Here is a 115,343-nt window from a genome sequence, read left to right as displayed (position 1 = left end):
AAGGTTTCGATACGATCTTCAAAAGATCGTGTCGTGATAACCTCGGGATAATATTCAGGTGATGTATCAATGTTATGGTTATAATAATCCAGCCCCGCTTCTTTCAGATTATCAGCCTGATCTTTATTCAGCATACCCAGCGTCATACAGGTTTCCATGCCCAGATCTTTAACAGCCGATACAATCTCGGATATTTTATCAATATCGCGGTCTTTTACATTGCGCCAAGCAGCCCCCATACAAAAACGCCCAGACCCATTTGCCTTTGCCTTTTTTGCATATTCAACCACGGTATCTTTATCCATCAACTTGCTAGCGCCGACATCAGTTTTATAGCGCGAGGATTGCGAACAGTATTTACAGTCTTCTGCACAGCCCCCTTCTTTGATATTCAAAAGCGTCGAGAGTTGTACTTTATTCGGATCAAAATACGTCCGGTGCATAGTCTGCGCACGGAACAACAAATCCATCATTGGTAAATCATAAAGCGCTTCGATTTCTTCGCGTGTCCAATTGTTTCGAACATCCGTAGATTGCGTGCCAGCACTATTTTTTGTTGCCGCCTCACCTGAAGAAAATCCCATAGAAGAAATGTTCACAGACTGTGGTACTTCTTCGGGTGCTGTAATATCAACTTCGTTATCCATGATGGATTTCACTTCCATATTGTTCTCTGACGCTGTTCTAGCCTGAGCCTGTCATCTCGGCAAGTATCCAAGTCTGTTGTCTTCGTATTTTATCGTAAAATCTGTTTTAGAGCATTGCCAAAAAGCGTCAACAAAATCTGCAGAAATCCATACATGCTTCTAGGCTTTTTCCAAACAGTATCACGATAAAGAGTTTAGTTCTTCCATTGCCAACGCCATCGCTTTCCACGCGTCATCAATTTGCTGATCAGAAATGACATAAGGCGGTAAAAGATAAAGCACATTGCCAAGCGGACGGATTAACATATTACGATCCCAAAACCATTTTTTTAACTCCCCGCCAAGCGAGGACGTATAGCCACCGTCATCCACTATCGCGTCAAAGGCCCCGATTGTGCCCATTATTCGATGATGGCGTGTTTGAGGTAACGCGCGGATATAATCCATCCCCTTGTGATGAGCTGCTTCAATGCGTTTAAAGTTATTCTGGGTTTCAGTATTTTGTAAAAGCTCAATAGATGCCAAGGCAGCCGCACACCCCAGCGGGTTAGCGGTAAAAGAGTGCCCATGGCAAAAAGCCTTGTCAAAGGTTTCACCCAAAAAGGATTCATAAAGATTATCCGTGGCTACCGTCACGGATAATGGCAAGAACCCACCTGTTAGCCCCTTTGAGATGCAAATAAGATCCGGCATTACGCCAACTTTCTCACAAGCGAAGTTCGCGCCTGTGCGGCCAAATCCAGTCATAACCTCATCAAAGATAACCAATATTCCCTGGGACTGGAGCTTTTGTACCACAGCCTTGATAAACTCGGGACGCACCATACGCATCCCCCCTGCCCCCTGAACCAACGGCTCAAGGATCATTGCGCAAATTTCCTTGCCATGTCTTTCCAAATGAAGATCAATCGCTTCAAGTGCCGCGTTTTCTTTGGCCTCGATGCCGTCATCCTTTTCCCAAGTATGCGGATAGGGCATGATATCAACAGAGAACAGTAAGTCTTTCCAAGCATCAAACATCTGCGAAGAAATACCCGCGGACATAGCCCCCACTGTATCCCCGTGGTAAGCGCCATCAAATGTCATGAAGCGCGTGCGCTGTTCCTGCCCGGTATTGCGGCAATGCTGATAGGCAATTTTCATCGCCACTTCGACTGCTGTCGACCCATTATCTGAAAAGAAAACCCTGTTAAGATCCCCAGGCAAAAGAGTGCTGAGCGCCTGTGCTAACTTCACAGCAGGTTCATGAGTAAAGCCCGCAAAGATCACTTGTTCCAGCTTATTAGCTTGTTCGGAAATCGCATTGGCAATCTTGGGGTTTGCATGCCCAAAAACATTCACCCACCAGGAAGAAATATAATCAACAATTTCCCGTCCGTCTTTTGTTCGTAAAAGCACGCCGTTAGCAGAATCAATAACCACAGGATCAGGAGCAGTTTGAGCTTGCGTGAAAGGATGCCAGACATGACGTTTATCCAGTTCAAGAAAGTTGTCAGTCATTATTTTTACCCTTCACACTATTTTTATTATCATTTTTCATTAGAGATGATCTTAGCTACGGCCCAAACTCGCTGAAAAGCGCTCCAATCGAGGCATAAGTCCGATGATGGTTTCAGGTGTTACAGCCTCACATCTGGGCAACTCAGCAACCACAGGCACTTTGCCATATTCTTCAATCGCTTTCCGATTACCCTTGTTTTCTGGCCCGTTCATAATAACACCTGCCAGACTTAGTCCCCGGCTTTTCAAGGCTTCAATTGTCAGAAGAGTGTGGTTGATTGTTCCCAATCCAGAGCGTGCCACAATGACCACAGGTAAATTAACTTTCACAATTAAATCGGTCATCATTAGCTTGTCATTCAAAGGAACCAAAGCACCACCCGCCCCTTCGACAATCAGAAATTCATCATCGGAAACCAAAGGTAGCTTGATGTTATCCAGGTTAATTGTCTGCCCTACACGCCGTGCCGCTTCATGAGGAGATAAAGGGTCAGGAAAGCTGTAAGAGCAGGGGTAAATTTTACGATCCGAACCGCCGATTAATCGTTGAATTTCAGGGGTATCGTGGTCTTGATCCGGTCCGGTTTGCACAGGTTTCCAATAGGAAGCCCTTAAACTTTTAACCAAAGCTGCAGAAACAAAAGTCTTACCGACCTCCGTATCCGTCCCAGTGACAAACAAACCATTTATACTAGATTTTTTAATCGAACTATCCTGCATGCCTCACCGGGGTCAATCTTAACCTAACGCATAAGTGCTGTATCAATTTTCGCCATTTTTGCTGCACAGCACAAAAACCACGTCATAATCAGCTTCAATGTGGCCGTCTGTAAAGTAACTTTCATATTTTTTTAGTAAAGCACGTAGCTGTCTGACACAAAGGGGAGATCGTCCAACACGACTTGAATGAGCCCCGATCTCACGTAGTCTTCCCAAGAAATCCAATCCATCCTTATGGCACTGCACAAAATTTTGTTGCTGCGTGTCCACATTTAAGCCACCAAGACAGTCGTGATAAAAAACGGAATCAGGAAATTCCGGGGCAAGTCTTTCAATACCCAATTCATTTTGGCACTTGTGCCACAGTCCAAAAGTTCCTTGCGAAAGTGTGCTAAAAGCAAGCATTCCATCATTATTTAATAGATCACTTAGCTTTCCCAATGTTCCTTCGAGATCATGAAACCATTGAAAAGCCATATTCGAACAAATCAAATCAAACGGACCGTCCAAATCAACGGCCTCACCATCCATGGTATGAAAATGAACTTTGGAAAGATCAAACGCGGGCGTAAATCTGTGCGAGCTTAAATTTGGATTGTATTCAGGATTTGTCGCTTTATTAGATAAAGAGCTCTTACATTTCGCGAGCATGTCAGCAGAAATATCCGTGACCCACCACTGTGCATCTGGATAGAGCTTGAGCAATTCACGGGTTAAATATCCTGTTCCACAGCCAATTTCCAATATACGCAAGGGTTTCTTGTTTTGAATTTTAGCCGCGATGTACCCCGCCAAAGCCCTCGCGGACTTTTGTTGCACTTCAGATTGCGTTTCATAACTTTGAGCTGCAGCACCAAAACGCCGGGCTAAATCTCTTTTCCAGGCAACTTCTATCATAGATCTGCAATTGCCCGCTTAATAACAGAACAACATGCCCCCGGATCAGTCAAAGGCAATAGATGCCCTTTACCCTCAGTCCACTCTGGATTGCCTTTAAACAATTTAACAGTCATCGCCTCTGTAACAACCTGATCATCTTTATCCGCCAAGATATATGAATTCTTCTTAGTAAAATTCAAGCGTTGATCTTGATCACGCAAGAAATTAAGTCCCCAAGTGAGTTTGGATAAATCTGGCGTTTCCATTGTTCGGTGATCCGTTTTACCTTCTGGATCACATAGCTTATGGAAAGACTTTAAAACATCCGCAGGTGCCTTGGGCAATTTGCGCAGCATGCGCTCAATAACTTTGGGATGCATACCTTCTGGAAAATCATCGCAAGCAGAAAAGCGACTAAAGCCATTTATAAAAACGGACTTCTCCCAGGTTATTTCATTCTGAGACAACAGCCACTGACAGCCCATAGAGTGCCCGACAGCAACGTCATAATGTCCTTGAGGGATACGTTCTTTTCCAGAGAAACCCAAGTCAACCTGATCATACGTTATATTAGATCCCAGTAATTTCACGACGGATTGCCATATATCTGGGCCATAGCCCCATCCATGAACGAATACAATCCGCATCACACTTTGCCCTTTGCACCAGAAATGTTTGCAACGCTTTGAATAATTACTTTCGCCAAACTCTCTATCTGTTTTTCCGTATGAACAGAGCTTAATGTAACCCGTAATCGTCCAGAACCTTCAGGCACCGTCGGCGGACGAATAGCACCAACCAAGAAGCCCTTTTCCTCAAGATCATGAGCAACCGCAAGAGTCTCCTCGTCACTACCAATAATCACAGGAATAATTTGCGTAGATGACAGGCCCGTATCTATGCCCTCGTCTTTAAGCAGGCTTCTGAAATTATCGCTACAATGTGCTAAATGCCTACGCTCGGCATCCATTTCGGGGATGAGATCTAGGGCTGCATCGATGGCCCCCAGCACCTGAGGTGGAAGTGCCGTTGCATAGATGAGCCCACTACAGCAATTTACCAGATACTCTTTCATGCTCTGCGAACAGGCGACGTAAGCCCCGTAACTTCCCAGCGACTTGCCACAGGTGCCCATAATCAGCTCATTATTAGAGATCCCCCCAGCACAAAGTCCCATGCCCTTCGTACCTAAAACACCCGTAGCATGCGCTTCATCTATATACAGAAAAGCATCATGGCGATTTGCAAGTGACCTGATTTCAGGAACATCCAGCTGATCCCCATCCATGGAAAACACGCTTTCCGTGACAATGATTTTGGTTTGTTTACTATCTTTATGCTTTTCCAAAAGTTGCGCGAGATGTCTCAAGTCATTATGTCGGAACCGAATTTGTTTTGCGTTTGCAGCCTGAATACCAAAATGAAGACTGGCATGATTGAGTTTATCGCAGAAAAGCAATACTTCCGGTTTACCTAACCCGCCATGGAGCCGTGTATTTAACAAGGCAGCCAAAACAGAGGAATTTGCCTGAAATCCAGAATTCAAAAGCAGGGCAGCTTCTGATCCCTTCAATTGCGCGAGCTTTTTTTCGATAAGGCCATAGGTAAAGTGGTTACCTGTTATCAATCGCGATGCACCAGTTCCAGAACCATAGGCCTTTGCCCATTCTGCGGCACGCTCTCGAACTGCAGTATCCTGCGCTAACCCAAGATAATCATTAGATGCGAAGTTGAGAAGCTTCTGTCCGTTATGTTCGACATAACCGTCTTCCAACAGGTTAGAGCATTTTAGCTTCCGGAATCTCTGGCTAGGTATAGCCTGAAGATATGTATCAATTCTTTTGGAAAGGTTTGTCACCTTGAGCTACCTCAACAGGGAATACTCTACCTGGAGGACGACAATCAAGTGACTATCCAACCAGCAATGCTTCAGCGCTGGTTTTAATATTAAATGCCTTCAAGAGCAACTCTTGTCTTAATCAAGCGTAGTGTTCTCTCACTTGGTCTTTACTTCTTCTGGTCCCGAAATCACAGCCTGTTATCAATTTGAGCAAAGTGACCTCAGGACCAGATTAGAAATTACAGCAAGACAATCAAAAGCCTTGTTGTGGTCGCATGTCATCCGAGTTGATACCTGCGACTTCAACAGGTTTGGTCATGGCATCACGGCGGAAAGGTTCACCGAGTTCCTGATTGAGGATGACTTCTACAAAGGTTGTCACCCCATCCTTTTGTGCTTCGGTGGCTTCTTTCAATGTCGCCGTAAGTTCACTCTGTGTGCGAACAGTAACGCCTTTCAAGCCACAACCTTCTGCCACTTTTGCATAGCTTAGGTGCGGATCGAGCTCTGTCCCAACAAAGTTGTTGTCATACCAGAGGGTCGTATTACGCTTCTCTGCGCCCCACTGATAATTACGGAAAATAACCATCGTAATCGCAGGCCATTCGTCACGCCCAACAGAAGTCATTTCATTCATGCTGATACCAAAGGCACCATCACCAGCAAAACCGACAACAGGTGTATCAGGGCAACCGATCTTAGCGCCAATGATTGATGGGAACCCATAACCACAAGGACCAAAAAGACCCGGTGCCAAGTATTTGCGTCCCTGTTCAAAAGCTGGATAAGCATTACCAATTGCACAGTTATTTCCGATATCACTGGAAATGATGGCATCCTGTGGCAATCCTTCTTGAATAGCTCGCCACGCCATACGCGGAGACATACGGCCTGCATCACGGCGACGAGAATCTTCGTTCCAGGTTGTCCCCGGATCATCGTCCTCGTGATCCATGCTACTAAGAGCCTGTAGCCATGATGATTTTGTGTGGTGGATAAGCGCTTTACGTTCTTCCCGCCCGTTATCGCCAGCAGTCGAGCTCAGCTGAGACAGAATTTGCTGTGCGACCTGTTTGGCATCACCACAAATACCAACGGTGACTTTCTTGGTCAGACCAATACGGTCCGAATTGATATCCACTTGAATAATGCTTGCATCTTTTGGCCAGTAATCAATGCCATATCCCGGCAGAGTCGAAAACGGATTAAGACGCGTTCCCAATGCCAAGACAACATCGGCCTTTGCAATAAGTTCCATTGCAGCCTTAGAGCCATTATAGCCAAGAGGGCCGGCGGCCAAAGGATGACTCCCCGGGAAGCTATCGTTGTGCTGATATCCACTACATACTGGCGCATCAAGACGCTCAGCAAGGGCCTGACAGTCAGCAATCGCATTCCCGATAACAACCCCAGCACCTGATAGAATTACAGGGAACTTGGCACCAGATAAAAGCTCGGCCGCTTTTGAGATCGCATTTGCGCCACCGGATGGCAGCTCAATATCAACCATCTGTGGAAGTTCAATATCAATAACCTGTGTCCAGAGGTCACGTGGTACGTTGATCTGAGCAGGTGCAGAGCCCCGTTTTGCTTTTTGAATAACCCGGTTCAGAACCTCGGCCATACGGGACGCATCGCGTACTTCTTCCTGATAACAAACCATGTCTTTGAACAGCGCCATCTGCTCAACTTCCTGGAAACCACCCTGCCCGATTGTTTTGTTGGCAGCTTGTGGGGTCACCAAAAGCATTGGCGTATGGTTCCAGTAAGCCGTTTTAATAGGTGTAACAAATCCAGTGATACCTGGCCCGTTCTGCGCAATACACATACCGATTTTTCCGGTTGTCCGTGTATAGCCATCACAGATCATGCCGCCGTTCGTTTCATGAGCTACATCCCAAAACTTGATACCCGCTTTCGGAAACAAGTCAGAGATAGGCATAAAAGCAGAGCCGATGATTCCAAAACCATGTTCAATACCATGCATTTGCAAAACTTTTACAAAGGCTTCTTCTGTCGTCATCTTCATTGTTATCTATTCCTTATTTCAAAAATTATTCTCATCATTTAAGAGAAAATTCTCAAAGGCATTGACCAAAATCTTGATCAATTCCAGCCGCTTATATGTTTCGACTTTTGCTTTTAAAGTTTTGCCCTGTTTTCAGAGTTTATATATTTTCATCTTTAAATTTTTGCACTGAAGATCCGGGCAAAACCTAGGCTCGTCCTGACACAAGAAAAGCAACTATTTCCTGTTTCACATAGGTCCAGTTTTACCCATCTATGATACCAGATTTTAACGAATCTTTTTACAGTAAATTGAAGCCCTAAAAACACGAGGAAAATCCTCTTAAAATCCAGGTCTAACAGGCGTGATTAAAAGATAATTATTTAAAAAATTTACTAAATTTGGAATTGACACCTCAAATACTGGTGGCAAAAAAATGGGGCCGATCCAAAGGTCAGCCCCGATAAAGTTTCATTTAGGAGACGTGTTAAATCTATCCACAGATTTTAGATAAAGCATTATCAATTGCTGTGACAATTTCATCTAATTCTTCAGTTGTGCAAATCAATGCAGGGCTAAGACAAATCGTATTGTTAAACTCTCTGAAGCTGCGATTGGTTGCCCCAATAATCACCCCTTGGGCCATACATTCACCGACAACAGCCTGCGTAATGCTTTCATCAACGGGTTGCTTAGTCTCACGGTCAACCACCAGTTCAAGACCACAGAAAAGCCCCTTACCACGAACATCCCCGATAACTTCGTGCTTTTCCTCAAGATCCTGAAGCTTTCCAAGAAGGTAATTCCCCATCTTGGTCACATTATCGAGCAGGTTTTCCTCCTCAATAATCCGCATATTTTCAAGCGCGGCCGCAGGTCCAGCAGTACAACCACCAAAGGTAGAGATATCTCTAAAATAACTCATGGGGTCAGAAGGATTATTCTTGAACTGATCAAAAACCTCTTCTGTCGTCACGGTACAGGAAATTGCAGCATAGCCAGAGGCAACACCCTTTGCCATGGTGACAATATCAGGTTTGATCCCATAATGCTGATACCCAAACCACTTACCTGTACGCCCCAAACCACAGACAACTTCGTCAATATGGAGCAAGATATCGTATTTTTTACAAATCTCCTGCACCTTTTCCCAATAACCCTCTGGTGGTGTAATCACACCGCCCCCAGCCGTAATTGGTTCCAGAACCAAGGCACCCACAGTATCTGGCCCCTCGCGCAAGATTACTTCTTCAATTGCAAGAGCTGCCTTAATGCCATAATCACCATCATCTCCGTATTGGGAACGATATTCACAACAATGGGGAACCTCAACAAAACCGGGGGTAAAGGGACCATACTGGTCTTTACGTTGTAACTGTCCAGTAGAACTTAGGGCGGTGATAGTCGTGCCATGATAATCACGGTCCCGGTAAAGAATTTTATGTTTCTTCCCACCGTATTTATTATGCGCGATTTGTCGAACGATCTTATAGGCTTTTTCGTTTGCTTCTGATCCTGAGTTTGAAAAATAAACCCGGCTCATCCCCGGCATTTTATCAATAAGGGCCTTAGCAAAATTTGCGCCGGGAATAGAACCTGCCGAGTTTGCAAAATAATTAAGTTTCACAAGCTGTTCACGCACGGCATCGGCAATCGTTTCCCGGCCATAACCAACATTTACAGTCCAGACACCCCCAGAGACAGCATCAAGATACTTTTTACCCTTGGCATCCCAAACGTTCATCCCCCTACCTTCTATAATAACAAGGGGGTCAACAGTTTCATAGCGTTTGTGCTGGCTGATATGATGCCATACATGAGCCCGGTCATTTTCAATGACCTCGCTAAAATCGTTCATTTGTTCTGTTAATGTCATGGTTCACTTCCAACACTAAGGGTCTTAGCTCTATCCAACAAAATGAACCGATATGTTAAACAGGTTCAGATGAACTAGTTGGATCATTACACAGACAGTTGCTTTAATCGAAGTGTCACACGCGGTTTCATAATGGCGATAGTTCCAGTTGAGCCAAATTGATAAAACCACTTGAACCAGAAACTATAATTTGGTGAGTCCAGATTTTGTGATCCATAGAGCATGCTTCAGTAACATGATAGGATACGGTATAAATCGCTGTGATTATTCCATGGCTTACCGTAAAATTTTAAGCCATAGAATTTAAAGATAGCTCACAAGCATAAAATTCTTGATATGAATGACTGCAGGGGAAAGGCCAATGATGCCAACAACCGTACATAGCATTTCGAAATATACAGTGCAGATCCTGAACACCAAATCTACCGCTGACAAACCTAAAGCCCAGATAATTATCAGATTATTTAATGAAAAAGGTAAAGATTGTGGCTTGGCTGTATTCAAAGACTATGGCGATCAAAATGCCCAAAACCCCTATGGTGACCATAAAAAGGGAACAGCTACAGCCTATTTCGATATCAAACATTATCATCCATTTATAGAAATTCTCAGAATGGAAAAAGAGCTCTTCTGGAAAATTGCCTGGCAGCAGACAGGACCAACCAAGTCTGTCTCTGATGTTTCACTGGATACAAAAGAAGAGATTATCGGTGAACACTTTGGTAATGGTGGCGCATAGATCTCGATAAAGCCGAACTCTGATCAAGATCTAATATGACAATAAAAATGGCGGTAAAGTTTAAGCTTTACCGCCATTTTTCAACTGAAACTTCCTAGGTTAGGTGACTACACAGGCGCCATACCTTTATCAGCAATATGAGCCGCTCTTTTTGCAGCTTCCGCAGCAAGTGCTTCGCGTCTCATTTCTCTACGACGATAGATTTCATGCGTTACAGCCCCTACCAACGTAATACCAACAATGACAACAGCCAAAGCACTTAACGACGGGTTTGTTCCCAGTCTTACTTTACCAGCAAGAACAGTTGTCAAAGTACTTTCCGCCTGAATGGTAAACAGGGTTGTATTGTAGTTTTCGAAACTGGTCAGAAAAGCCAAGAAAGCAGCAGATCCTATCGCAGGTCTCAGAAAAGGAATAAGGATCTTCCAGAACACTTGAACATTTGTCGCCCCAAGATCAAGAGCAGCTTCTTCTTGTGTACGATCAAAGCGTTGCAGTCTGGACAGGAAAATCAACATGCAATAGGCAGAAATAAAGGTTGATTGACCAATGACCGACAGGAAAATACCACTGTAGAAAACAGAGTTATAATCCGCATCAACCCAAACGCCCAGACGATCCCAGAAAACCAGTGTTGAGATCCCCAAAATAACACCTGGTGTCAATAGCGGGGACACAACAATCATGTAATAGATTGACTGAGCTTTCTTATGAACCTGTGACATCAACAAAGCAGCAGCCAAACCAATAGGAACGGCTAAACAAACAACGCCCAAACCAATCCAGAGCGAGTTTTTGATCCCTTTTATCATATCCTTGTCATTGGCCAGAACCGAGAACCATTTCATTGTTAACTCATCAATCGGTATCGCTGTCGGGAAGGTCGGCGTATTAAAAGCTGTCACCCCCATCAAAATCAACGGACCGAAAAGATATAAGAAGAACACCGCGATATAAAAACGCACCATGTACTTCTGAATAAGATCAGAGGTCATTTCGCAAGCTCCCCTAAATTAACTTTGAAGAACTTCATCACTGCTAAAACAAAGATGATGCAGGAGAAGAGCAAGACAAATGCATAGGCAGACCCACGCGACCAGTCACCACCGGTAAAGAACCAGTCGTAAATGATCTGTGTAAACCATAGACTGCTTGGTCCTCCCAAGATTTGGGGAACAGCCAAAGCACCTGCCGAGAGCATGAAAACCATCGTACAGCCAGAAGCAATACCCGGTTTAGCATAGGGAATAACCACGCGATAGTGAATACGCCACCACGGAGACCCCAAATCTCTTGCAGCTTCAATCTGGTTATGATCCAGACTTTCAATCGCATTATAGATCGGGAAAACCATCAGCAGGATATAGGCATAACTCAAACCCGCATACATCGCGACATCGGCCTTGATGAAATCAATAGGCTCGTCAAGAATGCCCATTCCCATCAAAGTGACATTGATCACACCACTTGACCCAAAAAGAATTCGGAAGGCAAAGGCCCTTAGAATTTCATTGACCCAAAATGGTAAAATCAAAGCGATCAAAAACAACCGTGTGGTACCGCCCTTTGTGCTTTGAGCAAGATAATAAGCAATTGGGTAACAAAGCAAGAATGCCAATAACGTTACACCAACAGAGGCAAGAATGGTTTTAAGGAAAATTTGCAGGTGGAGGATATTAAAGAGATTTTCATCACTATCACGCCCAAAGATCAGATAGGAATAATTTTTAAGCGTATAGGCATCAGGATTCCCCCCAATAGCACCATCCCTAAATGAGAAATCCACCATATAAAGCTGGGGTGCGATAATCATTAAACCGACCCAGATAAAAACAGCACCAAGTAGGTAGGTCGAAACCAGCACCCCATTTTTCTTGACGAATGTAATCTGTCGCAAACTTGCCCAAACTGTATCTGTATTCTTTTGAAGCATTGGTGCAACAAGAAGAGCTAAAACAACAGCGAGAAATACGGACAGGAAATCACTCATCAGCTAAATCTCCTTCCGGCAACACAATAGCCCGATTTACGTCAAAGCAAATCTTAGCCGTATTGCCGACTTTCAAGTGCGTGCCCTTACCCTCGTTACTCACAGAGAAGGATATACGTTTTTCTGTATCGCCTTCCATATGAATATGTATCGAAGGTCCTTCAAACTCTTCGGCAAGGATCGTGCTTTCGATAACATTTTCAGCAGGTGTCATGTCTTTACCCTCGACAAGAGAGAGTGCTTCCGGACGCACGAACAAAATTGCGGCATCACCGACACTCATGTCCTGTGTGTTGCGTCCTCTGAGCAAACCAAATTTGTTTTGGATCTGGGCATACGCACCATCAACCTTAACAACCTTGCCGTAGAAGGGGTTATTTTCGCCAACGAATGAGGCAACAAATGCTGTCTCTGGTTCGTTATAAATTGTGCTGCCATCATCTACCTGCTCAATAACGCCCGCAGACATAACAGCAATACGATCAGACATGGTCAGGGCTTCGCCTTGATCATGCGTAATGTAAATAAAGGTAATGCCTACACGCTGTTGAATATTTCTCAACTCGCTGCGCATATGCTGACGCAGTTTCAAATCCAGTGCTGATAGTGGTTCATCAAGAAGCAAAACTTCCGGTTCAACAGCCAATGCACGGGCAATTGCGACACGCTGTTTCTGCCCACCGGACAGTTCCGAGACCATCTTATCCCCCTGCCCAGACAGAGCAATAAGGTCTAGAAGCTCTTCAGCCCGACGGCGGCGTTCGATATACTTCACCCCTTCAACTTCCAGGCCAAAGGCAATGTTATCAGCCACAGACATCAATGGGAAAAGAGCCAAGTTCTGAAAAATTAATGCCGTCGGACGCTTGTTGGGCCCAATACCTCGCATATCGCTTCCATTGATACGGATCGTTCCTTCTGTCGGCTCATTAAAGCCTGACACTGCCCGAAGGATCGTCGTTTTCCCGCAACCGGATGGCCCCAGAAAGCTGAAAAACTCACCCTTTCGAATTGCCAAATTAGCATCGTCTACGGCGGTAAAATCACCGAAACGAATTGTTACATGTTCTAAATCTACACCTGAGCTCATGAGGACCCCACGACCACTCTCTCGGAAAAATAAAATCCCGAAATTTAATTATTTTTAGGATAAAGAGGAGCACAGAGAATTCTGTGCCCCCTTACCGAACTCTATTACAGATTATGCAGCGACAAATTTATCGCGGAACTCTGTACGAAGCTGTGCGTACCAAGTTGGCTCAGCAGGCCAAGCAAAGAGGTTATCCAAAGCATCGCCTGGATAAGCTTCAGCAAAGTTCTTTTTAGACTCTTCCGTAAGATGCGCATCGGCACCTATCACAGCAGAGTTATATCCGGTCAAATTCGCCGTCAGACCTCCGTTTTCAGGACGATATGAGAACTCTAGGAAAGCGTAGATCTGATCAATATTCTTGGCACCCTTCGGCATAGCAAGACCATCAACCCAAGCCAAAGCACCTTCTTTGGGTGCCTGATACTGAACTGGATTTCCTTCGCCTTTCAGCGCAAGGATTGGGCCATCCCAAGTTTGCCCCATGATAACGTCTTCCTGCATCAAGCCATTTTTCTGACCATCAGCATCATTCCAGAACTTTTTGACGTTTGCTTTGCGATCAATACAGAACTTTGTAATCTTGGACCACACATCCTTCATATCATCTTCGCTATTGTAAGCGCGTTTGACATCACCGGGTGCAAGTTCACCGATGGTTTCCATGTAAAGACCAGCACCAAGCATCATAGAATGCGGACGGCCCATCATTGTATTTTCACCACCATCTTTCCAAAGATCGCCATAACTAGGTACGCCGCCTTCAGGTGTCCATTTATCTGTGCGCCATGCAACGGCCTCTGTTCCCCATAACTGAGGAAGCCAATGAGATCCTTTCCCATCAAAATTCCAGTCAGTTTCACCCACTTTAGCCATTGCTGCGTTAACACGGTCAACCTTAACTTTGTTCATGTCAAAAGGCTGCAACAGGTTAAGGGGTTGCCACTGTTGTGCCCGCATGTTTGTCGGTGAAATAACATCAAAGCCACGACCGCGTGTCGCGCGAAGTTTATTGATAATTTCTTCGTTAGACCCAATACCAGTATGATTGATTGTAATCCCGGTTTCTTTCTTGAACGCTTCCTTAAATTCTTCCGGAAGGTAATCGGACCACATCATCACATTCAGCTCTCCGGAAGAGGAAAGCGCACTTTTGATAAATGCGGGCGCAGCCAATGTTGAAGCGCCAGCGATTGCAGCACCTTTTAGAACTTTACGACGGCTTACTGTAGTTTTTTTAAGTATTGTCATTTTTTTCTCCCATACTCCTTCATCTTATCAACGAGGAGGGTCCCTGTTCACAGACCTGAATGTGCAATTGTTTGCAACTCATGGCTGGTTAATGTTTATGACTTTAGATTTCACTTAAGGTAAATTTTTTAAAGATAGACTTTCCTCGGCACCTCCCTAAGATTGAATTGTAAACGCGCGAAATAACTGGCTTTGATTCAAAGCAAATAGTCTGATTATGATTGAGAACAATAAAAACCGCATAAGCTCTGTAAAAAAGCGGGTACACCAAAAAGGCTGAATAAGTATTTTTCGTGATAAAGCGCCTGCCATCACCAAGAACATCCCCGAATGACATTCTGCTCTTGGGCAAAACCCATCTTTCGCTCCCTATACATAATCATTCACAATAAAATTGAACGACCAGTTGTACTTATCAATCGATAGAACTGATTTTTGACTTATGATCAAAATTAATTCAAACGTTGACTATTTTCTTATCCTTGAAGAACCAGAGAAAAGGACGTGGAAACTGGTATCAACAACGACAAAACAGTTAAAGTACTCGCCCCGCTTCACTGGCTTATAAGTCAGGAGACAGAACACAAAAGAAGTAATCCTTTAAGAGCCACGAGAATTAAAATACATCATCTTGATGATTATTCCTAAATCTATTTATCAACGGGATGTTTTTACACCCAAAAATATCTCAGGAACCTATTGGTAATTAAATCTGTATTTTTATTCAGAATAATTACCTAATCAATTTATTCGAATATCTTAATTCATTCGTTTAGTTCAAAGTACTCCTCATGATTTTCAGATATTACGGTAAATGAATTAGCTGTGGTTTATAGTACCAACAGGAAAAACTATATGAGTCCAACTTCGCGAGATTGACGACAGGCAAGTAGAGAAAATTGGCCTTGTATTTATTTACGGATCTCTAGCATAAAATCATCGACTTCTTTCGATAAAGACAATAGTTCTGCCGTCAACTGTTCAGAGGATTTAAGAACAACGCCAGCCGCTTGACCTGTCTCTTCAGAAGCTCTCATAACATCACTGATGTTTTTAGAGACTCTACTGGTTCCATCAGCAGCCAACCTAACATTACGAGACATTTCACCCGTAGCGGATGTCTGTTCTGTAACGGCCGCAGCAATACCAGCTGTAATTTCATCCACATTACCTACCGCCTTAGTCACTTTAGTAATCGCATCAGCAGCAACACTTACGGTATCCCTAATCGTTGTTACCTGGGAAGAAATATCGTCTGTCGCTGTTCCTGTTTGTGTGGCGAGGTTTTTCACCTCTGATGCAACCACAGCAAAGCCTTTACCAGCGTCCCCTGCTCTTGCAGCTTCAATGGTTGCATTCAAAGCAAGTAAATTTGTCTGATCAGCAATTTCACTAATCAAATCGACAACCGCTCCAATTTTCTCCGCGGCTTCTGAAAGGCTGTCTACGGCACGGTTTGTTGCTTGAGCATCAGTACTGACCTCTCTCGAAGCTGTTGCCGCCATTGACGTTTGTCGGCTAATTTCTTCGATCGAAGCCGTTAATTCTTCTGAGGCCGCGGCAACAGATTCCACGTTCATAGAAACATCAGAAGATGCCTCTGAGGCTTGGGATGACTTGTTTTGTGCCTGATTTGCCGTCGCATTCATTTCTTGAGCTGTTTGACCAAGTTGAGAAACAGATGTTTGAACGCTTGAAACAATTCCCTTCACCCGAATATTAAACTGATCAGCAAGCGCATCCATTTCCTCTTTGCGTTTTTGTTCAGCAATTGCTTTTGTTTCTTCGCGTTCTTTGCGTAAGCGTTCAACATGCTGCGCGTTTTTTTTGAAAACATTCAACGCAGTGGCCATTTCACCAATTTCATCTCGTTGCCCCGTTGGCACTTCAATGGACAGATCCCCTTCGGATATTTCTTTCATTGCCTCTGACAGAGATACCAATCGGGAAATAATCATTTTGCTCACGACAAAATACATCACGGCTGCAGCAAGCGCGACAGAGATCCCAAGAATGACCAAAAGCCATATTTTTCCATCCGTAACCGCTTTACTTGAAAGCGTAACAGACGAAATTGCGCCATCTTCAGCTGATCCCGCAATCTTATCTACCAAGTTTTTGAGAGCATTAGAAAGCGCTGCATTATTAATCAGAAGTTCGTTAGAATTATTATTTTCCGAGATTTGAGCAATTCGCAACGAAAAGACATTCTCCTCTCCTAATAATAAAGCATCTATTTTTTTCGCGAATTCTCTAATTTTAATTGCTTCTTGCGATATATCATCACTGATAAGAGATATATTATCTTTATTTCTTCTCGCTGCCTCTTTGACTTCCGTTTCAGCGACTTCAATAAGCTCTTGTTCCTGGTATGTCGCGACTTCTGCAAGTAAAGAAAAAATCTGATTGGTATCAACTTGTAGCGAAGACGAAACCTGACTTCTTGTGACAGAGATCAGAATCTCAATTAACTGATTCGTAACATCCGTACTACCGAAAGAGGCATCGATCGTATTTTCAACGGTTTTCCTAGCCGCTTCTTGATAAGGCCCAACAATCCCGTCGAACTCACGCTTGGTCGCTAAAAGTTCGCTCATCAATGCAAGACTACGTGTATTGAGATCTAATTGTTGAGCAACTGACAAGTTCAACCCCGACAAATTACCCTTTAATTCTTCAGACGCTTGCTCAAGGAGTTTACTTGTCTCCTGATCAAAGCCGCTTTCATTCAATGCAATAATCAAATCATCAAGCAAAGCTTCCTTTTCCTGAAGAGAAGCAAAGACGTCGTTTTTTTCCTGTTGAGATTTAACCGTGATAAGGGCAGGTGCCGATGACGCAATATTCGTAGCAGTTTCCGAAAGCTCTAAAGCAATCGACATTTGAGGAATACTTTTCTTTGATATTTGCTCGAAAGCACTACTTACACCATCAAAAGACAACCAACTGACCAAGCTGGCGAGCAGCGTTGTAGAAACAATACTACCAACTGCCAACATAAGTTTGGTTTTTACTTTTAAAGCCTGTTTTCTACCTGATGTTTTTTCGACGACATCATCCACATCAATCTCTGCATTAATTTCTGTATCAGACACATCACTCTCCTGTCAGGCTTTATAAGCCACTAAAAGACAACATTATTTGGGGTCAACCATCCTCTAAATAGGACCAATTCAATATATTAATGAGTCCAGTCCAGAAGCATGCTATGCTTTAGGAAAAGATGGCCTAGATTAGCACCCACTAATTTAAAGATGTTTAAATCGAATTTTGATCTCGAGTCTTGTGTCAGGGGGAATAAGAATTGGCGAGTGATATCCTTTTCCATTTAGAAAAGAAAAGCCGAGAGTCTCTTCAAAGTCAGCTTCGTCGCGCTATTTTAAATGCAATTTTGAATAGTACTTTGCCTGCGGGATTCAAATTACCTTCCAGCAGAAAGTTGGCCAATGATTTAGGGGTGTCCAGAAATACTGCTATTTTGGTTTATCAAGGACTGACTGATGATGGTTATCTCGTCACACGTGAACGAAGTGGTATTTTCGTTAATGAAGAGTTTGTGGAAAGCTTAGAACAATCCAAGCTTTCGCGAAAAGAACCAAAAGCGTCTGAGCAACCCGAATATGAAAAACCGGAGTGGACCAACCGTTTTTTTATGCGCCCTTCAGAGCAACACTACCTGAATCTTCCCAAAGATTGGCAAGACATTCCTTTTCCCTTTGTTTATGGCCAGCCAGACAAACGTCTTTTTCCCCTTACCGCCTGGCGTGAATGTAGCAGGCTTGCCCTGAGTACACGGGATATGGCGGACTGGATCCATGATGATAAAATTTACGATGACCCCCAACTAATTGAACAGATAAGAACCAGATTGCTTCCTGCCCGCGGCATCCATGTATCCAGCGATCAGATTCTCGTCACATTAGGAGGGCAAAATGCATTGTACCTTCTCGCCGGTTTACTTGTCCGGCAACATACGCGTGTTGGCATTGAAAACCCCGGGTACCCAGACGCAAAAAACATTATGCGGCTTTTTACACCAAACATTACCCCTATCCCTGTCGACGAAAAAGGGATGATCGTTGATGATCATTTGAATGATTGCAACTATGTTTTTGTAACGCCAAGCCACCAATGCCCGACAACGATAACCATGCCGCTTTCAAGGCGTAGTAAGCTTTTGGATAAGGCCACTGAACAGGATTTCCTCATCATCGAAGATGATTACGAGAACGAAATCAACTATTTTAAATCAGCAAGCCCTGCCCTAAAGGCTTTGGATACAAGCGATCGGGTTATCTACACCAGCAGCCTATCTAAAACTCTCTTTCCAGGCTTGCGTATTGGGTACATCGTCGCCGCCCCGGAACTTATTGAAGAACTAAAGTATTATCGCAGGCTGGTTGTTCGTTATACCCCAAGTAATAATCAGCGAACCGTCGCACTTTTTCTCTCACTTGGGTATTATGACAGCCTTATCTATAGCTTGCGCCGTAAATGGCACAATAGATGGAATTCCGTTCACAATGCACTGAAAACCTATATACCTGAATGTACCTATTCCCATTCATCCGGAGGGACATCCTACTGGATAAAAATACCCGAAGGCATAAGTGCTAATCAGCTAATCAAAGAGGCCTATAAAGATGGTGTCTTGATCGAATCTGGCATGCCATTTTTTTTGGAATCACCAGCACCGGACACTCATATTCGCATCGGTTTCACCTCTATCGAAAATGCAAAAATTGAACCTGGAATCAAGCGGTTGGGTAAAACGATTGACCGGATGCTTAGAGAGAAAAATACATCCCCCGGCAAGACAAGTAGATAACAGATAAAAGAAGCCAGATTATTGGACTCCTGTTGGACTCATCGAATGGATCTAAATGGAGCTATCACCAACCCCTAAGACTGGAAAGAATTACCTCGGAACTTATTCCGTTACATTATCCAAACAAAGCTCAGAAAATCAATCAGAGTGTTCTTCGGTTAATTGACTGGAATTATTTAACAAACGAGGAACAATTCATGTTGAGCCAGCAACCAATAGAATGCCCCAATGCATTACTGCATAATGCTGCTCAATATGCGCCCGCACGTACAGCTATCGTCAATGCAACCACCCCCATCGCCATAGAAAGCGCTTACCTTGCCCAAAAAGCAGGATTGATAGAACCTGTTCTCGTCGGTGACAAATCAATCATATCCAGATTATCTAACGATATGAGGTGGGATCTATCAAAGATCGAAATTCACCACACAGCAGATGAAGAAACAGCAGCAAAAAAAGCCGTCCTTCTTGCGCGGTCTGGAAACGTAAACGCAATAATGAAAGGGCAAATCCATACCGATGTTTTCATGAAAGCCATCGTAAACCGTGAAACTGGCCTTAGAACCGGGCGGCGTCTATCGCATGCATTCTACATGTCAGTTCCGGGTTCTGATCGTACCATGATTATTACAGATGCAGCCGTCAACATTGCGCCGGATCTGGAAACAAAAAAATCAATCATCCAGAATTCAATTGAAATGATGCGCGCGCTTGGCAACCGAAACCCCAAAGTCGCGATACTTTCAGCCACAGAAGAAGTAAACCCACAAATACCATCAAGTACAGATGCCGCAACGTTGACAGAATGGGCAAAGGACGAAGTTTTAGATGCCTTTGTTTTTGGCCCCATGGCGTTGGATAATGCCATTTCCCCAGAGGCCGCTCATATAAAGGGCATTGATAACCCCGTTGCCGGTAAAGCGGATATTCTGGTGGTTCCAAACATAGAAACCGGGAACGCCATGTTCAAACAGCTTGTTTATTGTGACAGTGCGTGTGCCGCCGGAATTGTGCTGGGGGCAAGTGTTCCGATTGTTTTAACCAGCCGAGCAGATCCCCCCGCCGCACGTCTTGCATCCATGGCACTGGCTGCAATTGTTGCACATATTACGTAAAAAAATTGTAGATTTAATAAAATATAACAATCTATAGTAACCTTAAAAAATTCAAAAAAATAAAAACCACAACAAGATAGCGTCAAATTGGAGATGATTTATGGGCTTCTTCCCCACGTCCAAACAAGAGGAAGTTGAGACTTCCCCACATGTATCGGACGAAGTTAAGACCACAACATGTTACATGTGTGCCTGCCGCTGTGGCATCAAGGTACATCTGCGTGGTGATCAGATCCGCTATATCGAAGGTAATCCCGATCATCCAGTAAACAAAGGTGTGCTCTGCGCCAAAGGATCAGCCGGGATTATGCAACACAATTCCCCTGCCCGTTTGCAAAAACCACTTCTAAGAACAGGCGAACGTGGCTCTGGCGAATTTAAAGAAATTGAATGGGATGAAGCTCTCGAACTTGCAGGGGGATGGCTTGGCGAGATCCGAGCAAAAGATCCCTCAAAGCTCGCTTTCTTTACAGGTCGCGACCAATCTCAAAGCTTGACTGGCTGGTGGGCTGGAAAATTTGGCACTAGAAACTTTGCCGCCCATGGTGGATTTTGTTCCGTCAATATGGCAGCTGCTGGTTTATACAGTGCCGGGGGATCTTTCTGGGAATTCGGTGAACCCGATTGGGATCATACAAAATACCTTTTAATGTTCGGCGTTGCAGAAGACCATGATTCCAACCCGATCAAAATTGGGTTGGGTAAACTAAAAACCCGCAAAGGAACCAAGTTTGTTTCTGTAAATCCGGTTCGCACAGGGTATTCCGGAATCGCCGATGAATGGATTGGCATTCGCCCCGGGACAGATGGTCTCTTTGTCTTTGCCCTCATTCATGAGCTACTCAAGGCAGAGAAGGTCGACTGGACTTATATTACCCGATACACAAATGCCCCTTGGCTTGTCATACAAGATCCCAGCGCCGCAGATGACGGTCTTTTTGCCCGCGATGCCGAGGGAAATCCCCTATGTTATGATGCCGAGACAAAAAAGCTCGTCTCGTCAACAAACGTCGAGGCAAAACCAGCATTGGCTGGAGAGTTCACTTTGCCAGATGGTCGCAAGGCTGTTCCGGCCTTTCACTTAATGGCTGATCGTTATCTAGATCCTCAGTACGCACCAGAAACCGTTGCAGAACAAATTGGTTACAGCGCAGAAAACATTCGCCGTATTGCAGCAGAAATTGCCCATGTCGCGTTCGAAGAGACAATCGAACTTGATGTATCCTGGACAGACTGGGCCGGACGAAAACAGAATAAAATGATCGGGCGGCCCGTTTCCATGCATGCCATGCGCGGGATCTCTGCGCATTCGAATGGTTTCCATACCTGTCGCGCCATTCATGTCCTTCAAATGCTCTTGGGCTCGATTGATGTTCCCGGTGGTTTTAGACACAAGCCACCCTTCCCGCGCCCCTGTCCTCCGGGACCAAAACCTGCGGGACATGAGTCCATCGCCAACACACCGTTACCCGGCATGCCTCTGGGGTTCCCGACCGGGCCAGAAGACTTGCTGGTTGAACCCGATGGCACACCAAAACGTATAGACAAAGCCTACAGCTGGGAATATCCACTGGCCTCTCATGGCATGATGCACATGGTCATTCATAATGCTTGGAAGGGTGATCCCTATCCTGTGGATTTACTTTTCATGTATATGGCGAATATGAGCTGGAACAGCTCTATGAATGTCCCCGGTACAATTAAATATCTCACCAATAAAAACGATGACGGTAGTTACAAAATCCCCAAGATCATCTATTCAGATGCCTACCATTCCGAGATGGTGCCTTATGCAGATCTTGTTCTCCCCGATACGACCTATCTTGAACGGTGGGATGCGATTTCCCTACTTGATCGCCCCATCTGTAGCGCTCATGGCCCGGCTGATTCTATTAGGCAGCCCGTCATAAAACCAGATAGAGACGTACGCCCTTTTCAAGATGTTTTATTGGATCTGGGTGCACGGCTTGGCTTGCCCGGCATGGCCAAAGAAGACGGTAGTGCCATGTACCCCGGCGGCTATTCTGATTACATCACCAACCACGAACGGACACCGGGAGTTGGGCCTCTCGCGGGTTGGCGTGGAAAAGATGGCAATAGTCACGGGAAAGGAGATCCAAACCTCGATCAATTGCAGAAGTATATTGATAACGGCTGTTTCTGGTCAGATGAATTCACCCCAGAACAATCCTATTATAAATTTGCCAACCGATCTTATCTTGATCGGTCCCATGAAATGGGCTGGATCCCCAATGCAGAACGTATTGTGATGCACATCTATTCGGAACACATGCAAAAGTTCCGCCTCGCGGCACAGGGGCATGGTGACATCCAACCGCCCGATGATCTACGCAGTCGAATAGACGAGACATTTGATCCTCTACCAATCTGGTACATGCCCTTAGAAGAAAAGGCAGTGGATGGCAAAGAATATCCTCTGCATGCTGTGACCCAACGCCCAATGCATATGTATCACAGTTGGGGGTCTCAGAATGCATGGTTAAGACAAATCACTGCCCAAAACCGCCTGTTCATCAATGAAGAAACTGCGGGGCAACATGGCATTGTCAACGAAGATTGGATCTGGGTTGTCTCACCACATGGTCGCGTGAAAACACAGGTAAAATTGATGAGCGGCGTTAATCCCCACACGATTTGGACCTGGAATGCTATCGGTAAACGTAAAGGCGCCTGGGGTCTGAATGATAAAGCACCGGAATCTAATCGTGGCTTCTTGCTAAACCATATCATCTCAGAGCTGCTTCCACCAAGAAAAGACGGTTACCGTTATTCGAACTCTGACCCCGTCACCGGACAGGCGGCCTGGTATGATCTCAGGGTGCGCATTGAAAAGTGTAACGCACAGGAGGAAGGCGCAACAGAACCAATGTTTGAGGCTTTTGCCCCGCTGCCCAATGCGCCGGAACAAATGGCTGTTTTACGTTATGGTGCCGACTTTGGGGACAACATCCCAAAATCAGAAGGCTCAACGCCTAAAGAGACAAAAGTACCCACATCAGATGATACACTGGCAGGAGAAAAACCATGACCTGTCTTCCACAAAACGGTAGTAAAAAGAAACTCGGTCTGGTTATCGACCTTGATATCTGTGTCGGCTGTCACGCCTGTGCTGTAAATTGTAAAGAATGGAACACCGGCGGTCACTCTGCCCCCCTAACCGATATGGATCCCTACGGTGCCGATCCAAATGGTGTGTGGTTTAACCGTATCCATAGCTTCGAAGTCGTTGATGATGATAACGACAGCCGTACTGTTCACTTTCCCAAAAGCTGCCTTCATTGTGATGATGCACCCTGTGTCACGGTTTGTCCGACAGGTGCATCCTATAAACGTGAAGAAGATGGTATAGTTCTGGTTGATGCCGATAAATGCATAGGCTGTAAACTATGTTCATGGGCCTGCGCCTATGGAGCCAGAGAATACGACGAAGACGTGGGTATAATGAAAAAATGTACCCTCTGCGTTGATCGGATTTACAACGAAAATTTGCCCGAGGCATCCAGAGTACCAGCCTGTGTTTCAACATGTCCAGTTGGCGCAAGATCCTTTGGTGATCTGGGCGATCCAAACTCTGATGTCAGCAAGCTTGTCGCAGAACGTGAGGGTTTTGATTTGATGGCAGAGCTTGATTACAAGCCGACAAATAAATACTTACCACCCCGCCCCAAACAAAATGAGAATACGGTTTCGGATAAACCCGTTAGTCTCTCCCCTGTTGAAACTGAAAAAGCTGGCCTGTTAGCGCGATGGGCTGACAAAGTCTTATCGCTCTAAAAAGAAAGGAGTTTTCACATGCATCCAGCAAAGTCAGTTATTCTCTTCACAACCGCTTCAGGCGCAGGTTACGGACTTCTTTTTCTTCTTATCCTTGGGCATATGCTTGGCGTAATCCCACCCGATCAAACTTTAGCTCTCAGCGGATTTGGGTCAGCCTTTATCTTGATCGTTTTGGGGCTTCTGTCTTCAACATTCCACCTCGGCAGACCAGAGCGTGCTTGGCGCGCTCTGACACAATGGCGGTCATCATGGTTAAGTCGCGAAGGTATTTTGGCAATCGCCACCTTCCTACCCACAGGAATCTATGGTCTCTGGTGGATATTTTTCTCAAGTAGCGAATTTGCCCTTCTCCCGCTTATCGGCAGCGCTGCGTTATTACTGTGCTGTGCAACTGTCTATTGCACATCAATGATATATGCCTGCCTGAAACCTGTTGCAGCATGGCACAACAAGTTTGTACCTGCTGGCTACCTAGTATTATCCCTCTCGACGGGCGCCTTGTTATTGAATGCCATTTTGCATTTACAGGGTAAAAACGACCAACTGTTTGACATGTTAACCATCGCATTGATTATCATCGCAGTCGTACACAAGTTTTATTACTGGCAATACATCAATGAAAATACAGCCCAAAGCACTGTTGGAAGTGCAACGGGCCTTGGATCAATGGGTAAAGTTAGCCTTTTGGAAGCTGCCCATACCGAAGCAAACTACTTGATGAAAGAAATGGGGTTTAAAATTGCCAGAAAACACAGACAAAAGCTGAGAAATATCACCTTTATCTTTGGCTTTATTTTCCCAATCTTTCTGATTTCACTTTCAGGCATGATTTCAAATGCCACTCTAAGCAACCTTGCAATCATACTCTCAATACTGTCTGGAGGACTGGGGATTGTCACCGAAAGATGGCTCTTTTTTGCAGAAGCAAAACATACTGTAAACCTCTATTACGGTGCAGAGAAGGTTTAGAACACATCAGCCCTGAATCGCGTCAGAGATCCAGGGCTGATTGTTTAATTACTTGGGTTCAGATGCTCAGACTTAATTTATTTAAGCAACGATATCTTTTTTTAACTCAGGTCTTCCAGATTCAGACGTCTTTGCAATTTTCTCTTGGGCAATAAGATCAGAGATCGCGCTTGTTGCGCCCTGCTCCCGATCCGCGCGTTTAAAGATATCCAGCAAAACATCGTAAATAGCGGCAACCTTTTCATCGACCCACTGACGATCATACTTTCCGTCAATCTCCGCAGCCACGTTGATGATACCGCCAGCGTTAATCACGTAATCCGGTGCATAAAGAATATTATGATCCCGTAACAACATACCATCTGTATCTTTGGCAAGTTGATTGTTCGCGGCACCTGCAACGATTTTCGTTTTCAGCTTGGGAATAGATGTTTCGTTTAATACTGCGCCCAATGCGCAAGGGGCAACTACCTCAGACTCAACAAAGAGTATTTCATCACAGGATACTGCTGTAGCGCCGAATTCTTTAACGGCATGTCGAACAGCATCTTCGTTAATATCCGCAACGGTTAGCCTGGCTCCGGCCGCATGTAACTCTTTACACAAATGCCATCCGACATGACCAAGCCCCTGCACAGCGACGGTTAAACCAGCGACGCTGTCTTTACCCAGTTGGTGCTTAACAGCAGCTCTGATGCCATTAAAAGTGCCGCGAGCGGTGAAGGGAGAAGGATCACCACTCGCGGCAAGTCCAGAATTTAACCCCGCAACATGAGGGGTTTCCTGGGAGACAACTTCCATATCTGAAACAGATATTCCAACGTCTTCTGCAGTAATATATTGACCACCAAGTCCATTGACGAAACGCCCGAACGAGCGAAACAGATCTTCTGATTTATCAGTCTTGGCATCACCGATAATAACGGCTTTGCCACCACCCAGACTTAATCCGGCCATTGCGTTTTTATAGCTCATACCTTTGGAAAGCCTGAGCGCATCGTTTAAAGCCGAACCGTTATCCCGGTAATGCCACATACGACACCCGCCAGCAGCAGGCCCCAATGTTGTCGAATGGATGGCAATAATCGCTTTGAGACCTGTGATTTCATCTTGACAAAACACCACCTGTTCATGGCCAGAAAAGGCCTCGTAATTAAAGACATCCATGTTTGATGTATCAGACATTATTCAGTTCCCCGGTTCGTCTGCCCCTGTTTATCTGGGCGACGTCTTAAATCTATAAGCTCAAGCAAAACGGGGCGGTAAATGCATATGAGATAATCACGTCATTTTATTGGATCAAAGCCAACACAATGACGATTGAAGACCAAATCATTAATCAATGTCGATCACCACCTGAAATCCAATTAGCCAGCTTCCCGTAGCCAGTTTGGGGATATCAAAGTGATTAAAAACACAAACTAATGTGCAGCTCTTTCCCAGAAAACACATGCTTGAACATATGCTTAAGCATGTTTCTCAAGCTCTGTTTATTTCTGCCAATTATTTTTGTTTTTTGGCTTCTATTATTTTGCTTCAAACAGAAAGAAATGTTCTTTCTATTTTCACAGTCAATTCGCTATAATAGCAATCTGGTTTCAATTATTTAATAATATGAGAAATATTTATGCTGCCAAAGATTGATAATACGGATAAAAAAATCCTCAAAATTCTGCAAACGGATTCTGATATCAGCAATGCAGAACTTGCGGACAAAGTCGGTCTTTCCCCAGCACCCTGTTGGCGTCGGATAAAACGTTTGGAAGAAAAAGGGATTATAAAACGCCGTGTTGCTATTATTGACTCTGACAGTCTTGGTTTAGAAATCGTCGTCTTTACCACGGTGAAAATCTCTGCACAGGCGCAGCATGGACTTGAGGATTTTGAACGCCGGGTAAGCCGCTTTGACGAGATCACTGAGTGTTATACTGTCAGCGGGGGTATGGATTATATTCTACGCATTGTCACAACGGACATGCGTGCTTACGAGCGTTTCCTGCGAGACCATCTGTTACAGCTCCCTAACATTGCCGAGGTTCATTCCAGATTTGCCGTATCACAAGTTAAATATACCACAGGCCTTCCTCTTGATTTGGTTGAAACAAAAGCTTCCTAAATACAATCCTATTGTCATCCGATTATTTTTATTCTAGTGTCCGGCGCAAGGTACACAGGGGTGCCTCGCCGCCAAAAGTCATAACACCCTGTTATTATCGACATAAACGATGAGTAATCACCCAAAGAATTCTCTGGATCGCTAGGAGCGGATAGATCCGGTAAAAGGAGAAACTCTATGGCTGATATTATCCATGAGCTAAAACACAACGCCCGCATTCTTCACCGTAATATCACAACGGGGAAACAAGCGAGCCTTGCTTTCATTAAAAAGAACCCGGATTTAAAAAAGCTTTCTGATCTCGAGGTTATCGAGACCGTAAAGCGCAAACATTGTTTATCTCAAATCGCAAAAGCGCTTGGGTTTAAAGGGTGGTCACATCTATCCCAAATTATCCAAATGAAAACGACCCCAGTCCCCACGGACGAAAGGTCAGAACTCGATTATGGCAAGATTCTCTGTCCCCCAAGATGTATGCCCTATACAAACTTCTGGACTGTATTCTACCCCGAAGCCAAAGAACACAGAGACCAGACCAACGGATACCTGTTGACCTATGGCACCCAGTTTTTGGTGACAGAACAAGATTATATCGAAACCTTGGGACTGGCCCCCAAAGATCCGGATTGGGATCTTATAGAACGAGACTGGGCCGATCCTAAAAACACGGAGGTCAGAGACCGCCTCTATCAAAAGTTGATTACTCATAACCTGAAAGATCAGGTTTGGTTATAATCAATACGGGTGAGAGTAATCCTTTTGATTACTCTCACTTCAACAAAATCTTTACCCCAAATCTCTGAGTTCTCGTCGAATAATTTTACCTGTTGTGGTCATAGGCAGAGTATCGACAAAAGCAACTTCACGTGGATACTCATGCGCAGCAAGTTGCTTCTTAACAAAGGTCTGAATTTCTGATGCCAGTTTATCATCCCCAAGAAAATTATCATTGAGCACGATAAAGGCCTTAACAATTTCAGTTCGTTGCGGGTCCGGTTTACCAACAACACCCGCCATACGCACAGCAGGATGACCCATCAGGCAATCTTCAATCTCACCAGGGCCGATGCGATAACCGGATGACGTAATAACGTCATCGTCCCGGCCAACAAACTGTATCCAACTCTGATCATCAAGAATACCCGTATCCCCTGTTAAGAGCCATTCACCTGCAAATTTTGCCTTTGTTGCATCCGGGTTGTTCCAATATTTGAGGAACATTACGGGATCAGGAGACTTAACAGCAATATTGCCCAGCGTACCTTGCTGAAGGATCTCGCCCTCATCATTAACAATCGCCAGATTGTGCCCAGGAACGGCACGGCCCATTACGCCCGGTCTTGCATCCATAATTTTGGCGCAGGACGACACAATCATATTACATTCTGTTTGCCCATAGAATTCATTGATTGTTAGTCCGAATGTTTTTTGTCCCCATTCCAGAAGCTCTGTCCCCAGAGACTCTCCGCCTGACGCAATAGAGCGCATGTTTAGATCCCAGCGGATTTCAGGATCAGAAACTGACCGCATCATTTTCAAGGCCGTCGGCGGAATAAAAGCATTCTTGATCCCCTGTTCCGCGAGCAGATCAAATGCTGCTTCGGCCGTGAACTTTTCAAAACGTCGGGCAACAACTGTTACGCCGTGGTGTAGTGCAGGTAGCAACACATCGAGAAGCCCTCCGATCCAAGCCCAATCTGCAGGTGTCCAGATTTTATCGCCAGGTTGAGGAAAGAAATCATGTGACATCTCAACACCCGGTAGATGTCCGAGTAAGACGCGATGCGCATGGAGAGCACCCTTTGGTTGCCCTGTCGTTCCAGAGGTATAGATAATCAAGGCCGGATCGTCCGGTTTCGTCTCGACAGGGGTAAAATCTGTGGAATGGGTCAATAAATCCCGATGCAGATCCTTTGCCCCAGTAGAAGCACCGTCACCTACAGAAGCCCCATCAATGGAATAAACGTGTTTCAAATCTGGCAATCGGTCTTTGATTTCATTAATTTTCTCAACACCAGCCTGATTGGTAATAACAACCCGTGCACCTGAATTTGACAGTCGATATTCCAACGCCTCGACACCGAAGAGCATGAACAAGGGTACCGCAACGCAGCCCATTTTGTAGGCCGCAATGTGCGAAAATGCTGTTTCTAAAGACTGAGGTAGTAAAATGGCAACCCTGTCGCCCCGGTTTATTCCCGATGACGACAAGAGGTTCGCCATACGATTTGAATAGTCTCTCAGATCACCAAAGCTATAGTCAGCGACATTGCCAGCAATATCCACAAAGCTCAGCGCTAAGCGATCCGGGGCGCGCTTGGCCCATTTATCACAGACATCAATACCGATATTATAACTATCTGGGATATCCCACTCAAAGGCCTCTTTAACCGCGCGATAATCAGACCCGTAGCTTAACATGATCACCCCAAATTTACGTTATCGCCGAAAGGAAAACCAACGAAACAGAATGTTATTTATCGCTCTTTAAATGGTTGATGATACCTGAAAAATCAATCCCGCTACCACCTGCATCATTAAAGCTTTGATACAGTTCTTCGGCGTGCGATCCCAATGGTGTTGCGACACCGGCAGATTTGGCAGCATCCTGAGAAAGTTTCAGATCCTTAAGCATCAAGGCCGCCGCAAATCCCGGTGTATAGTCATTATTTGCAGGGCTGGTCGGCACAGGCCCAGGAACAGGACAATAAGTGTTGATTGACCAGCACTGGCCGGAAGACGTCGATGCAACATCAAACAGCGCTTGGTGGTCTAGTCCTAGCTTTTCAGCTAAATTAAAAGCTTCTGAAGAAGCAATCATGGAAATACCGAGGATCATGTTGTTGCAGATCTTAGCAGCCTGTCCATTGCCCGCACCGCCACAATGTACAACCTTTCCACCCATGATATCTAGAAGCTCATGTGCTTTATCAAAAGCCTCTTTCGTGCCCCCCGCCATAAAGGTCAAAGTACCCGTAGTAGCACCGCCCACACCACCAGATACAGGCGCATCAAGGGATAGCATACCCGCTTTTTCAGCCGCGTCATGGGCCGTACGAGAGCTATCAACATCAACGGTCGAACAGTCGATAAAAAGTGATCCCGGCTTGGCAACTTTCAGCGTTACTTCATAGACACTGAGGAGGTGCTTTCCCGCCGGAAGCATTGTAATAATCGCATCCGAAGCAGCAACGGCTTCGTCAACATTATCCACAATTTCAATACCATCTTTTCTGGCGTGATCTTTTGCTTCTTCGGACAGATCAAAGCCTTTAACCGCATAGTTGGCTTTCACCAGATTGGCCGCCATCGGGCCGCCCATGTTACCCAGTCCGATAAATGCTATAGTTTTCATGTTTTTTTCCTCTTCCGATTTACCGGATTATCCCTGATGACAGACCAAGTTCATTTGATCCCAAACTTGCAAAACAATCGCTCACCATTGCTTCAGGCACAGCTTCCAATGTCGCGGGGGACCAATTAGGATTTCCGGTTTTATCGATAACAACCGCACGTACACCTTCGAAAAAATCTTTCTGTTCAAACATGCGACACGCAAGGCGGTATTCCATATCCAGATCTTCTTCAATCCCGCCCAGCGTGCTGGCCTTACGAATAGCAGCCAGCGTTACCTTCATCGAATGTGGTGCGCGCCCAGCAAGATCTTTAACAATTTTTTGCCCTAAATCGCTATCTGTTCTTTCGGCTGCAGAAACAATTTCTTCGACAGAGTTAGAAGAGAATATCTGATCAATTTGCCCTCTGATTTCAGCAAGCTGAGATTGACCGGAACTCACGGTAAAACTTCTGAGCAAACTATCAACATCTGCCCGCGCATCAGTACCGTAATCGGCCTGAGACAGTACTTCAATCAAGTTCGGCAACTTGTCGCTTTGGATTTCAACATCTGCCAATCCGGCATAAATAGCATCTTGCGCCCCGATACGATGCCCGGTTAATCCCAGGAATGTGCCAACTTCACCCGGCGCATTCGCCAAAAGCCACGTACCACCGACGTCCGGGAAAAGGCCGATGGCGGTTTCAGGCATCGCAATCATGGACCGATCGGTCACAATCCGATTGCTACCATGGGCAGATACACCAACACCACCGCCCATGACAATACCATCCATAATGGCAACGTAGGGCTTGGGATAATTGGCAATAAGCGCGTTGAGTTTGTATTCATCTGCCCAGAATTTTTGAGCAACACCATCCTGTTCCTGCCCCGATTTATAAAGGGCGCGAATATCCCCCCCTGCACACAAGCCACGCTCACCAGCGCCATCAACAATAACAACCCGAACTGTTTCATCTGTTTGCCAGCTTTCCAAAGCAGCCAACATTCCGTGAACCATATCCAAAGAAAGAGCATTCAAAGCCTTGGGGCGATTAAGCGTAATGCGTCCTGCACTACCTTCTTGCCGAACGATCAACTCATCTGTCATGCTCTGTCTCCTTTCAACAGATCACGAGATATAATCAGTCGCATAATCTCGTTGGTCCCTTCCAGAATTTGATGAACTCTTAGGTCTCGAACAATTTTTTCGATACCGTAATCCGCCAGATATCCATAACCACCATGAATTTGAAGGGCCTCGTTTGCTACAGTAAATCCGGTATCTGTTGCAAAACGTTTCGCCATTGCGCACCAGCGCGTGGCGTCGTGTGTTTTCGCATCCAACTTGGTTGCCGCTGTATATAAAAGCGTGCGGGCCGCGGTCAGTTCAGTTTCCATGTCGGCAACTTTGAACTGTAGTCCTTGAAACTGAGCAAGTGACTTCCCGAAGGCTTTACGTTCGCCCATATAGCCAATGGCTTTATCCAAGGCAGATTGTGCACCACCAAGAGAGCAGGCACCAATATTTAAACGACCACCATCAAGTCCCATCATGGCAATTTTAAAGCCCTGCCCTTCTTCACCAATCATATTGGCAGCAGGAATGCGCACGTCTTCCATGACGACGGTTCTTGTCGGTTGCGCTTTCCATCCCATTTTCTTTTCGTTGGCCCCAAAAGAAACACCCTCTGCATCTTTTGGTATCAGAAAGCAAGAAACACCACTTGCCCCATCACCGCCCGTACGAGCCATAACCAGATAAAGATCAGATGTTCCCGCGCCAGAAATAAACTGTTTCGCACCATTAAGGACAAAGTCATCACCATCACGAACCGCTTTGGTTTTCAAAGCTGCAGCGTCAGATCCTGCTGATGGTTCCGTCAGACAATAGCTGGCGATAAGATCCATGGTCATCATTTGCGGCAACCACTTTTGGCGCTGTTCTTCTGTGCCAAAGCGGTCAATCATCCACGATGCCATATTGTGGATAGAAATAAAGGCAGATACAGCCGGACATCCAGCAGAAAGCGCTTCAAAAATCAACGCAGCATCCAAACGTCCCAAGCCAGAGCCACCGACATCATCCCGAACATAGATCCCCCCCATACCAAGAGCAGCCGCTTCACGCATTACATCAACAGGAAAATGTTCTTTTTCATCCCATTCCAACGCGAAAGGTGCAATTTTGTCACGGGCGAAATCCTGTGCCATTTCTTGAATAGCACACTGTTCTTCATTCAGTTCAAATTGGCTCATCAGCTTATCTTTTATTCAGAAACAAAGAGAACGGGATGCCTCAGTGACGACTATGACAGCAATCAGGAAACATCCCGTATTTTTAGACTCAATCCATTGTTGGAATTGAGAACTCGGCACCTTCTTTCACACCAGAAGGCCAACGTTGAGTTACCGTCTTGGTCTTGGTGTAGAAACGAATTGCATCTGGCCCGTGCTGGTTCAAATCACCAAAACCAGAACGCTTCCAGCCACCAAATGTGTAATAGGCAAGCGGCACAGGAATTGGCACGTTCACGCCAACCATGCCAACGTTCACCTTGGTCATGAAGTCGCGCGCTGTATCCCCGTCACGGGTATAAATCGCAACGCCATTACCATACTCATGCTCACTTGGCAGACGAAGTGCTTCTTCATAGTCCTTGGCACGTACAACAGAGAGAACCGGGCCAAAAATCTCTTCTTTGTAAATACGCATATCAGGGGTCACGTTATCAAACAGGCACCCGCCCATGTAAAAACCTTCTTCATAGCCCTGCATGACAAAGTCACGACCATCAACGACCAGCTTTGCGCCTTCTTCAAGGCCAATACCAACATAGCCCTTGGTACGTTCAACTGCTTCGGCTGTAACCATAGGGCCAAAATCAGCATCGGGATCAGTCGACAGGCCAATTCTCAACGCTTCAACACGTGGTGTTAGCTTTTCGATGAGGCGGTCAGCTGTTTCTTCACCCACAGGGACAGCCACAGAAATAGCCATACAGCGTTCCCCGGCAGATCCATAACCAGCGCCGATCAACGCATCCGCGACCTGATCCAAATCAGCATCAGGCATAATAATCATGTGGTTCTTCGCCCCGCCAAAACACTGAGCTCGTTTACCCTGCGCGGTTGCCCTTGTATAAACATACTCAGCAATCGGTGTCGAACCAACAAAACCAACGGCTTTAATATCTGGATCATCCAGAATAGCATCCACCGATACTTTATCACCATTCACGACATTCAAAATACCAGCCGGAAGACCAGCTTCCAGCATCAATTCCCCTAGACGGAGTGGCAATGAAGGATCACGTTCGGAAGGCTTAAGAATAAACGCATTTCCAGAAACGATTGCAGGTGCAAATTTCCACATCGGGATCATAGCCGGGAAGTTAAAAGGCGTAATGCCTGCGACAACGCCCAAAGGTTGACGCATAGAGAACATATCAATGCCCGGACCAGCACCTTCGGTAAACTCACCTTTTTGTAAATGCGGGATACCACACGCAAATTCAACAACTTCTAGGCCACGCTGAATATCGCCTTTTGCATCCGGAATGGTTTTACCATGCTCACGGGACAGCATTTCGGCAAGTTCGTCGTAGTTTTCCTGGCAAAGATGTAAGAACTTGAGCATCACACGCGCACGCTTTTGCGGGTTAGTTGCCGCCCAAGCTGGTTGTGCTGCTTTGGCATTTTCCACAGCAGCTCTTAATTCGTCTTCAGAAGCTAGAGGCACCTTCGCGGCAATCTCTCCGGTCATTGGCCAGAAAACATCGCTAAAACGTCCGGAAGTACCTGTTACTTTTTCGCCACCAATCAGGTGATAGAGTTCAGCGGTCATACCGCATCTCCTTCAAATAGTGATCGCGCCTGAACATATGCTAAAAACACAGGAACAGAACGCGGCAAATTGTTTAAAAGAGCATCTGCCTGTAAATTCAAAAACCCAAATCGGATTATCTGAATAAAAGATGCCAGCTTCTTGATCTTGTCACATAGACTTGCATTGTTTTTTTTGCACAGCTATAGGTAATAGTGACAAACCAGTGTGCGAAAATACATTATGAACCCTACTTTTGACTGGAATGACCTCCGCCCATTCCTCGCCGTCGCGCGAACAGGAAAACTGACAATTGCGGCAAAACGCCTGAAAGTGGATCATACCACAGTCAGCCGACGTATTCAGGCCCTCGAAACCGCGTTGAACGCAACCTTGTTCGAACGCGGACCCCAAGGCTATGCGCTCACAGAAATCGGGCAACGATTACTTGGTGCGGCGGAGTCCATGGAAACCATGGCAATGGGTGTTCAAAATGAAATTGCCGGGGCTGATCTAGATCTAACCGGGGCCGTCAGGATTGGGGCACCCGATGGTTTTGGCAGTTATTTTCTGGCTCCGAGAATTTGTGATCTTTGTCGATCACACCCGGGATTGGAAATTGATCTCGTCGCAATGCCACGCATGTTTAGCCTTTCAAAACGCGAAGCAGACATCGCCATTGGCCTAAGCCGCCCGACAGAAGGACGTTTGCGATCCCGTAAACTCACCGATTATCGCCTGGGCCTTTATGCATCACCGGAGTATTTGGAACGTCGGGGACCAATCACTCACAAAGATCAATTAAAAGAGCATCGTCTAGTAGGTTATATTGAAGACTTGATCTTCTCCCCTGAATTGAACTATGTCCCCCAAATCGGGAAAGAGCTACGCCCGCAGCTTCGCAGCACAAACCTGATCGCACAGATGCATGCCACGTCAACAGGAGCCGGGATCTGCATCTTGCCTTGCTTCATGGCAGATAATCAGGAAAACCTCGTCCCGGTACTGCGTGAAGAAGTCAACTTCATGCGGACCTTCTGGCTTATCTACCATGCTGACTTGCAAGGCTTTGCCCGAATAAGAGCAGCCGTCGACTTCATCGTTGAAAAAGTAACTAGAGAGAGAAAAGTATTTTTACCAGAAACCTAGGCTTAAAAATTACAAATAGCCACCAGATACCAATCCCCGGTATCCAGATGTAACTTACGGCGCCTTTTCGCTAAATAGTTGCAAATCAATGCTTGTAGCGATTTACCCGCCCCAAAAATCAATTACAATTAGCAAGATATTAACCTGTCGCCCTTTAAATATCTGTATCACAAACAAAAAGCGCACCCTACGAATGGGATCGTTTTAAAGGGACAGTATGGTTGTTATTTAAAAACAACCATATCCATGGGAACACTTGATGGAAGCAGAGAATAAATTTTCTCTCAAAAATCTAACCCCGGCGTTATTGCTGATTTTATTCAGCAGTGTCTATCTGGGGTATATGTATTTTCGCCCAGCAGAAAGCGTTCAACAAGTTGCGGTACTGTTTTCACCAGAGCAAACTTTTCAAGAAAACATAGAAGCACTCGACACCATGGACGCCAGATTAGTCAGAATCGGTTATTGGGACAACTTACTTATTGTCGATTTTGGCAAAGAGATCCTAACAACGGATATACAGCTTCCTTCAGCGTTTCTATTACTTGATGCCATCGCGACAGGCAGCTGCTTCTTCAAAGAAACATAAGTTCACGTATAAATAACCATAAGAGTCTAAAGCCATGAACGACTTACAAACGATTAGAACCCGTGCTGCAAAGATGTTTATTCTATTCATTTTTGCGCACATCGTTTTGACACCAATAATAGCCATCATTCTCGATGTCCCGTTTTTAGACGTTACGATTATGGCGATTGCGGTATCTCTTGCGGTTGGGCTTACGTGGAAATTTGCCGGTATTAACGCCGCAGCAACGCACTATATCATCGCTGTCGGGTTAAGTTTGATGCCAGCCATCATAACCTATCTTTTCAAGGGACATCCTTGGCAAATTGACATCCATATGTATTTTTTTGCAAGCCTGGCTATGGTAACTGCACTTTGCAACTGGAGAGCAATAATCATCGCCGCAGCGACTGTCGCGGTTCACCATTTAATATTAAATTTCTTACTACCAGTAGCTATCTTCCCTTCAGGGGCTGATTTTTTCCGGGTAGTATTGCATGCCGTAATTGTTATCGCGGAAACCGTTGTTCTTTTATGGTTGGCTATTAAATTAGAAGCTGCGTTCAGCCAAGCGGCTGCTGCTTTATCTGAAGCGACCTTTGCTCAAAAAGAAATTGAAAAAGCGCGCGAAGAACAATTATTGATAGAACAAACAGCAAAAGAGAAAAATAACGAAGCTCGAGTACAGATGGCAAATGACTTTGAAGCATCTATTGGGCGCATTATTTCTTCTCTATCCGGATCAGCAAACGGCATGAGAACGGTTGCCCAGGATATGTCCAGCGCCGCAACACAATCATCCAGTCAAACATCCGTTGTTGCAAGCGCTGCAGAAGAAGCATCAACAAATGTTCAATCGGTCGCAGCGGCGACAGAAGAGTTATCAGCATCCATTAATGAGATATCATCGCAAGTTCAGCGATCAGCCGACATAGCAAACAATGCGGTAGAAGAAGCATCACTTACAAATGACAAGATTGAAGGTCTGGCCCTCGCCGCGGATAAAATTGGTGAAGTCGTCAAACTTATTAACGACATCGCAGAACAGACAAACCTGCTAGCACTTAACGCTACAATCGAAGCAGCGAGAGCTGGCGAAGCTGGAAAAGGCTTTGCTGTTGTGGCATCCGAAGTGAAATCTCTGGCAAATCAAACAGCCAAAGCAACAGAAGATATTTCTTCACAGATCAACTCTATCCAAACTGAAACGAAAGACGCCGTGTCAGCCATACAGAGTATATCTGGAACGATTAAATCAATTCATGAGGTTGCGACGGCAATTGCATCAGCTGTTGAAGAGCAAGGCGCTGCAACATCTGAGATAACAATGTCTGTCCAGCAAGCTGCAAACGGAACAGAACAGGTAACATCTAATATTATACAGGTCAGAGAAACAGCAAGCGCAACAGGTTCTGCTGCTCAGCAAGTACAAAATTCAGCTTCAAGCCTCGCTGAAGAAGCTGGACAACTGGAACAACAAGTTATGAATTTTGTGGGACAGTTACGAACGTCAACATCATAGTTAAACGGAAAGCTCACAAAAAAGGCCCTAACCGCAAACAGTTAGGGCCTTTGTGTTAATCACCTTCAGTATTACTGACTGGCAAGCACCTTATCAATTGGCCCCAAGTTCAAGAACAAAGTTTCACCAGTTGAATCATCGACGCCGTCATTATCTGTGACTGCATATAGGGTTCCGTCGGCAGCAACCGTCAGACCTTCAAGCTTGTCAGGCGTCCAGCCATTTGCACGGTTCAGATCAACAAGAACATCTCTGATCAGCGCTTTACGTATAACCGGAACTTCCTTTGCCCCAAGCTCGGCAGCGGCAGTGTGCTTTACAGATACACGATAAACCCGTTTGATCGCCGCATCCGGACCACCTTTATTATCACGCTCAACAATCGCAAGATCACCATTGCCCAAGCTTGTGATTTCGCTCAAACCAACCCAACCGCCAGCAGGGCTTTCAGGTTCATCCAAACGATAGGCATTTACACCCCAGGTTCCTGCTTTGAAATCGTGAGAGATGATTTTCGCATAACCCTTTTTATCATCTTTCCAGGCTCTTTGAACCGCAACATAAAGTGTATCGTTATAAAGCGTAACCCCTTCAAGTCCATGCTTTTTCATCTGGCTTTCAAGCTCAGTTGGCAAGGCAACTTCACGGGTAACCTGACCCGTTGGCAATACATGTAAAAGCTTGCTCTCACGCTTTTCCGGCTTTCCTTCGGAAACAACCCAAAAACTACCATCCGGTGCAGCAACGATACCCTCAAGATCAAGGTTCTCGACAGGCTTCCCGGCTTTGGTAATACGACGAGACGAAACAATACGGGCCGGACGAGACGCCACATCAATTGTGAAAATATCAGCTGTGGAATAGAAGCTGTCATTCACAGCATAGAGGATTGATGGATCGGTCGCATTAGCGGTCAGGCCTGATAGGGCACCCCAACCGATCGGTGTACCATTCGGCCCATCGACAGACACAATCTGCGGCAAACTTACGCCCTCATTACCCTGTTTATAAATCGTCAGGTTTGAGCGATAGCCGTCTTTAACAGCATCTTTTTCATTTGCGATAACAACAAGTCCACGCGATGGGATAGTAACAATTCCCTCGGGGCCAACACCGCCAGATGGCAATGCCTGAACAAAATCAAAACGATTGTTCAATCCACCAGCCGTTTTCACATCCTGATAAACACCAATAAGATTGGCACGTTCCAGCCCGACAAAAACAAGGCGATCTTCACCGTAAGTTCCAACAGTTACACCTTCGGGCTCTGTTCCCTTTTTGTGAGACCGCTTTTCCGGATAGTGCCCCATAGATACAGCCAAACGTTCTGTCTGAGAACCACTGTCGAACAACACCGAACCTGATTTGGAAAACACGGTAAAACCACGTGATCCGCCTTCGTAATCACCTTCGTTTGCCGTTACAAAACGATCATCATCAATCCAAGAAACAGCATCTGGCTCGCGCTTAAGATCAGAAAGACTTTCCGTTAGGGAAATGGATTTATCTTTTGTGTTATCAACGCCGGTGATTGACGATGTACCAGCAGAGTAATGATTTATGACTTTGTTATTTTCCAGATCAACAATAACGATATGGTTGTTTTCCTGAAGTGTCACAACAGCCTGATTAAGCCCGTTGATAGAAACGAACTCAGGCTCAGGATCAGTTGGCGCAATGTCCGTCAGACCTTTTAAGTCAGTGACAGCAGCATTATCACAATTTGAAAGCAGCCCCGTATCATTCAAACGGAATGTCGCAAGATGGCCCGCCGGATTTTGCGGAATGACACCATCGTTCAAGTCTTCATCCCGCTCGTTCTCAATGGCAACCGCAAGGTATTTTCCGTTCGGGCTAAGTGCAACACTGTCAGGCTGTCCGGACACATCACATTTTGCGACGACCTTATTGGCTTTGAGATCAACAATCGCCATATAGCCGGAAGGCTTTACATAACTCTTAGAGGTATTAACCCCGACATAAGCGTAGTTACCTTTGACAGTCACAGATGTCGGCTCACCACCAACATTTACTACGCCAGCGGGTTTAGGGTTGGCAGGATCAAATATATCAACTTTACCAATCGCCTCCAATTCGGAGTCCGTGTAAACAAGCATCGTTCCCTTCATCGCCGGTGCAACAATCTCAGCAACCGTTTCTGTCGCTTCATCTTTGCCTTTGGGCAGATTTTCATAAATTGGAAAAGAAGACAGGCGGCTAAAAGGTTCAACGGCAAACGCCGATGTTGCAAGACACATAGCCACAACGGCCAGACTTGCGAACTTACCAAGATTTTTCATTACGTGGACTCCCGATGGATTGTATTTATTCTCCCCTGCTATGCCGCGTTCTGATTTCAAAGGCATGACAAATTCATGTCAGTTTTTGGAAGTTACCGTTTTAGGAGATTTTGGTAGTTATTAAAAGCTTATGACGCTTGGTCACACCGTCAGGTCATCCCATTGAGAATGACGCATGGCGAAAACCAGTTCATCCGTCCAGCAGCCCTTAATCCACTCATTCTCTATAAGATGGGCTTCTTGCTTTAACCCAAGTTTTTTCATTAAAGCGGCCGAAGCTTTGTTTCGCCCATCGCAACGCCCAACTATGCGATGTAATCCAAGATCCTCAAAACCATAACGCAAGATCTCTTTTGATGCCTCAAACCCGTAACCTTTTCCATGGAATTTTGGATTGAATACAAAACCAATCTCGCCTTGAGAAAAAGTAGCACTGGTTAAAATGAGAATAAGATCGCCGACAAAATCACCTGTTCTCTTTTCTTCTACAGCCAAGATTAACGTGTCATTGTCTTTGTTAAGACTATTCATCTCTAGCCGCTTATCAAGGGTTCTCCTTGTTTCGTCCAGGGTCTGTTCTTCTTCGTATAGATAACGAACAACATCCCCCTGATTTCGAAGTTTGTATAGAGAATCAAGATCATCGCTTTTAAAACGCCTCAGAATTAATCTCTCGGTTTCAATCTCAAGGTTATTGATATCAACAACCGAAATACTCGGAATGCTTTGCGACAAAGTCATTTATTACTCTCTAAGAACAAAATAAAGGGGGTGCCAATCAAGAAATTACAAAATAGGATTTTTATTAAAAAAATCAAGAACCTACACCTAACTCAAACAACAAAATCCTCATCAAGAAAAAACACAACTACTTGTTATAATTAATATATAACAATTTAATTGACGTTTACGTAAAATGCATAAATACTATCAAAATGACAAAAAGACGCTACTATACTATTACGGAACTCACCGCAGAATTTGGGATTACCACGCGTACTCTCAGGTTTTATGAGGATGAGAAACTTCTCAACCCCGAACGGCAAGCTCGGAAGCGTCTATATACACCAAGGGACAGAACACGATTAAAGCTCATTCTAAGAGGGAAGCGCCTGGGGTTTAGCTTGGCAGAAGTCAGAGAGATCATCGAAATGTATGATCATGCCCCAGGGGAGCGCGGACAACTCGAGAAACTACAGGGGCGCATCGCTGAACGACAGGCAGAGCTGGAACAAAAACAAAAAGACATTCTGGAAACTTTGGAAGAACTTAATCAGGTGAATAGCTCCGTTCAACAACGGCTCAATGAATTAAAATAAAAACCCGAGCTAAAATAAAAGAACACAGGGAAGAACCGATGACCAAAACACGCTTTGAACCTCGAAACCCGGACTACGCTGATCTCATTCGCGATAGCTACAACAATACAGGTTTCGGCAAAACACTTGGTGCAGAGTTAACCGTCATTGAACCTGGTTACGTCGAAATGGAGCTGCCATTTCGTCCCGAACTGTCCCAACATCATGGCTTCTTTCAAGGTGGGGTTATCGGTGCCCTTGCTGATTACGTGGGGGGTTATGCCACCTACACATTGATAGAAGAAAATGATTCAATTCTGACAGTAGAATACAAAATCAACATGATGGCACCCGGCGCAGGGAAAAAATTAATTGGTAAAGGCACCGTCCTCAGAGCAGGCAGACGTGTTACAATCGCCCGCATGGATGTTTACGCCCAGCAAAACGATGATTCAGAAGTCCATGTTGCCGCAGCTCAAGGCACCTTTATGCGTATGGAAAACAAGCCCGACGTCGCCGCGACAATTGCAAAAATTCAAAAATCTAAAACAGCAAACTAAGTTTCCTCACTGGAGATAAAAATCATGAGTACAGGCCATAACTTCCCTAGTCTAAACTTCAACCTCGGTGAAGAAATCGACATGTTGCGAGATAGCGTCAAAGCCTTTGCTGATGCAGAAATCGCCCCCCGTGCTGCCGAGATTGATGAAACCAACGAATTTCCCATGGACCTGTGGCGTAAAATGGGTGACATGGGACTATTGGGAATCACTGCCGATGAAAGCTATGGCGGCAGCGGTATGGGATACCTCGCCCATATTGTCACAATGGAAGAGCTCAGTCGTGCTTCAGCATCTGTTGCTCTATCCTATGGCGCCCATTCAAACCTCTGCGTTAATCAGATTAAACGTAACGGAACAGACGCGCAAAAGTCCAAGTACTTGCCCAAACTAATCACCGGCGAACACGTTGGTGCCTTGGCCATGTCGGAGCCCGGTGCTGGTTCTGACGTTGTTTCCATGCGCCTTAAGGCGGAAAAAAAGGGTGATCACTATGTTCTGAACGGGAACAAAATGTGGATTACCAACGGTCCTGATGCCGATACGTTGGTTGTTTATGCCAAAACTGATCCCGAAGCAGGGCCAAAAGGTATCACCGCTTTTATTATCGAAAAGGATTTCCCCGGTTTTTCTGTTGCCCAAAAGCTGGACAAACTTGGCATGCGTGGGTCAAACACCGGTGAACTTGTCTTTCAAGACTGTGACGTTCCGGAAGAAAATATTCTTGGCGACTTAAACGGTGGCGTACGCGTACTCATGTCCGGTCTGGACTATGAACGTGCGGTTTTATCTGGCGGCCCCTTGGGTATTATGTCCTCTTGCCTTGATATCATTGTCCCCTACATCCACGAGCGTAAACAATTTGGCAAAGCCATCGGTGAGTTCCAGCTGATGCAAGGTAAAATGGCTGATATCTACGCAACCTGGAACGCCTGTCGATCCTATGTATATGCCGTTGGGCAAGCCTGTGATCGTGGTGAGACAACACGAAAAGATGCGGCCGGTGCTATACTCTATTCCGCAGAAAAAGCCACATGGATGGCCGGCGAATCAATTCAGGTTCTGGGCGGCAATGGCTATATCAACGAATTTCCGACTGGCCGTTTATGGCGCGATGCCAAGCTCTATGAAATTGGCGCAGGTACCAGCGAAATCCGTAGATACCTTATCGGTCGGGAACTCTTTGGGGAGACAGCCTAATGTCTGTCATACGTTCTAAAATTTCGCCTAGATCAGAAGAATTCAAGGCCAATGCGGCTCATATGCAGGGGCTGGTAGATAATCTGAACAACATCTTGGCTGAAACAGCAAAAGGCGGCCCGGAAAAAGCACGCGAAAAGCACCTCTCTCGTGGAAAAATGCTTCCAAGAGAACGCGTTGAGGCTTTGCTGGATCCCGGCTCGCCTTTTTTAGAGATCTCACCGATAGCTGCCCATAACATGTACGATGCCAACATTGCCGCCGCAGGGGTTATTGCGGGCATTGGTTTAGTATCCGGTGTCGAATGTATGATTTTGGCAAACGATGCAACGGTCAAAGGTGGTACCTACTACCCCATGACCGTTAAAAAGCATCTGCGGGCTCAGGAAATTGCACAGGAAAACAGACTTCCCTGTATTTACCTTGTAGATTCAGGTGGCGCAAACCTTCCCAACCAAGACGAAGTTTTCCCTGATCGAGATCACTTTGGCCGGATATTCTATAATCAGGCCCAAATGTCTTCTATGGGCATCCCCCAAATCGCCGTTGTTATGGGATCCTGTACTGCTGGTGGCGCTTATGTCCCGGCTATGTCTGACGAAACAATTATCGTCAAGGAACAGGGGACAATTTTCTTGGGCGGTCCTCCCCTCGTAAAAGCAGCAACAGGCGAAATTGTCTCGGCCGAGGATCTTGGTGGCGCAGATGTTCATACTCGTCTGTCCGGTGTCGCGGACCATATGGCTGAAAATGATGCACATGCCCTGACCATCGCCCGGCATGTTGTTGACAATTTAAATTGGCAAAAACCCAATCAGCTCAATCTTTCCAAGCCTGAAGAGCCGCTCTATGATCCCAAGGAAATTTATGGTGTTGTCCCCAGTGACCTAAAAACACCCTATGATGTGCGCGAAGTCATTGCCCGCATTGTTGACGGATCTCGTTTTGACGAATTCAAAGCCCGTTACGGCACCAGTATCGTTTGCGGATTTTCACGCATATGGGGCTATCCTGTAGGTATCGTCGCAAACAATGGTATTCTTTTTTCTGAAAGCGCCCAAAAAGCAGCACACTTCATAGAGCTTTGTGCGCAACGAGGCATTCCCCTTGTTTTCCTACAGAACATTTCCGGCTTTATGATTGGCCGTAAGTACGAGACAGGCGGTATCGCAAAAGATGGAGCCAAGATGGTTACCGCTGTTGCGACAGCGAATGTGCCCAAATTCACCGTTCTGATCGGGGGAAGCTTTGGGGCTGGCAACTACGGTATGTGCGGCAGAGCTTATCAACCCCGCTTCTTATGGATGTGGCCGAATTCACGCATTTCGGTTATGGGCGGCGAACAGGCAGCATCAGTCATGTCCACACTTCGCCGTGATAATATCGAAGCAAAAGGTGGTAGTTGGTCAGCAGAGGAAGAAAAAGAATTTAAACAACCAATGCTCGACATGTTCGAAGAACAGAGTTCGCCTTATTACGCGTCTGCACGTCTTTGGGACGATGGCGTATTTGATCCCGCTCGAACGCGTCGGGTTCTAGCCCTTGGCTTGTCAGCTTCCCTTAATGCACCAATAGAAGACACCAAATTCGGTGTCTTCAGGATGTAATGATATGACCTATCAAACACTTGAAATAGAAATCAAATCATCTAATGCATGGGTTTGGATGAACCGCCCGGAAGTCCACAATGCGCTTGATGAAGTAATGATCGCAGAATTAACCCAGGCCTTTAATGAATTGGGTAAAAATCCTGACATAAGGGCAATTGTGCTGGGTGGCAGAGGTAAGAGCTTCAGTGCGGGTGCAGATCTCGGCTGGATGAAACGCGCAGCAAATTTTACAGAAGAAGAAAATCGGGTCGACGCGCTCAAGCTCGCCCACATGCTCAATACTATAGCAGAATGCCCTAAACCTGTTATCGCACGTGTACAGGGGGCCGCCTTTGGAGGCGGCGTAGGTCTTACAGCAGTGGCAGACATTGCAATTGCAGGGGAATACGCCAAATTTTGCTTGTCTGAAGTAAAGCTCGGGCTGGTTCCTGCGACTATTGCACCTTATGTGGTGGCTGCTATGGGAGAAAGACAAGCCCGACGGTACTTCCTGACCGCAGAAATTTTTAAATCGGATAAAGCAGCCGATATCGGCTTTGTTCATGAAAGCTGTCTTGATGAGAAACTGGACCAAACCATAGAAGACCTATTGTCATCTTTGGGTCTTGCGGCACCTGACGCCCTTCATGTGGCAAAGAAGCTTATTAAAACGGTTAGTCATCGACAACTCGACGATACCTTAATGAATGAAACAGCTGAACTCATCGCTCAACAACGGTTAAAGCCCGAGGGACGCGAAGGTCTCAGCGCTTTCTTCGAAAAACGCAAAGCTTATTGGGTCGCCTAAATCGGACTTGGATCAGGAAGAATTGAATGTTTAATAAAATCCTTATTGCAAACCGTGGTGAAATCGCCAGACGCATAATCAGGACTGCCCATTTAATGGGCGTAAAAACCGTTGCCGTCTATTCTGACGCCGACCGGAATGCGCCCTTTGTACAAGAAGCCGACGAAGCCGTCCATATAGGACCTCCGCCTCCTGCGGAAAGCTATCTCCTCGCAGATAGAATACTCGATGTAGCAAAGACAACAGAAGCTCAGGCCATTCACCCCGGCTATGGATTTCTTTCCGAGAATGCCAGCTTTGCCAACAATTGTGCTCAGAATGATATTGTCTTCATCGGCCCGCCAGCATCGTCAATTATCGACATGGGGGATAAATCAGCTTCCAAACGCCTGATGCGAGAAGCCGGTGTTCCTTTATCGCCGGGGTATGAGGAAGAAAACCAAGTCACGGATCAGCTTGTCGAGCATGCAAAGAAAATTGGCTACCCTGTAATGATCAAGGCCTCTGCTGGTGGTGGAGGTAAAGGCATGCGGATCGTGCACAAAGCTGAACAGTTTGAAGAAGCACTTGCATCTTGTCAGCGAGAATCAAAAGCAGCGTTTGGCGATGACCGTGTTTTAATTGAAAAATTCATCGAAAATCCGCGCCACGTAGAAATACAGGTTTTTGCTGATAATCATGGCAACACAATCCATCTGTTCGAACGTGATTGTTCTTCGCAACGCCGCCATCAAAAAGTTATCGAAGAGGCCCCCGCCCCCGGATTAAGTGATGAAACCCGCGATGCCATGCACAAAGCTGCGATCGCAGCTGCAGAAGCCGTTGGGTATCGCGGTGCGGGTACAGTTGAGTTTCTCCTCGCTCCCAATGGCGAATTCTATTTCATGGAAATGAATACGCGCCTGCAGGTAGAACACCCCGTTACCGAACTGATTACAGGGCTCGATCTTGTCGAATGGCAATTTCGTATCGCAGCCGGGGAACCTCTTCCAGCAAAGCAAAATGAAATCTCGCTATCCGGTCATGCTTTTGAAGCCCGGATTTATGCAGAAGATCCTGACAATGGTTTTCTCCCCGCTACAGGAAAGCTGGTTCGCCTGACATTTCCCACTGCCTCTGAAAACATTCGCATTGATGCAGGTGTCGAACAAGGCGGTATTGTCTCCCCACATTACGATCCGATGATCGCCAAACTAATTACATGGGATGAAACACGAGAAAAAGCACTGGACAGACTAAGTTCGGCCCTTAACGACACGCATATCGTCGGGCTTGAAACCAACGTCGCTTTCCTTAATCGACTTGCCAATGTGCCTCCTTTTAAAGCAGCCCAACTGGATACCGGTTTGATAGAAAGAGAACAGGAAAGCCTGTTCCCCGAGAAACCAACGGCTTCGGACCTCGCCTTAATCCTCGCATCTCTTGTGGAATTACAAGGACATACACCAAACATTCCTCAATCAGATCCTCATTCACCTTGGGGTTCCCAAGACGGATGGCGTTTAGGGGGCAGAGCACAAAAACGACTGCTCTTCATCGAAAATGATTTGGAGCATAACGTCGTTGCGACATATCACGCAGACGGTTACAGCCTCTTGATCAACAAAAAGGAATACATGGTTTCCGGTCAGGTGAACAATGATAGAGTGACCGTCACGGTAGATGGTAAAATAACCAAAGCTTCCGTTATCTGTCACGAATTGGAACGCCATATTTTCTTAGAAAATCAGCACTATCAGGTCCACCTGTTTGATCCATTGATTGCTGCCGAAAACTTGGAAGAAGATACTGGTGGCCTTCGTGCCCCAATGCCAGGAAAAATCATCAAAATATTTGCGTCCATTGACGACAAAGTAAATGCTGGTGATCCCTTGATGGTTCTCGAAGCCATGAAAATGGAACACACCATTGTTGCCCCAACCAAAGGCACAGTGAAAGCTTTTCTGGGGCAGGTAAATGATCAGGTCAACGAAGGTGATGTGCTGGTTGAACTAGATGGTGAGGCATAAAATGCAGCCTACTCTTCCTCTGAAAGTAAAGCTCGTCGAAGTCGGCCCGCGTGATGGACTGCAGAATGAAAAAACGCTTATCCCAGCCGAAGCAAAAATTGAGCTTATCAATCGTTTGTCAGATACTGGCCTATTAGCAATTGAGGCATCTGCTTTTGTTTCGCCCAAATGGGTGCCTCAAATGGCTGATGCAAATGAAGTCCTCTCTAGAATTACGCGCAAGCCTGATATTAGCTACCCTGTATTAACGCCAAACCTCAAAGGGTTTGAGCGGGCAGTTGAAGCTGGTGTAAAAGAGGTCGCTATTTTTGGTGCTGCTTCAGAAAGCTTCTCTCAGAAAAACATCAACTGCTCTATTCAGGAAAGCCTTGAGAGGTTTCAACCCGTTGTTCAAGCGGCTCAAGAAAAGAACATCAAAGTACGCGGTTATGTATCTTGCGTACTGGGGTGTCCCTACGAAGGTCAGATTGCGCCACAAAAAGTAGCTGACGTTGCCAAAGCTCTTTTTGAGATGGGCTGCTACGAAATCAGCCTTGGCGATACCATTGGCACCGGAACACCCCTTGCAACTCAACAAATGATCCAAACAGTTTCAAAGTCAGTTCCCGTGGCAAAACTTGCCGGACATTTTCATGACACCTATGGTCAGGCTTTGGCGAATATTTTTGCCGCTTGGCAGTGCGGTATTTCTGTTTTTGACGCCTCTATCGCAGGTCTTGGTGGGTGTCCTTATGCCCGTGGTGCGTCCGGCAATGTTGCGACCGAAGATGTGGCTTATATGTTTAATGGCATGTCCGTAGAAACCGGAATCAACATAGATAAGTTGGTAGAAACGGCTTGGTTCATCGCCGACAAATTAGACCGCAATCCAAATTCTAAAATCTCTTTGGTAATGCGAAACGAATAATTCCATCTCTTTGTATTACGTAATCAAATCTGACCTTTGACAAGAGGAAAAAAGTTATGAAATTATCTGGTCTTACAGCGCTGATCACTGGCGCAGGTTCCGGATTAGGCGAAGCCGTTGCAAGGCATTTAGCTTCAAAAGGTGTGCATTGTGGCCTCATGGATCTCAACGACGAAGGGGTTAACCGTGTCGCTGAGGATATTGATGCCACAGCTGTCACAGCCGATGTCACTGATCCGGATGCTGTTAAAGCAGCGGTCAAGATTATTGAAGATACGCTTGGTCCCTTACGCATTGTTGTAAACTGTGCTGGTATTGCTCCTGGGGCAAAACTTGTTGGTAGAGACGGCGCTCATGATCTGGATCTCTTCAAAAAGACAATCGACATCAATCTCGTTGGTGCATTTAACGTTATGCGTCTCGCCGCTGAACGCATGGTGCAATACGATGAGATTGATGGCGAGCGAGGTGTTATTATAAACACGGCTTCTATTGCTGCTTGGGAAGGCCAGATTGGTCAGGCAGCTTATGCTGCATCCAAAGGTGGGGTTGCTTCTTTGACCCTACCGCTTTCCAGAGAGCTGGCCCGAAACTCAATACGCGTCATGGCAATCGCACCCGGCATCATGGAAACCCCAATGATTGCCGGTATGCCCGACAAGGTAAAAGATGCTTTGATCGAAAAAAGCCTTCACCCAAAAAGACTGGGACAGCCAGAAGAATTTGCAGGTCTAGTTGCACACATTTGTGAAAATGCTTTCCTCAATGGCTCTACAATTCGCCTTGATGGTGCTGTCCGCCTTTCCTAAATCAAGAACACCAACAACTTTAACTGGGTAATACCCAGATCACAGTACTGGGAACAAAATCATGTCTAATCCAATCGTTATCGTTTCTGCAGCTCGCACCCCGATGGGGTCTTTTCAGGGCGCCTTATCCCCACTCTCAACCACGGATCTGGGTGCAGAGGCAATTAAAGCCGCTGTGTCCAGATCCGGTATTTCCGCTGAAGATATTCAGGAAGTGATGATGGGGTGTGTTCTTCCTGCAGGTCTGGGCCAAGCCCCGGCAAGACAGGCCGCAATCAAAGGCGGCCTTCCTCTGTCCGCTGGCTGTACAACGATCAACAAAGTCTGTGGCTCTGGTATGAAGACCGTGATGCTTGCACACGATGCAATTGCATCTGGAAGTGTTGACATTGTCGTAGCAGGTGGGATGGAAAGCATGACAAATGCACCCTACATCCTCCCCAAAGCGCGTGACGGCATGAGAATGGGGCATGGTACAGTTGTTGACCACATGTTCATGGATGGCTTGGAAGATGCTTATTTTGACAAAGGCGGGCTGATGGGCACCTTTGCCGAAGCAACCGCAGACAAATACAAAGCCACCCGCCAAGAGCAAGATGATTTTGCCATCGAAAGCCTCAACCGTGCCAAACAGGCAACAGAGGCAGGATACCTCAAAGACGAGATTGAACCACTAACAGTCAAAAATCGTAAAAACGAAACCATCGTTGAAAGCGATGAGCAACCATTTAAGGTTGATACAAATAAAATTCCAAATCTTCGCCCTGCTTTCCGCCCCGATGGAACAGTTACAGCCGCATCTTCATCTTCTATTTCCGATGGTGCAGCAGCCTTGATACTAATGCGTAAATCTGAGGCCGATAAAAGAGGTTTAAAACCTCTGGCATCGATCAAAGCTCATGCCACCCATTCTCAGGAACCTTGCTGGTTTACCACAGCACCAGTCGGCGCCATTGAAAAGGTTCAAGCCAAAGCAGGCTGGTCTACGAATGACGTAGACCTCTATGAAATTAACGAAGCTTTTGCCATTGTAACACTCGCTGCGATTAAAGATTTAAATCTCGATCCAGAAAAGGTCAACATCAACGGTGGGGCCTGTGCTTTGGGGCACCCGATTGGTGCGTCGGGCACCAGATTGATTGTCACATTGCTACATGCCCTAAAACGCACAGGCGGTTCAAAAGGGATCGCAAGTCTGTGCATTGGTGGCGGTGAAGCCACTGCTTTGGCGGTCGAACTTATTTAAACTCGTACAAGTCGATCCTCATAAAGAAGCTCAAGAAACCCGGTGTTTTGATTGTGTGGCACCGGGTTAATTATCTTTTATCATTATGCTTAAACACTTTACGAATAATTAAGTCTTATATACGACCATAGATAGCATCATGACCTAACAATTACATCATGAGTTAACATGGTTTGTTGTCACAATCCAACGAAAGACTGCGCTTTCATCTGCTTGATGGAAGTCTATGGCACAGCTGAAATCTCCGTCTTCGAAAGTCGGAGGTAATGATGCGTAGAGCAATAACCAAAAGTATCCTGATAATATTTACGTTATGTCTTTGCGCAGTAATAGTATTCACCTACATAGAAACACAGCGAACCCACCCAGTTCAAATGCAGCAAATGAGCCTGATGCTGCAAGACTTGAAAACAAACGAGACGCATATCAATGAAGAAATTCTAAAACAACGTCTGGGAACAAGAACAGATTACGGAAAATATGATCAAGCAGATCAAGCAATCGACCAGACCCTTAGAAACATAGAAAGCAGTCTGGATACAAAAAAGCTCAGTAATCCAGAGTTCCAAACCCTCTTCAGGGCATACAAGCGAAACCATATTCAACGAAAAAAAATCATAAAAATATTTAAAAATCAAAATGCACTATACAAAGATATTGAAGTCTTTTTCCCTAAAATACTATTCACGTTTTCAGAGAATTATTACGGCAGTGATAATACACAAGTCATCCAGAAAGACCTAATTAACCTGATTACACTCGTGAATAATAAAAAAACACATAATCATGCAGAAATCAGAGTTGGTCTATCCAAACTGATAGATAACCTAAACAAGCTTTCTGCAGACCTTGATAACGTAGAAAATAACGAGCTGAAAAGCATTATTAACTATGCAGAACAGCTAATTACGCTAGATAGAGACCTTTCCGTACTCATAAAGGATCTTACGGATTCAAAGAATTTTGCTATATTGGGCATACTGATTGAAAAACAAAATAATCAGTTCAGCACCTATTATCAGGATGCCGAAAACAATACACGCATAATGCTCGCGAGCACATGCCTTTTGGCTCTGGGTATTGCCATAGCCTTTATCATCCTTTTTAAAACCACCAAATCACTTAATAAAGCCAAAGAAAACTTGGAAGTCCGGGTCCAAGAACGTACTGCTGAACTGGAAAACGCCAAACATCAAGCTGAAGCTGCAAACTTGGCAAAATCAAGGTTCCTTGCTTCTATGAGCCATGAAATACGTACTCCTATGAACGGGGTTCTCGGTATGGTCAGCTCTTTACTGAGTAGCAAGCTGACAAGCGAGCAGCACAACAGCGTCTTTACGATAAAAGAATCAGGTGAATCGCTGCTTTCTCTCCTGAATGACATACTCGATCTATCAAAAATTGAAGCTGAAAAAATTGAATTGGAAAAAATAGATTTCTCGTTAAATCGTTTACTGGACACAACCGAAGCACTTTGGGAATCAAGGGCAAGAGCAAAAAACCTGAGGTTTCAAATACTAAACTCACCCATGAATACAGATATTATCAAAAGTGATCCCGGGCGTATAAAACAAATTATTTATAACCTTATTGGAAATGCTATTAAATTCACCCACACGGGTAAGATCTCTATTATTATTGAGCAAATGGAAACTATTGGTAACAAAATAAAGTTGCGATTTGAAATTGAAGATACTGGCGAAGGCATTTCTTTGGAAAATCAAGAAAACCTTTTTAAGGTCTTTTCTCAGGCAGACTCTTCCACAACTCGAAGATTTGGCGGTACGGGTCTGGGGTTAGCTATTTGCAAACAGCTCACACATTTAATGGGCGGCGAGATCGGGGTCGAAAGCGTCGATGGCATAGGATCAACCTTTTGGTTCACAATCCTTGTGGAAAAAGGAGATGAGCAAAAAGTTAGGGAAGAAGAGGAAGCCGAACGAGCTAGAGATCATGTTCCTGAATATATAGGAAAAACCATCAAGATATTAGTGGCTGAGGATAATTTGATAAATCAAAAAGTGATTCAGTCGCTACTCAAATCATTAAATTGTAAATTACATATCGTTAATAACGGTATAGAAGCTTACATGATTGTTCAAAAACAAGAATTCGATGTTATTTTAATGGATGTCCAGATGCCACAAATGGACGGACCAACAGCCACAAAACGAATTCGTAATCTTCCTGCCCCGACATCAGACATTCCAATCATTGCTTTGACTGCAAATGCCATGAAGGGTGATCGCGAATTCTACCTCGCCTCTGGAATGGATGATTACGTCTCAAAACCAATTGATCGAAAGGCTTTGATTGGTGCTATATCAAGATGGGTGAGCGCCGCACATATTGATAAACCAAGTCCATCATCAGCTAAATCGACCGAACAACCAGCCAAACTTAGCCAAGATGCCGAAGATGAAATCAAAAAGCTACAAAGCGACTTGGATAATATTCTACCCTAAATATTTCCTTAAATATTTTTATGCACTGGTGATCGGTCGGTCGTCATGAATAACCTTACCATCGTTGGGTAACGTTCCAATCTCTGTGTAGGTCACTTCCCCACGTAGCCGGCATTCAGATCGAATGCTTTCCTCTAACCTTTCACGTAAACTTTCACGATCACAATCACTTGTGATCTCGCAATGTAAAGCCATGTTGTCACGTCCTGCATTCTCACTAACTTCCAAACGTGCTTTTACAACTTCGTCATGTTTTTCAACAATCCGTGCGATCTGTTCGGGATGAATAAACATGCCTCGTACCTTTGTTGTCTGATCGGCACGCCCCATCCAGCCCTTAATTCGACGATTTGTCCGCCCACAGGGACTCTGACCTGGCATTAACGCTGACAAGTCCCCTGTTGCAAAACGTATGAGTGGATAGTTCGGATTAAAACAAGTTACAATCACTTCGCCAACCTCCCCCTCTGCCACAAGGTTACCTGTACCCGGACGTACAATCTCAACGATTACATCTTCGTCAAGAATCATTCCCTCAAGGTTTTCGCTTTCGTAAGCAATCAGGCCGACGTCTGCTGTTGCATAACACTGTCTTACATGAATATTTCGACTTTCGTAATATCGCCTTAAATCAGGGAATAACGGTCCACCAGTTACCAGCGCACGTTTTATCGAAGATATCGGCGTTTCCAATGCATCAGCTTTTTCAAGTATGATTTTTAAAAAATCAGGCGTCCCCATATAGGTATCGGCTTGGAACCGATTAATTGCCTGTACTTGGCTTTCTGTTTGTCCGACACCCCCGGGAAAAACTGCACAACCTAATGTACGGGCAGCAAAATCAAACATGATCCCGGCAGGCGTGAAATGATACGCAAAGCAATTATGGGCAACACCACCTTTACGTAAACCGACGGCGTGTAAAGCACGAGCAACACGCCAGATATCACCGTCAACCCCTTGTGGCTCGACAATAGGCCCTGGAGATAGGAACAGACGTGCCATCTCACCCGCAGAAACTTGTCCTAACCCACCAAAAGGAGACGCATCACTTTGCATCTCTATCAAATCTGATTTGCGGACAACAGGCAGCGCTGCCAGATCTGTTATAGAACTTATTTGATCCGGCTCAATATCGGCAAGTGTCTTACGATAATATGGAGCCTTTTCTTTTGCCTCAGAAAGGCACCTTTGCAGCTTTTGTAACTGATCATTTTCCCGTTCATTCTGGCTACGAGTTTCCTTATGATCAAAATAATCAGTCATTAAAAGCAATCCAATTCACGGCATTCATCAGGTTTAAAAGTAAAGCACAGAGACAATAAGGCTGTTACAGCCAGCGTTTACGTCGTTTGAAAGATTTGATATTTTTAAATGACTTACGTTCGCTACCGCCACCGCCGAGATAAAACTCTTTGACGTCTTCATTGTTCATTAATTCTTCTGCGGTTCCATCAAGAACAATTTTACCGTTCTCCATGATATACCCATAATCCGCAGCCCGAAGCGCCATATTGGCGTTCTGCTCAACGAGGAGAACACTAATCCCAAGCTCTTCATTCATGCGCTTGATAATACCAAAAACTTCCTTTACCAGAAGCGGCGAAAGCCCCATGGAAGGTTCATCCATCATAATAAGATCCGGACGGGCCATAAGGGCGCGTCCGATCGCCAGCATTTGTTGTTCTCCACCAGAAAGATATCCGGCAAGCCCTGTTCTTTCTTTTAAGCGTGGAAAATAGGCAAATACCTTTTCCATGTCTTCGGCGACATTTTTTTGTGGCTGGGTAAAGGCACCAAGACGAAGATTTTCGATCACCGTCATATCCTGGACAATGCCACGGCCTTCCATCACCAAAAACGTCCCGTTACGCACGCGCTGTTCTGGCGACGTTTGAGTAATATTCATGCCATTATAAACAATATCACCGCGACTGACTTCACCGTCTTCGGATCCCAGCAGCCCGGCGATGGCCTTAAGCGTCGTAGATTTTCCGGCCCCGTTTGCCCCCAATAGCGCGGTAATTTTCCCGCGTTCAGCCGTCAGGTTCAATCCTCTGAGCACCAGAATAACGTCATTGAAGACCACTTCAACATTATTAACGGCCAGAATGATTTCATCCTGAGTTTGGTTTTGAAGTTGAGATACAGAACTCATAGGGGAGATCCTTAGATAAAGGCCAGATTTGTAAAATAACATGTAAAGAAAAGGTCAGGTCTGATCAAAGACAGACCTGACCTAATTTACGATTAGTAACCAACCCAATCGTCACGACGCGGCAGTGTCATTTCAGCAATCCGCTCAATGTTCACAGCACCGTCTTCGAAAGATCCTTTATTAATGGATACAACAGTACTTCCACGGTGATCTTCAGGGGACCAGCTTGATGGCAGGCAAACGCCCTCAAGGCCTTTAGGTGTCCAGTTTTGGTTCACATACATCCCTTTTTTGATGTTTTCACCCGTTAGACCACCATTCGCCTTTGCCCACTCCATTGCTTCTTTCATGTAATAAGCCGAGCAAACGCCACGGATATAGTGATGTGTTGGCTTGGCGTCTTTGGAAAAGCCACTATCATCTGCAATTTTATAAACAAGCGCCATACCATCAGCAGCGGCATCCCAGAAAGGTGTTGCTGTCGGGAAGACATAGTCTTTTGCTTCTGCAGCTTGAATAGTCAGATAATCACCAGCCCAGACATTCCCCATATAAGTCACATCAGCGCCAACTGTGTTACAGGATTTAAGAAGAGAAATTACAGAGCCACCAAGATTACCAATATAGGCATAGTTAGCACCTGATTCTTTAATGGTCAGGCATTGTGCTTTAAAATCACCGGGGCCAAGTGGCACGACAACAGGCGGCAGGACTTCAAGTCCTAATTCTGTCGCGTATTCTGCACAACCTTCTTTTGGTGCATTCGGATAGGGATGATTATCCCCTGTATGCACAAATTTTGGATCGGAAATCCCCTTTTCCTTGGCATCACCTGCCGCCCACTGAACTAGAGCACGACATGCATCTGTATAGGAAGGGCCATAAAAGAAGTTGTATGGCGCAGGCTTCTTCGTCTTCGGGTTTTTACCCGTCGGATCAGTCAAGTGACCGGAATATGATGCGGACCAAACAGGAACCTGATCTTTTGCTACAAACGAGATCAAAGCTTCGGTATCACCCGTACCCCAGCCTTGTAATGCGATCATACCTTTTGATTTCCACTTTTTGTAGTTCGCAATTGCTTGCGGAACTTTGTAAGCATAATCAATGGTTTCCATTTCGATTTTAGTACCATCAATTCCCCCAGTTGAATTGATGTAGTCAACGGCATCACGTACGCCCGGACCATAGAACTTACTTACAAACGATGTTGGACCTGTGTAATCAACAAGATGACCAACAAATACTGAATCTTCTGCCAAGGCTGAGCTACTAGCTGCCGTCAGGGCAAGTGTTGCGGCGAGAATACGCTGCTTCATGTCTTTCTCCCTTTTGGCGGCATCATTATTATATTTCCACCCCGGCCGCCGCGGAATGAATGCCTCTCTCTTAGTGAGAGAATGGATAAAGCTTCCAACTGGCCCGAATAAGACGCCAGCGATGAATAAGTCCTTCTGGTTCAAAGATAAGGAACAGAATAATCACTGCGCCAACGGACATTTCTTTGATATAGGCTTTGCTTTGTTCGATGCCTTCAAAAACCACTGCTGCACTACTGGCGATCTCTTCCATAAATTGTGGCAGCAGCAGAATGAAAATAGCACCAAGCAGCGATCCTGAAACTGATCCCAAACCACCGATAATGATCATGGCTAGGAATTGGATAGACAACAGGATCGTAAACCCTTCGACTGAAACATATTGCAGATAATGGGCATAGAGTGCGCCACCAAGCCCAGCAAAGAAACTGGAAACACCAAATGACATAATCCGGTAACGGGTCAAGTTAATGCCCATAATTTCAGCAGACAGATAATGATCCCGAACCGCGACCAGTGCGCGACCATCTCTGGAACGGCGAAGGTTACTTACTGCGAGAAAAGAGACAACAACCCAGAACAGGACCAGGTAAAAATATTTCTGATCGGTATCAAGGTCGATACCCAGAAAATTCACAACCTCGGCAGCAGAACCGTACGCCCCGCCAGAGAACCAATCTGCACGAGAAAAGAAATCTTGCAGAATGAACTGGGATGCCAACGTAGCAATAGCCAGATAAAGCCCCTTGAGACGAGCAGCAGGGATACCAAATATCATCCCAATCGCGGTCGTCATTAACCCCGCGAGCGGAATACAAATAAACACAGGTATCCCTGTTGTATTATTCAACCAAGCTGAAGCAAAAGCACCAAACCCAAAGAAGGCTGAATGCCCAAGGGAAATTTGCCCGGTAAAACCAACAAGAACATTCAAACCAAGGGCTGCTATTGCATAAATGCCGATTAGAATCATCTGGCTGATATAAAAATCATTAAACACCAACGGTGCAAACAGCAGAGCAAAAATCCCGAGGTAAACGGCATAGCCTTCTACTTTAGTACGAAATAACGATGTATCGTCGCTGTATGTGGTTCTGAAATCACCACAAGGGCGCGGATGAGGAACATGTGACATAACTTAACCGCTCCCTTTCTTAGATGCGTTCGATATCTTTGGTGCCGAAAAGACCATAGGGCCTTATCATTAAGATAATGATCAGCACATAAAACGGAGCAACGGTATACATGTTGCCGATGTGTAAGAATTGGCCATCAAAAAACTCTGCCAAATTTTCCAGAAGCCCAATGATGACCCCCCCGATGACGGCACCAACAATTGAATCAAGCCCGCCAACGATGACTGCCGGGAAAACCTTAATGCCGATAATCGCCAATGAGTTTGAAACAGCATTCACAAGCCCCAGAACAACTCCGGCGATACAGGACACCAGCGCAGAGATAGCCCAAGCCATAGCAAAAACCTGTTTAACTGATATACCTAATGATTGGGCAACCTGCTGATTATAGGCAGTTGCGCGCATGGCCAATCCATAGCGAGAGAACTTGAAGAAGTAGTAGAATAATCCCATGACGACGAGAGAAAGCACCAGCGACATGAGATAAGCTGTCTCAACCTGAAGCCCGCCTATCGATATGGTTTCATCGCCGAAGACAGAAGGAAAGCGCTCTGCTGAATTACCAAAGACCCAGTTCATAAGCGCCTGCATGAAAATGGACAATCCAATAGTTACCATGATCACAGAGATAATCGGCTCCCCGATGAGTGGGCGCAAGATAACCATCTGAACAAGGATACCAAAGACGGTCATGAATCCCATGGCAAACAAGAAGGCCACAACAAAGGGTAACTGCCATTTCATGACAAAAAACCAACAAACCCATGCACCAAGAACAAGAAACTCACCTTGGGCAAAATTAACAACCTGTGTGGACTTGTAAATCAGAACAAAACACATGGCGACAACGCCATATAACAGGCCGACAATGATACCATTGATCATTAGTTGGAATAAAAGATCCCAATTCATCTTAACGCCCCCCAGCCAGCTGTTTTTCCGGGCGAGGATTTGCATCATCCGACCCTAAGTTTTCAATGTTAAGCGTGGTAACAATTCGCTGCTTCGTTCCATCCTGAAAATGGATAACCGTATCAATATCAACATGGTCATCATCAGAATAGAGACGGTCAATAATATCGCCGTATTTATCAGCAATCACACCGCGGCGTACTTTTCTTGTCCGTGTGAGTTCGCCATCGTCCGCATCCAGTTCTTTGTACAACAGCAAGAATTTTTTGATCTGTTGCGCAGGCGGCAGAGTGGCATTTACCATCTCAACTTCTTTACGCAGCTGTTCATAAACAGCTGATTGTGCAGATAGGTCTGTATAGGTCGTAAAGCGAAGGCGTCGCTTTTCAGCCCATTTTGAAACGATAGGATAACGAATACAAATTATCGCAGTCAGATAGGGTTTATCTGCACCAAGAATAACAGCTTCAGCAACATACGTTGAAAATTTGAGTTTATTTTCAATATATTGTGGCGAAAACTTCACACCAGATATTGTACTTGCCAAATCTTTAATTCGGTCAATAACAACCAAATGCCCGTCATCATTAAAGTAACCAGCATCCCCTGTTAGGAACCAACCATCGTCTCCGAATGTTTCTTTACTGGCCACTTCATTCTTGTAATAGCCACTCATCATATTGCCGTGATTAACGCATATTTCACCTAGACCCTCTTTATCCGGATTATCAATCCGGAGCTCCACCCCAGGCATTGGTGAGCCAACTGACTCGTGATTTACATCATCGGCCTTATGAATAGTGTGCGCCCCCAGTGCTTCAGTCTGCCCGTAAAGCTGGCGCAAAGGAATTCCCATCGAGAGGAAGAACTTGAAAGTATCCGGCCCCATCGCTGCGCCACCTGTCGCGGCCGATTTCAGATTTTTAAAGCCGAGACGATCCCGCAAGGCACGCATCAACAACCATTCCGCAGCAAAAGATTCTTGTCCTTTTTCAAATGCTTCCAAAGCTTTTTTCGTGCCCCAGTCGTACATTTTTTGTTTCCAAGGACTTGAATCCATCATCCTTGCCCGGACATCCGCCGCAATTGTTTCCCAAACCCGAGGAGCCAGAAGAACAAAACTTGGCCCCACTTCCCGCAAGTCCGCCATCACTGTCGATTGCTCTTCCGGGAAGTTAACTTTCATACGAGAGATTAGATTCCAAGCCACTGAATACATTTGCTCCATCACCCAACTCAAAGGAAGAACAGCAAGGTATTCATCTTCAGAAGTCTTAGGATCTGCGCGTAGATAAGACGCAGCATGCCCAATAAATGCCTTGTGTGGCCACATTGACAGTTTAGGATTGGATGTTGTTCCCGATGTTGTGCAGAGTATCGCAACATCATCTTGGTCTGTGGCGTTAATTAAATGATCATAGGCATTGCTATCTTTATCCAGCGATGCTTGCCCAAGTTTTTCAAGGGCGTCCAATGATATCAACCGAGGATCATCATATTTACGCATTCCCCTAGGATCTGTGTAGATGATATGTTTGATAGAAGGAATGCGGTCTTCAAGATTAAGAAACTTATCAACCTGCTCTTCATCTTCAGCGATAACAACCTTGGGCTCAGTATAGTCAGTTAGATAAGCAATTTCATCTTCCAGCGCATCCCGGTAAATACCCATGCTCATCGCACGACAAGCATGTGCTGAAATTTCTCCCCAGACCCACTCGACCCTGTTATCGCCTATCAGGACAACGGTGTCTCCTTGCCCTACCCCCAATTCAGCCATGCCAAGAGCCATACGCCCGACATGATCATTAAACTCTTTCCAAGTGAAACGGTTCCAAATTCCAAATTCTTTTTCTCGTTGCGCGACTTCGTCTGGATAATGAGCAGCATTATAGGCAAGAATTTTAGGAAGTGTGTCGTAAAGCTCGACATCAACCTGACCAGAAGCCGTTGTGTTCCAGGCAATATCATTTCCGACAATAACGTGCGCATTGCCGACAACACTTAGGTTTGGCTTTTTCTCGTTGTTACTCATAATGCGACTGCCTCTGCTTCTTCATCATGGAGCAAATCATCTTCTTCTCCTAAATAAGCATGCTTAACATGTTCATTTTCCATGACTTCATCTGGCAAGCCCTCAGCAATCTTCTTGCCGAAATCCAGCACCATCACACGGTTTGATATGTCCATGACGACCCCCATGTCATGTTCAATCATGACAACGGTGACACCTAGCTCTTCGTTAAGATCAAGAATATAGCGGGCCATATCCTCTTTTTCTTCAAGGTTCATACCCGCCATGGGTTCATCCAGAAGAATAAGGTCTGGATTAATCGCAATCGCCCGCGCAAGTTCTACACGCTTTCGCAAGCCATAGGACAAAGTACCCGCGGGCTCATTTCTCACATGCTGAATTTCTAGGAAATCAATTATATCTTCAACATCACGACGATGGCTCAGTTCTTCTTTTCGCGCCCCGCCAATCCAATAGAGCATACCTGTAAAGAAGTTATTCTTAAGAAGGTGATGACGCCCCACCATGATATTATCGAGAACAGACATATGGCTAAAAAGTGCCAAGTTCTGAAAGGTTCGGCCAATCCCCATAGCGGCACGATCATTAATTGATCGCCCGATAAGGTTTCTACCATTGTAGATAATTTCACCTTCTTGGGGTTTGTATCGTCCAGAAATGCAATTAAGCATAGAGGTTTTGCCCGCACCATTCGGCCCGATGATAGAGAAGACTTCTCCCTTGCGGACAGAAAAACTCACATCTGTTAAAGCCCGAATTCCGCCGAAGCGAAGGTTAATACCATTCGCCTCGAGCAACATGTCGCCCGATTGAACCAAACAACTTCTCCCTGTCCGCGACAAAAAATGCCACTATCCTACTGGCATCAACCGAGACACCCATTCATTCCGTGAATGAGGAACTCATTGATACACCGCTCTATGATCACAAAGGATCACGTCTCATCCTATTGAACAGGTTTATTTTTTTATTTCATCCAAGCGTTGTGATGCCACAGCGGTTACTCTTGCCATTTCAGAGAGAATTTCATCAATATCTTCTCTCTTTTCAACAAGCTTGGAACGATGTCTAGCAATACACTCGAGCAAACGTTGAATTTGACCACTTTCACCGGGTTCCAAATCATACATTTCGATGATTTCGCGAATTTCGGCCAAGGAAAATCCTAAGCGTTTACCACGCAAGATTAGTACTAATCTTGCCCTGTCACGCGAAGTGTATAACCTTTTCCGCCCTTCCCGGTGTGGGTTGAGTAAATTCTTGCCTTCGTAGAACCTCAAGGTTCGGGTTGTAATCCCAAACTCATGTGTAAGTTCCGTAATGCTATACAAGCCCTGTTCATTCATACTTTATCTTTGTAACATCTTACGTAAAGGTCAATTAATTTTTTTATCTATCAAATACATCTCCAAAGTTAGGAACCGATATCCTTACGTCACCATCTTCGTCATCACCAAGATAACCATTTGATAATATTAAAAAAATTTAATCCTAACGATAATATCGAGTTACTACACCAGAATAATGACATCTGCTTATTTGCAGATAAACGAATAATTTCGCATCTATGATCTGCAAAATAGCAGACTCAAGTTTTGTTTATGAATAAAAACTCATCATAAACCTATTAAACTCAACAAAAATCACCCCTATCAACTTCACAAATTTTATTGAATTTGTAATTTTATTACCTAAGATTCCCATCAAAAATGCCCCTCAAAGAAAAATGGACAGAAGTCAGATTACAAATGAGATCTGCCTTCCATCCATTTTTAACCATCCAATATTTTAGTTTTTCAACCCAACCCTTCTACCCAAAATGCTCTTGCCGAAATGGCCACTTTGGTGGATCGGGGTCTGCAGGCAATCCAATGTCTTCACGAATTGACGCGGGAAGATCCTCAATATCAACAGCTGTAACTCTTGCCTTAAGGCGAGAAAGAATACGATTGAATAGCTTGATAACTCTAGCCATGACTTACTCCATAATTGTAAGCACGACTGTCGGCATTTAATAGTTACTCGTGTAACACCCAAAATTTGAACATGAATCTATCGGCAAAAGGCACTGTAAGACCAGCCCCCTTATATCTTCGCCGAATATTGGAAAAGCTATTTCAGAGCGATCAATCAGACAGCACATAGTTCATGGTTGCGAAAACACAAATCACATGCCCATGAAGGCCAAACATCAAGAATTAAACAAATTATGGATGAATAGGTGAAATACTATTTTTCAGACAGTCAGTGCCGAAAAGGTGTGGCACTCGGTGGATTTATGATTGGGTGCATCCACGAAATGCTGATCGAAAAACACGAGTAACATAAGCTCGGAGAGAACGATTCCCGAACACGCTCGTGCGGATATATGCAGAGGTGATAATACGGGTCATAAATCGTTCCTTGTTAAAGCTTAAAGTAGTTCACAAAAAACAAATACTCGTCCGAGCTTTTTTTGCCAAGTTCAAAATAGCTTGCAAAAATAATTACCAGGTGACAGTTGCGTAATAGCAACACATACTGTTGCCGTTTTTACACACCCCCTAAATTTAACCAAACATCTCTAACCTGTTTGCCAAGCATAAACTCTAAGGTCAGCACTCTACATTCGGATTTTTTTGTCGCCATTCTTTGGGGCTTTGCCCTGTCACCCGCTTAAACTCGCGGTTAAAATTCGACTTTGTCTGGAACCCGGACTCAAACATAATATTTGTGATGGTCTCATTCGTTTCAACAAGACGGCGGCAAACCTCGGCAATTCTGTATCCATTAACAAACTGGGAGACATTTTGCCCCTTTAGGCGATTGATGGCTCCGGATATACGCCGGGAAGTAATACCGCTTTTACGGGCAAGTCGATCCAAACTCAAATCATAGTCCTGATAAACAGTCTTGCTTTCAAGCAGTTGTTCTAATTTGGCCAGAACTTCGCGATCTTCCGGTTCTATAGCACGATCAACATTAGCGTCTTCAATTTCCTGCTCTGTTACAGGTTTCCCAACCACAGAAGCAGCTATGCCTAAAATCAACAAGGCAGGCACATTCGCCAAAGAGACAACTAATCCTGAAAGTTGGCCATCCATGAACCGAAAGTCATAGGAAATAAAGATATCAACACCGGCAAAAACAATCAGAATAATTGACGTCACCCAAAGGGCAAGATGAGTGCGCGGCGCTTCGGACAATCGAACAGTGTTCAGACGATCAGGCCCAGACAGCGCTAACCTAAGCAGCGCCAGACCATAAAACAAATAGATCGCAATCAAAGCGATATCGATTGGATCAGGCCACACTTCAACCAGCACAACAACCAAAAGAGCCGGCAAGAGGTGACACCAATCCTTGGAAAGCGAAATTTCGCCCTCCTCACGAATAAAGCTTCGGAAACTCAACCAAGCCAAAGACGCCCAACCCGCAGCAAAAATGGATTGCAGAGGCAAGGTAATCAACACCCCATACCCCCACCTTATCCCAATCAGTACAGAAAGTATTGCATAGAGAATAATCAACGCTTGAAAAGGGCGACTTTCTCGCAAGGCACCGCCACTCACGATTCCTTGGGCCAGGAAAATAAGTAGCAACAAAGCGACAACAAAAGACACAGGAATGAAAAGCATAAGGCCTGATAAAAAGAGTTAACTGGACTGAGACTGTAAATAGATACAGCAGGAAAGTCATACAGATTATGACTAAATCGCGATTGAGAACGACCTACATCACGTTTCAGGTCTTAATCTTTAAGATACACAGTCAAAGACAAAGGGTAGCCCTATCCCCACTTCATCAAATTGATTAAAGGTATGAAACATTGAAAGCCCTGTTTTTTCTGACAAGTGTTATATTCGCGTTAAACACGCAATACGCTCTCGCCACAGGTTTCCAGCTAATATTCGTCACCGACCCCGACGATAAAACCATCGAAGTTGGTATCTGGTATCCAAGTAATAGCGCAGCCCCAGATAAAGCCAACACCCCCTTTCGTCAGGCTCTTGCCCTTAATGGAACGATAAAAAAAGGCCCCCATCCGTTAATCCTGCTCTCACACGGTTATGGCGGATGGATGGGGGGGCACGCCAGCACGGCGAAGTCTCTTGCTGAAGCAGGTTATATTGCAGCAGCGCCAACCCATACTGGAAATAATTATGAAGATGAGAGCTATCCCCCGCAACGTTGGATGCTGGATCGCCCGCGCCACATAAAACTTACAATTGATCACTTACTCGGTAAATGGACAGACAAGACAGCTATTGATCCGTCCAGAATTGGTATTTTCGGGTTTTCAGCAGGAGGTTACACAGCACTTGTTTCTAGCGGTGGGGTGCCAAACATTCAAAAACTTCTTACTCATTGCAAAAATTATCCGTCAGAGGTTGCCTGTAACCTAGGAACGAATAACAATGTCGCCATTACTGACCTCTCAAAACGACCAACAAAAGACTGGAACCACGATCCAAGAATATCTGCTGCTGTTGTCGTCGCCCCGGGGTTTGGTTTTTCCTTTGATAAATCTTCACTAGAAAAAGTCACTCTGCCTCTTCAACTTTGGTCGGGAACAAAAGATTTGAATGTTCCAACAAAAACCAATTCCGATGTAATCTTCAAATCTCTTCCCAAAGCGGCAGAGTATCATCTCGTTGAAGATGCCGGGCACTTTGCATTTCTCTCCCCCTGTAATCCTTTAATGGAAAAACATAACCCAAGAGTTTGGAATATGGTATGTGTCGATGCTCCCACCTTTAATAGAAAAGAGTTTCAAGAAAAGTTTAATGAAAAAGTGATCAAATTTTTCAACAAAAACCTGCCCGCAAGATAAAGGTGTCATTGCATTTTACAAAAAATGCCTCTTATCTATACGACCAACCATTCAAGACGAATTAAAAATAAGAGTAAGAGCAAATGCAGTCCAAAACCTTATCCGGGTTCACCCAGTCCTTTGTACAAGTAAATGGAGTGACGTTAAGTGTTCACACTGCGGGCACAGGTAAGCCTTTGCTCTTCCTCCACGGCTATCCGCAAACCCATGCGACCTGGGGGAAAGTCGCCCCGGTCTTTGCACAAAAATTTCAGTGTATTATTCCCGATCTGCGCGGCTATGGGGAAAGTAGCATTCCCGTAACGGATAGTGAGCACAGCCCCTATTCCAAACGTACCATGGCTCAAGACATGATCGAGCTTATGAACCATTTTGGTCATAAACGCTTTTCAGCCATTGGTCACGACAGAGGAGCAAGAGTTTCCTATCGTATGGCGTTGGATCATCCTGAAAAAATAGAAAAAATGGCTATCATTGAAGTCGTTCCTACTGTCGAGATGTGGGGGCGATTCAATGCTGAGATGGCACTTAAGGCTTATCATTGGACTTTCCTAGCGCAACCTGCACCGCTACCAGAAAACATGATAAAAGCAGATCCTATCACCTATCTCGAGTGGACACTTAAAAGTTGGACCCAGGAAAATTCACTCAATGTGTTCACCCCGGAAGCCCTTGAGAGCTATAGGGAACAATTTAAAGATCCCAATCACCTGCACGCCCTCTGTGAGGATTACCGCGCAGGGGCTACCCTTGACCGGCAGCACGACGAAGAGAGCAGAAAAAATGGTGACAAAATAAAAGCCCCTCTCTTCTTTCTTTGGGCACATAAGGGATTTCCTGCCAAAACAGGAAATCCGCTTGGTTTGTGGCAAAGCTGGGCTGAAAATGTCCAAGGTCATGCTATTGATTGCGGGCATTTTGCCCAAGAAGAAAACCCCCGAGCAGTTACAGAACACCTTATTCCTTTTTTTGAGTAACCATTCCCCACGCCCTTAAATTGCAATAATTAAGAACGGGATTCTTTTAAAATCCCACCAAATCTATCTATTGGTAGATAATTAAATTGACAAATCTTTTAACATTCCCATTTAATAAAAACACATTATCTACCTACAGATAGATTGGATAAATAAATGACTGATACTGTGGCAATAATTATTGGCGGTTCAAGTGGTATGGGCAAAGCGGTTGCGCAAGCTTTAAGAAACAAAGGGCAGAACTTGGTTCTTGTTGGTCGAGACCCTACAAAACTTGAAACAGTCAAATCTGAATTACAGCAAAATGGATCAGAGCAGATCGACATACATGCCGTTGATCTTCAAAACTCGGGGCAAGTTGAACGATTCATTTCTACAATCAAAGCTGAAAAGCGCTATATATCACAGCTCGTCAATGCCGCAGGAACCTTCAAACCCGTAGCTTTTCTAGATCATGGACATAGCGATTTTGATAGCTATCATGAGTTAAACAAAAGCCTGTTTTTCATAACACAAGCAGTTACAAATAATATGAAAAAACATAAAGGGGGCGCAATTGTAAACATCGGATCAATGTGGGCAAAGCAAGCTATAAAAGCCACTCCCTCGTCCGCTTACTCTATGGCAAAAGCTGGCTTACATTCATTAACACAGCATCTGGCCATGGAGCTTGCCGAATTCAACATCCGGGTAAATGCTGTTTCACCAGCTGTTGTTGTGACCCCGATTTTGAATCTTTTATCGAGCCAGATCAAATTGAAGACACACTCACCGGTGGTTTCAACAATTTCCACCCAATTGGCCGCGTGGGCAGGCCAAACGACATTGCGGAAATAATAAGCTTCTTGCTCTCGGATGCAGCATCATGGGTTACAGGTGCCATCTGGGATACTGACGGTGGTGTAATGGCTGGCCGTAATTAACCTAGGGAACAGTTGTGCAGGAACAGGTTTTGATTAATTCTTCAAATGGCACCTAAAGCCTGTTTCTCACATCTAATCTATACTTTGCAATCGGCATACATTCTTGATTATAAAAAATTCAAAACCGAAAGCTGCTCATGAATAAAACTCCCCTTATAATCATTGGCGGAGGTTTAAGCGGGTTATACCTTGCCTATCGCCTAGCAAAAGTTGGGAAAGATTTTTTGCTTCTTGAGGCACGTAACCGTTTGGGAGGGCGCATAAAAACTTCCGACGCGCACGATCTAGGACCGACCTGGTTCTGGCCTGGTCAACAGCAAATGATAAAGCTGTCTCAAGAACTGGATTGTCAGATATTCGAACAACAAAATACTGGCGACATACTCTACGAAGATCCCAATGTATTTTCGGAACGCCTTCCCGGAAACCAGTATCAAATGACTTCATATCGAATTCAGGGTGGAATATCTAGTTTAATAGATAAACTACAGGCACAGGTTCCCTCTTCTACTATTCTCCTGAATCACAAGGTAACTTCCGTCAAGAATCAAGATAACGACGTAAAAATAGACGCACAGAATAACGGCAACGACATCAGCTTTACATGTGACAACCTTGTTTTTGCACTCCCGCCCCGTCTTATTGAAGATAAGATACGGTTTTCACCAGACTTAAGTGATCGTATTCGCAATGACATGCGTGCCATTCCAACATGGATGGCAGGGAACGCCAAAGCCCTCATTCGTTTCCAGCGCCCATTTTGGAGAGAGCATAATCTCTCGGGTCAGGCCTTTAGCCGCATTGGTCCCATGATGGAAATCCACGATGCTTCCTCACCTGATCACAACTACGCGCTTTTTGGCTTTCTTGGTGGATCTGGAGCACAAAGGAAAAATTTGGGCACGGCACATTTAAAACACCAGATAGAGGAACAAATCCAGCGCCTATTTGGTCCCGAAGCGCCGACACCTCTTGAAATTACGATCAAGGATTGGGCCCAAGACCCATTTACAGCAACAATAGAAGACATCGAACCACTCCAGTCTCATCCTCAATACAGACATCCAGAAAGCATGCAGAATATTTGGCAGGGACAGATAGAATTTATCGGAAGTGAGCTTGCCTCTTCTGAAGGCGGGTATCTCGAAGGTGCATTGATTTCAGCCAAAGAGACCATGGATAAAATTTCTACTAAATGGCTTAATAAATAACAACTTAGGCGAGATGACCTGCATCCCGCCTAAACACCTAAAACCCATTACAGATACGATGATAAGATCACTTTTGAGCTTCTGTGATTTTCTTCTTTTGCTCTCTGACCAATTGCTTTTCTTCGCGGCGTTTTTCTATAAGGGAGGCAACCTCGCCCCCGATATGATCAATCCCGCGCTTTTCAGAGAGTTCGATTTGCTTCTCACGCTCTTCAAAACGTTTTAACTGCTCGTCAGTCAAGCTCTCGTAGCAATGGTGACAAGAAACACCTTTGCGATAATGTTCACTTTGCTTGTCTTCTTCCGTAATTGGCATGCGACAGGCAAAACACTGATCATATACACCCTTTTCCAAGTTGTGCTTCACAGCAACACGACTATCAAAGACAAAGCACTCACCTTCCCACAAAGACTCCTCTTCTGGTACTTCTTCCAGATACTTCAGAATCCCGCCTTCAAGATGATAAACATCTTTAAAGCCCTGCTCTTTCAAGTAGGCCGTTGATTTTTCGCAACGAATACCTCCCGTACAAAACATGGCAACTTTTTTGTCCTTTGCGTCTTCAAGGTTTTCCGCAACATAGGCCGGGAACTCTCTGAAGGTTGCAGTATTGGGATCAATGGCATTTTTAAAAGTCCCTATACCAACTTCATAATCATTGCGGGTATCAACCAAAACCACATCAGGATCTGAAATCAATGCGTTCCAATCCTGCGGTTTGACATAGGTGCCAACGATCTGGTTCGGATCAATGCCCTCAACCCCCATGGTAACAATCTCTTTTTTGAGCTTTACCTTGGTGCGATGGAACGGCATTTCATCGTGATAGGACTCCTTGGTCACGACATTCTTTAATCGCTCATCAGCGCGAATATAAGAGTGAAGCGCGTCAATTCCCTCTTGGGATGATGCGACAGTGCCATTAATACCTTCGCGTGCAAGTAACAATGTCCCTTTGACATCGTGTTGCACCATAAAATGATGAAGTGGTTCACGAAGACTCTCAAAGTCTTCCAAAACGGCAAAGTGATACAGTGCCGAAACAACAATCTTTGACATTCTCTTTCCTTGTGCGGGCTGGAACGTAAAACCAGAGCTACAATATGTGGCGGCTATATATCAAAGGCGTATAAAAACATCAAGAACATGCGACATCATGGCAGAGTTGCGATATCCCTTTGCCAGTCCCCTCTTTTGGTAAAGCACGCTGGGGTACATTCCGATCAGATTGTGTCGAGCTTATATTTCTTAAAAACAGCGCCCTCCAATTCAATCTCTTCAATGAATTCTGCACCAAGTCTCCTAAGAGCAGCCGTTTTTGTTCGAGATAATGGCAGTAAAAACGTCACGAAGGGAATACGACTGTCTGCTTTTGCAAACGCGAGTGCTTTTCTCGTTATTCTTTGTCCAAGCCCAAAACATTCAGGTTTTAAAACCAACCCAAAATCCCATTCGCTGCCTTCTTTTTGAAATCCGCCCCAACCAACATAGGCGCCTTTATGAAATATTGCCCAATGACCAAGTCCATCCCGCCCCCAGCACTCTTCTTTGGCCTCAATGAATTTAATAAGAGCCTGCTTATCCCACGTGAATGTGAGTAAGGGCATATGCTCTGCAACACGGGGATCGGACATATGAGACATAATCTCATCTTCTGGAATATCACGTAATTGCCCAAAGTTAATTTGATCCTCGAGTTGATTAACTCGCTGATCTTTAGATTTTCTACACATTACAGTCTGAACTACTCCATTAATTTGAAACCACATAAATTGCATCTATAGGCAGGGTGCCAAACCGAATTAACTGCGATGGAACCAGATTCATTGCAACTAACCTGCAATCATCATTTTCAGCCCACTTTATTTGCGAATATAAGTTGGGCCGTCAATAAACTCGTAAACACTAACCTATTTTTGATTCAGATACCTGGACACTATTACTGGACACAAAACCCTAAATATTCTGTTTTAATGTCCAAGTTTCTAGAGCATCAAAAAAACGACGCTCCCATTGACAACCTTAATAATACAAAAGATTGCGCATCAAGCTACCTTACATAGTGTTTGATTTATTTCCTAAACTACCGTAAACACCCCAAACCGATCATGGGCCGCTAAAGTTCTCGTTCAACTAGACTGGTCGCTAGTTCTCTTAAATCACTGCGTAACATAGCTTCTTTATCTTCCAAGAATTTCTCTTGGGAAACTATATTCCCTGTTATTGTCATCGCCAGTTCGGTCATCGCCACAACATAAGCTTCTTCCTGTCGTCTGCATGCGGAAATAACATACTTAGTCGCCCTCCCAACGGTCAGGTCACTAAAACTGTAACTCGCCGTATAATTCTCTACCTGATGGAGAATGCAGGTTCGGTATTTTTCATTTCCAGTATCGGCCTCTTGAAGAGCATGTCCCAAACCACACCCGGTCACGATAAAGAGTGGCAGTGCAACTGCAATTTTCCTGATCATAACGTATTCCTCATTGATACGATGACAAACTTGAAAAGCCATTACCAAATTCAAAACTCATTCGACGATAATTCGCTCGATTGTTTTTCCTGATTAAATAGGCACCGGGGGTGAAGAACGCATGTTCGTGATTAATCGTAAAATTATAATTTCTGCAACTAGCATATTTAGAAGCCAGCAAAGCATCATAAAGACATCTCTCTGCAAACCTGCGGGTTCAGTACCCAAGATGACAATCCATCCTATTCCAAATAAAGCTTGCGTCGAGGCACCCTGACCAATGGCATAAGCTCTAAGCATTAAAGCCCCGTGTTTACAAAAGTTGCGCGCTCTAATAGCCAAGACCGCCCACCCAATCAATCCAATCATAAAGAAACCCACGATGATCCGGACAGAGAATAAGAGGCTTCCTTGCAGGGCGCTAGGGAAAGAGAAAAAACAGGTCATCCACAATCCAGAGATCGCAGATACACATCCGGCAATGACCAAGATGCGACCCATCGCACGATGTGTCGACGGATGATGTCGTCTAATACTTGGCAAAAACTGGATCGCGCCTGCGACGCAGAATACAAAACTCCCCATGACATGAGAAATAACTGGTATCGGATTAGCCAAGGCGCGTGGGTTTTTAGGTATCAGGGCCGGGCCACCGGCAAGCTCAAGAATCCTGATCATCCCCCCAAAAGTAGGAATAAACGTGTAGACAACAATGAAAATTAATATTGCCCATTCGCGTATGGTTAGCACGTTTCTCATATTTCCCTACTTTGGATTTGAGTCCGGAGAATGCCAAAAGGGCTAATACAGATACTCCGGAATTGAACGGCTACCGTGCTAGCCAACAATGGCTTCTTCTCAGCTATTCGGCTCCAAATTTCTGTTTGACCTCTCATGTCCATATCCTTTTTTAGAATGATGTGTGCACCTTATATATATTCATAATCGATTTAGGAATTGGCAAATTTTGCACTTATGATATACAAATATGAATGAAGAATAGAACTTCCGCATTCGATTGGTCTCAAGCGCAAGCGTTTTTAGCGACGGTTGAAACGGGCTCATTCTCCGGCGCGGCGACCCGCTTAGGTTTGTCCCAACCCACAGTTGGACGACATGTTGCTGCGTTAGAGAGCGACCTCGGCCTCTTACTCTTTGATCGAGTTGGAAAATCCTTGGTACTGACTGACAACGGGCATGCGATGATTCAGCATGTAAAAGCCATGAAGGACGCGGCGGACCAACTCAGTCTTTCAGCGTTAGGGCAAGATAAAACAATCGCTGGACCTGTAAGTGTTACCGCAAGCGATGTATTCTGTACCTATATCCTTCCTCCAATCATAGAGAGTATTCGATTGACTTATCCCGAAGTTCAGATCGAAGTCGTCTCATCCAACGAAGTGCAAGACTTACGTCGACGCGATGCTGATATCGCGATCCGCAACGTCGAACCCAGACATCCCGATTTGTATGCAAAGCGGTTACGAACAACGCAAGGAAAACTCTATGGCGCGACCTCTTATCTTGACTGGCTTGGCCGCCCTGCGACGATCAAAGATTTCAGCGAGAGCACAACCTTTATAGGCGACACTTCTGGACGTGCTCTTCAAATGCTAACAACGATGGACGTTCCCCTAAACCCTGAGCAATTCAGCGTCATTGCAAACAGCGGTGTCGCTATGTGGGAGTTGGTCAAGCGTGGGGTCGGACTTGCCGTGATGTTCAAAGACCTTGGGGATATCACCTCCGAAGTCGAGGTCGTTCTACCAAATGAAATCTCGGTCGATGTCCCAGTCTGGCTTGTTTCGCATCGCGAGCTCAAAACCAATGCACGGATTCGTGCAATCTTCGATATTCTTTCAGGAGAATTGGCTGCCTGAGCTACAAACAGGCAGCTTCAATGGGCTGCATGCCTAGACCGTTCATGGCACGAAGCGTGCTGATATCATGACCCATTGTATATTCATACTTAAAGTGGTCTGAAAATAATGATTGCAGGTTAGTTGCAATTAATCTGGTTTCAAAAAGCCGATAAGTGCAATTTTAAGCTCGGATGATTACAGTTCGTTACGCCTAATTAAGGAACCCTCCGAAGCTTTGATTTTTTTCAAAAACAACAGCAGTGCCGGTAGGTTGCGTACAATTGACGGATATCTGCGAGATGCTATCAACCTGATCATTAAATTGACGTTTTGTTGAAGTGAAGAAACGAGAAAGAATAAAAGTCCGGCGTTGCCCTTTTTGAAAAGCGACGCGTTCAGGTTCGTACCAAAACCCACTTACCCCGTTAATAAGAACCACACAATCAGAAAGTGGTTCACTGTTCGTGCTTTTGATAACAACACTTGTTCGGCTAAGAGACACAAGCTCCATATCGAAATCACCCGTCATGTCTTCGCACCCCACAAGGAGTAAACAGGGTAAGAAGGCCATACAGAACAATCGGAACAGACACATCTTCATTCTTCGACACCCAAAGCATACAAAGTACTCTCAGTGTAAGAAGACAAAGCTAATCTTCGATTAACTAACGATCAAACGATTGTATTTTCTTAAACTCATTTCAGAAAACCTAAAGACCCTTGGTTTGTTTCAAAAACCAACGCAGACCCAAGTGGTTTCTTACAACTGACAGAAACCTGGGAAATTTTATCTACTCTATAGTCAAATTGGCGCTTACCAACACTATAGAACCGAGCGAGAGAAAAGGTGCGGCTCTCCCCTTTATTAAATTCTGATCTTTCTGGCTCATGCCAAAACCCATTTGCACCGTTTAATAGAACAACACACCCTTCAAGCTTTCGGGTGTCCAGATTTTTCACCCCTATGTTTGTTCTACTTAAACTCATCATTTTCATTTCGAAGGCATCGCCATTCTCTTTACACCCCAAAAGAAGTGCAAGGACAAAAAGGACCGCTACCGATTTTGATATTTCCCCCAATCTACCCCCCTTACGCACACAACCATTACTCAATAAACAAAAGATAGGAAAAACGACAGAAACTGTTTATTCTAATATCGTTAACAAGATGCAAAGCTTTGGAATCTTTTAAGAACTTTAACAAAGATTTTTTCAATGAATTTACGCCAGATGTTACCGTCAGACCACTCTGCACTAATAGAACTTTTTAAGGAAACGCCTGGTGTTACGTTACGGGATGCTGATTCGTACCCCGCAACAGAACGTTATCTGGAGCGAAATCCCGAACTTAATTTTGTAATTGAAGATAAAGAAATTATTATTGCTTGCGTCATGTGTGGCCACGATGGTCGTAGAGGATATCTACAACACCTCGTTGTAAAGCCAAATTACAGAAAATTAGGATTAGGTCAGAAGCTTTTCAAGGAATGTCTCTCTAGACTCTCAGAAATTGGCATCGATAAAACACATATTTTTGTCTTCAAAGACAATGGAATTGCCAATGACTTCTGGCAATCAAAAGGCTGGATATTAAGAGAAGACGTTAATCTCTATTCCTACACATCCTCCAACAGCACAAATGCCTGATCGCACAGCCAGACAGTACGTACTACTTTATTGATAAATTAACAAACCTTGAAAATAACAAAATTCTCCAAACGTTTAGATATCCATTTTTTAAAGTGACAAATTTTAACATTAAAAACTTGCTTGCATTTAATATTTCTATTATTCTTGAAATATGGAAACATCGAATGCACTCATGATCTTCTCCGCAATGAGCCAACCTGTAAGGCTTGATATGGTTCGCATACTCATCAAGGCTGGGGATAGCGGTCTGTTGGCTGGTGAGATCAGTCAAGCGCTTGATATCCGCCCGAATACTGCATCAACAAATTTATCGATCTTAGTAAGCTCGCAATTACTACGTAAAGAACGGCAAGGACGCACGATAAGATACTTTGTCGACTTTGAAGCAATAAAAAATCTTCTCACCTTCCTGATGGAGGATTGTTGCGGAGGCAATCCTGAACTTTGCCAATCTGTTATCGATAAAGTTGCCTGTGATAACTAAACGGGCTCGACACCTTCACTGAACCACACACAGTCCACAAAGTGAGAAAATAGGTATAAAATGTCAACAGAGAATAACGGTATCGGAATTTTCGAAAAATGGCTTTCCCTATGGGTTACTTTGTCAATAATACTCGGCATTGTTCTCGGCCAAACTTGGCCTGAGATCTTCAACCTTCTGACCTCATTCGAATATGCGCATGTTAACTTTGTCATTGCGGCATTGATATGGGCCATGGTCTATCCAATGATGGTATCAGTAGATTTTGGCAGTATCCGGTATGTCGCAAAGCAACCCAAAGGCCTTTTCATTACTTTGGTTGTAAACTGGTTGATAAAACCCTTCACAATGGCGGCTCTTGGCGTTTTCTTTTTTAAATTCCTGTTTATAGACCTAATCGCAGCACCAGATGCAGATTCATATGTCGCCGGGTTAATATTATTGGGTGCAGCCCCGTGCACTGCAATGGTCTTTGTTTGGTCGCATCTCACCCGAGGTGACGCGAACTATACATTAGTACAGGTCAGTATAAATGATCTGGTCATGATCTTTGCTTATGCCCCCATAGTCGCCTTACTTTTAGGGGTAACAGATATCCCCGTTCCATGGGGCACTTTAATCCTCAGCGTTATTTTGTATGTCATCGTCCCCTTGACGGCAGGAATTATAACCCGAAAAATTCTGCTCAACGCAAATAAAACGGACGAAGCGGTTTCAAATTTCACCGCAACACTAAAGCCCTTTTCAATATTAGGTCTTTTAGCCACTGTCGTTCTTCTTTTTGGCTTTCAGGGCAATGTAATATTAGCAAACCCAACTCTAATAATTATTATAGCCATACCTCTATTGCTCCAGTCATACGGCATTTTCGTAATCGCCTATTTTGCGGCCTGGTTTATGAAAGTTCCCTTTCGGATCGCAGCCCCCTGCGCCCTTATCGGAACATCAAACTTTTTTGAACTTGCCGTAGCTGTTGCCATTGGCTTATTCGGGCTCAATTCAGGAGCAGCCCTGACAACCGTTGTCGGTGTACTCGTAGAAGTCCCGGTTATGTTATCTTTAGTTGCCCTTGCCAATAAAACCCAAGCCTATTTCCCCAGAAAATAAACAAAAATAACTCGTACTGAAATCAGTTAACAAGATCTACAGGTTAATGAGATCAAGGTAATGAAAATCATTATTTATCATAACCCAGAATGCGGAACATCACGGAATGTTCTGAATATACTAAGACGATTTCACGGCGAGCCACAGGTCATAGAATACCTAAAGACAGGCTGGAATAGTGAACCGTTAAAAGGTTTATTCAACAAATCTAACCTTACGCCACGACAAGCACTGCGTACAACAAAATCCCCCGCAAAAGAGCTAGGACTACTTAATCCAATAGTTTCTGATGACACCATATTCGAAGCAATGCTGCGATATCCTATTTTAGTAAATCGTCCGATAGTATGCACAGATAAAGGCATCTTACTATGCAGGCCATCAGAAACTGTGTTTTCACTGATAAACGCACCTTCTGGTTCAACTTACGAGAAAGAAGATGGTGAGATAGTCATCGCCCCCTAACAATCGCAATGCCTGAGATTTGATTATTAAACTCTCAGCGGAACCAAGTGCACCAACGACAAAGTCGAAAAGCACGTCAGTATTAGTATTTTTCTCAAAATAAATTACTATATTTTTGAATAATCAATGGGTTGGTTCTTATCAAGTGTCCGCGTAATAGGCGGCATAGGATATTTCAACCCGGTTGCACAGTTATACAGGACAGCGCGATCTGTTTCTTTAATCTGACCATTTGCCAAAGATTGCTTATACGCCGCATAAGTCGCGGCCCCTTCCGGACAAAGCAAAACGCCTTCTTTGTGAGCAACCTCTGCTTGGGATTGTGTAATTGCCTCGTCTGTAACAGCAATTGCAAAACCACCACTTTCACGTACAGCCCTTAAAATAAGGAAATCCCCAACAGCGACAGGCACACGAATACCAGATGCATGGGTATAGGCATTTTCCCACAAAGGCGCGTGTTCTTTACCGTCTTCATAGGCTTTGACAATAGGCGCACACCCCGTGGATTGCACGGCCACCATTTTGGGACGCTTAGCTCCAATCCAGCCAATAGCTTCCAACTCTTCAAAAGCTTTCCACATACCAATCAGTCCAGTACCGCCACCGGTCGGATAAAAGATAACATCTGGAACATCCCAACCGAGTTGCTCAGCAAGCTCTAGCCCCATCGTTTTTTTGCCTTCGATACGATACGGCTCTTTCAAGGTTGAACAGTCAAACCATCCGGTCGGCTCTTTTCCCTCCCCAACGATCTTTCCGCAATCATTGATCAACCCATTAACGCGATAGACCTTGCCGCCCTGAAATTCGATCTCAGACACATTAACTTCCGGGGTATCATCGGGACAAAAAATAGTTGTTTCCATTCCCGCCCGTGTTGCATAGGCCGCCATCGCCGCCCCCGCGTTACCATTTGTGGGCATAGCAAGACGGTTAACACCAAGCTCCTTTGCCATTGAAACGGCCAGAGCCAATCCCCGAGCTTTGAAAGAGCCAGTCGGAAGACGCCCTTCATCCTTTACAATGAGCTCCCCACCCTTACCCGCCAAACTGGGCAAAGAAAGTAAGGGAGTCATAACTTCGCCAAGACTAACAACGTTTTGAGCCTGCCGCACAGGAAGGAATTCCCGATAACGCCAAAATCCACCTGGTCTTTGTGCTAAATCCTTTTTTGAAAGCGCTTTACCCAAAGCTTTGAGATCATAACGGACCAGAATAGGTTTTCCCACAGGAGAAAGACCATGCAACTGACCAGCCTCAAGCTTCTCCCCCGTGTAAGAACACTCAAGGTGCGTCACAAAATTTGGAAAATCATTCATAATTGCGGGATCAAATGAAGATTTTTGCTGCATCGTTTTTCCTGACATCCATTTAACGAATCAAAATTGTATTTATCTACATCAATCATGCCAAGGTGTGACGAGAAAGCCTAACTCTTTCCAAGCTTGTAAATAAAATTAATGGACAAATTCATTTTTACTTAAAAGAAAATCTCTCACTAAAAAAATTTCAAGTTAATTTAAAAAAAACAATACTTTAACAAACTTCAACTCTCATTCAAACATAAAGACAGGCTCATTTTATCTTTAATAATTTTGAACTTATCTCTATGAAGATTTAACATGCAATGGCAACGCAATAAGGGTTCAATAAAGATGGAAATTACCAAAGGACTAAATTTACGAGCCCTGGAAATATTTGTAACTGTGGTTGAAAAAGAAAGCATGTCAAAAGCTTCACGGCACCTTGGCATGACTCAGTCCTCAATTTCCCAGCACATCACCCAGCAAGAGAATTTATTCTCGACAATCCTGTTTGACAGATCAATTCGCCCGATAACACTTACGCCCGCTGGTCATGTATATTATCAGCATGCACAGAAGGTACTCGAAACTGTCACTGATATGTGGGGTACCTTGCATAACCTTGATACTGCCCCTCTTAAGAAAGTCAGAATTTCTGTTATCGACACACTTGCAGATACTTTAATCCCTGAATTAACTCAATGCGTCGGAGAACTCTATCCGAAAGGAAGCGTTACAATCACCAGCGGTCAAACCGATGATCACAGGGAAGCCCTCATTAATCGAAAAACAGATATCATCATCACAATGGACCCAATGGATGATATTGACAAGATGGAGCGTTATCCACTTTATAAAGAGCCCTTTGTTCTGGTTACCCCCCAAAACAAACCTGTTAAATTCATAAAAAACGAAATACAGGCATCAGGATTGCCTTTTATTCGCTTCACCCCAACGCTACCCGTCAGTAGATTAATAGAACAGCACCTAAGAAGACTAAAAATAAGACCACCCTACCGCTACGAACTGGACACAACCCGTTCCATCATGCCAATGATCGCAGCAGGTGCAGGATGGACAATAACAACCCCCACTGGATTACTTGAAAGTCGCCATTTTCTTCTGGGAGTGTCTATTTCCCCCCTTCCCTTTACACCGCTTCACCGCACAATTTCATTAGTCGCCAGAGAGCACGAACTTGGAGACCTCCCCTCACAATTGGCAAAAAAAGCTATTATGCACCTGCATCATACGACAAAATCTCTCTTAACGGCCGCTCTTCCAGATACTATCGAAGACATAATGTTTTACGGTTAGCACTGCTTCGCACAGAGAACTGAAAACTGTATTTTTTCATATTCACACTAAAATATAGTGAATACCTGCTATTCACATTTTGAAGCGTTAAATAACTTGAAACACACATTCGAATAGTACATATCAACACCAACCGAACCCTATAAGTCAAAAAAGCGAACCATCATGAGCTATATAAATATTAAGAAAATTCTCTCCGCTGCAACTTTTGCTGTGACCGCACTTGGCCTTTCCTTTACTTCTGCCAATGCAGAAGGTGACGAGAACTTGCTATCAACAATCAAAGATCGCGGCACAATCCTAATTGGCCTAGAAGCCACTTATCCGCCCTTCAACTACCAAGATGAAAGTGGTGAACTTGTCGGCTTTGAAGTTGATGTGGCAAAAGCTGTTGCAGAACGTATTGGTGTAAATGCAGAGTTCGTCCCAACAAAATGGGATGGTATGCTTGCAGGTCTCGAAACCAAACGTTTTGATATTATCACCAATCAGGTGACAATCACTGAAGAACGCCAAAAGAAATACGACTTTACACAACCTTATACTGTATCAGGTATTCAGGTGATCACCCGCGAAGACAAGAAAGCAGATTTTAACAACCTTGCTGATCTTTCAGGTAAAGCCGTTGGTGTAGGTTTGGGTAGCAACTACGAAGAATGGCTCACCCAAAATGTACCGGAAGCAAATGTTTCCACCTATGACGACAACGCTACAAAACTACAGGATCTACTTGTTGGTCGTTTGGATGCTTTCCTAAACGATCGTTTGGCCGCAACCTATCTTCTTGAAAATTCTGGCGGCAAAATTGTTGCAGCCGGAGAGCCCTTTGACAAACAACGCATGGGCATTGCGCTTCGCAAAGGGAACGCCGATCTGCTTAATGAACTAAATAAAGCATTAGATGAATTGCGTGCAGATGGTACACTCGCAAAAATTTCTCAGAAATGGTTTAAGCTAGACGCAACCAAATAACCTTAAAAGCTAACCCAGACTTAATTCGACATAACTGTCAACCGGCCTGAATAAACAACAATGGTAAATTCATGGATGTAATCATCGACCTTATCCTGAAATCAGTTCCCTTCTTAATGAAGGGAACTGCCTTTACCGTTGGTCTCAGTGCCGGGTCCATGATACTTGGATTAAGTTTGGGTTTTCTCATCGCTTTTATGCATCTCTCGCCATCAAAGTTAATACGTTGGCCAGCAATGTTCTTTGTTTCCTTTATCCGGGGAACACCGCTTATCGTACAACTTTTCCTCATTTATTACGGGCTGCCAGAGTTTGGGATCAGACTTGACCCTATTCCTGCTGCTCTCCTTGGCCTTAGCCTGAATGTTGGTGGTTACACTGGTGAGATTTTACGGGGTGCAATACAGTCCGTGGATAAAAGCCACTGGGAAGCTGCCTATTCCATTGGTATGACCCCGGCACAGGCCATGAGGCGCTCCATCTTGCCGCAAGCTATCCGTGTTGCTTTACCTGCCCTTGGCAACACATTCCTCAGCCTCATAAAAGATACTGCGATTGCTGCAACTATTCAGGTGCCAGAACTGTTCCGTCAGGCACAGCTCATTTCAGCGAGAACCTACGAAGTGTTTGCCATGTATCTCAGTGCGGCTGCAATCTACTGGATCCTCTGTATCATTCTGTCCCGACTGCAAAACAAAATGGAACAACGATCAAACCGCCATTTGAGGGCTAACTAGGATGGACAATACAAGCAAAGAAACGATGATTTCCGTCAAAGATCTCAAAAAATCTTTTGAGAACAATCACGTGCTCTCTGACATAGATCTGAATGTACATAAAGGCGAAGTTCTGGCAATTATTGGCCCCAGCGGGTCAGGCAAGACAACCTTGTTACGATGCCTCAATTTTCTGGAAACACCAAATGGCGGTAACATCCGGATTTCGAGCACAACAGTTGATTCATCCCAAGATCTAAAGAAACAAAAAAAGTCGATCCGTGCCCTTAGGAAATCGGCTGGCTTTGTCTTTCAGAACTTTAATCTCTTTCCACACAGAACCGTTCTGGAAAACATCACCGAAGGCCCGATCATTGTGAAGGGTGAAGAACCAGATTCTGCGGCTAAAAAAGCACGTAAACTTCTAAAAAAAGTTGGCCTCGCGAATAAGGAAGACGCCTATCCTTCTGCGCTATCTGGTGGTCAACAACAGCGGGTCGCCATTGCTCGTGCGCTTGCCATGGAACCAGATGTTATCCTTTTCGACGAACCGACGTCAGCTCTCGATCCCGAGTTGGTGGGAGAAGTTCTTAACGTCATAAAAGAACTGGCGACAGAAGAACGAACAATGATTATTGTTACCCACGAAATGGCCTTTGCCCGCGATGTAGCAGACCGCGTCATCTTCATGGCTGATGGACAAATTGTAGAAGAAGCTCCAGCAGAAGAGCTTTTTTCAGCACCCAAACGCGAAAGAACCAAAAAGTTCCTTAAAAAGATACTCGAAAAACAGTAATTCAGACGTATAAAGTATCTAGAGACTTTGGTCCAAAGCCTTGTATTCACTGGCAAGCATTGCGTAGAGAACTTCATCCCACCATGTGCCGTCAGACCGTGGAATACACTGTAAAAATTCCCCCTCCCTACGCATGCCAACTTTTTCCATCACACGAAAGGAAGCCGGATTTTGGGGTTGAGCTGTAGCCACAATTCTATGAATTTCAAGCTCTGAAAATCCTACATCAAGCAGCGAGGATGCAGCTTCACTCGCATACCCCCGCCCCTGAAATTCAGGCAATATAAGCCAACCAATTTCCCAGGTTTTCTCTACAAACCAAGGATGAAAAGTCATTTCGCCAATGACAACATCAGTCATCTTATCTTCGACAACAAAATCCTTGGCATCCGCAGTCCCGGAAACACGAACATACTCTGCGTGCTCTTTATCACTGTAAACACCAGTAGGAATCCACTTCCTCAGCTCAGGATCCTGGCTCATAGCTCTTGTCGGTTCCAAGTCCGTACTCTGGTACTGACGAATACGTAGCCTTGATGTTTCAAGTGGCAATAGATCGAGAAAAGAAGAGCACATAAAGTATATATCTTTTAAAAACAGTAGATTTACGACGGCAAATTTGAAGAATTGATCGATGTCGATATTGCATAAAGTGCATCAAAATAAATATTATTCATAGCCATTATCACAAATTTTCATTTAAAAACGCCCGCCATTTTCCTATATCGTTATATACTACGCATTCTGGATATATTTACGCGTTAGACGCTATCCAAGAAAAGGAAACAAAAATGGCCTATGTCGCAGAGCAAGCTAAGACAACTGATCTCATCTGGTCTTACATTCGAAAAGAAGCCAATGAAATGCTTGTCAAAGAGCCTGTTCTCGCTGGCTTCCTGCAATCTTCCATGCTCAACCATAACAGTCTGGAAGCAGCCATTGGCTATATGTTGTCGGAAAAGTTGGGGAACAATGCCGTTTCTGCGCGACTTCTCGGGCAAGTATTTGAAGATGCCTTTTCAGCAGACCCAGGCATTGGGCAATCCATTCGCTCTGACATCATAGCCGTTTTTGAGAGAGACCCCGCCTGTACATCCCATTTAGAACCTTTACTTTACTTCAAAGGTTTTCACGCTCTGCAGTGTTATCGACTAAGCCATTGGCTATGGAATAATAACCGACAGGCACTCGCGCTCTTTTTGCAAAACCGGATCTCTGAAGTTTTCGGACTGGATATCCACCCCGCAGCCAAAATTGGTAAAGGCATTATGATTGACCACGGCACAGGTGTTGTCATTGGTGAAACTACCGTCGTGGAAGATAATGTTTCTCTGCTGCAAAATGTAACGCTTGGTGGCACAGGTAAAGGCACAGGCGACCGCCATCCTAAAATTCGTCAAGGCGCGCTTATTTGCGCAGGGGCAAAAATTCTCGGTAATATTGAAATCGGAGAATGCGCCAAAGTCGGTGCAACGTCAGTGGTGCTGGAAGATGTCCCCGCGCATTGTACTGCTGTCGGCGTCCCTGCAAAAATTGTTGGTAGTTGCTGCCCACAGCCCGCGCGTGAAATGGATCAAAGCCTACCCAAAGTTGATTGATCTTGTATACAGTTCTTTAAATTCGGTCGTAGCTCGATTTTTGTGAGATAAAAATTTAGGGAATCAGATAAACTTCTTGAACATCTTGGTTTGATCAAAGAGCTCTTCAAGAGTTTTCATCCTGCTCTTTGTTTCATCCCAGGTTTGGGTCTGCACACCTGCGATAACTGCTTCTACTAGGAAAAGTGTGACGACGAGGGAATCCCAAGCAGAAGGCACTTCGATACGTGAATTCAAACTATAGGTCGCCAACTTTGCGGCCGGAGACCCCCATTGATCGGTAAAAAGCACCAGCGTCACACCACGCGCTTTGGCAACTTCAGCCAACCGCAGAATGTCGTGCTCGTAACGTCTGATATCAAAAGCGACCAGTACATCCCCCTTGTTCATGTTTAAAACATAATGTGCCCAAGTATTTGAATTTGGGGCAACAAGCGTTACGCCCGAACGCATTACCTGCATATGAGTGAAAAAGTTATCTGCCATAGAGCGGGTAATCCGCCCACCAACCACATGAATTTCACGGTTCAGATCAGAAAGTAAATCGACAACTGCATTAAACTCTTTCGGGTCAATCTGCTTTAACGTTTGTCGCATATTCTCAGTAACAGCATCTGCAAAGCGGTTAAGAATATGCGTATCCGGTGCGCTTTCAGACCACAGATCATGCTTGGCAATGGGGCTGGATATTGTGGCTTTTAGTTCGATATGTAATTGCGCCTGCATCTGGGGAAATCCGCCAAATCCAAGCTTTCTTGCCATTCTGGCAACCGTTGGCGTTGAAACGCCTGAATTTTCAGAAACGGCGGTAATACTACCCAGACCTGAAACGGGATAATCTTCTAATATGGCATTTGCCAACTGTCTTTCTGCCCGTGTCAAGCTATCGAATTGCTTACGAATTCGTTCAGCAACAGTCAGATTCTGATTTGTACCCATCTTAGGTTTCTATTCCATCCGTAACTTTATCAGTACCCTGTAATCATACCAATAGGTTGATAATCAATACCTAGTCTAAACACAAATGAAGAAATTTCTCCATATTTTATTTTCCTGAAATAATATTTTCAGAAAATATCTTGACTTATTTTTCAATTCTGAAAATATAATTTCAAAAATAAGCTAATAAAATACCTGGGGTAAGGTTCTTGTCGAACGAGTTAATAAATTCCGTTGATAATTTTGCACCTGAAAGTGTGGTCAAAACGACTAATCTTTCAGGCAACGGAGAGTATGTGATTATCTGCGAACATGCCTCTAACCATATTCCTTCTGAATACAACAACTTGGGCCTTAGCGATAGCGATATAAACAAGCACATCGCATGGGACCCCGGTGCATTGGCTGTCGCACAACATCTATCGAAACAACTTGATGCCCCCCTTGTCGAACAGTGTGTATCCAGACTGGTATATGACTGTAATCGGCCGCCCGAAGCATTAAACGCTATGCCATTTCAAAGCGAAATCTTTGAAATCCCCGGTAACGCAAACCTGAGTCAAGAAGAGCGGGACAAAAGAATAAACGGTGTTTATAAGCCTTTTAAAGATGCCGTAAGCAAATGCCTCGACCAAAAAACAGCTGACGGTCATAAACCTGTCATCATAACAGTTCATTCTTTCACCCCCATCTATAAGGGGCAGGAAAGGGACGTCGAAATTGGTTTTTTGCATGACAAAGACAGTCGTTTTGCCGACCAGCTGATCAAGTCTTTTGCGGCACAAACATCCGATTATGTCTTGAGATTAAACGAGCCTTACGCCCCCGTTGACGGCGTGACACACACACTGACTGAACACGCCCTACCCAGAGGGTTAATGAATGTTATGCTGGAAATAAGAAACGATTTGATCTCAGATCAAAAGACACAAAAACAGATGGCATCCCTATTAAACAAAGCAATAAAAGAAGCAAAAGAAGCTCTGGACAATCAACAAATTCAGACCGCTTCAACAACCAAACAAACGAGCCTGGGAAACTGAAATGCCCAATATAATAAGATCCTACGTCAAGGGAGTTGATACATTAAACCGGTTTACAGGGCTGGTTACGATGCATCTTATCTTCGTCATGATCGGGTTACTCCTCTATTCCTCTCTTTCCCGAACACTGTTTGATACTCCTATCAATTCAGTCGTAACAATATCCCAGTTCCTTATGTCTGCTTACTACCTATTAGGTGGTGGCTTTTCCATGCAGGAAGATGCCCACGTACGGATGGATCTTTTCTATAGTAGATGGTCTTCCAAAGGCAAAGCCAAGATGGATGTTTTTACGTCCATTTTCTTGATGTTTTATCTCGTTATTCTTCTTTACGGTGCCGTATCCAGCACGATGTACACCATTGAAGTTGGGCAAAAAACCCGCACATTGATTCAATACCCACTTGCACCAATTAAGATTCTCATGACTTTGGGTGTCTTGCTTATGCTTTTACAAGCAACTGCAACTTTCTTTAAAGATCTGGCCAAAGCCAGAGGAGTTACACTGTAATGAGTTATGAAATGATCGCATTACTGATGTTCTCAACCATGATGGTCATGATGTTAACTGGCCAACGTGTTTTTGGAGCTATCGGTTTTGTTGCCGCAGTTGCAGCGCTTTTTCTTTGGGGTGAAGGCGGCGTAGAAATGCCGTTCACAGCCGCCTCAAAATTAATGAGTTGGTATCCCCTCCTCACATTGCCTCTCTTTGTATTCATGGGCTACATGCTTTCTGAATCCGGAATTGCAAGTGATCTCTATAAAATGTTCCATGTCTGGATGGGGCCTCTTCATGGTGGTCTTGCGATCGGCACCATCTGTCTTATGGTTCTCATTTCAGCAATGAACGGCCTGTCTGTTGCCGGTATGGCGATTGGCGCAACCATTGCCTTGCCCGAAATGCTTCGGCGCGGTTATGACAAGGTTATGGTAACAGGGGTGATTCAGGCAGGAAGCTCGCTTGGTATTCTTGTTCCTCCAAGTGTTGTTCTTGTTCTTTACGGCATGATTGCCCGTCAACCCGTGAGTGACTTGTGGCTTGCCGGCGCAATTCCTGGCCTAATGCTGGCAACCATGTTTGTCGTCTATATTGTTGTCAGATGCCGCTTACAGCCTGAACTTGGTCCTGTGTTGCCAAAAGAAGAACGTCAGATGCCGTTGGGCGAAAAATTAGCCTTGTTGAAAGCCGGTATCCTGCCACTTTTAATCTTTGTATTTATGACTGGCTTCTTTGTCGCAGGTGTCACCAGCCTTGTTGAAAGTTCCGCTGTTGGCGCGACCGCTGCGATGCTTGCAGCTCTCTTTAGAAAGCGACTAACTTTTAAAGTCCTGGAAACCACAATCAGACAAACGCTGGGTATCAGCTGTATGTTTATGTGGATTATCCTGGCCGCTCTTGCCTTTGGTGCCGTTTTTGATGGTCTTGGCGCCGTCAAAGCAATCGAGAGCCTCTTCCTTGAAAAATGGGGCCTAAGCCCTTGGGAAATTCTTATCCTGATGCAGCTTTCCTATATCGTGATGGGAATGTTCCTGGATGACACCGCTATGCTGGTGATTGTAGCGCCACTTTACATTCCGCTTGTTATCAGCCTAGGCTTTAACCCAATTTGGTATGGTGTTCTCTATACCATCACTGTTCAGGTTGCCTATATGACACCACCTTTTGGTTACAACCTTTTCTTAATGAAGGCCATGGCGCCACCTGAAATTTCACTAGTCGATATCTATCGCTCGGTGATCCCTTTTGTCCTGATCATGATTTTCGCATTAGTGATTGTTATGTCATTCCCTGAAATTGCTCTTTGGCTACCTGAGTACGTCAAAGGCTAAACACGGGATGATGCAAAGTATGATTTTTGACAGGAGGTTAAATAAGTAAAAAGTGAAGACTAAACTACACGAATAAAGTGAAAGAGCTTAAACCGCTCGAGTTTTCTCGGGATATTAATAAGTTTAAACAGGGAGTATCTATACGATGACGAATAGACGCGATTTTCTAAAAAAAGCTGGTATGGCAACTGTTGGTGCCGCTGGTGCATCCGCTTTGGCAGCACCAGCTGTCCACGCGCAATCCACAATCAAGTGGCGCCTGCAAACCTATGCTGGCCCTGCTTTGGGTGAGCACGTAATCAAACCAGCTATTGATGCTTTTAACAAAGCAGCAAACGGTGAAATGGTTATCGAACTGTTCTATGCTGATCAGTTGGTCCCAACGGGCGAGCTGTTCCGTGCCATGCAAAAGGGTACAATTGATGCGGTTCAAAGTGATGACGATTCAATTGCTGCACCTGTAGATGTATCTGTATTTGGCGGATACTTCCCATTCGGCACGCGCTACAGCCTTGATGTGCCAGTTCTTTTCAATCAGTACGGCCTGAATGAAATCTGGGAAGAAGCTTATGACGAAGTTGACGGCGTAAAATGGCTGTCCGCTGGTGCATGGGATCCATGTCACTTCGCAACCAAAGACCCAATCCGTAGCCTTGCAGACCTAAAAGGCAAACGCGTATTTACCTTCCCGACAGCTGGTCGCTTCTTGTCCCGTTTTGGTGTTGTTCCAGTAACACTGCCTTGGGAAGATATCGAAGTTGCCATGCAGACTGGTGAGCTTGATGGTATCGCTTGGTCCGGTATTACCGAAGATTACACTGTTGGTTGGGCTGATGTGACTAACTACTTCCTCACCAACAATATTTCTGGTGCATGGTGTGGCTCTTTCTTTGCGAACGAAGACCGTTGGAATGAAGTGCCTGAGCACCTCAAAACACTCTTCAAACTCTGCATGGATAGCTCACACTACTACCGTCAGCACTGGTACTGGGGTGGCGAAGCACAGCTACGTACCGAAGGTTCAAAGCTTGAGCTTACAACTATTCCTGATGAAGAGTGGGCAACTGTCGAAGCAGAAGCTTACAAATTCTGGGACGAAATAGCAGAACAGAGCGATCGCTCCAACCGTGTTGTTGATATCCTCAAGAAGTATGCAAAAACAATGGAAAAAGCTGGTAAACCTTACCGTTACAGCTAATCCCATCGTTACAATGTCACAGCCCGACACCCGGGCTGTGACACCTTTATAAACATTTAGAATAAGAGTTTAGCTATGTCCGGCAATCTTTCCTTTGAAGATCTTAATAAAGCCGTCTCCAGCGGCGAGATTGACACCGTCCTTGTATGTCAGGTCGATATGCAGGGTCGCCTTATGGGCAAACGGTTCCATGCTGATTATTTTGTCAATGGTGGCCACAAAGAAACCCACAGCTGTAATTATCTTCTGGCAACCGATATGGAGATGGAAACAGTAGAGGGCTATAAATCCACCAGTTGGGAAGCAGGTTATGGCGACTACACCATGAAACCGGACCTCAGCACTCTGCGTCGTGTCCCATGGCTTGAAGGCACTGCCTTTGTCATGTGCGATATGCTCGACCATCACACCCACGCAGAAGTTCCTCATTCACCGCGCGCCATTCTCAAGAAACAGGTCGCCCGCTTGGAAACGATGGGGATGAAGGCCTATATGGCCTCTGAACTTGAATTTTTCCTCTTTGAGAACTCTTTTGAAGATGCCCAAAAAGGCGGATACCATTCATTGGAAACTCTTGGGAAGTACAACGAAGATTACCACATCTTCCAGACAACCAAAGAAGAAGGCGTTATGCGCGCGATCCGTAATGGATTGCATGGTGCCGGTATTGTGGTTGAATGCTCAAAAGGCGAAGCCTCTGCCGGACAGGAAGAGATCAACGTCAAGTACGACGACGCCCTGATTTCAGCTGATAACCACGTCTTCATCAAGAATGGTTGTAAGGAAATTGCTTGGCAAAAGGGTAAAGCCCTCACCTTCCTCGCCAAATGGCATAATGATGCCGCTGGTAGCTCTTCCCATGTGCACCAGTCGCTTTGGTCTGCGGATGGCAAAGAAGCACTGTTCCATGATCCGAATGGTGAATACGGCATGTCAGAGCTGATGCGACAGTATGTTGCTGGACTTCTGCATAACGCCAGCGATTTGACTTACTTCCTCGCACCCTACATCAACTCTTACAAACGTTTTGCCGAAGGTACCTTTGCCCCGACCAAAGCAATCTGGAGCAAGGACAACCGTACAGCTGGCTATCGCCTATGTGGCGAAGGCACCAAAGCTATTCGTATTGAATGTCGTGTCGGTGGTTCCGACTTAAACCCATACCTCGCCATGGCAGCCTTACTGGCAGCTGGTATTGATGGCATTGAAAACAAGCGTGAACTTGAAGCCGAATTCAAAGGCGATGCCTACGCATCCGAAAATGCGCGCTCTATCCCCAATACTCTTCGTGGTGCAGCCAAAGCCCTGAACAAATCTGCCATGCTGCGTGCAGCCATGGGCGATGATGTCGTCGACCATTACACCCGAGCAGCAGAATGGGAACAAGAAGAGTTTGACCGCCGCGTCACCGACTGGGAAGTCGCCCGCGGTTTCGAACGCGCATAAGAAAATAAACACAAACACCTTTTAAGCGTCTGAGCAAGCCGTCTTCCCAAACAAATAAGCAAGCCAGACGCATAGCCCTCACCTTCTTGGTGGGGGCTTTTTTTTACTAAGCATATTGCATTGAGAGTAATGCCCTCAAAAACGACGGTAAATGATTAGGAAACAGATTCTACTGAATACAAAGACTTGAATGTTAACTCAACGGCCTTTCTAGCGCGTTGTTCCCAATCATCACGTCTTGTCCATTGGTCCTGAATAGTGATACCCGGCTTTCTTTTATCCCCGTGAACAATCCGGTTCCTAAGTTTATTCATCCAGGAAAGCTCTTTTGGATCGATCCACGAAAGCTGAGTACCATGCTCCTTAACTTGAGCCTGAATAATAGAAGAACAGAGAATAATCGTCGCTGCCCAAGCACCAACACAGAAAGTGGCCTGTAAATCGATCATCAGCGCACATGCCTGTTCGCTTGGGGCTTGCGAACCTGATTGACTGTATTCAGCCTCCAGATCTTCAAACCAGAATCGGCGGTCAGACCAAATTACATCCTTGGGAAGATCAAGTTGATCCATAGTGTATTCCTATCAACATCCGACAAAACTATTCTTTGCAACAATAGCTTATCATCAATAAGTCAGAATCGACACAACAAGATAACGCCCAATAAAAAAGGGCCGTATAAAACGCCCCTTTTCTGTTCTATATCGAGAAAATATTTTACTCGAATTCAATAATCACCTGATCAACGACAAGACTTTCACCAGCTGAGGCAGAAACCTTGCTCACGACGAGATCTTTTTCAGCACGAAGAATGTTTTCCATCTTCATGGCTTCAATGACAGCAAGTTCTTCACCTGCTTTCACTGCTTGACCTTCTTCAACAGCAACAGAAACCAAAAGTCCCGGCATTGGTGACATTAAGAACTTGGACATGTCAGGCGGCAGTTTTTCTGGCATCAATTCGTTATAAGCAGCCAAACGACTTTCGACGACCAATGCTTCAACCGTTAATCCCGACAAGGTTAACTTAAGTGCTGGTCCTCTGCGGTCAATCTGAATAACAGTCTCTTTACCGTTCACTTCTCCGAAAAAGACAGGTTCATGAGCGAGCCAATCTCCCCGGATCAAGGTTTCAAAACCATCCCCTGAAACTAGGTATCCGTCATCTTGAAGATCAATAAGAACAGGGTGTGTTTTACGATCAACAAATACCGTAAGCTCAACTGGGATATCGACACCAGCAATACCGTTCAAATGTGCTGCAAGCGCGGTTTGTTCAGATAAGTTTGTTTGTAAAACAGCCGCAACAGAAATTAGCGTTTTCAGCTGTTCATCTGTGGCTTCAAGGCCAAGGAACCCATCTGGGAATTCTTCGGCAATATAATTTGTCGTCAAGCGCCCTTCAACAAAGCGATCCTGGGACATAACAGCAGAAAGAAAGCCCATGTTATGGTTAATACCGCGGATATAGTATGAATCCAGCGCCGTACGCATGGACTCAATAGCTGATAACCGATCTGGGCCGTAGGTACACAGCTTGGCAATCATAGGATCATAGAACATAGAGATCTCTGATCCTTCCTCAACACCTGTATCCACACGGATCACAGGGCGCCCGTTATACTCTTCGTCTGATTCCGGTGCTTCATAACGGACAAGACGTCCAATCGAAGGCAGGAAATTCCTCAGTGGATCTTCGGCATAAACACGGGATTCAACCGCCCAACCTTCCAGTTTGACTTCATCCTGTTTCAACCCAAGTTCCTCGCCGGCAGCAACCCGGATCATCCATTCAACGATATCAATCCCGGTAATTAGCTCGGTAACAGGGTGTTCCACCTGAATACGTGTATTCATTTCAAGGAAGTAAAAATTCTTGTCTTTATCGACAATGAACTCCACCGTACCCGCAGAATGATAATTTACGGCGTGGCCAAGGGCGACAGCTTCAGATCCCATCGCCGTGCGTGTGGCTTCATCCAGAAACGGGGATGGCGCTTCTTCAATTACCTTTTGGTGACGACGTTGAATGGAACATTCCCGCTCACCAAGATGGATGATGTTACCGTGCTTATCCCCAATCACTTGAATTTCAATATGACGCGGTTCTTCGATAAATTTTTCAATGAAAATTCTATCATCACCAAAGCTGGAACGGGCTTCGTTTTGTGCTGAACGATAGCCTTCGCGTGCTTCCTCGTCATTATAGGCAACACGCATTCCCTTACCACCACCACCGGCAGAGGCCTTGATCATAACGGGATAACCGATATCGCTGGAAATTTTGACAGCTTCGTCAGCATCTTCAATCAGATCCATATGCCCGGGAACCGTGCTCACATTTGACTTTTGCGCCAAATGCTTGGACTCAATTTTATCGCCCATTGCACCAATCGCATTTGTTGGCGGGCCGATAAAGACGATATCAGCATCGTCCAATGCTTTCACAAAGGACGCATTTTCAGACAAAAATCCAAAGCCAGGATGAACGGCCTGTGCGCCCGTTTCTTTACAGGCAGCAATAATCTTTTCAATAACGAGATAACTCTCGGCGGATGCTGCCGGTCCAATGTGAACAGCTTCATCGGCCATTTCAACGTGGAGGGACGCTGCATCAGCATCAGAATAAACGGCAACCGTTTTAATGCCCATTTTTTGAGCTGTACGGATGACGCGGCAAGCAATCTCACCACGGTTTGCAATAAGTATTTTTTCAAACAAGGCCACGATTTCAAGCCCCCTGATTTATGATGACACTATAAAGTCGAGATCTGTTTTTCATTGGAAACAGCTCCATCATTTACAGCGGCAAATTGCTGTGTTTTTTCCAAGGATTCTGCTGCTGCTTGTTCTTAAGCATTTGCAGAGCTTTTGAAACGCGACGTCTTGTGCCGTGCGGCATGATTACATCATCAATAAAACCACGCGACGCGGCGACAAAGGGGTTCGCAAATTTTTCGCGATACTCTTCTGTGCGCTCTTCGATTTTTTCAACATCGCCAATATCCTGACGGAAAATAATCTCAACAGCACCTTTCGGACCCATCACAGCAATTTCAGACGTTGGCCAGGCATAGTTTACATCCCCACGTAGATGCTTTGATGACATCACGTCATAGGCACCACCATACGCTTTACGAGTTATAACCGTAACCTTTGGTACTGTGGCTTCAGCATATGCATAAAGGAGCTTCGCGCCATGCTTAATAATGCCATTGTATTCCTGTGACGTACCGGGCAAGAAACCGGGAACATCAACCAGCGTCACAAGTGGAATATTAAAGCAATCACAGAAGCGAACAAAACGTGCCGCTTTGATTGACGACGCAATATCAAGACACCCGGCAAGAACCATAGGCTGGTTAGCAACAACGCCGACAGTCTCACCATCAACACGTGCCAGACCAACCAAAATGTTTCCCGCATAGTCAGGTTGAATTTCAAAAAATTCACCATCATCAACAATCTTGCTAATAAGTTCCTGCATATCATAGGGCTTATTAGGATTATCAGGGATCAGTGTATCCAGAGAAAATTCATCGCGGTCCGCAGGATCTGCCGATGGCTTCGACGGTGCTTTTTCTCTGTTAGATGACGGCAAGAAACTCATGAAACGACGGAGTTCAAGTAAAGCTTCGACATCGTTTTCAAAGGCAAGATCTGCGACACCTGATTTACTGCTATGGGTGATCGCACCGCCCAGTTCTTCCGCTGTGACTTCTTCGTGGGTCACTGTTTTCACAACATCAGGCCCAGTCACAAACATGTAAGAGCTATCTTTCACCATAAAGATGAAGTCAGTCAGTGCCGGAGAATAAACCGCACCGCCCGCACAAGGCCCCATAATCATAGAAATCTGGGGAATAACGCCAGAAGCCATTGCATTGCGTTGGAAAATCTCGGCATAGCCAGCAAGGGAATCAACGCCTTCTTGAATTCGTGCGCCTCCTGAATCATTAAGGCCAATAACCGGGGCCCCAACTTCCATGGCTTTATCCATGATTTTTATGATTTTTTGCGCATGAGAAGCAGAAAGTGAACCACCAAAAACGGTAAAGTCTTGGCTATAAACAAAAACCAGCCGACCATTAATTGTACCACTTCCAGTAACAACACCGTCACCCGGGACACTTTGTTGTTCCATACCGAAGTCGGTGCAACGGTGTTCTACAAACATATCCCATTCTTCAAAGGAGCCTTCGTCGAGTAAGACGTCAATGCGTTCACGCGCTGTAAGTTTTCCCTTACCATGCTGCGCATCAACCCGACGCTCTCCTCCACCACTTCTGGCAGCCTGTCGCTTTGCTTCCAGCTTTTGTATGATATCCTGCACGTGTTCCCCCACGTTGTTATGTCATCAATTCCGAGGCGCAGTTTTGCACTGCGATATTTAACAGGACGTAATTGATAGCACGTAGGGTTTAACGATACTAGTACTCTGTAACTCGTCAGTCATGAATTAGACTTAAAAATTTCATTGCAGTGCGAAATTCAGTTAAAATATTTACATGACGCTGTTCAGCTTCTTCATCGGCACCCCAACGTTCGATCTGAAATTTTTCATGTAAAAGTACGGCTTCTATAGCTTTTTCAACATCTATATGTTTTTTCAACAGTGCCAAACCCACAATTAAAGAGCCGCTTGTTCTGACGATAGTCGATAAGGCTGCCAACTCCATATTGGGAAAACTGCACACCGATTTCTTAAGTGCAGAGACCGCACTTTCTGGTTGCTCAACGCTCAAAAGGCCACTTGTTGTTACAAGAGGAGCATCAAAAGTAAGCGCTGCCCAATCCAGCAACGGTTGCCAAACATCTTTTTGTAAATCCTGAAGTTCCGGCATGCTGTCATCCCAATAGCACAGCAAATCGTGTCCAGCATATTCTCCAATACCTTCTTCAGCCTGTACTCTTTCCTTGCCAACCCAATCGATTGCCGTACAAGTAAGGGTCATCAGCGGCATTGTCGCCGCATCAATTTCCTTTTCCTGTGCTTGCCATTCCGCAGCCACAGCTTCGGCCAATTGCAAAGTAGGAAACAATAGCGGAAGCTGTTCAGGGGTTTTAACAACACGTCCATCAAGAAGAACAACAAATCCTTCATCCGTCGCTTCGGCTGTTGCCTGTTTATAAAATCGTTTTAAAGCAAGTGTAGAAGACATCAGTTCAGTCTATTTATCAGTTAAAATTAAACAGCTGGTTTTTCGCAGTTTCTATTGTACCAGATCTGCAAAGCGTTCGGGAAGTTCTTCGCAGGAATTTACAACAATATGGGCGCCAGCATCAAACAGCATCTGTGTTTCATGATACCCCCAGGAAACCCCCACAGCTGAAACACCTGCAGCACGGGCCATTTCTATATCATAGGTCGTATCACCAATCATGACGGTATCTTGTGGCTCAACACCATTTTCTGCCATTGCCTGATAAAGAATTTCGGGATGTGGCTTACTCGGCCCATCATCTGCTGTTTTCAACGTGACAAAATGATCATGAAATCCATGATGATCGAGGCTCTTTTTAAGTCCACGCAAATTTTTACCCGTCGCGATAGCCAATAACGTTTCTGGCCGATCCAGACGTTGAAGCATTTCCCGGACACCAGCAAAAACGGGTTCTTCGAAACAAGGCTTTTGTCGTGCTTTAACAAAAGATTCTCTGTAAGAGTCAGAAACCATACAGGCCAACTCCCAGCTGGCATCCTGTGGGAGCATCTCTGCCACAGCATATTCCAGCTTCAAACCAACGATCCTGCGAACATCTTCCAGGGTCGGTTCCGGAAGACCGTTCAGCAAAAACGCTTCGACCATATTGTTATGAATATTGAACTGACTATCAACAAGCGTGCCGTCAAAATCAAAAATAACCAGTTTAAAAGGCTGCCTTGGCACCTTTACCTCACTCAATATTAGTTCAGATTTAATATTCTTCGGATTTGTAAAAGTCTCTTAATTCACGTGGAGGACAGTGCGCAAGATCACCGGCATAGCCTTCGAGCAAATCAACCGCGTCATCGCCATGCCCCTGTTTAAAACCAAGCGCTTTCCATGCCTCGACCATATGAGGAGAAAGATCTGCTTTTACCCTGAGCGTTGTACCATCTTCAGGATGAGGCACAGCAATTTCCCGGGCATGCAACATCATATCTTTTGATATTTTATTACCAAGAGGATAAGCATCTTTTCCACCGTACTTACCATCCCCAAGGATTGGGGCCTCTAGTGCGCCGCAATGGGCACGAAGTTGGTGTGTACGTCCTGTCAAAGGCATTAACGCAACCCAGGCTGCTTTACGACCGACCTTATCAATCATGTTATAGAGTGTCAGAGCTTCTTTGCCGGTATCGTAATCGATCACCATCTTTTCGCCCTGTGCGCCAGCCTGCTTTTCCAGAGGTAGATAAATCCACCCCTTCTTTTGTGGTGGAACAGCAGCAACAAGCGCCCAATAAACTTTTTTAGCTGTTTTACCTTTAAAAGATTTTGTCAGAATACGCGCAGAATTTGCATTTCGCGCAAGGAGTAGAACACCGCTTGTATCTTTATCCAACCGATGCACCAAACGTGGCTTTTCCTGCTTGTCGTAGCAGAGAGCTTCTAGCATACCATCCAGATGCTTGCTTAGTCCCGTTCCGCCTTGTACGGCCAAGCCAGCAGGCTTATTCAACGCAATAACAGAATCATCCCTGTAGATTACCATATCTCTGACGTACTGAATTTCTTCAGGGCTCATGGTAGGTTCATTTTTGCGCGGGCGATTTTCTGTTGAACGATCAGGAACTGGGGGAACCCGAATTTCCTGTCCTGGCTCTAACCGGGATGAAGCTTTTGCGCGCTTACCATCAATACGGATCTGGCCTTTGCGTAACATTTTTTCGACCTGGATATAACTAAAAGCCGGGTAATGTTTTTTGAACCAACGATCAAGACGTACGCCGCCATCATCTGTTCCAACTTTAACCATGGTAACGGCACTCATACGAAAAAAGACCTCATTAAATAATAACCAGCAACAAAGGCTGCTATAGAGAGAAAGACAGATAAAGACAAGTACAAGGCAGCTAACCCAATAGCATCACGCTGGAAAAGAACAACTACATCCATCGAAAAAGTAGAAAAGGTTGTAAATGCACCCAGTAAGCCAACAGTCAGAAAAGCTCTTAGTTCCTGTGACACAAGATCACCAATACCAATCAAAGGAACAAGTATGCCCATCGCAAAAGAGCCAATAACATTCACGGTCAAAGTGCCAACCGGGATCATAGTTCCCACCATAGATCCCATCATAATGATAACGAGATATCGTCCCATTGCCCCGATAGCACCACCAAGGGCAACTGCAGCCAACATCTTCATTACATACCTGCCAAAATGATCAAATAGGAATGACCCAAGAAAAATCTTTACAGAAGGTGACTACTCAATCCGGCAGCACCTGTGCATTCAGTTCTAATTAACAAATATGAGACTGTTTGGCAAAATAAGAGAAATGGCTTTTCTATTCGCGTAACAGCCTAAGCTGCCTGTTCACTTTCGCCACTTTCACGGGGATCACGCAACCAGGATAACAGTTCGTCTGCTTCCATCATGTATACGCCCATACGTCCGAGTTCATGAAGACCTTGCTCTGTCGCATTACACAAAGCATCCGGAACAACAATCACCCGAAAGTCACGGGCACTTGCTTCATAAATTGTTGCCCGTGTTGCCGTGGTAAATGAAAAACCGCAAAGAACAAGCGTGTTTACACCACGGGCTCTAAGCTCATCTTCCAAAGGCGTATCATGGAATGCACCCCAACGAGGGCGATAGAAAATTGACTCGTTTTCACCAATTTCCTGAAACTTGCCATCAAAAAGAAGATCCGGATTAATACGAACTTCTTTGCCTTCGGGTTGGATTTCATCAACTAGTTCCGCACCAAGACTGCCCGGCATGAATATACGCAAGCCCTCTTCGACGGCTGTGCGTCGACAAAGATCAACATTTGACCCATCCGTTTTATAAAGGCGGATCGAATGATAAATAGGGGATGAACGATCACGGAACCCCTGAACCAACTTTTCCATTGCAGGAATAGCACGGGAAAGGCCGGATGCTCGGATGGGGGAACTGGGGAGGATATAGTCTCGCTGCGCAGATAGAGAAATGAGTGCCACATGATCTTTTTGCGGACGAATATAATCTGGCATTGCTGGCCTTACCCTCTTGGAACGTGGTCTGTGTTTCGAAAAACAAGAACTTGTTTTAGGATTTCTAACTACAAGTAACACCAAAATGTCGCACCTCTGCAATCGTCAGATATACATGGCAGACACGCAGATTTTGCATTCCTTGGTTAATAATCAGGTTTTCTGCCGATCTTGGCGTAACTTTTGCCAATAAAAAAGCCGCTTTTTGACCTCTCTTTCAAAGCCTCTTTCCACCGGCTGGTAGAAATTAAGGCGTGGCATATTATCCGGAAAGTAGTTTTGTCCAGAAAAACCATCCTGTGCATCGTGGTCATAGGCATAGTTTTTTCCATACCCAAGGTCTTTCATCATTTTGGTCGGAGCATTCAAAATATGCATCGGAGGAGAAAGAGATCCGGTTTCTTTTGCCGATCGAACACTACTTTTATAAGCAGCATAAGCAGCATTGGATTTCGGTGCTGTGCCAAGATAGATTACAGCCTGCGCCAGAGCTAATTCCCCCTCTGGTGATCCCAGACGCTCGAAGGATTGCCATGCGTGTAAAGCCTGCGACATTGCATTGGGGTCTGCAAGACCGATATCCTCAACCGCAAACCTTAGAAGTCTTCTTGCAATATAATTGGGATCTTCACCACCCGCTAACATCCGGGCCAACCAATAAAGAGCCGCATCACAATCAGAACCTCGCAACGACTTATGTAAGGCTGATATTAAATTATAGTGCCCTTCCTGGCCTTTGTCATAAATCGGGGCGCGTTTTTGAATAACTGTTGCCAGATCTGCCGTGTTCAAAGCCTCACCTGGCGGCAAGGTAAAGAGCTCTTCCGCCATATTTAGAAGGTAACGTCCGTCGCCATCCGCCATGGCAATAACTGATTGGCGAGCCTCATCTGATAGGGGTAACTCGAACCCCATTTCTTGCTCAGCTCTCACCAACAGATCGTCCATTCCTTCTTCATCTATGCGTTTGAGCACCATGACTTGAGAGCGGGATAATAACGCCGCGTTCAATTCGAACGAAGGATTTTCAGTCGTTGCCCCAACCAAGACAATTGTACCGTCTTCCATATAGGGAAGAAAACTGTCCTGTTGCGCTCTGTTAAATCGATGAATTTCATCGATAAATAGCAGCGTCCCCTGCCCCATTGCCTTTCGCTCACGAGCCTTTTCAAAGATCTTCCGTAAATCTGCAACGCCAGAAAAAATGGCTGATAGAGGTTCAAAATGAAGGTCCGTCACATCGGCCAACAACCGGGCAATTGTCGTTTTTCCACACCCAGGCGTTCCCCACAGGATCATGGATGCCAGACGCTGCGCCCGAACCATGCGCCCAATCGGACCATTTTCACCAACAAGATGATCTTGCCCGACAACCTGATCCAGTTTTTGTGGGCGCAGCCGGTCAGCTAATGGCCTTGATGTTGGATCTTCAAATAAACCAACCACTTAATATCTTCCTTGTGGTAACATTCACATCACTGAAGTTCGGAACGAATTCTATCGCTTTAATTCAAGCGTTCTCTTCCGCCCTTCTCTACTGATAACTAACGTCCAACGCTCTGTTCTTTTATTCAATGCCTTTTCAACATCGGCAACTCTATTGATTTGAACACCATTTACATTCAACAAAATATCATGCGGCTGCAGGCTAATTCGATGTGCCGGACTTCGACGCGCAACATTCTTTACAATGACCCCTTCCCACAAACTTCCCAGATGCAATTCTTCTGCTACAGCGGGTGAAAGGTTGGTAATTAAAGAGCCTGCCAAGGGATTGCTACCACGGATTTCCTGTTCGTTCCTTTTGGGCGTTTCGGGGGCCGGACTTGCCAAATAGGTAACCGTTTTTGCTTCACGCCCTCTCCATAACTCTAGCTCAACCTTTTCTCCAACAGGGATTGTCGCGATACGAAACCGCAAGGATTCAACGTTGATCACTTCCTTCCCACCTACAGAAAGAATAACATCACCCCCACGGATACCCGCTTTATCAGCAGGTCCCCCAGGATAAACATTACTGACAACGACACCACCGGGGCGGTTAAGCCCAAAGCCCAAAGCCAGATCAGCATTCAAATCCTGTCCGGCAATACCGGGCCAAGCACGAACCAGCTCTCGTCCCTGTTCAGCAGAATGTACGACTGTACGAACCATGTTTGCCGGAATAGCAAAACCAATACCGACAGATCCACCATTTCTTGAAGACGAGAAAATTGCAGTATTGATACCCAGAAGTTTGCCATCCAATGTGACCAACGCTCCACCAGAATTTCCGGGGTTAATAGCTGCATCCGTCTGAATAAAAAATTGGAAGTCAGCAACACCAACCTGTGTTCTGGCCAAGGCAGAAACAATCCCGCTTGTAACAGTCTGCCCAACCCCAAAAGGATTACCAATCGCGAGGACAAGATCACCAACATCAATTGTATCGGAATCCATCACTTCAAGAGTGGGTAGCTTTTCACCTTGCGAGTCAATTTTCAGGATTGCCAAATCTGTATCTTTATCACTCAAAACCAGTTCAGCAGAAAACTCGCGTCGATCAGCCAAAACAACCTGAATTTCAGTCGCAGAATCGATGACATGATGGTTTGTCACAATCAAACCATTTTCACGAACGATGACGCCTGAGCCAAGGGACTTGCCCATCCGCTTTCTCTCTCGTCCGGGTAAATTATTCCCAAAAAATTTACGGAAGAAAGGATCATTAAACAGTGATGGGACAGCACGTTCTTTGACCAACATTTTGGTGAAGATATTGACCACTGCCGGCGACGTCTGTTTCACGACAGGTGAAAAACTCAGGTTTATCTGCGCCTGACTTGTTGGGACAGTCTGCGCGTAAACAGAAGAAACAGACAGGTTACTCTGGATCAAAAACAGCGCCGTGATTGACAAGAAAATTGGCAATAGTTTTGTTTGCAGAAAACGCATCAGTATCTAGTTCCTTATGAAATAAACAGTTCGCAGTTTGTTCACCTTGAGATCTAACACAGTTACGGCTGTGTCAAAATATCTCTTTGTGAAAATCTTTAAGTACTCGGCCTCAACAAAAATAAACGGGCCAAAAACAAAAGGCAGTCCCAAGGACTGCCTTTTGATAGTACATAAATGTGTAGAAAAAGAGGCTTACTCTTCTCCTTCATCCTCATCACCAACTACAGGACCAGAATCCTGGCCTTTGGCATCAAGATCGCGATCAACAAATTCGATGAAAGCCATCGGCGCCATATCACCATGACGGAAGCCAGCTTTAAGAACGCGAGTGTAACCACCCTGACGATCTTTGTAACGCTCGGCAAGTACGTCAAAAAGTTTAGCAGTTAGTTTTGTATCACGAAGAACAGCTAGAGCCTGACGACGAGCGTGCAGGTCACCGCGCTTACCAAGTGTAACCAATTTCTCAACGATTGGACGAAGATCTTTGGCTTTTGGAAGCGTTGTTTTGATCTGTTCGTGTTTGATCAACGCGTGCGCCATGTTTGCAAACATAGCTTTACGGTGGCTGGAAGTACGATTTAGTTTACGACCACTCATTCCGTGACGCATATCTGTTCTCCTAATATCTTGTGTCTCGCGCACGAGACGGATTAAAATTCCTAACGCCGCCTGATTAATAAAAACCAGATGAAATCGCCAGGGTTCGGGGTGAACTCCCCTTTAGTAACTCTGAACCCTCTTAGAAAGGTTCGTCGAGACGCTTAGCCAACTCTTCGATGTTCTCTGGTGGCCACTCGGCAATTTCCATACCAAGGTGGAGGCCCATACCAGAAAGAACTTCTTTGATCTCGTTAAGAGATTTACGACCGAAGTTAGGTGTACGTAGCATTTCTGCTTCGGTTTTCTGAACCAGATCACCGATGTAAACGATGTTATCGTTTTTGAGGCAGTTCGCAGAACGAACAGACAGTTCAAGTTCGTCAACCTTGCGAAGAAGGTTACGGTTGAACGGTGGTTCGCTTGGACGATCATCAACTTCTTCAACTTTAGGCTCATCGAAGTTAACGAAGAGAGAAAGTTGATCCTGAAGAATACGAGACGCAACAGCAATCGCGTCTTCTGGTGTGATAGAACCATCAGTTTCGATTTCAAGTGTCAGCTTGTCATAGTCAGTTACCTGGCCAACACGTGTGTTGTCGACTTTGTAAGACACTTTACGAACTGGTGAGAAGATTGAATCAACTGGTACAAGACCAATTGGCGCATCTTCAACGCGATTCTGAGAAGCAGCAACATAGCCCTTACCAGTATCAACGGTAAGTTCCATGTCCAAATGAGCACCATCATCCAGAGTACAGATCACAAGATCTGGGTTCATCACTTCGATGTCACCAGTTGTTTCGATCTGACCGGCAGTAACAGAGCCAGGACCTTCTGCACGAAGACGCATGCGCTTTGGTTCTTCACCTTCCATACGCAGAGCGATGGTCTTGATGTTAAGAATAACGTCAGTAACGTCTTCACGAACACCAGGAATAGATGAGAACTCGTGCAGGACACCATCGATATGGATGGATGTAACAGCAGCACCTTGCAAAGATGACAGAAGAACGCGACGCAGCGCGTTACCAAGTGTAAGGCCAAAGCCACGCTCAAGCGGCTCAGCAACAACTTTAGCAATACGGTTGCTATCGATGCCTGGCTCAACAACGAGACTTTCAGGCTTGATCAAAGCATTCCAGTTAGTCTGAATCACAGTAAAACCTCTTTTTGACGTGCAAGCTATCGATCACGAACGGGGACGTAACAATGGTTCTTGCAGTGTCATGTATATGCCAAAAGCCGGAAATAAAATCCGGCTTTAGACGAGTTTGATAAAGGCAGGCTACCCGTTAAACAGCCTGCCCTAAATCCACTTATACGCGACGGCGTTTTGGTGGACGACATCCGTTATGCGGAATTGGTGTTACATCACGAATACCCGTGATAGTGAAACCAACTGCCTGCAGAGCACGAAGAGCGGACTCACGTCCTGACCCTGGGCCCTTAACGTTAACTTCGAGAGTCTTCATTCCATGATCCTGAGCTTTTTTGCCTGCATCTTCTGCAGCCAGCTGAGCGGCATATGGAGTGGACTTACGAGAACCTTTAAAACCTAGACCACCAGCTGATGCCCAGGAAATAGCATTTCCCTGTACGTCAGTAATCGTGATGATCGTGTTGTTAAAAGTTGCACTGATGTGAGCGATACCAGAAGAAATATTCTTCCGCTCGCGACGCTTAACGCGCCCCTGCTGAGCTTTAGCCATTTTCTACTGCCCTCTTATTTCTTCTTACCAGCGATAGCAACAGCAGGACCTTTACGCGTACGTGCGTTGGTCCGAGTACGCTGCCCGCGAACTGGAAGGCGTTTACGATGACGAAGGCCGCGCAGGCAACCTAGATCCATCAGACGTTTGATGTTCATAGCAACTTCACGGCGAAGATCACCTTCAACAGTGCAGTTACTATCAATTGTTTCACGAATGCGAAGTACTTCATCTTCTGTCAATTCGTTGACACGGCGTTCAGCCGGGATGCCAACTTCTTCACAGATTTTCTTAGAAATCGCAGGACCAATACCATGGATATAGGTCAATGCGATAAGTACCCGCTTTTGCGTCGGGATGTTGACGCCAGCAATACGAGCCACTACGCTCTCCTCACAAACACAGATCGGGTTCCAACCATTTGGAAACCCTGGTTAAATTAATCCGCGACATTCTCTAGAGGTGAAATGAGAGACGTCGTGTAGTTCTTGTTTCAGGCCGAAACCCGAAATTGTATTGGGTGGTAGATAAAGTCACCCGAAATACGTTTTGTCGAAAATAAGGCCAAAAAGGTCAGATTCTCAACAAAAATGTCCATTCGGCGGCGGATTATATGCCAATCCGTCCGCCTGTCAATGGGTAAGTCTTACTTAAGGAAATTAGCGATCTGACTCGCCACTTCCTCAATTGATTGCATACCGTCCACTTTGTGCAGATTGCCCTTTTTTTCATAGTAAGGCAGCACAGGGGCAGTTTGTTCATGGTAAACAGCCAGACGCTTCTTAAGCGTTTCTGCATTATCATCAGCGCGACGTTCTGATTCAGGTGTCTCGCTTGCACGTTGCTCGATACGGTTGAAAAGAATCTTTTCATCAACAACGATCTCGATAGTGCTGTCTAGCTTCAGGCCTTTTTCTTCCAACATAACATCCAAGCCTTCGGCCTGAGCTACTGTTCGCGGAAAGCCGTCGAGAATGAAACCATTTTTGCAATCTGCTTCGTCAATACGGTCAGAGATAATACCGATAATCAGATCATCAGCGACCAACTGACCGGCATCCATAACAGATTTGGCTTGTTTTCCAAGCTGTGTCCCCGCAGCAACAGCTGCTCTTAACATGTCTCCTGTTGAAAGCTGCACAATGCTGTGCTGCTCTACCAGAATTGCAGCCTGAGTACCTTTACCTGCGCCCGGAGGGCCAAACAATACTATGTTCATCCACGCCTACCCTTTAATTTTGATTTTTTAATTAGGCCTTCATACTGATGAGCCACCAGATGAGAATGGATCTGTCCAACCGTATCCATTGTAACGGAAACGACAATCAAAAGACTTGTCCCGCCAAAGTAGAATGGAACAGCATATTGAGAGATCAAAATCTCAGGTAGCAAACATACAGCTACAAGATATGCAGCCCCAGCAATTGTTAGCCGATTGATGATATAGTCAAGATGTGCAGCTGTGTTTTTTCCGGGACGAATGCCAGGAACAAAACCACCATTTTTCTTAAGGTTGTCAGCCGTCTCTTCGGTGTTGAAGACAATCGTCTTATAGAAGAAAGCGAAGAACGCGATCAGCGTACTGAATAGAAGCATGTAACCAACAGTGCCACGACCAAGGTTAGCAGTAACCCAAGTCAGCCACTCGGAACTACCAGCAGAAAATTGGGCCGCAGTAATTGGCATAAGTAACAGTGACGATGCAAAAATTGGTGGGATTACACCAGACACGTTCAGTTTGATTGGCAGGTGAGAAGAATCACCACCGAACATTTTGTTGCCAACCTGACGCTTAGGATATTGGACGATCACTTTACGGTGTGCTCGCTCAAAGCAAACGATACCAGCAATAACCAGCGGAACCAACAGAATGATCAAGGCGACAAAACCGTTACTTTGGCTCAGCTGAAATGTCTGCGCCAATGCTGCAGGCAGACCAGCAACAATACCAGAGAAGATGATCAGTGAGATACCATTACCGATACCCCGCTGTGTAATCTGCTCACCCAACCACATAAGGAAGATTGTACCACCTGTAAGGGTAATAACAGTTGTCAGTTCAAAGAAAAGTCCTGGGTTAATAACAGCGGCCCCAAAATCCTGAGCCCCTTGTAAACCACGGGCAATACCGTAGGCCTGAACAGCAGCTAGCACCACCGTACCATAACGTGTGTATTGGTTGATTTTCTTGCGACCTGCTTCACCTTCTTTTTTAAGGGCTTCAATCTGTGGAGAGATTGCGGTCATCAACTGCATAATAATAGATGCAGAAATATACGGCATGATGTTCAAGGCGAGAATTGTCATTCTCTCAAGAGCACCACCTGAAAAGAGGTTAAACATTCCAAGCACACCGCCCGCCTGAGCGTTAAAGGCCTGTTGGAATACAATAGGATCAATTCCGGGAAGAGGAATATAAGTTCCTAGACGATACACAATAAGCGCACCCAGAGTGAACCAGATACGCTTTTTCAAATCTGTGGCTTTAGAAAACGCACTAAGATTAATATTCGCGGCTAATTGCTCAGCAGCAGATGCCATATGCCTATTCCCGGTAAGATAAAAATTGACTAAAAAATACTAAAGGCAGAAACCCCCATCAAAAGAAAGGGATTTCTGCCTTTACAAAATTACTTGCTCGCAGGAACGGTGACAGAGCCACCTGATTTCTCTACGGCTGCAATAGCAGCGGCGGAAGCACCAGCAACAGTGATTTCCACTTTTGCTTTCAGTTCGCCGTTCGCCAACAGGCGAATGCCGTCACGAGCATTAGTAATGATACCAGAAGTAACGAGAACTTCTTGATCGATCGGCTTTTTAGCATCGATTTTCTTTGCGTCAATCGCTGCCTGAAGACGACCAATGTTCAAAGGAACATAGTTCTTCCGGAAGATGTTGTTAAATCCACGTTTCGGCAGACGACGATGCAATGGCATCTGACCGCCTTCGAAGCCTTTAATGCTTACGCCGGAACGAGACTTTTGACCCTTGTGTCCGCCACCGGCATTCTTGCCGTAGCCGGAACCAGTACCACGACCGACGCGTTTGCGATCTTTCGTAGCACCTGGGTTATCGGAAAGCTGATTTAGCTTCATCGTAATGGTCCCAGTTTCTCCTTCTTGTCAGGATAGTGAAAGCCCTTAGGCTTCCACCACCTTAACAAGATGGCTAACCTTGTTGATCATGCCACGTACGGAAGGTGTATCTTCCAGTGTACGACGGCGGTTCATTTTATTGAGGCCCAGACCAACAAGTGTTGCGCGCTGATCTTTAGTCCGTCCGATTGGACTTCCTACCTGTACCACAGTAATCGTTTTTTTAGCTGCCATGGTATTTATCCTTGAGCTTCTGTGCCTGCAGCACGGTTGCCTAGAATATCAGAAACCTTCTTACCGCGACGCTGAGCAACCATACGAGGGCTACGCGAACGCGTCAGGCCATCGATAGCAGCTTTAATCAGGTTGTGCGGGTTCGAAGTACCTGTGGACTTAGAGACCACATCCTGAACACCAAGAGCTTCAAAAACGGCACGGAGAGGACCACCGGCAATAATACCGGTACCCACTGGTGCGCTGCGCATTACAACATGGCCTGCACCGTAATGACCTTTGATGTCATGGTGCAAAGTACGGCCCTCACGAAGAGGAACACGAACCATGTTCTGTTTTGCAGCTTCCGTAGCCTTACGAATTGCTTCAGGAACTTCACGGGCTTTACCAGTGCCATGACCTACGCGACCACGGCCGTCACCAACGACGACAATAGCTGCGAAGCCAAAACGACGGCCACCTTTGACCACCTTAGCAACACGGTTAATACCAACCAGTTTTTCGATCAGTTCCGGTTCATCGCGGTTGCGATCGTCTCTACGACCGCGATTTTCTTTTTGAGAACGTGCCATAAAACTAGTCCCCTTAGAACTTTAAGCCAGCTTCACGAGCCGCGTCAGCCAAGGCTTTGACACGACCATGATAAATGTATCCACCACGGTCGAAAACGACGTCCGTGATACCGGCGGCGACGGCGCGCTCTGCAACGAGTTTTCCAACTTTAACGGCAGCATCTTTATCTGCACCAGTTTTCAAATCGCTTTTCAGAGCTCCGTCCAGGGTTGACGCAGCGGCAACAGTGACACCCTGCTTGTCATCAATCACTTGAGCATAGATATTTTTGCTCGAACGAAATACTGACAGGCGAGGACGACCATTACCCGTGCGCCGTAGCTGTGTACGAACGCGACTTTTGCGGCGATCGTGCAATGAGATAAGCTTACGCATGGGTTACTTCTTCTTGCCTTCTTTGCGCAGAATGACTTCATCAGAGTACTTAACACCTTTGCCTTTGTAAGGCTCTGGTGGGCGGTACCCACGGATGACAGCAGCCACCTGGCCGACTTTCTGCTTGTCGATCCCCGAAACGGCAACAGCCGTTGGCTTTTCACACTTGATAGTTATGCCTTCCGGAATTGGGAAGAGAACATCATGTGAATAGCCAAGCTGCAGATTCAAAGTATTACCTTGAACAGCCGCGCGATAACCAACACCGTTAATCTCAAGGTTCTTGGTGTAACCTTCGGAAACACCAGTAACCAGATTCTGGACACGACTGCGAGCAGTACCCCACATAGAGCGAGCACGCTTGCTGTCATTAGCTGGAGTGACCGTAACTTTTCCATCATCAAGAGAGAAAGTTACATCATCCGTAGCTGCGAAGCTGAGTTCACCCAGCTTCCCTTTTGCAGAGACGACATTGCCGTCAATCTTTAGTTCGACCCCACTTGGTACTTCTACGGGGTTCTTGCCTACACGAGACATATCAAACTCCCTTAGAATACCTGGCAGAGAACCTCACCACCAACATTGGCGGTACGGGCTTCTTGATCGGACATTACGCCGCTAGGCGTAGAAAGAATGGTGACACCAAGTCCGTTGTAGTAACGTGGTAGCTCTTTAATTTTAGAGTACACGCGACGACCAGGACGTGACACACGACTGATTTCAGAAATCGCCGGATCACCATCTGCGTATTTAAGTTCGATAGCTAGTTCACTAATACCAGCACGAACGTCAACTTTACTAAATCCGCGAATAAAACCTTCGCGTTTTAGAACTTCGAGTACATTGGCACGCAGCTTAGAAGCTGGCGCGCGAACGACGCTTTTACCAACCCGTTGTCCGTTACGGATGCGGGTTAGCATATCCCCTAAAGGATCGCTCATCGCCATATCGTCGGTCCTTCCTTACCAGCTCGACTTAACGACACCAGGTGCCTGGCCTACAGAGGCCAGATCACGAAGCGCGATACGAGAGAGCTTGAACTTACGATAAAATCCACGAGGACGTCCTGTGACGCCACAACGGTTACGTACGCGGATCTTTGCACCGTCACGAGGCAACTGAGCCAATTTCATACTAGCCTGGAAGACTTCTTCCGGGGAAGCAGAACGGTCTGTTGCAATCGCCTTAAGCGCAGCACGCTTTTCAGCTTGCTTTGCTACCATACGGCGGCGTTTTTCGTTCTTAGCAATGGCACTTTTCTTAGCCATTTTACTATTCCTTTCTGCCCGTTCAGTTAGCGAACGGCATGTCGAACCTGGCAAGGAGAGCTTTCGCTTCCTCATCGGTTTTCGCCGTGGTGCAGATGGTAATATTCATCCCGCGGATTTCGTCTACGCGATCGTATTCGATTTCCGGGAAAACAATCTGCTCCTTGAGTCCCATGTTATAGTTTCCAAGGCCGTCAAATGCATTGCCTTTCACGCCGCGAAAATCACGAACACGTGGAAGAGCAATCGTCACAAGACGATCAAGGAATTCATACATGCGATCGCCGCGCAGTGTCACCTTACAGCCTAGCGGCATATCTTCACGAACCTTGAAACCCGCAATAGATTTCTTGGCACGTGTGATAACAGGTTTTTGCGCTGCAATTGCTTCTAGTTCAGAAGCTGCATGCTTAACCTTTTTGGTGTCCTGTACGGCTTTACCAACACCGATATTAAGCACGATTTTCTCAAGCTTAGGAATCTGCATCGGGTTAGTGTAGTTAAATTCGCCTTTAAGAGCGTCTCTAACTTCACTGTTATAATGTGCCTTCAAGCGTGGCTGTGTCATGGTCAACCTCGCCCTATACATCAACTACTTCGCCAGATTTCTTGGCGAAGCGCACTTTGCGATCCCCTTCTGTACGGAAACCAACGCGTGTGGCATCCCCAGATTTAGGGTCAACTAGTGCAATATTAGAAATATGAACGGAAGCTTCTTGCTCGATGATTCCGCCCTGTGATGTCTGGGAAGCAGACTGGTGCTTCTTCACGACGTTTACGCCTTGTACTACAACGCGGTCCTCGTCGCGAAGTACTCGAAGCACTTCGCCTTTTTTACCCTTGTCACGACCGGTTGTAAGAACAACCTGATCGCCTTTTTTGATCTTAAACTTTTTGCTCATTACAGCACCTCAGGCGCCAATGACACGATTTTCATGAAGCTGCGCGCACGCAGTTCACGGGTAACCGGGCCGAAAATACGAGTACCAATAGGCTCATTTGATTTGTTAATCAAAACAGCCGCATTAGTATCAAAGCGGATCGAGGTGCCGTCTTGACGACGGATTTCTTTTGCCGTGCGTACAATCACGGCACGGTGTACATCACCTTTTTTGACTTTGCCACGTGGAATTGCTTCCTTGACAGAGACTTTGATGACGTCACCGATACTGGCGGTTTTACGTTTGGAACCACCAAGCACCTTGATGCACTGTACTCTACGAGCACCGGAGTTGTCAGCTACTTCAAGCTGAGACTGCATCTGGATCATGGCTATATCCTAAATACTATGCTTCGGTAGAAGCGTCACTGACCAGCTCCCAAGACTTAGTCTTGGAAATTGGACTGCATTCACGAATCTTGACGACATCTCCCGCTTTTACTGCGTTGGTCTCGTCATGAGCGTGATACTTCTTCGAACGCTTAATGAACTTCTTGTAGATCGGGTGCATAACGCGACGTTCTACAAGAACAGTAATAGTCTTGTCGGTCTTATCGCTAACTACGACACCCTGCAACACACGCCGTGGCATTGTGTAAACTCCTTAAGAAGCTGCCTGCAGAGACTGCAGGACAGTTTTAACTCGTGCAATGTCGCGGCGAACCTGACGACAACGAGCCGTGTTTTCAAGCTGACCGCTGGCTTGTTGGAAGCGGAGGTTAAACTGCTCTTTGCGCAACTTTACCATCTCTTCTTTAAGCTCATCAGCCGTTTTAGTACGGAGATCACTTGATTTCATTAGTTCACTCCTTCACCCGGACGAACAATAAATTTCGTCTGAATTGGTAGTTTAGCAGATGCCAACGAGAAAGCCTCGCGAGCAACGTCCAAAGGAACACCATCGAGTTCAAAGATGACACGACCAGGTTTAACCCTAGCTGCCCACCATTCGATGTTACCTTTACCTTTACCCTGACGAACTTCTGCTGGCTTCGATGAAACCGGCACGTCTGGGAAGATGCGGATCCACAACTTACCGACACGTTTCATATGACGTGTAACGGTACGACGGGCCGCTTCGATTTGTCGGGCAGATACACGACCTGGGGTTACGGCTTTAAGACCGTAGGCACCAAAATTCAATTGGGTACCACCCTTAGCATTACCGTGTATCCGGCCTTTATGTGCTTTGCGGAACTTAGTCCGCTTTGGCTGCAACATATTACTATTTCCTCAAGCTAAGCCCGTTACGAACGAGCGGCCTGTGAATCCTGAGATCGCTTATCCATGGCCATTGGGTCATGTTCCATGATCTCGCCCTTGAAGATCCATACCTTCACACCACAAATACCGAAAGTGGTGGATGCACGGGACTCAGCGTAATCAACTTCCGCACGAAGTGTGTGGAGTGGAACACGTCCTTCACGATACCATTCAGTACGAGCAATCTCAGCACCACCCAAACGGCCAGCACAATTAATACGAATGCCCTGTGCGCCGAGACGCATAGCTGACTGAACAGATCGTTTCATAGCACGACGGAAAGCCACACGACGTTCTAACTGACTACAGATGTTGTCTGCAACCAATTTCGCATCAATTTCTGGTTTCCGGATTTCTACGATATTCAGATGTACTTCGCTAGAAGTAAGTTTCTGAAGCTCACGACGCAGTTTTTCAATATCCGATCCCTTTTTACCAATCACAACACCCGGACGGGCAGTGTAAATAGTAACACGGGCTTTCTTGGCTGGGCGCTCAATGATGATCCGAGAAACACCAGCTTGTTTCAAGCGCTCGCGCAGAAACTCACGGATGCCTAGATCTTCATGAAGCAGATCAGCATAGTCACCATCTGCAAACCAACGAGAATCCCAGGTCCGGATGATACCGACACGAAGGCCGATAGGATTAATCTTCTGACCCATTACGCTGTCTCCTCGCGTTCACGGACAACAACTGTCAATTGGCTCCAAGGCTTGAGCAAACGGCCAACACGACCGCGAGCACGTGCCCGGAAACGCTTCATGACAAAGCTTTTACCGACGAAAGCCTCAGATACAAAGAGACGATCTACATCAAGCTGATGGTTGTTTTCAGCATTAGCAATTGCAGACTGAAGTGCTTTTTTCACTTCAATAGCAATACGACGCTTGGAGAAAGTCAGTTCTGCCAAAGCAGATTCTGCAGATTTCCCACGAATGCTTGCCGCAACCAGGTTTAGTTTACGTGGTGAAGTGCGAAGGTTAACAGCAATAGCACGAGCTTCATTGTCAGCTAACGCACGATCACGTTTTGACTTACTCATTTTCTGCCTTTCTTCGCTTTCTTATCCACAGCGTGACCCCAATAGGTACGCGATGGGGCGAATTCACCGAATTTATGGCCAACCATATTCTCAGTTACAAGAACTGGGATGTGCTTACGGCCGTTGTACACACCAAAAGTCAAACCAACAAACTGTGGCATGATGGTGGAACGACGGGACCATGTCTTAATAATTTCGTTACGACCCGCGCTACGCACGGTCTCAGCCTTCTTTAACAGACAGGCATCAACAAACGGGCCTTTCCAAACGGAACGAGCCATATGGCCATCCCCTCACTTAGCGTTTCTGATGACGACGACGGATAATTAGTCCATCGGTCTTCTTGTTGGAGCGAGTACGAGCACCCTTTGTAGGTTTCCCCCAAGGAGTGACCGGGTGACGACCACCCGATGTACGACCTTCACCACCACCGTGCGGGTGGTCCACCGGGTTCATAGCGACACCACGAACAGACGGACGCTTGCCAAGCCAGCGATTACGGCCAGCTTTGCCAAGCTTCTGATTCGAATTGTCCGGGTTGGACACGGATCCAACCGTCGCCATGCATTCGGCGCGTACCATACGTAACTCGCCTGAGTTCAAGCGAATTTGAGCATATCCTGCATCGCGACCAACCAACTGTACATAAGTACCGGCTGAACGAGCAATCTGCCCACCCTTGCCAGCCTTCAGCTCGACGTTGTGGACAATAGTACCCACAGGAATCGCGCTAAGTGGCATAGCATTACCAGGTTTAACATCGGTTTTAGCACCAGAGATGACACTATCACCGACCTGCAGGCGCTGAGGAGCCAAGATATAGGCTTGCTCACCATCTGCATATTCGATTAAGGCGATAAACGCCGTACGGTTCGGATCGTACTCAATGCGCTGTACTGTAGCAGCAATATCAAACTTTGTACGTTTGAAATCGATGATACGGTAAGAACGCTTATGACCACCGCCACGACGGCGCATGGTGATCCTACCATTATTATTACGTCCACCTGACTTTGTAAGGCCTTCAGTTAATTTCTTAACTGGCTTGCCTTTGTAAAGATCAGAACGATCGATCAACACCAGGTTTCTTTGACTTGGTGTGACTGGATTAAAAGTTTTCAACGCCATCGGATTAAATTCCCGTCGTCACGTCGATGCTTTCCCCGTCAGGCAGGGAAATAATAGCCTTCTTCACGTCGGAACGACGACCAGGACGACCTTTGAAACGTTTTGTTTTGCCTTTAACGCGAAGGGTATTAACCGCTTCAACCTTAACGCCAAACAAACCTTCAATAGCCAAACTGATTTCAGGCTTAGAAGCATCAAGCGGAACTTGGAAGGTAACCTGGTTATTTTCTGAACCAAGAGTAGCCTTCTCGGTGATGACCGGACGACGGATGATTTCATACATCCGTTCTTTAGAAATGGTCACCGGCTTGGTGTTACGTGCGCGTGCTCTGCTCATTTTAGACGCGCCTCCAGCGCTTCAACAGCATCCTTGGTCAAAACCAATGTGTCGCGACGCAGAATATCAAACACGTTAGCACCCTGCTGTGGCAGAATATCAACGCATGGAATATTGCGAGAAGCACGAGCAAAACCTTCGTTCACTGACGCGCCGTCGATAACAAGAGCTGAAGACCAGCCCAATGCTGCCAACTGCTTCACCAATGCAGAGGTTTTTGGTTCTTTGACTTCGGTGTTATCAAGAACAACCAACTTACCTTCAGCAACTTTAGCTGAAAGTGCAGTCTTAAGAGCAAGAAGACGAACTTTCTTCGGAAGATCGTGGGAATGATCCTGAACGCGAGGCCCATGAACAATACCACCACCACGAAAGAGGTTCGCACGAATAGAACCGTGACGAGCACCGCCACCTTTCTGATTCTTGATCTTACGGGTTGAACCGCGAACTTCGCCGCGTTCTTTAACCTTGTGTGTGCCAGCACGACGCTTGGCTAGCTGATAGTTGACCATACGTGCGAGTAAATCAGCACGAACCGGAAGACCGAACACAGCTTCGTTCAGTTCAACTTCACCAGCTTTTTTATTTTCGAGGGATGTAACCGCGATCTTCATGGTTATTGATCCTTCTCTTCAGCAGCAGGAGCTTCAGCAGCAGCAGCTTTAAGGCCAGCAGGGAACGGAACACCTTCAGGAAGTGCACGTTTCACAGCATCGCTTATGTAAACCCAACCGCCTTTTGAGCCAGGAATAGCACCCTTTACAAGGATCAAGCCATTGTCACCATCGGTAGCAACGATTTCCAAATTCTGGGTAGTCACACGACGATCACCCATGTGACCAGCCATTTTCTTACCCTTGAACACCTTACCAGGATCCTGACTGTTACCAGTAGAACCGTGACTACGGTGTGAAACGGAAACACCGTGCGTAGCACGTAGACCACCAAAATTATGACGCTTCATCGCACCAGCGAAACCTTTACCGATAGAAGTACCGGTAACGTCTACATACTGACCTGCAACAAAGTGACCCGCATCCAACTCAACACCAACGTCCAATAGAGCGTCTGCTGATACACGGAATTCTGCTGTATGTTTCTTCGGAGCAACCTTAGCTTTGGCATAATGGCCACGCTCAGCTTTACTCACATTTTTCACCTTGGCTACACCAGAGCCAAGTTGAATCGCATTATAGCCGTCCGTCTCTTGATTACGGACCGCAACAACCTGACAACTCTCTAGCTTCAAAACAGTTACTGGAACATGATTCCCAGCTTCTGTGAAGACGCGAGACATACCAAGTTTCTGCGCAATAAGACCCGTACGCATTGCTTAGCCTTTCAGTTTAATCTCAACATCAACACCAGCCGCAAGATCAAGCTTCATAAGCGCGTCTACGGTTTGAGGTGTTGGCTCAACGATGTCAATAAGACGCTTGTGAGTTCTGATTTCGAACTGCTCACGACTCTTCTTATCGATGTGAGGACCACGAAGGACTGTAAATTTTTCAATGCGAGTCGGTAGTGGAATAGGACCTTGAACCTGCGCACCTGTACGCTTGGCAGTCCCAACGATCTCAGATGTAGATTGGTCTAGGACCCTGTGATCGTACGCCTTTAGGCGAATTCTAATATTCTGGCTGGACATTCTCAGCCACCCTTGATTAACCCGTTCGTACCATTCGCGGCATTGGAACGCAGTTAACCCCTTTCAGAGTTAATATAAACAATTTTGTCACAAAAAGAAGCGACGGTGCGTTCTTTACCAAAACGCACCGTCGCTATCAACAACTATTTTACTTTTTTTTATTTTGAGATACTTGAAACGACACCAGCACCAACGGTACGGCCGCCTTCACGGATCGCAAAACGCAAACCATCAGTCATCGCGATTGGTGCGATAAGTTCAACATCCATAGCAATGTTATCACCAGGCATAACCATCTCTGTACCTTCTGGTAGAGAAACAACACCTGTAACATCCGTTGTACGGAAGTA

General features: G+C 45.4%; 118 protein-coding genes and 1 pseudogene (1 of these 119 running past the window's edge). 41 read left to right on the top strand and 78 right to left on the bottom strand.

Annotated features, from left to right (window positions below; translation table 11 throughout):
• The 8 genes from bioB to ACN0QW_RS03700 all read right to left on the bottom strand — a co-directional run.
• On the bottom strand, window positions 1-665 hold the 5' portion of the coding sequence (gene bioB, locus ACN0QW_RS03735) for a biotin synthase BioB (RefSeq protein ID WP_417428893.1). The gene continues 484 nt to the left of window position 1, outside the view; 665 of the gene's 1,149 nt are visible here — the first part of the coding sequence; the start codon lies at window positions 663-665; the stop codon falls past the left edge of the window.
• A gap of 162 nt (window positions 666-827) precedes the next feature.
• Window positions 828-2,147: an adenosylmethionine--8-amino-7-oxononanoate transaminase gene (gene bioA, locus ACN0QW_RS03730; protein ID WP_417428891.1), complete on the bottom strand. Its 1,320-nt coding sequence runs from the start codon at window positions 2,145-2,147 to the stop codon at window positions 828-830.
• A 51-nt stretch (window positions 2,148-2,198) separates the two neighbouring features.
• The gene (gene bioD, locus ACN0QW_RS03725) at window positions 2,199-2,867 is read right to left on the bottom strand and encodes a dethiobiotin synthase (protein WP_417428889.1); all 669 of its coding nucleotides are present in this window, start codon (window positions 2,865-2,867) and stop codon (window positions 2,199-2,201) included.
• A 42-nt stretch (window positions 2,868-2,909) separates the two neighbouring features.
• Entirely contained in the window at window positions 2,910-3,764 is an 855-nt protein-coding gene (locus ACN0QW_RS03720) for a methyltransferase (RefSeq protein ID WP_417428887.1), read from the bottom strand.
• The gene (locus ACN0QW_RS03715; RefSeq protein ID WP_417428885.1) at window positions 3,761-4,393 is read right to left on the bottom strand and encodes an alpha/beta fold hydrolase; all 633 of its coding nucleotides are present in this window, start codon (window positions 4,391-4,393) and stop codon (window positions 3,761-3,763) included. Before ACN0QW_RS03715 ends, ACN0QW_RS03720 begins: the two co-directional genes overlap by 4 nt.
• Window positions 4,393-5,604: an aminotransferase class I/II-fold pyridoxal phosphate-dependent enzyme gene (locus ACN0QW_RS03710; protein ID WP_417428883.1), complete on the bottom strand. Its 1,212-nt coding sequence runs from the start codon at window positions 5,602-5,604 to the stop codon at window positions 4,393-4,395. Before ACN0QW_RS03710 ends, ACN0QW_RS03715 begins: the two co-directional genes overlap by 1 nt.
• A 235-nt stretch (window positions 5,605-5,839) precedes the next feature.
• Window positions 5,840-7,615: a sulfoacetaldehyde acetyltransferase gene (gene xsc, locus ACN0QW_RS03705; RefSeq protein WP_417428881.1), complete on the bottom strand. Its 1,776-nt coding sequence runs from the start codon at window positions 7,613-7,615 to the stop codon at window positions 5,840-5,842.
• Window positions 7,616-8,087: 472 nt separating this feature from the next.
• On the bottom strand, window positions 8,088-9,470 hold the full coding sequence (locus tag ACN0QW_RS03700; protein WP_417428879.1) for an aspartate aminotransferase family protein: 1,383 nt from the start codon (window positions 9,468-9,470) through the stop codon (window positions 8,088-8,090).
• Window positions 9,471-9,831: 361 nt separating this feature from the next.
• On the opposite strand from ACN0QW_RS03700, the gene ACN0QW_RS03695 reads away from it, so the two are divergent.
• On the top strand, window positions 9,832-10,209 hold the full coding sequence (locus ACN0QW_RS03695) for a hypothetical protein (RefSeq protein ID WP_417428877.1): 378 nt from the start codon (window positions 9,832-9,834) through the stop codon (window positions 10,207-10,209).
• 107 nt (window positions 10,210-10,316) lie between these two features.
• Here the strand turns inward: ACN0QW_RS03695 and ACN0QW_RS03690 are convergent, their stop codons facing one another.
• The 5 genes from ACN0QW_RS03690 to ACN0QW_RS03670 form a co-directional block, all read right to left on the bottom strand.
• Window positions 10,317-11,204, bottom strand: coding sequence for an ABC transporter permease (locus tag ACN0QW_RS03690; protein ID WP_299376553.1), 888 nt, complete (start codon window positions 11,202-11,204; stop codon window positions 10,317-10,319).
• Window positions 11,201-12,199 carry an ABC transporter permease gene (locus ACN0QW_RS03685; protein ID WP_417428874.1) on the bottom strand — a complete coding sequence of 333 codons (999 nt, stop codon included), beginning with the start codon at window positions 12,197-12,199 and terminating at the stop codon, window positions 11,201-11,203. Before ACN0QW_RS03685 ends, ACN0QW_RS03690 begins: the two co-directional genes overlap by 4 nt.
• Window positions 12,192-13,289: an ABC transporter ATP-binding protein gene (locus ACN0QW_RS03680; protein WP_417428872.1), complete on the bottom strand. Its 1,098-nt coding sequence runs from the start codon at window positions 13,287-13,289 to the stop codon at window positions 12,192-12,194. The genes ACN0QW_RS03685 and ACN0QW_RS03680 overlap by 8 nt, the downstream gene beginning before the upstream one ends.
• A gap of 111 nt (window positions 13,290-13,400) precedes the next feature.
• On the bottom strand, window positions 13,401-14,540 hold the full coding sequence (locus tag ACN0QW_RS03675) for an extracellular solute-binding protein (RefSeq protein WP_417428870.1): 1,140 nt from the start codon (window positions 14,538-14,540) through the stop codon (window positions 13,401-13,403).
• 911 nt (window positions 14,541-15,451) lie between these two features.
• Window positions 15,452-17,635 (bottom strand): methyl-accepting chemotaxis protein, encoded by a 2,184-nt coding sequence (locus tag ACN0QW_RS03670; protein ID WP_417428868.1) that lies wholly within the window; start codon window positions 17,633-17,635, stop codon window positions 15,452-15,454.
• A gap of 209 nt (window positions 17,636-17,844) precedes the next feature.
• Between ACN0QW_RS03670 and ACN0QW_RS03665 the strand changes: the two genes are divergently transcribed.
• From ACN0QW_RS03665 to ACN0QW_RS03645, 5 genes are all read left to right on the top strand, one after another.
• Window positions 17,845-19,368 carry a PLP-dependent aminotransferase family protein gene (locus ACN0QW_RS03665; protein ID WP_417428866.1) on the top strand — a complete coding sequence of 508 codons (1,524 nt, stop codon included), beginning with the start codon at window positions 17,845-17,847 and terminating at the stop codon, window positions 19,366-19,368.
• A gap of 197 nt (window positions 19,369-19,565) precedes the next feature.
• Window positions 19,566-20,483, top strand: coding sequence for a bifunctional enoyl-CoA hydratase/phosphate acetyltransferase (locus tag ACN0QW_RS03660; protein ID WP_417428864.1), 918 nt, complete (start codon window positions 19,566-19,568; stop codon window positions 20,481-20,483).
• Between the two features lie 100 nt (window positions 20,484-20,583).
• Complete coding sequence (locus ACN0QW_RS03655) at window positions 20,584-23,532, top strand: molybdopterin oxidoreductase family protein (protein WP_417428862.1); 2,949 nt, start codon at window positions 20,584-20,586, stop codon at window positions 23,530-23,532.
• On the top strand, window positions 23,529-24,278 hold the full coding sequence (locus ACN0QW_RS03650; protein WP_417428860.1) for a 4Fe-4S dicluster domain-containing protein: 750 nt from the start codon (window positions 23,529-23,531) through the stop codon (window positions 24,276-24,278). The genes ACN0QW_RS03655 and ACN0QW_RS03650 overlap by 4 nt, the downstream gene beginning before the upstream one ends.
• Before the next feature lie 18 nt (window positions 24,279-24,296).
• Window positions 24,297-25,250 (top strand): dimethyl sulfoxide reductase anchor subunit family protein, encoded by a 954-nt coding sequence (locus tag ACN0QW_RS03645; RefSeq protein WP_417428858.1) that lies wholly within the window; start codon window positions 24,297-24,299, stop codon window positions 25,248-25,250.
• Window positions 25,251-25,331: 81 nt separating this feature from the next.
• Here ACN0QW_RS03645 and ACN0QW_RS03640 read toward each other — a convergent pair whose 3' ends face one another.
• The gene (locus tag ACN0QW_RS03640) at window positions 25,332-26,435 is read right to left on the bottom strand and encodes a Leu/Phe/Val dehydrogenase (RefSeq protein WP_417428856.1); all 1,104 of its coding nucleotides are present in this window, start codon (window positions 26,433-26,435) and stop codon (window positions 25,332-25,334) included.
• 442 nt (window positions 26,436-26,877) lie between these two features.
• On the opposite strand from ACN0QW_RS03640, the gene ACN0QW_RS03635 reads away from it, so the two are divergent.
• Window positions 26,878-27,366 carry an Lrp/AsnC family transcriptional regulator gene (locus ACN0QW_RS03635; protein WP_417428854.1) on the top strand — a complete coding sequence of 163 codons (489 nt, stop codon included), beginning with the start codon at window positions 26,878-26,880 and terminating at the stop codon, window positions 27,364-27,366.
• Window positions 27,367-27,543: 177 nt separating this feature from the next.
• Complete coding sequence (locus ACN0QW_RS03630; protein WP_417428852.1) at window positions 27,544-28,101, top strand: hypothetical protein; 558 nt, start codon at window positions 27,544-27,546, stop codon at window positions 28,099-28,101.
• Between the two features lie 51 nt (window positions 28,102-28,152).
• Here ACN0QW_RS03630 and ACN0QW_RS03625 read toward each other — a convergent pair whose 3' ends face one another.
• From ACN0QW_RS03625 to ACN0QW_RS03605, 5 genes are all read right to left on the bottom strand, one after another.
• The gene (locus ACN0QW_RS03625) at window positions 28,153-29,787 is read right to left on the bottom strand and encodes an acyl-CoA synthetase (protein ID WP_417428850.1); all 1,635 of its coding nucleotides are present in this window, start codon (window positions 29,785-29,787) and stop codon (window positions 28,153-28,155) included.
• Between the two features lie 52 nt (window positions 29,788-29,839).
• On the bottom strand, window positions 29,840-30,721 hold the full coding sequence (mmsB, locus tag ACN0QW_RS03620; RefSeq protein WP_417428848.1) for a 3-hydroxyisobutyrate dehydrogenase: 882 nt from the start codon (window positions 30,719-30,721) through the stop codon (window positions 29,840-29,842).
• 19 nt (window positions 30,722-30,740) lie between these two features.
• The gene (locus ACN0QW_RS03615; RefSeq protein ID WP_417428846.1) at window positions 30,741-31,814 is read right to left on the bottom strand and encodes an enoyl-CoA hydratase/isomerase family protein; all 1,074 of its coding nucleotides are present in this window, start codon (window positions 31,812-31,814) and stop codon (window positions 30,741-30,743) included.
• A complete protein-coding gene (locus ACN0QW_RS03610; RefSeq protein WP_299374682.1) occupies window positions 31,811-32,962 on the bottom strand; it encodes an isobutyryl-CoA dehydrogenase in 1,152 nt (383 codons plus the stop codon). The genes ACN0QW_RS03615 and ACN0QW_RS03610 overlap by 4 nt, the downstream gene beginning before the upstream one ends.
• Before the next feature lie 88 nt (window positions 32,963-33,050).
• Entirely contained in the window at window positions 33,051-34,550 is a 1,500-nt protein-coding gene (locus ACN0QW_RS03605; protein ID WP_417428844.1) for a CoA-acylating methylmalonate-semialdehyde dehydrogenase, read from the bottom strand.
• 222 nt (window positions 34,551-34,772) lie between these two features.
• Between ACN0QW_RS03605 and ACN0QW_RS03600 the strand changes: the two genes are divergently transcribed.
• The 3 genes from ACN0QW_RS03600 (at window position 34,773) to ACN0QW_RS03590 (ending at window position 37,768) form a co-directional block, all read left to right on the top strand.
• Entirely contained in the window at window positions 34,773-35,678 is a 906-nt protein-coding gene (locus tag ACN0QW_RS03600) for a LysR family transcriptional regulator (protein WP_085900417.1), read from the top strand.
• Between the two features lie 259 nt (window positions 35,679-35,937).
• Window positions 35,938-36,267, top strand: a complete 330-nt coding sequence (locus ACN0QW_RS03595; RefSeq protein ID WP_417428842.1) for a hypothetical protein — start codon at window positions 35,938-35,940, stop codon at window positions 36,265-36,267.
• 34 nt (window positions 36,268-36,301) lie between these two features.
• Window positions 36,302-37,768 carry a methyl-accepting chemotaxis protein gene (locus tag ACN0QW_RS03590; RefSeq protein WP_417428840.1) on the top strand — a complete coding sequence of 489 codons (1,467 nt, stop codon included), beginning with the start codon at window positions 36,302-36,304 and terminating at the stop codon, window positions 37,766-37,768.
• A gap of 71 nt (window positions 37,769-37,839) precedes the next feature.
• Here the strand turns inward: ACN0QW_RS03590 and ACN0QW_RS03585 are convergent, their stop codons facing one another.
• Complete coding sequence (locus ACN0QW_RS03585; RefSeq protein ID WP_417428838.1) at window positions 37,840-40,068, bottom strand: esterase-like activity of phytase family protein; 2,229 nt, start codon at window positions 40,066-40,068, stop codon at window positions 37,840-37,842.
• A 141-nt stretch (window positions 40,069-40,209) separates the two neighbouring features.
• Window positions 40,210-40,809, bottom strand: a complete 600-nt coding sequence (locus tag ACN0QW_RS03580) for a GNAT family N-acetyltransferase (RefSeq protein ID WP_299374663.1) — start codon at window positions 40,807-40,809, stop codon at window positions 40,210-40,212.
• Window positions 40,810-41,003: 194 nt separating this feature from the next.
• Between ACN0QW_RS03580 and ACN0QW_RS03575 the strand changes: the two genes are divergently transcribed.
• The 10 genes from ACN0QW_RS03575 (at window position 41,004) to ACN0QW_RS03530 (ending at window position 52,959) form a co-directional block, all read left to right on the top strand.
• Entirely contained in the window at window positions 41,004-41,387 is a 384-nt protein-coding gene (locus ACN0QW_RS03575) for a MerR family transcriptional regulator (RefSeq protein WP_085904625.1), read from the top strand.
• Between the two features lie 38 nt (window positions 41,388-41,425).
• Window positions 41,426-41,926 carry a PaaI family thioesterase gene (locus ACN0QW_RS03570; protein WP_417428835.1) on the top strand — a complete coding sequence of 167 codons (501 nt, stop codon included), beginning with the start codon at window positions 41,426-41,428 and terminating at the stop codon, window positions 41,924-41,926.
• 24 nt (window positions 41,927-41,950) lie between these two features.
• Window positions 41,951-43,126 carry an isovaleryl-CoA dehydrogenase gene (locus ACN0QW_RS03565; RefSeq protein WP_417428833.1) on the top strand — a complete coding sequence of 392 codons (1,176 nt, stop codon included), beginning with the start codon at window positions 41,951-41,953 and terminating at the stop codon, window positions 43,124-43,126.
• Window positions 43,126-44,733, top strand: a complete 1,608-nt coding sequence (locus tag ACN0QW_RS03560; protein ID WP_299374651.1) for a carboxyl transferase domain-containing protein — start codon at window positions 43,126-43,128, stop codon at window positions 44,731-44,733. Before ACN0QW_RS03565 ends, ACN0QW_RS03560 begins: the two co-directional genes overlap by 1 nt.
• A 4-nt stretch (window positions 44,734-44,737) precedes the next feature.
• Window positions 44,738-45,523, top strand: a complete 786-nt coding sequence (locus tag ACN0QW_RS03555; protein ID WP_299374648.1) for an enoyl-CoA hydratase/isomerase family protein — start codon at window positions 44,738-44,740, stop codon at window positions 45,521-45,523.
• Between the two features lie 26 nt (window positions 45,524-45,549).
• On the top strand, window positions 45,550-47,532 hold the full coding sequence (locus ACN0QW_RS03550) for an acetyl/propionyl/methylcrotonyl-CoA carboxylase subunit alpha (protein WP_417428830.1): 1,983 nt from the start codon (window positions 45,550-45,552) through the stop codon (window positions 47,530-47,532).
• A gap of 1 nt (window position 47,533) precedes the next feature.
• Window positions 47,534-48,439 carry a hydroxymethylglutaryl-CoA lyase gene (locus ACN0QW_RS03545; RefSeq protein WP_417428828.1) on the top strand — a complete coding sequence of 302 codons (906 nt, stop codon included), beginning with the start codon at window positions 47,534-47,536 and terminating at the stop codon, window positions 48,437-48,439.
• A gap of 56 nt (window positions 48,440-48,495) precedes the next feature.
• Entirely contained in the window at window positions 48,496-49,248 is a 753-nt protein-coding gene (locus ACN0QW_RS03540) for an SDR family NAD(P)-dependent oxidoreductase (protein WP_417428826.1), read from the top strand.
• Between the two features lie 61 nt (window positions 49,249-49,309).
• Entirely contained in the window at window positions 49,310-50,494 is a 1,185-nt protein-coding gene (locus tag ACN0QW_RS03535) for an acetyl-CoA C-acyltransferase (protein ID WP_417428824.1), read from the top strand.
• Between the two features lie 266 nt (window positions 50,495-50,760).
• Window positions 50,761-52,959, top strand: a complete 2,199-nt coding sequence (locus tag ACN0QW_RS03530; protein WP_417428822.1) for an ATP-binding protein — start codon at window positions 50,761-50,763, stop codon at window positions 52,957-52,959.
• Between the two features lie 18 nt (window positions 52,960-52,977).
• Here the strand turns inward: ACN0QW_RS03530 and ACN0QW_RS03525 are convergent, their stop codons facing one another.
• From ACN0QW_RS03525 to ACN0QW_RS03480, 10 genes are all read right to left on the bottom strand, one after another.
• Window positions 52,978-54,225 (bottom strand): phenylacetate--CoA ligase family protein, encoded by a 1,248-nt coding sequence (locus ACN0QW_RS03525; RefSeq protein WP_417428820.1) that lies wholly within the window; start codon window positions 54,223-54,225, stop codon window positions 52,978-52,980.
• 64 nt (window positions 54,226-54,289) lie between these two features.
• Entirely contained in the window at window positions 54,290-55,117 is an 828-nt protein-coding gene (locus tag ACN0QW_RS03520; protein WP_417428818.1) for an ABC transporter ATP-binding protein, read from the bottom strand.
• Window positions 55,118-55,209: 92 nt separating this feature from the next.
• Window positions 55,210-56,436 carry an ABC transporter substrate-binding protein gene (locus ACN0QW_RS03515; RefSeq protein ID WP_417428816.1) on the bottom strand — a complete coding sequence of 409 codons (1,227 nt, stop codon included), beginning with the start codon at window positions 56,434-56,436 and terminating at the stop codon, window positions 55,210-55,212.
• 70 nt (window positions 56,437-56,506) lie between these two features.
• A complete protein-coding gene (locus ACN0QW_RS03510; RefSeq protein WP_299374616.1) occupies window positions 56,507-57,571 on the bottom strand; it encodes a branched-chain amino acid ABC transporter permease in 1,065 nt (354 codons plus the stop codon).
• A gap of 19 nt (window positions 57,572-57,590) precedes the next feature.
• Window positions 57,591-58,484: a branched-chain amino acid ABC transporter permease gene (locus tag ACN0QW_RS03505; RefSeq protein WP_417428814.1), complete on the bottom strand. Its 894-nt coding sequence runs from the start codon at window positions 58,482-58,484 to the stop codon at window positions 57,591-57,593.
• A 1-nt stretch (window position 58,485) separates the two neighbouring features.
• The gene (locus tag ACN0QW_RS03500) at window positions 58,486-60,519 is read right to left on the bottom strand and encodes an AMP-binding protein (RefSeq protein ID WP_417428812.1); all 2,034 of its coding nucleotides are present in this window, start codon (window positions 60,517-60,519) and stop codon (window positions 58,486-58,488) included.
• Window positions 60,516-61,319: an ABC transporter ATP-binding protein gene (locus ACN0QW_RS03495; protein ID WP_417429651.1), complete on the bottom strand. Its 804-nt coding sequence runs from the start codon at window positions 61,317-61,319 to the stop codon at window positions 60,516-60,518. Before ACN0QW_RS03495 ends, ACN0QW_RS03500 begins: the two co-directional genes overlap by 4 nt.
• A gap of 159 nt (window positions 61,320-61,478) precedes the next feature.
• Window positions 61,479-61,865, bottom strand: coding sequence for a MerR family transcriptional regulator (locus ACN0QW_RS03490; RefSeq protein ID WP_299374607.1), 387 nt, complete (start codon window positions 61,863-61,865; stop codon window positions 61,479-61,481).
• A gap of 464 nt (window positions 61,866-62,329) precedes the next feature.
• Window positions 62,330-62,494 carry a hypothetical protein gene (locus ACN0QW_RS03485; protein ID WP_417428809.1) on the bottom strand — a complete coding sequence of 55 codons (165 nt, stop codon included), beginning with the start codon at window positions 62,492-62,494 and terminating at the stop codon, window positions 62,330-62,332.
• A gap of 619 nt (window positions 62,495-63,113) precedes the next feature.
• Window positions 63,114-64,136 carry a helix-turn-helix domain-containing protein gene (locus ACN0QW_RS03480; RefSeq protein WP_417428807.1) on the bottom strand — a complete coding sequence of 341 codons (1,023 nt, stop codon included), beginning with the start codon at window positions 64,134-64,136 and terminating at the stop codon, window positions 63,114-63,116.
• Window positions 64,137-64,327: 191 nt separating this feature from the next.
• Between ACN0QW_RS03480 and ACN0QW_RS03475 the strand changes: the two genes are divergently transcribed.
• The 5 genes from ACN0QW_RS03475 to ACN0QW_RS03455 all read left to right on the top strand — a co-directional run bounded on the left by ACN0QW_RS03475 (window position 64,328) and on the right by ACN0QW_RS03455 (window position 68,443).
• Window positions 64,328-65,332, top strand: coding sequence for an alpha/beta hydrolase family protein (locus tag ACN0QW_RS03475; protein ID WP_417428805.1), 1,005 nt, complete (start codon window positions 64,328-64,330; stop codon window positions 65,330-65,332).
• 83 nt (window positions 65,333-65,415) lie between these two features.
• The gene (locus ACN0QW_RS03470; protein ID WP_417428803.1) at window positions 65,416-66,309 is read left to right on the top strand and encodes an alpha/beta fold hydrolase; all 894 of its coding nucleotides are present in this window, start codon (window positions 65,416-65,418) and stop codon (window positions 66,307-66,309) included.
• A 156-nt stretch (window positions 66,310-66,465) separates the two neighbouring features.
• Window positions 66,466-67,146, top strand: a complete 681-nt coding sequence (locus ACN0QW_RS03465) for an SDR family NAD(P)-dependent oxidoreductase (protein ID WP_417428801.1) — start codon at window positions 66,466-66,468, stop codon at window positions 67,144-67,146.
• The gene (locus ACN0QW_RS03460; protein WP_417428799.1) at window positions 67,116-67,232 is read left to right on the top strand and encodes an SDR family oxidoreductase; all 117 of its coding nucleotides are present in this window, start codon (window positions 67,116-67,118) and stop codon (window positions 67,230-67,232) included. Before ACN0QW_RS03465 ends, ACN0QW_RS03460 begins: the two co-directional genes overlap by 31 nt.
• Before the next feature lie 137 nt (window positions 67,233-67,369).
• Window positions 67,370-68,443, top strand: a complete 1,074-nt coding sequence (locus ACN0QW_RS03455; protein WP_417428797.1) for a flavin monoamine oxidase family protein — start codon at window positions 67,370-67,372, stop codon at window positions 68,441-68,443.
• Window positions 68,444-68,510: 67 nt separating this feature from the next.
• Here the strand turns inward: ACN0QW_RS03455 and ACN0QW_RS03450 are convergent, their stop codons facing one another.
• The 4 genes from ACN0QW_RS03450 to ACN0QW_RS03435 form a co-directional block, all read right to left on the bottom strand.
• Complete coding sequence (locus ACN0QW_RS03450) at window positions 68,511-69,503, bottom strand: rhodanese-related sulfurtransferase (protein WP_417428795.1); 993 nt, start codon at window positions 69,501-69,503, stop codon at window positions 68,511-68,513.
• A gap of 164 nt (window positions 69,504-69,667) precedes the next feature.
• Complete coding sequence (locus ACN0QW_RS03445) at window positions 69,668-70,177, bottom strand: GNAT family N-acetyltransferase (RefSeq protein WP_299380012.1); 510 nt, start codon at window positions 70,175-70,177, stop codon at window positions 69,668-69,670.
• A 383-nt stretch (window positions 70,178-70,560) separates the two neighbouring features.
• Window positions 70,561-70,917, bottom strand: a complete 357-nt coding sequence (locus ACN0QW_RS03440; protein ID WP_417428793.1) for a hypothetical protein — start codon at window positions 70,915-70,917, stop codon at window positions 70,561-70,563.
• A gap of 93 nt (window positions 70,918-71,010) precedes the next feature.
• Entirely contained in the window at window positions 71,011-71,667 is a 657-nt protein-coding gene (locus ACN0QW_RS03435; RefSeq protein ID WP_417428791.1) for a DUF2306 domain-containing protein, read from the bottom strand.
• A 242-nt stretch (window positions 71,668-71,909) separates the two neighbouring features.
• Between ACN0QW_RS03435 and ACN0QW_RS03430 the strand changes: the two genes are divergently transcribed.
• Window positions 71,910-72,797: a LysR family transcriptional regulator gene (locus ACN0QW_RS03430; protein WP_417428789.1), complete on the top strand. Its 888-nt coding sequence runs from the start codon at window positions 71,910-71,912 to the stop codon at window positions 72,795-72,797.
• 193 nt (window positions 72,798-72,990) lie between these two features.
• Here the strand turns inward: ACN0QW_RS03430 and ACN0QW_RS03425 are convergent, their stop codons facing one another.
• Entirely contained in the window at window positions 72,991-73,380 is a 390-nt protein-coding gene (locus tag ACN0QW_RS03425) for a hypothetical protein (protein ID WP_417428787.1), read from the bottom strand.
• Window positions 73,381-73,475: 95 nt separating this feature from the next.
• Complete coding sequence (locus tag ACN0QW_RS03420) at window positions 73,476-73,859, bottom strand: hypothetical protein (protein WP_417428785.1); 384 nt, start codon at window positions 73,857-73,859, stop codon at window positions 73,476-73,478.
• 135 nt (window positions 73,860-73,994) lie between these two features.
• Between ACN0QW_RS03420 and ACN0QW_RS03415 the strand changes: the two genes are divergently transcribed.
• From ACN0QW_RS03415 to ACN0QW_RS03400, 4 genes are all read left to right on the top strand, one after another.
• Window positions 73,995-74,426, top strand: coding sequence for a GNAT family N-acetyltransferase (locus tag ACN0QW_RS03415; protein WP_417428783.1), 432 nt, complete (start codon window positions 73,995-73,997; stop codon window positions 74,424-74,426).
• Between the two features lie 190 nt (window positions 74,427-74,616).
• A complete protein-coding gene (locus ACN0QW_RS03410) occupies window positions 74,617-74,913 on the top strand; it encodes an ArsR/SmtB family transcription factor (RefSeq protein WP_417428781.1) in 297 nt (98 codons plus the stop codon).
• 60 nt (window positions 74,914-74,973) lie between these two features.
• The gene (gene arsB, locus ACN0QW_RS03405; protein ID WP_417428779.1) at window positions 74,974-76,020 is read left to right on the top strand and encodes an ACR3 family arsenite efflux transporter; all 1,047 of its coding nucleotides are present in this window, start codon (window positions 74,974-74,976) and stop codon (window positions 76,018-76,020) included.
• Window positions 76,021-76,080: 60 nt separating this feature from the next.
• Window positions 76,081-76,485, top strand: coding sequence for an arsenate reductase family protein (locus tag ACN0QW_RS03400; protein ID WP_417428777.1), 405 nt, complete (start codon window positions 76,081-76,083; stop codon window positions 76,483-76,485).
• A gap of 107 nt (window positions 76,486-76,592) precedes the next feature.
• On the opposite strand, the gene ACN0QW_RS03395 is transcribed toward ACN0QW_RS03400, so the two are convergent.
• On the bottom strand, window positions 76,593-77,840 hold the full coding sequence (locus tag ACN0QW_RS03395; protein WP_417428775.1) for a threonine synthase: 1,248 nt from the start codon (window positions 77,838-77,840) through the stop codon (window positions 76,593-76,595).
• Window positions 77,841-78,143: 303 nt separating this feature from the next.
• On the opposite strand from ACN0QW_RS03395, the gene ACN0QW_RS03390 reads away from it, so the two are divergent.
• The 4 genes from ACN0QW_RS03390 (at window position 78,144) to tcyN (ending at window position 81,593) form a co-directional block, all read left to right on the top strand.
• Window positions 78,144-79,109 carry a LysR family transcriptional regulator gene (locus ACN0QW_RS03390; protein WP_417428773.1) on the top strand — a complete coding sequence of 322 codons (966 nt, stop codon included), beginning with the start codon at window positions 78,144-78,146 and terminating at the stop codon, window positions 79,107-79,109.
• A gap of 165 nt (window positions 79,110-79,274) precedes the next feature.
• On the top strand, window positions 79,275-80,081 hold the full coding sequence (tcyJ, locus tag ACN0QW_RS03385) for a cystine ABC transporter substrate-binding protein (RefSeq protein ID WP_417428771.1): 807 nt from the start codon (window positions 79,275-79,277) through the stop codon (window positions 80,079-80,081).
• Window positions 80,082-80,152: 71 nt separating this feature from the next.
• A complete protein-coding gene (gene tcyL, locus ACN0QW_RS03380; RefSeq protein ID WP_417428769.1) occupies window positions 80,153-80,818 on the top strand; it encodes a cystine ABC transporter permease in 666 nt (221 codons plus the stop codon).
• Window positions 80,819-80,843: 25 nt separating this feature from the next.
• Window positions 80,844-81,593: an L-cystine ABC transporter ATP-binding protein TcyN gene (gene tcyN, locus ACN0QW_RS03375; RefSeq protein ID WP_417429649.1), complete on the top strand. Its 750-nt coding sequence runs from the start codon at window positions 80,844-80,846 to the stop codon at window positions 81,591-81,593.
• Window positions 81,594-81,611: 18 nt separating this feature from the next.
• Here the strand turns inward: tcyN and ACN0QW_RS03370 are convergent, their stop codons facing one another.
• Entirely contained in the window at window positions 81,612-82,169 is a 558-nt protein-coding gene (locus ACN0QW_RS03370) for a GNAT family N-acetyltransferase (protein ID WP_417428767.1), read from the bottom strand.
• A 215-nt stretch (window positions 82,170-82,384) separates the two neighbouring features.
• Between ACN0QW_RS03370 and cysE the strand changes: the two genes are divergently transcribed.
• The gene (gene cysE, locus ACN0QW_RS03365; RefSeq protein ID WP_417428765.1) at window positions 82,385-83,191 is read left to right on the top strand and encodes a serine O-acetyltransferase; all 807 of its coding nucleotides are present in this window, start codon (window positions 82,385-82,387) and stop codon (window positions 83,189-83,191) included.
• 63 nt (window positions 83,192-83,254) lie between these two features.
• Here cysE and ACN0QW_RS03360 read toward each other — a convergent pair whose 3' ends face one another.
• A complete protein-coding gene (locus ACN0QW_RS03360; protein ID WP_299371676.1) occupies window positions 83,255-84,130 on the bottom strand; it encodes a MurR/RpiR family transcriptional regulator in 876 nt (291 codons plus the stop codon).
• Window positions 84,131-84,339: 209 nt separating this feature from the next.
• Between ACN0QW_RS03360 and ACN0QW_RS03355 the strand changes: the two genes are divergently transcribed.
• The 5 genes from ACN0QW_RS03355 to ACN0QW_RS03335 all read left to right on the top strand — a co-directional run bounded on the left by ACN0QW_RS03355 (window position 84,340) and on the right by ACN0QW_RS03335 (window position 89,647).
• Window positions 84,340-85,173 carry an N-formylglutamate amidohydrolase gene (locus tag ACN0QW_RS03355; protein WP_417428763.1) on the top strand — a complete coding sequence of 278 codons (834 nt, stop codon included), beginning with the start codon at window positions 84,340-84,342 and terminating at the stop codon, window positions 85,171-85,173.
• Window position 85,174: 1 nt separating this feature from the next.
• On the top strand, window positions 85,175-85,684 hold the full coding sequence (locus ACN0QW_RS03350) for a TRAP transporter small permease subunit (protein WP_299371672.1): 510 nt from the start codon (window positions 85,175-85,177) through the stop codon (window positions 85,682-85,684).
• Window positions 85,684-87,003, top strand: a complete 1,320-nt coding sequence (locus ACN0QW_RS03345) for a TRAP transporter large permease (RefSeq protein ID WP_299371670.1) — start codon at window positions 85,684-85,686, stop codon at window positions 87,001-87,003. Before ACN0QW_RS03350 ends, ACN0QW_RS03345 begins: the two co-directional genes overlap by 1 nt.
• Window positions 87,004-87,148: 145 nt before the next feature.
• Window positions 87,149-88,201 (top strand): TRAP transporter substrate-binding protein, encoded by a 1,053-nt coding sequence (locus ACN0QW_RS03340; protein WP_417428761.1) that lies wholly within the window; start codon window positions 87,149-87,151, stop codon window positions 88,199-88,201.
• A 75-nt stretch (window positions 88,202-88,276) separates the two neighbouring features.
• Complete coding sequence (locus ACN0QW_RS03335) at window positions 88,277-89,647, top strand: glutamine synthetase family protein (RefSeq protein WP_417428760.1); 1,371 nt, start codon at window positions 88,277-88,279, stop codon at window positions 89,645-89,647.
• Window positions 89,648-89,802: 155 nt separating this feature from the next.
• On the opposite strand, the gene ACN0QW_RS03330 is transcribed toward ACN0QW_RS03335, so the two are convergent.
• From ACN0QW_RS03330 to tuf, 38 genes and pseudogenes are all read right to left on the bottom strand, one after another.
• Entirely contained in the window at window positions 89,803-90,219 is a 417-nt protein-coding gene (locus tag ACN0QW_RS03330; protein ID WP_417428759.1) for a hypothetical protein, read from the bottom strand.
• A gap of 145 nt (window positions 90,220-90,364) precedes the next feature.
• The gene (locus ACN0QW_RS03325) at window positions 90,365-92,368 is read right to left on the bottom strand and encodes an acetyl-CoA carboxylase biotin carboxylase subunit (RefSeq protein WP_417429647.1); all 2,004 of its coding nucleotides are present in this window, start codon (window positions 92,366-92,368) and stop codon (window positions 90,365-90,367) included.
• A 79-nt stretch (window positions 92,369-92,447) separates the two neighbouring features.
• Window positions 92,448-93,980: an acyl-CoA carboxylase subunit beta gene (locus tag ACN0QW_RS03320; RefSeq protein ID WP_417428757.1), complete on the bottom strand. Its 1,533-nt coding sequence runs from the start codon at window positions 93,978-93,980 to the stop codon at window positions 92,448-92,450.
• Window positions 93,981-94,095: 115 nt separating this feature from the next.
• Window positions 94,096-94,809, bottom strand: a complete 714-nt coding sequence (locus ACN0QW_RS03315) for an ATP12 family chaperone protein (RefSeq protein WP_299372917.1) — start codon at window positions 94,807-94,809, stop codon at window positions 94,096-94,098.
• Between the two features lie 51 nt (window positions 94,810-94,860).
• On the bottom strand, window positions 94,861-95,553 hold the full coding sequence (locus ACN0QW_RS03310) for an HAD-IA family hydrolase (RefSeq protein WP_417428754.1): 693 nt from the start codon (window positions 95,551-95,553) through the stop codon (window positions 94,861-94,863).
• A gap of 13 nt (window positions 95,554-95,566) precedes the next feature.
• A complete protein-coding gene (locus tag ACN0QW_RS03305) occupies window positions 95,567-96,625 on the bottom strand; it encodes an RluA family pseudouridine synthase (protein WP_417428752.1) in 1,059 nt (352 codons plus the stop codon).
• Window positions 96,622-97,002, bottom strand: a complete 381-nt coding sequence (gene crcB / locus ACN0QW_RS03300) for a fluoride efflux transporter CrcB (protein ID WP_417428750.1) — start codon at window positions 97,000-97,002, stop codon at window positions 96,622-96,624. The genes ACN0QW_RS03305 and crcB overlap by 4 nt, the downstream gene beginning before the upstream one ends.
• 158 nt (window positions 97,003-97,160) lie before the next feature.
• Window positions 97,161-97,838, bottom strand: coding sequence for a cysteine hydrolase family protein (locus ACN0QW_RS03295; protein WP_417428748.1), 678 nt, complete (start codon window positions 97,836-97,838; stop codon window positions 97,161-97,163).
• Window positions 97,839-97,991: 153 nt separating this feature from the next.
• Window positions 97,992-99,284 carry a replication-associated recombination protein A gene (locus ACN0QW_RS03290; RefSeq protein WP_417428746.1) on the bottom strand — a complete coding sequence of 431 codons (1,293 nt, stop codon included), beginning with the start codon at window positions 99,282-99,284 and terminating at the stop codon, window positions 97,992-97,994.
• A 51-nt stretch (window positions 99,285-99,335) separates the two neighbouring features.
• Complete coding sequence (locus tag ACN0QW_RS03285; RefSeq protein WP_417428744.1) at window positions 99,336-100,772, bottom strand: DegQ family serine endoprotease; 1,437 nt, start codon at window positions 100,770-100,772, stop codon at window positions 99,336-99,338.
• A 195-nt stretch (window positions 100,773-100,967) separates the two neighbouring features.
• Window positions 100,968-101,387 carry a 50S ribosomal protein L17 gene (rplQ, locus tag ACN0QW_RS03280; RefSeq protein WP_047763780.1) on the bottom strand — a complete coding sequence of 140 codons (420 nt, stop codon included), beginning with the start codon at window positions 101,385-101,387 and terminating at the stop codon, window positions 100,968-100,970.
• A 130-nt stretch (window positions 101,388-101,517) separates the two neighbouring features.
• Window positions 101,518-102,534 carry a DNA-directed RNA polymerase subunit alpha gene (locus tag ACN0QW_RS03275; RefSeq protein WP_047763781.1) on the bottom strand — a complete coding sequence of 339 codons (1,017 nt, stop codon included), beginning with the start codon at window positions 102,532-102,534 and terminating at the stop codon, window positions 101,518-101,520.
• Window positions 102,535-102,694: 160 nt separating this feature from the next.
• Window positions 102,695-103,087 carry a 30S ribosomal protein S11 gene (gene rpsK, locus ACN0QW_RS03270; protein ID WP_047763782.1) on the bottom strand — a complete coding sequence of 131 codons (393 nt, stop codon included), beginning with the start codon at window positions 103,085-103,087 and terminating at the stop codon, window positions 102,695-102,697.
• A gap of 14 nt (window positions 103,088-103,101) precedes the next feature.
• Window positions 103,102-103,470, bottom strand: coding sequence for a 30S ribosomal protein S13 (rpsM, locus tag ACN0QW_RS03265; protein ID WP_299376774.1), 369 nt, complete (start codon window positions 103,468-103,470; stop codon window positions 103,102-103,104).
• A gap of 263 nt (window positions 103,471-103,733) precedes the next feature.
• On the bottom strand, window positions 103,734-104,306 hold the full coding sequence (locus tag ACN0QW_RS03260) for an adenylate kinase (RefSeq protein ID WP_417428741.1): 573 nt from the start codon (window positions 104,304-104,306) through the stop codon (window positions 103,734-103,736).
• Window positions 104,303-105,628 carry a preprotein translocase subunit SecY gene (gene secY, locus ACN0QW_RS03255; protein WP_299376780.1) on the bottom strand — a complete coding sequence of 442 codons (1,326 nt, stop codon included), beginning with the start codon at window positions 105,626-105,628 and terminating at the stop codon, window positions 104,303-104,305. Before secY ends, ACN0QW_RS03260 begins: the two co-directional genes overlap by 4 nt.
• A gap of 89 nt (window positions 105,629-105,717) precedes the next feature.
• Complete coding sequence (gene rplO / locus ACN0QW_RS03250; RefSeq protein ID WP_052742166.1) at window positions 105,718-106,182, bottom strand: 50S ribosomal protein L15; 465 nt, start codon at window positions 106,180-106,182, stop codon at window positions 105,718-105,720.
• A 45-nt stretch (window positions 106,183-106,227) separates the two neighbouring features.
• Window positions 106,228-106,416 carry a 50S ribosomal protein L30 gene (gene rpmD, locus ACN0QW_RS03245; protein ID WP_046510036.1) on the bottom strand — a complete coding sequence of 63 codons (189 nt, stop codon included), beginning with the start codon at window positions 106,414-106,416 and terminating at the stop codon, window positions 106,228-106,230.
• A gap of 5 nt (window positions 106,417-106,421) precedes the next feature.
• On the bottom strand, window positions 106,422-106,988 hold the full coding sequence (gene rpsE, locus ACN0QW_RS03240; protein ID WP_047763786.1) for a 30S ribosomal protein S5: 567 nt from the start codon (window positions 106,986-106,988) through the stop codon (window positions 106,422-106,424).
• A 13-nt stretch (window positions 106,989-107,001) separates the two neighbouring features.
• Entirely contained in the window at window positions 107,002-107,364 is a 363-nt protein-coding gene (gene rplR / locus ACN0QW_RS03235; protein ID WP_085900474.1) for a 50S ribosomal protein L18, read from the bottom strand.
• 3 nt (window positions 107,365-107,367) lie between these two features.
• The gene (gene rplF / locus ACN0QW_RS03230; protein WP_085900475.1) at window positions 107,368-107,901 is read right to left on the bottom strand and encodes a 50S ribosomal protein L6; all 534 of its coding nucleotides are present in this window, start codon (window positions 107,899-107,901) and stop codon (window positions 107,368-107,370) included.
• A gap of 11 nt (window positions 107,902-107,912) precedes the next feature.
• Window positions 107,913-108,311 carry a 30S ribosomal protein S8 gene (gene rpsH / locus ACN0QW_RS03225; protein WP_047763789.1) on the bottom strand — a complete coding sequence of 133 codons (399 nt, stop codon included), beginning with the start codon at window positions 108,309-108,311 and terminating at the stop codon, window positions 107,913-107,915.
• A gap of 15 nt (window positions 108,312-108,326) precedes the next feature.
• Window positions 108,327-108,632, bottom strand: coding sequence for a 30S ribosomal protein S14 (rpsN, locus tag ACN0QW_RS03220; protein ID WP_046510031.1), 306 nt, complete (start codon window positions 108,630-108,632; stop codon window positions 108,327-108,329).
• A gap of 22 nt (window positions 108,633-108,654) precedes the next feature.
• A complete protein-coding gene (gene rplE, locus ACN0QW_RS03215; RefSeq protein WP_047763791.1) occupies window positions 108,655-109,200 on the bottom strand; it encodes a 50S ribosomal protein L5 in 546 nt (181 codons plus the stop codon).
• Window positions 109,201-109,213: 13 nt separating this feature from the next.
• A complete protein-coding gene (gene rplX / locus ACN0QW_RS03210; RefSeq protein WP_046510030.1) occupies window positions 109,214-109,534 on the bottom strand; it encodes a 50S ribosomal protein L24 in 321 nt (106 codons plus the stop codon).
• Window positions 109,534-109,902 carry a 50S ribosomal protein L14 gene (gene rplN, locus ACN0QW_RS03205; protein ID WP_047763793.1) on the bottom strand — a complete coding sequence of 123 codons (369 nt, stop codon included), beginning with the start codon at window positions 109,900-109,902 and terminating at the stop codon, window positions 109,534-109,536. The genes rplX and rplN overlap by 1 nt, the downstream gene beginning before the upstream one ends.
• Window positions 109,903-109,918: 16 nt before the next feature.
• The gene (gene rpsQ, locus ACN0QW_RS03200; protein WP_085904584.1) at window positions 109,919-110,164 is read right to left on the bottom strand and encodes a 30S ribosomal protein S17; all 246 of its coding nucleotides are present in this window, start codon (window positions 110,162-110,164) and stop codon (window positions 109,919-109,921) included.
• Window positions 110,165-110,176: 12 nt separating this feature from the next.
• Window positions 110,177-110,371, bottom strand: coding sequence for a 50S ribosomal protein L29 (gene rpmC / locus ACN0QW_RS03195; RefSeq protein ID WP_046510027.1), 195 nt, complete (start codon window positions 110,369-110,371; stop codon window positions 110,177-110,179).
• The gene (gene rplP / locus ACN0QW_RS03190) at window positions 110,371-110,793 is read right to left on the bottom strand and encodes a 50S ribosomal protein L16 (RefSeq protein ID WP_047763794.1); all 423 of its coding nucleotides are present in this window, start codon (window positions 110,791-110,793) and stop codon (window positions 110,371-110,373) included. The genes rpmC and rplP overlap by 1 nt, the downstream gene beginning before the upstream one ends.
• 26 nt (window positions 110,794-110,819) lie before the next feature.
• On the bottom strand, window positions 110,820-111,500 hold the full coding sequence (rpsC, locus tag ACN0QW_RS03185; RefSeq protein WP_046510025.1) for a 30S ribosomal protein S3: 681 nt from the start codon (window positions 111,498-111,500) through the stop codon (window positions 110,820-110,822).
• A complete protein-coding gene (gene rplV / locus ACN0QW_RS03180; protein ID WP_046510024.1) occupies window positions 111,500-111,880 on the bottom strand; it encodes a 50S ribosomal protein L22 in 381 nt (126 codons plus the stop codon). Before rplV ends, rpsC begins: the two co-directional genes overlap by 1 nt.
• A complete protein-coding gene (gene rpsS / locus ACN0QW_RS03175; protein WP_046510023.1) occupies window positions 111,877-112,161 on the bottom strand; it encodes a 30S ribosomal protein S19 in 285 nt (94 codons plus the stop codon). Before rpsS ends, rplV begins: the two co-directional genes overlap by 4 nt.
• Before the next feature lie 16 nt (window positions 112,162-112,177).
• A complete protein-coding gene (rplB, locus tag ACN0QW_RS03170; protein ID WP_299376823.1) occupies window positions 112,178-113,008 on the bottom strand; it encodes a 50S ribosomal protein L2 in 831 nt (276 codons plus the stop codon).
• A 4-nt stretch (window positions 113,009-113,012) separates the two neighbouring features.
• Window positions 113,013-113,345, bottom strand: coding sequence for a 50S ribosomal protein L23 (locus ACN0QW_RS03165; RefSeq protein ID WP_047763796.1), 333 nt, complete (start codon window positions 113,343-113,345; stop codon window positions 113,013-113,015).
• Complete coding sequence (gene rplD, locus ACN0QW_RS03160) at window positions 113,342-113,959, bottom strand: 50S ribosomal protein L4 (RefSeq protein ID WP_299376829.1); 618 nt, start codon at window positions 113,957-113,959, stop codon at window positions 113,342-113,344. The genes ACN0QW_RS03165 and rplD overlap by 4 nt, the downstream gene beginning before the upstream one ends.
• Window positions 113,960-113,961: 2 nt before the next feature.
• A complete protein-coding gene (gene rplC / locus ACN0QW_RS03155; protein WP_299376832.1) occupies window positions 113,962-114,675 on the bottom strand; it encodes a 50S ribosomal protein L3 in 714 nt (237 codons plus the stop codon).
• A gap of 3 nt (window positions 114,676-114,678) precedes the next feature.
• A complete protein-coding gene (gene rpsJ / locus ACN0QW_RS03150) occupies window positions 114,679-114,993 on the bottom strand; it encodes a 30S ribosomal protein S10 (protein WP_046510018.1) in 315 nt (104 codons plus the stop codon).
• A 158-nt stretch (window positions 114,994-115,151) separates the two neighbouring features.
• Window positions 115,152-115,343, bottom strand: a pseudogene (gene tuf / locus ACN0QW_RS03145) (elongation factor Tu); the annotation flags it as partial.

The sequence above is a fragment of the Kiloniella sp. genome (assembly GCF_048259265.1).
Taxonomy (GTDB): domain Bacteria; phylum Pseudomonadota; class Alphaproteobacteria; order Kiloniellales; family Kiloniellaceae; genus Kiloniella.
This window is presented reverse-complemented; position numbering and strand designations above follow the sequence as displayed.

Bases quoted from the DNA above. Each gene is read 5' to 3' on its own strand.
- ACN0QW_RS03570 (WP_417428835.1), top strand. From the start codon at position 41,426: ATGACCAAAACACGCTTTGAACCTCGAAACCCGGACTACGCTGATCTC.
- ACN0QW_RS03345 (WP_299371670.1), top strand. From the start codon at position 85,684: ATGAGTTATGAAATGATCGCATTACTGATGTTCTCAACCATGATGGTC.
- ACN0QW_RS03630 (WP_417428852.1), top strand. From the start codon at position 27,544: ATGGCTGATATTATCCATGAGCTAAAACACAACGCCCGCATTCTTCAC.
- ACN0QW_RS03540 (WP_417428826.1), top strand. From the start codon at position 48,496: ATGAAATTATCTGGTCTTACAGCGCTGATCACTGGCGCAGGTTCCGGA.
- ACN0QW_RS03350 (WP_299371672.1), top strand. From the start codon at position 85,175: ATGCCCAATATAATAAGATCCTACGTCAAGGGAGTTGATACATTAAAC.
- ACN0QW_RS03555 (WP_299374648.1), top strand. From the start codon at position 44,738: ATGACCTATCAAACACTTGAAATAGAAATCAAATCATCTAATGCATGG.
- secY (WP_299376780.1), bottom strand. From the start codon at position 105,628: ATGGCATCTGCTGCTGAGCAATTAGCCGCGAATATTAATCTTAGTGCG.
- rpsJ (WP_046510018.1), bottom strand. From the start codon at position 114,993: ATGTCCAGCCAGAATATTAGAATTCGCCTAAAGGCGTACGATCACAGG.
- ACN0QW_RS03425 (WP_417428787.1), bottom strand. From the start codon at position 73,380: ATGAAGATGTGTCTGTTCCGATTGTTCTGTATGGCCTTCTTACCCTGT.
- ACN0QW_RS03465 (WP_417428801.1), top strand. From the start codon at position 66,466: ATGACTGATACTGTGGCAATAATTATTGGCGGTTCAAGTGGTATGGGC.
- ACN0QW_RS03330 (WP_417428759.1), bottom strand. From the start codon at position 90,219: ATGGATCAACTTGATCTTCCCAAGGATGTAATTTGGTCTGACCGCCGA.
- ACN0QW_RS03690 (WP_299376553.1), bottom strand. From the start codon at position 11,204: ATGACCTCTGATCTTATTCAGAAGTACATGGTGCGTTTTTATATCGCG.
- bioA (WP_417428891.1), bottom strand. From the start codon at position 2,147: ATGACTGACAACTTTCTTGAACTGGATAAACGTCATGTCTGGCATCCT.
- ACN0QW_RS03305 (WP_417428752.1), bottom strand. From the start codon at position 96,625: ATGAGTGCCGTTACCATGGTTAAAGTTGGAACAGATGATGGCGGCGTA.
- arsB (WP_417428779.1), top strand. From the start codon at position 74,974: ATGTCAACAGAGAATAACGGTATCGGAATTTTCGAAAAATGGCTTTCC.
- crcB (WP_417428750.1), bottom strand. From the start codon at position 97,002: ATGAAGATGTTGGCTGCAGTTGCCCTTGGTGGTGCTATCGGGGCAATG.
- ACN0QW_RS03485 (WP_417428809.1), bottom strand. From the start codon at position 62,494: ATGGCTAGAGTTATCAAGCTATTCAATCGTATTCTTTCTCGCCTTAAG.
- ACN0QW_RS03550 (WP_417428830.1), top strand. From the start codon at position 45,550: ATGTTTAATAAAATCCTTATTGCAAACCGTGGTGAAATCGCCAGACGC.
- ACN0QW_RS03605 (WP_417428844.1), bottom strand. From the start codon at position 34,550: ATGACCGCTGAACTCTATCACCTGATTGGTGGCGAAAAAGTAACAGGT.
- rpsQ (WP_085904584.1), bottom strand. From the start codon at position 110,164: ATGCCACGGCGTGTGTTGCAGGGTGTCGTAGTTAGCGATAAGACCGAC.
- ACN0QW_RS03415 (WP_417428783.1), top strand. From the start codon at position 73,995: ATGAATTTACGCCAGATGTTACCGTCAGACCACTCTGCACTAATAGAA.
- ACN0QW_RS03165 (WP_047763796.1), bottom strand. From the start codon at position 113,345: ATGAGCAGAGCACGCGCACGTAACACCAAGCCGGTGACCATTTCTAAA.
- ACN0QW_RS03615 (WP_417428846.1), bottom strand. From the start codon at position 31,814: ATGACAGATGAGTTGATCGTTCGGCAAGAAGGTAGTGCAGGACGCATT.
- rplX (WP_046510030.1), bottom strand. From the start codon at position 109,534: ATGAGCAAAAAGTTTAAGATCAAAAAAGGCGATCAGGTTGTTCTTACA.
- ACN0QW_RS03695 (WP_417428877.1), top strand. From the start codon at position 9,832: ATGATGCCAACAACCGTACATAGCATTTCGAAATATACAGTGCAGATC.
- ACN0QW_RS03590 (WP_417428840.1), top strand. From the start codon at position 36,302: ATGAACGACTTACAAACGATTAGAACCCGTGCTGCAAAGATGTTTATT.
- ACN0QW_RS03455 (WP_417428797.1), top strand. From the start codon at position 67,370: ATGAATAAAACTCCCCTTATAATCATTGGCGGAGGTTTAAGCGGGTTA.
- ACN0QW_RS03565 (WP_417428833.1), top strand. From the start codon at position 41,951: ATGAGTACAGGCCATAACTTCCCTAGTCTAAACTTCAACCTCGGTGAA.
- rplP (WP_047763794.1), bottom strand. From the start codon at position 110,793: ATGTTGCAGCCAAAGCGGACTAAGTTCCGCAAAGCACATAAAGGCCGG.
- bioD (WP_417428889.1), bottom strand. From the start codon at position 2,867: ATGCAGGATAGTTCGATTAAAAAATCTAGTATAAATGGTTTGTTTGTC.
- ACN0QW_RS03660 (WP_417428864.1), top strand. From the start codon at position 19,566: ATGTTGAGCCAGCAACCAATAGAATGCCCCAATGCATTACTGCATAAT.
- ACN0QW_RS03655 (WP_417428862.1), top strand. From the start codon at position 20,584: ATGGGCTTCTTCCCCACGTCCAAACAAGAGGAAGTTGAGACTTCCCCA.
- cysE (WP_417428765.1), top strand. From the start codon at position 82,385: ATGGCCTATGTCGCAGAGCAAGCTAAGACAACTGATCTCATCTGGTCT.
- ACN0QW_RS03650 (WP_417428860.1), top strand. From the start codon at position 23,529: ATGACCTGTCTTCCACAAAACGGTAGTAAAAAGAAACTCGGTCTGGTT.
- ACN0QW_RS03535 (WP_417428824.1), top strand. From the start codon at position 49,310: ATGTCTAATCCAATCGTTATCGTTTCTGCAGCTCGCACCCCGATGGGG.
- ACN0QW_RS03635 (WP_417428854.1), top strand. From the start codon at position 26,878: ATGCTGCCAAAGATTGATAATACGGATAAAAAAATCCTCAAAATTCTG.
- ACN0QW_RS03600 (WP_085900417.1), top strand. From the start codon at position 34,773: ATGAACCCTACTTTTGACTGGAATGACCTCCGCCCATTCCTCGCCGTC.
- ACN0QW_RS03545 (WP_417428828.1), top strand. From the start codon at position 47,534: ATGCAGCCTACTCTTCCTCTGAAAGTAAAGCTCGTCGAAGTCGGCCCG.
- ACN0QW_RS03525 (WP_417428820.1), bottom strand. From the start codon at position 54,225: ATGACTGATTATTTTGATCATAAGGAAACTCGTAGCCAGAATGAACGG.
- ACN0QW_RS03340 (WP_417428761.1), top strand. From the start codon at position 87,149: ATGACGAATAGACGCGATTTTCTAAAAAAAGCTGGTATGGCAACTGTT.
- rplR (WP_085900474.1), bottom strand. From the start codon at position 107,364: ATGCGTAAGCTTATCTCATTGCACGATCGCCGCAAAAGTCGCGTTCGT.
- ACN0QW_RS03470 (WP_417428803.1), top strand. From the start codon at position 65,416: ATGCAGTCCAAAACCTTATCCGGGTTCACCCAGTCCTTTGTACAAGTA.
- ACN0QW_RS03580 (WP_299374663.1), bottom strand. From the start codon at position 40,809: ATGACTTTGTCGCAAAGCATTCCGAGTATTTCGGTTGTTGATATCAAT.
- tcyN (WP_417429649.1), top strand. From the start codon at position 80,844: ATGATTTCCGTCAAAGATCTCAAAAAATCTTTTGAGAACAATCACGTG.
- ACN0QW_RS03595 (WP_417428842.1), top strand. From the start codon at position 35,938: ATGGAAGCAGAGAATAAATTTTCTCTCAAAAATCTAACCCCGGCGTTA.
- ACN0QW_RS03700 (WP_417428879.1), bottom strand. From the start codon at position 9,470: ATGACATTAACAGAACAAATGAACGATTTTAGCGAGGTCATTGAAAAT.
- ACN0QW_RS03575 (WP_085904625.1), top strand. From the start codon at position 41,004: ATGACAAAAAGACGCTACTATACTATTACGGAACTCACCGCAGAATTT.
- ACN0QW_RS03680 (WP_417428872.1), bottom strand. From the start codon at position 13,289: ATGAGCTCAGGTGTAGATTTAGAACATGTAACAATTCGTTTCGGTGAT.
- ACN0QW_RS03500 (WP_417428812.1), bottom strand. From the start codon at position 60,519: ATGAGTAACAACGAGAAAAAGCCAAACCTAAGTGTTGTCGGCAATGCG.
- ACN0QW_RS03370 (WP_417428767.1), bottom strand. From the start codon at position 82,169: ATGTGCTCTTCTTTTCTCGATCTATTGCCACTTGAAACATCAAGGCTA.
- ACN0QW_RS03720 (WP_417428887.1), bottom strand. From the start codon at position 3,764: ATGATAGAAGTTGCCTGGAAAAGAGATTTAGCCCGGCGTTTTGGTGCT.
- ACN0QW_RS03430 (WP_417428789.1), top strand. From the start codon at position 71,910: ATGAAGAATAGAACTTCCGCATTCGATTGGTCTCAAGCGCAAGCGTTT.
- ACN0QW_RS03530 (WP_417428822.1), top strand. From the start codon at position 50,761: ATGATGCGTAGAGCAATAACCAAAAGTATCCTGATAATATTTACGTTA.
- ACN0QW_RS03520 (WP_417428818.1), bottom strand. From the start codon at position 55,117: ATGAGTTCTGTATCTCAACTTCAAAACCAAACTCAGGATGAAATCATT.
- mmsB (WP_417428848.1), bottom strand. From the start codon at position 30,721: ATGAAAACTATAGCATTTATCGGACTGGGTAACATGGGCGGCCCGATG.
- rplN (WP_047763793.1), bottom strand. From the start codon at position 109,902: ATGATCCAGATGCAGTCTCAGCTTGAAGTAGCTGACAACTCCGGTGCT.
- rpmD (WP_046510036.1), bottom strand. From the start codon at position 106,416: ATGGCAGCTAAAAAAACGATTACTGTGGTACAGGTAGGAAGTCCAATC.
- ACN0QW_RS03315 (WP_299372917.1), bottom strand. From the start codon at position 94,809: ATGTCTTCTACACTTGCTTTAAAACGATTTTATAAACAGGCAACAGCC.
- rplC (WP_299376832.1), bottom strand. From the start codon at position 114,675: ATGCGTACGGGTCTTATTGCGCAGAAACTTGGTATGTCTCGCGTCTTC.
- ACN0QW_RS03440 (WP_417428793.1), bottom strand. From the start codon at position 70,917: ATGATCAGGAAAATTGCAGTTGCACTGCCACTCTTTATCGTGACCGGG.
- ACN0QW_RS03490 (WP_299374607.1), bottom strand. From the start codon at position 61,865: ATGAATGAACAGGGCTTGTATAGCATTACGGAACTTACACATGAGTTT.
- ACN0QW_RS03560 (WP_299374651.1), top strand. From the start codon at position 43,126: ATGTCTGTCATACGTTCTAAAATTTCGCCTAGATCAGAAGAATTCAAG.
- ACN0QW_RS03410 (WP_417428781.1), top strand. From the start codon at position 74,617: ATGAGCCAACCTGTAAGGCTTGATATGGTTCGCATACTCATCAAGGCT.
- ACN0QW_RS03360 (WP_299371676.1), bottom strand. From the start codon at position 84,130: ATGGGTACAAATCAGAATCTGACTGTTGCTGAACGAATTCGTAAGCAA.
- rpmC (WP_046510027.1), bottom strand. From the start codon at position 110,371: ATGAAATCAAGTGATCTCCGTACTAAAACGGCTGATGAGCTTAAAGAA.
- ACN0QW_RS03295 (WP_417428748.1), bottom strand. From the start codon at position 97,838: ATGCCAGATTATATTCGTCCGCAAAAAGATCATGTGGCACTCATTTCT.
- ACN0QW_RS03495 (WP_417429651.1), bottom strand. From the start codon at position 61,319: ATGTTGCTCGAGGCGAATGGTATTAACCTTCGCTTCGGCGGAATTCGG.
- rpsH (WP_047763789.1), bottom strand. From the start codon at position 108,311: ATGGCGATGAGCGATCCTTTAGGGGATATGCTAACCCGCATCCGTAAC.
- xsc (WP_417428881.1), bottom strand. From the start codon at position 7,615: ATGAAGATGACGACAGAAGAAGCCTTTGTAAAAGTTTTGCAAATGCAT.
- rplD (WP_299376829.1), bottom strand. From the start codon at position 113,959: ATGAAGATCGCGGTTACATCCCTCGAAAATAAAAAAGCTGGTGAAGTT.
- rpsS (WP_046510023.1), bottom strand. From the start codon at position 112,161: ATGGCTCGTTCCGTTTGGAAAGGCCCGTTTGTTGATGCCTGTCTGTTA.
- tcyL (WP_417428769.1), top strand. From the start codon at position 80,153: ATGGATGTAATCATCGACCTTATCCTGAAATCAGTTCCCTTCTTAATG.
- ACN0QW_RS03685 (WP_417428874.1), bottom strand. From the start codon at position 12,199: ATGAGTGATTTCCTGTCCGTATTTCTCGCTGTTGTTTTAGCTCTTCTT.
- ACN0QW_RS03480 (WP_417428807.1), bottom strand. From the start codon at position 64,136: ATGCTTTTCATTCCTGTGTCTTTTGTTGTCGCTTTGTTGCTACTTATT.
- rplF (WP_085900475.1), bottom strand. From the start codon at position 107,901: ATGTCTCGTGTAGGCAAGAACCCCGTAGAAGTACCAAGTGGGGTCGAA.
- rplE (WP_047763791.1), bottom strand. From the start codon at position 109,200: ATGACACAGCCACGCTTGAAGGCACATTATAACAGTGAAGTTAGAGAC.
- rplO (WP_052742166.1), bottom strand. From the start codon at position 106,182: ATGAAGCTAAATCAGCTTTCCGATAACCCAGGTGCTACGAAAGATCGC.
- ACN0QW_RS03395 (WP_417428775.1), bottom strand. From the start codon at position 77,840: ATGCAGCAAAAATCTTCATTTGATCCCGCAATTATGAATGATTTTCCA.
- rpsK (WP_047763782.1), bottom strand. From the start codon at position 103,087: ATGGCTAAAGCTCAGCAGGGGCGCGTTAAGCGTCGCGAGCGGAAGAAT.
- ACN0QW_RS03585 (WP_417428838.1), bottom strand. From the start codon at position 40,068: ATGAAAAATCTTGGTAAGTTCGCAAGTCTGGCCGTTGTGGCTATGTGT.
- ACN0QW_RS03675 (WP_417428870.1), bottom strand. From the start codon at position 14,540: ATGACAATACTTAAAAAAACTACAGTAAGCCGTCGTAAAGTTCTAAAA.
- ACN0QW_RS03505 (WP_417428814.1), bottom strand. From the start codon at position 58,484: ATGAATTGGGATCTTTTATTCCAACTAATGATCAATGGTATCATTGTC.
- ACN0QW_RS03400 (WP_417428777.1), top strand. From the start codon at position 76,081: ATGAAAATCATTATTTATCATAACCCAGAATGCGGAACATCACGGAAT.
- ACN0QW_RS03645 (WP_417428858.1), top strand. From the start codon at position 24,297: ATGCATCCAGCAAAGTCAGTTATTCTCTTCACAACCGCTTCAGGCGCA.
- ACN0QW_RS03610 (WP_299374682.1), bottom strand. From the start codon at position 32,962: ATGAGCCAATTTGAACTGAATGAAGAACAGTGTGCTATTCAAGAAATG.
- ACN0QW_RS03515 (WP_417428816.1), bottom strand. From the start codon at position 56,436: ATGAAGCAGCGTATTCTCGCCGCAACACTTGCCCTGACGGCAGCTAGT.
- rplV (WP_046510024.1), bottom strand. From the start codon at position 111,880: ATGAGTAAGTCAAAACGTGATCGTGCGTTAGCTGACAATGAAGCTCGT.
- ACN0QW_RS03715 (WP_417428885.1), bottom strand. From the start codon at position 4,393: ATGCGGATTGTATTCGTTCATGGATGGGGCTATGGCCCAGATATATGG.
- ACN0QW_RS03445 (WP_299380012.1), bottom strand. From the start codon at position 70,177: ATGTGTAGAAAATCTAAAGATCAGCGAGTTAATCAACTCGAGGATCAA.
- ACN0QW_RS03390 (WP_417428773.1), top strand. From the start codon at position 78,144: ATGGAAATTACCAAAGGACTAAATTTACGAGCCCTGGAAATATTTGTA.
- ACN0QW_RS03640 (WP_417428856.1), bottom strand. From the start codon at position 26,435: ATGTCTGATACATCAAACATGGATGTCTTTAATTACGAGGCCTTTTCT.
- ACN0QW_RS03260 (WP_417428741.1), bottom strand. From the start codon at position 104,306: ATGAACATAGTATTGTTTGGCCCTCCGGGCGCAGGTAAAGGTACTCAG.
- ACN0QW_RS03510 (WP_299374616.1), bottom strand. From the start codon at position 57,571: ATGTCACATGTTCCTCATCCGCGCCCTTGTGGTGATTTCAGAACCACA.
- ACN0QW_RS03285 (WP_417428744.1), bottom strand. From the start codon at position 100,772: ATGCGTTTTCTGCAAACAAAACTATTGCCAATTTTCTTGTCAATCACG.
- tcyJ (WP_417428771.1), top strand. From the start codon at position 79,275: ATGAGCTATATAAATATTAAGAAAATTCTCTCCGCTGCAACTTTTGCT.
- rpsN (WP_046510031.1), bottom strand. From the start codon at position 108,632: ATGGCTAAGAAAAGTGCCATTGCTAAGAACGAAAAACGCCGCCGTATG.
- ACN0QW_RS03625 (WP_417428850.1), bottom strand. From the start codon at position 29,787: ATGTTAAGCTACGGGTCTGATTATCGCGCGGTTAAAGAGGCCTTTGAG.
- ACN0QW_RS03450 (WP_417428795.1), bottom strand. From the start codon at position 69,503: ATGTCAAAGATTGTTGTTTCGGCACTGTATCACTTTGCCGTTTTGGAA.
- rpsC (WP_046510025.1), bottom strand. From the start codon at position 111,500: ATGGGTCAGAAGATTAATCCTATCGGCCTTCGTGTCGGTATCATCCGG.
- ACN0QW_RS03335 (WP_417428760.1), top strand. From the start codon at position 88,277: ATGTCCGGCAATCTTTCCTTTGAAGATCTTAATAAAGCCGTCTCCAGC.
- rplQ (WP_047763780.1), bottom strand. From the start codon at position 101,387: ATGCGTCACGGAATGAGTGGTCGTAAACTAAATCGTACTTCCAGCCAC.
- rpsE (WP_047763786.1), bottom strand. From the start codon at position 106,988: ATGGCACGTTCTCAAAAAGAAAATCGCGGTCGTAGAGACGATCGCAAC.
- rplB (WP_299376823.1), bottom strand. From the start codon at position 113,008: ATGGCGTTGAAAACTTTTAATCCAGTCACACCAAGTCAAAGAAACCTG.